The organism is Thauera sp. 63 (genome assembly GCF_000310165.2).
Taxonomy (GTDB): Bacteria; Pseudomonadota; Gammaproteobacteria; order Burkholderiales; family Rhodocyclaceae; genus Thauera; species Thauera humireducens.
Window position 1 is genome coordinate 56,410 of the sequence record NZ_AMXC01000005.1, and the last position, 111,480, is coordinate 167,889.

A 111,480-nucleotide genomic window follows, 5' to 3' on the forward strand; every position below is an offset into this window, starting at 1 on the left:
GTGCAGCTTGCCGGAAGCGCTGCGTGCCCAGGTGCTCGATGAGGCGGGCACCCTGGCCGAGCGCGGCATGCGCGTACTGGCCGTGGCATCGGCCTCGTTTCGCGGAACGGAGTGGCCGGCCACCCAGCAGGGCTTCGACTTCCGCCTGCTGGGGCTCGTCGCGCTGGCCGACCCGCTGCGCGACACGGTTCCGCGCGCCGTGCAGGAGTGCCGACGCGCAGGCATTCGCGTGCTGATGATCACCGGCGACCATCCGGGCACGGCCTGCGCCATCGCGCGCCAGGCGGGCATCGATGGCGATGCGGGCTTGCTGCTGGGCGAGGAGGTCGCCAGGCTGGATGACGCGGCCCTGCAGCATGCGGTGACCACCACGACCGTCTTTGCCCGCGTCGCCCCCCAGCAAAAGCTGCGCATCGTCCAGGCGCTGAAGGCCAATGGTGCGGTGGTCGCGATGACGGGGGATGGCGTCAATGACGCGCCCTCACTGAAGGCGGCCCACATCGGTATCGCCATGGGCGGCCGCGGTACCGACGTTGCACGCGAGGCCTCCTCGCTGGTGCTGCTCGACGACGACTTCGGCACACTCGTCCAGGCGGTTCGGCTGGGGCGGCGGATCTACGACAACCTCGTGAAGGCCTCGCGCTTCGTCTTCGCGGTCCATGTACCCATCGCCGGCCTGACGCTCATCCCGATGCTGGTCGGCTGGCCGCTGATGTTCACGCCGATGCACATCGCCTTCCTCGAGATCGTCATCGACCCCGTCTGTTCCATCGTGTTCGAAGCGGAGGACGAGGAACCCGACCTGATGGAACGCATGCCGCGCGATCCGTCCGCGCCCCTGTTCTCGCCGTCGATGATTGCCCAGAGCCTGCTCCAGGGCTGTGTCATCCTGCTGCTGGTCGGCGGCTTCTACGGCTGGCTCCTGCATGGCGGCCTGTCGGACGATATGGCGCGCGCATCAGCATTCATCGCCTTGATCGCGTCGAACATCGCATTGATCCTGGCGAACCGATCACTCCGCGGCAGCATCCGGGCCGTGTTCCAACGCGGCAACCGAGCCTTGTGGGGCATAATCCTGACCATCCTGACGCTGCTCTCCGCGGTGCTGCTCGTTGCGCCCGTTCGGCGTCCGTTCGGCTTCGCGTTGCCGGACCTCACGCTGATCGGTTGTGCACTCGGCGTGGGTGCCGTGACCCTGATGACGCTCCTGGCCCAGCAGGGTCTGCTTGCTGCAGTCAGCCACTCACGCGGATCGCGGGCCACAGGCCCCTGAACCGCTCAGGCCGGCCCTCCGCAGGCGACGGGACGCACGCACCCGGCCAGATCCTGTGGCCGGTCGATGTCCAGCAGCACCCCCGGATCATCGACGGGACACAGCACCAGTTGTTCTCGATGCGCGCTCAGGATGTCCCGGCCGCCTTGGTCGCCCTGAAGGACGGAAAGCGGATCCCGCCAGCGCCGATCGAACCCCACCGGGTGCCCGCGTCGGCTCTGGTACTGCGGCGCAGCAAGGCTTGCGCCGGCACGCAGCGCGGCGACAACCGCCCGATGACTGGCCGGCTGGATGAAGGGCATGTCGGCAAGCGCCACGATCCAGCCTGCCGCACCGGGCGTGGCACGCACCCCGGCGGCCAGGCTGTGGCCCATGCCACCGGCGGCGCTTGCGCAGGCGACGACCGTGCCCCCCATTGCTGTGAACGACGGCGCCAGCGGGTGGTCGGCGGCGCGCAACACGACCACGACCCGATCGCAGGCCGCGTGCAGGTTCGCCGCCGCGACCAGCGCCATCGGCCTGCCATCCGCAAGCGGGTGCGCCAGCTTGTCGCCCCCGAAGCGGCGCCCTGCCCCGGCGGCGAGCAGGATGCCGACGATCTCGCCCCTCATGATCAGGCCCCGGCGGGCGCCGCTGCCGCGAGACAGGTGGCGACATGGGGGGCGACGCCGTTACGCACGGCAGTCATCTCGGCGAGGATCGCGACGGCGATCTCGGGCGGCGTGCGGCTGCCGATCGGCAGGCCCACGGGCCCGTGCAGGCGGTCGACTTCGGCCTGCGTCAGATCGAAGTACTGCAGCAGACGCTCGCGCCGGCGCCGGCTGTTCACCGTGGAGCCGAGCGCACCGACATAGAAGGCCGGCGACTTGAGGGCTTCGAGCAGCATCATGTCGTCGAGCTTGGGGTCGTGGGTGAGCGCGACGACGGCGCTGTGCGGATCGAGCTTCAGCTGCAGCACGACGTCGTCGGGCATGCCGGCGACGATCGTGCTGCCGGGCACGGTCCATCCGGCCGCGTACGCCTCGCGCGGATCGCAGACGAAGACCTGGTAATCCAGCGCCTGCGCCATCTGCGCCAGGTAGCTGGAGATCTGACCCGCACCCACGATCAGCAGTCGCCACGCCGGGCCATGCGGCGTGCTCAGCGTGTGCCCGTCCCAGCGCACGCGGTCACCGGCTGTGCCGGCCGCAATCCGGTTGCCCGGCTCGCCGAGGGTGACGCTGCGCTGCACGAGCTCGCCGCGGGCGATGCGTTGCGCCAGTGTGCGCAGCGCACCGAGGTCGGGCCGGGGTTCGATCACCAGCTCCATCCGCCCCCCGCAGGGCAGGCCGAATCGGCGCGCATCGTCCTGGGTGACACCGTAAGCCTGTACCACCGGAACCCCCGCCGCGCCCGCGGTAAATTCGCCCGCCTGCATGCGCTCGATCAGGTCAGCCTCCAGACAGCCGCCGGACACCGAGCCCTGCACCAGGCCATCCTCGCGCAGGGCCATCCAGGCGCCGGGTGGGCGCGGTGCCGAACCCCAGGTACGCGCCACCGTCACCAGTGCGAAACGCTGACCCGCGTCGGCCCAGCGGCACACCGCGTCAAGAACCTGCCGGTCGGTGCTGTGCATGGACACCTCCTCGGCTCAGGCGAGCTGGTTGCGGATGGGCAGGCTGCGGATGCGCTTGCCGGTCGCGGCGAAGATGGCGTTGCACAGCGCCGGCGCCACCGGGGGCAGGCCGGGTTCGCCCACCCCGCCAAGCGGTGCGTCAAAGCCGACGGCCGTGACCAGATGGGTGTGGATCTCCTTCGGCGCCGTGTCGATCCGCGTCAAGGCATAGTCGTGGAAGTTGCTCTGCGTCACACGCCCGGCCTCGAAGCTGATCTCGCCCACCGTCGCCAGGCTTACGCCCTGGATCACCGCACCTTCGAGCTGGGCGCGCACGCGGTCGGGGTTGATGACGGCGCCGCAATCGAAGGCGATATCCACGCGCGGAATCGTCAGCCGGCCCTCGGCGTCGACCACCACCTCGACCACGACGGCCGCGTAGCTGACGAAACTGCGGTGGGCGGCGATGCCCAGCCCGTGCCCCGGCGGCAGACGCCGCCCCCAGCCCGCTTCCTGCGCCACGCGCTCGATGACACCGCGCAGGCGCGCCGTGTCGTACGCGTAGCGCTTCGGGTCCTCGCCGTACAGCCACGGGTCCGACACCGACGCCGGGTCGATGACGCGGTCCGGGCCGAGCAACGCCAGCAGGTAGTCCTTGGGGTCGCGACCGGCCGCTGCAGCCAGTTCGGCGGCAAAACTCTGGATCGCGAAGGCATGCGGGATGTTGGACACCGAGCGGAACCAGCCGATACGGGTATGAGCCGCGGCCGGCGGGTTCTCGACACGCACGTTCGGAATGGCGAAGGGCATGTCGACCGCGCCCATCGCCAGCTCGAAGCCACCGGACTCCTGCGCATCGGGCATGAAGATGGACTGGATGGTCGGCGCCACCGTGCGGTGCAGCCAGGCCTGCGGCCTGCCCTGCTCATCCAGCCCCGCCTCCATGTGGGCGACCGACACCGTGTGCAGGTAGCCGTTCTGCAGGTCATCCTCGCGGGTGAAGGTGAGCTTGACCGGCCGCCCGTCCATCGCGCGCGACAGGATCGCCGCCTCGCTGGCGAAGTCGGGCTTGGACTTGCGCCCGAAGCCGCCACCGAGCAGCAGCGCATGCACGATCACCTTGTCGAGCGGCAACTGGAAGCGCTTGGAGAGGTCGGCGCGGATCGCCTCCGGGTTCTGCACGCTGCACCAGATCTCGCACCGGTCCCGGGTCACACGGGCAGTGGCCGTCGGCGGCTCCATTGGCGCCTGGGCTAGGTGCGGAATGTAGTAGGTGGCCTCCACGCGACGCGCGGCGCCTGCCAGCGCCGCGTCGAGATCACCGTTGCTGCGCACCACCTTGCCCGGCCGAAGCGATGCCGCTTCCAGCACCGCGCGATAGGTGCTCGAGTCGTATCCGGCATTGGGGCCGTCATCCCATTCGATCTCGAGCAGCGAGCGCCCCTTGATCGCAGCGTGGGTATTGTCGGCGATCACCGCGATCCCGCCGAGCGGCTGGAAGGCCGAGGGGATCGGCGTCTCCTCGATCTGCACCACCTTCAGCACGCCCGGCACCTGTAGCGCGCGGGCCGCATCGTAGCGCCTGACCTTGCCGCCATATACCGGCGGCCGGGCGACCACCGCGTAGGCCATGCCCTCGATGCGGGCGTCGATGCCATACACGGCCCTGCCGGTCGTGATGTCGAGGTTGTCCACCAGCGCAATGCCGTCGCGGCCGATGTAGCGGAAGTCTTCCGGCCGCTTGAACACGAGCGTATCGACCTCGGGCACCGGACGCAGCGCAGCGGCATGGGCGAGCGCACCGAAGCCGATGCGCCGGCCGCTGGCCACATGGACCACCTCGTGCGCCTGCGCGCGCACCTCCGCAACCGGCACCCGCCAGCGCACGGCGGCCTCCTGTTCAAGCATCTGCCGTGCCGCGGCACCGATGCGACGCAGAGCCTGGAAATGATGACGCATGCTGCGCGAGCCGTCGGTGTTCTGGTTGCCGAAGCGCGCCTCGTTGCCCGGCGCCTGCAGCACCCGGACCCGGCCGAGGTCGGCTTCCAGTTCGTCCGCCACGACCATGGCCCAGCTGGTGCGCACCCCCTGCCCCATCTCGGCGCGATGGCACAGCAGGCTTACGGTACCGTCGATCTCGATACTCAGGAAGATGCGCGGATCGTCCTTGAGGCCGCCGCTCATGGCTTCGGCCCCATACTTCATTTCCTCGGCACGCGCCGGGCGAATGCCGATGGCCAGCACGAAGCTGCCCGCCGCGAGTCCGCGCAGAAAACCGCGGCGGCCGAGGTTGAGGTTGGCGCTCTCGTTCGCGATGAAGGCACTCATGACCTGGCTCCTTCCGCTGCGCGCCGGATCGCGGCGCGGATGCGCGGATACGTGCCGCAGCGACAGAGGTTGCCGCTCATCGCGGCATCGATCTCGGCATCGGTCGGATTCGGTGTCGTCGCCAGCAGGGCGGCCGCCTGCATGATCTGCCCGGTCTGGCAGTAGCCGCACTGCGCAACATTCAGTTCGCGCCAGGCGGCCTGTACCGGATGGAGGCCATCGGGGGACAGGCCTTCGATGGTGGTGATCGCGCGCCCCTCGAGTTCTGCGACCGGCAGCAGGCAGGCTCGTGCCGGCTTCCCGTCCACCAGCACCGTGCAGGTACCGCAGAGCCCGAGTCCGCAGCCGTACTTCGTGCCAGTGAGCCCGGCCAGGTCGCGCAGATACCAGAGCAAGGGCATCTCGGGATCACCCTCGGCGCGATGGGTGTCGCCATTGACGGTGAATGTCGTCATGTCTCCTCCTGTGGCTTGTCCTGCTCGCAGACCGCCTGCATCGGGTCGATGACAGCAGTGCGCGAGGGTGCGCTCGACCGACGCGTCTCCGCGTCATAGGGACAGGGGGTTCGAGCGCATGCCTGCAATGTAGCCGTACATCATCGGGAGAACCAGATCGCCGCACCGACTGGCCCGGGGCCTCGCACGGGACACGGCCTGGCTGAGGCGGGGAAAGGCCGACGTGCAGGCGCAAAAAAGCCGGCTCGAAGGCCGGCTTTCAATGTCTGGTGGGCGGTACTGGGATCGAACCAGTGACCCCTGCCGTGTGAAGGCAGTGCTCTACCGCTGAGCTAACCGCCCGATCGGTGCAGATCGGTTTTCGGGAAGGTGAGACACCCCAGGAAGACTGGTGGGCGGTACTGGGATCGAACCAGTGACCCCTGCCGTGTGAAGGCAGTGCTCTACCGCTGAGCTAACCGCCCTTCCGCGAAAGAGGCCGCATTGTAGAAGCGCCGCCCCAGCCCGTCAACTTGCCGCTCTGAGCCTTGCGCATGTCGCGCTCTTCGTCCAGCGCGTCGGTACGCTGTCAACCTACCAGCCAATCGACGGCGAAGGCCAGCCCGGCGACGACGGCCGCACCGCTGGCCACGAGCACGGCCGCCGCGGCAATGTCCTTGGCCGCACCGACGACCGGGTGGCGCTCGGGGTGCAGATGGTCGGCCAGCGTCTCGAGCGCGGTATTGAACAACTCCGCCATCAGCACGACGCCCACCGCGAGGCCCAGCACCGCCCACCAAACCGGCGCCGGACGGGTGATCAGCAGCACCGCAAGCACGCCCGCGGCGGCCACAAGGTGGACGCGAAAACTGCGCTCGGTGACGACGGTGTGCCGGAGCCCCTGCAGCGCGAAGCCCAGGCGCCGGACGAAGCCCTCTCCTTTCATCTGCGCTCACCCCTGACCAGTTCGATCACCATCCACCAGCCCAGCGCCCAGGCCGCGCCGGCGGCCCAGCCCGCCAAGACGTCCGTCGGCCAATGAACGCCGAGATAGACGCGGCTCAGCCCGACGAGGACCGAGAGCAGCACTGCGACCGCCATGATGTAGAGCTTCTGGTGTCGTGCGCCGACCAGACGCGCCAGCAAGGTGCCGAGGGTCAGATAGACGATGGCGGACAACATGGCGTGTCCGCTCGGGAAGCTCGCCGTGGTGACGAAGTCGCCGTGCGGCAGCAGGTCCGGTCGCGGTCGTGCGAAGACATCCTTGAGAAGCAGGGTCGCCATCGCCCCGCTGGCGGTCGAGACGAGCACGAAAAGCGCCGTCCGCCGCCGTCCGGAAAGCAGCAGGAAGGCCGTCGCCACGCAGACCAGCAGGCTCAGCACCGTGGTGCTGCCCAGCGCGGTGATGTCACGCGCGACCGCCTGCATCCACGCCGGCCCGGTCGACGCCACGCCATCGGCCTGCGGGTGCAGCGCGAGCATCAGGGCACGATCGAAGCCGCCGGTGTCGCCGTCGGCCACCTCGTCCGCAATCTCGACGAACAGCCAGGCCGCCGAAGCCAAGGTCAGCAGCATCGCAAGGATGCGCGGCTCCAGCCACGCGCGCGGGAATCCCATGTCGAGCCTGCCCTATCGCCGCCGACTGCGCCAGATCGACAGCAGGACCCACAGTCCCCCGCCCACCGCGCCGATGAAGCCGAGCAGCCCCAGCGTGCGCAGGCCACCGAGCGTAGGGTCGCGCACCACCGTCATCACGATTGCGGTGCCGATGATGAGCGCCGCAGTGACGATGCCGATGGTCATGCGGCTGATCGCGCGGTCGAGCTGGTCGACCGCATGCTTGAGCGACAGCACGTCCACCTGAATCTGCAATTTGCCGCGCCGCCCGGCGCGCAGCAGGCTGCCGAGATCCTGCGGCAGGCTGGCGAGCAGGTCGAAGGCGCTGCCGAGGCTGCGCCAGCCGCGCCGCGCCATGGCGGCCGGGGTGCGGTGCGCGACCAGTACCTGTCGCAGCAGCGGCTCCGCCTCGGCAGCGATGTCGAAATCCGGGTCGAGCTGGCGGCCCATGCCTTCGAGCGTGATGAAGGCCTTCACCAGCAGCGAGAGTTCGGGCGGCAGACTGAGTCCATGTTCGCGCAGCAGCGTCATCAGGTCGGACAGCATCGCCGCGAGGTCGAGTCGCTTGAGCGGCACGCCCTTGTACTGGTCGACGAAGTTGTCGATGTCGCGTCGCAGGCGGTCGGGGTCGGCGGCCTCTTCGCCTTCGCGCCACTCGAGCAGGACGTCGGCGACGGACTCGGAATCGCCGGTGACCAGGCCATAGAGCATCACGGCCACTTCGTGGCGCCGGGTCTCCGACAGGCGCCCGATCATGCCGAAATCGATGAAGGCGATGCGATTCTCGGACAGGTAGAAGACGTTGCCCTGGTGCGGATCGGCATGGAAAAGGCCGTCCTCCAGCATCATCTTCAGCACTGCGGCGGCGCCGCGGCGCGCGAGCAGCTTGCGGTCGAGCCCCGCGGCATCGACCGCGGCAAGATCGCGGCCCGGAATGCCCTCGACGTAGTCCTGGACGTTGAGCCGCTCGCCGCTCCAGCTCCAGTGGATCGCCGGGATCACGATCTCGGGGTGGTCGGCGAAATGGCTGGCGATGCGCTCGGCGTTGCGGCACTCGGCGGCGAAATCCAGCTCGCGCCGCAAGGACAGCGTGAACTCACGCACCACTTCGCGCAGGTGGTAACGGCGCAGGTCGGGCGCCTCGGACTCGACGATGTCAGCCAGGCGCGCGAGCAGGTGCAGGTCGGCCTCGACCAGCGGACGGATACCCGGGCGGCGAACCTTCAGCACGACACGCCGCCCGTCCGCCAAGCGGGCACGATGCACCTGGGCGAGCGAAGCGGCGGCCAGCGGCGCCAGCTCCAGATCGGCGAACACGGTCTCGGGCGCCTGGCCGAGGTCTTCGGTCAGCTGCGCACGGATTGCCTCGAAGGGCGCGGCCGGCGCAGCGTCCTGGAGCTTGCCGAACTCGGCGATCCATTCGGGCGGGAACAGATCGACGCGCGTCGCCAGCACCTGGCCGAGCTTGATGAAAGTCGGCCCCAGATCTTCCAGCGCACGGCGCACGCGCTCGGGCGTGCCAAGGCTCAACCACTCGTCGACGCCATGCCAGTGCAGCGCCCTGCCCGCCTTCTCCAGCGCATTGCCCAGGCCGATACGCCGGACCAGGTCGCTGAAGCCATAACGGATCAGGACGGTCGCGATCTCGTGCGCACGCGCCAGATCACGCGCCGCGCCGATGGCTTGCCACAGCATCAGTCGCGTCGATCCTTCGCAGCGGACGAGTCCGGATGCAGGCGATCGCCAAGGCCGCGCAGCACGCCGGCCGCCATGCTGGCGAGCAGCTCGGCCTGGGCGCTCAATGCCCGCATGCCTTCCTGAACCTGTGCCCGCGCCAGATCGCCCATCGCCTGGCCCAGGTCGACCACGGCACTCTGCACCCGCGCGCCCACCGCCGTGCCGCTGCTGCGCGCATGCTCGGTCAGATCCTTCAAGGTCGCCTGGGCCGTGCCGCTGGCCTGCCGTGCCGCATCGCCGAGCGCGGCGACGAAGTCGCCCTCGAGACGCGACAACTGGTCGAGCGACTGCTTGAGGCCTTCGCGCGAGAACTCGCTGCCGCGGCCGATCGCTTCCTGCATCGCCAGCTGCGTGGCCTGCGCGGCGGAAGCGAGCGCTTGGTCCAGCCCGCGCACCGCCTCCTTCAGCCCTTCGGCATGCTCGGCCTCGAAGCGCGGGGCGGCCGCCTGAGCACCGCGCAGCACTGCCTGCGTCACCTCCCGCAGGGCTTGTGTATCCACCACCCCGCGGGTCAGCGCGGCAAGCGTGATGGCCTGCACGCGCTCGGCAATCCGCGCGGGCTCGGCCTCCACTGCGGCCTGCACCTCACGTTCGATCTGTTGGGCGTCCTGCGTCATCTTGAGTCTCCTCGTGCGTAACGAAAGGCTGATGCCAAACCGGGATGGATCTCATGATACGCGCAAGCCCGGGCACTGGACCCTACGGCGATGTTTGCATCCCCGCCGGGCTGCGATCCCCCACCCGAATCCGCAGCGAAGACCTCAGCCGTGGCCATCGCCATCGGGTTGCAGCGCCTTCAGGCGGCGGTACAGCGTGCGTTCGCTGATGCCCAACCGGCGCGCAAGCTCGCGACGACTGCCGCGATGGCTGCGCACCGCGCGCAGCAAGGCCTGGCGCTGGACCTCGTCGAGATCGAGCGCGTCTCCTGACGAGGCGGAAGAAGGCGCCGGCTCATGTGAAGGGACAGTCTCCGCCTCGACACCGAGCAACTCCTCGGGCAGGTGTTCGGGGCCGATGGTCTCGCCATCGCACATCAGGCTTGCACGCTCGAGCACATTGCGCAGTTCGCGGACGTTGCCCGGAAACGGATGGGCGGCCAACAGCCGCATCGCTGCAGGCGACACGGCGAGACGCCGTTGTGGCGCCACGCGCTCGAGCAGCGACTCCACCAGCAGGGGCAGGTCGCCCTCGCGCGCCCGCAGTGCCGGCACGGTGATCGGGAAGGTATTGATGCGGAAATACAGGTCCTGGCGGAAGCTGCCTTCGGCAATCATGCGCTTGAGCGGGCGGTGCGTCGCCGACACCAGGCGGATGTCCGCACGCCGCAGCTCGGTCGAGCCCACCCGACGGTAGGTGCCGGTTTCCAGCAGGCGCAGCAGCTTGACCTGCATGCCGAGCGGAATGTCGCCCAGCTCATCGAGGAACAGGGTGCCGCCGCTGGCTGCCTCGATCAGGCCCGGCTTGCGTGCGGTAGCGCCGGTGAAGGCTCCTCGCTCATGGCCGAACAGTTCGCTTTCGAACAGGGTTTCGGGCAGACCCGAGCAGTCGACCGCGACGAAGGGCCCCTGGGCCCGCCGGCTTGCCTCGTGCACCGCGCTGGCGACGAGCTCCTTGCCCGTTCCCGACTCACCTTGCAGCAGCACGCTCGCCTCCGACGGCGCCACGCGGGCGACGAGTTCGAGCATGCGCTGGAAGGCCGGCGAGCGCCCGATCAGGCCACGGTGGTCCGACACGCCGCGCGCGACCTGCATCGGTTCCATCTTCTCGATGAACCACGCGATCTCGCCGTCCGCATCGCGCACCGGCGACAGCTCGATGTTCACGTACTCCTCGCCGCGCGGCGTGTGGTGCAGATGCAGCACGCGCTCGCGCTGCCCGGACTGCAGGCTGCGCGCCAGCGGACAGGACTCGCCGGCGCGATCGCAGGGCACGCTGTAGCGATGCGACACGTCGTAGCAGGTCCGGCCGACCACGTCGCGACCATGCGCGCACGAGCGCCGATATGCGGCATTGGCTGCGATGATGCGATAGCCCCGGTCGCACAGGATATGGGGCTCGGACAGGGTTTCGAGAAACGAAACCAGCTCCGGCAGGGGGCGGGCGTCGTGCGGCATGACTGTCAATCTGGCAAACGGCGTGTCAGCAGTCTGCCCCGCTGTCAGTAAAATGGTCAATCGAATGATCGTGTCAGCCGACCCGATCGCGCATCCCGCAGACAAGGACGCATGAACCTCACTCCCGTATCGATGAACAGCCTGCCCGAGGGCTACACCGCACTGGTCGCCGGCGCCAGCGGTGCAATTGGCCAGGCCTTCGTCCGGCAGCTGCGCGCCGACCCGCGTTGCGGCCGGATCATCGAACTGTCACGGCAGAGCACGCCGCCGCTCCTGCTCGATGACGAGGCCAGCCTCGCCGACTGCGCCCGCATGCTGGCCGCGCAGTCGCCCTTGCACCTCGTGATCGATGCCACCGGCGCGCTGAGCATCGAGGGCCAGGGTCCCGAGAAGCGCCTCGAGGAACTGCAGGCCGCCTGCCTGCAGCGCGCGATGACGATCAACGCGATCGGGCCAGCCCTGCTGCTGCGCCACCTTCATCCACTGCTGGCCACCGGCGAGCGCGTGATCTGGGCCAAGCTGTCGGCGCGGGTGGGCAGCATCGAGGACAATCGCAAGGGCGGCTGGTATGGCTACCGGGCATCGAAGGCTGCGCTCAACATGCTGCTGCAGACCGCGGCCATCGAAATCGCCCGCCGTCGCCCGCTCGCCGTCGTCGCTGCGCTGCAGCCAGGCACCGTGCGCTCGCGCCTGAGTGCCCCTTTCGTCGGCGATGCGGCCATGGAACCGGACGCAGCCGCATGCGGGCTGCTGGCCGCGCTCGACCGTCTCGAAGCGAGCGGGCGGGCGCATTTCATCGACTACCGAGGCGAGCACATCCCGTGGTAACAAGCGCTTTCGATCGTTGCGCCCGCCTCATCGCCGACGCGGACGGCCTCCTCATCACCGCCGGAGCCGGCCTCGGCGTGGACTCCGGCCTGCCGGACTTCCGCGGCAGCGAAGGGATGTGGCAGGCCTATCCGGCGCTGGGCAAGGCCGGACTGCACTTCCAGGAGATCGCGAATCCGGCCGCCTTCGCCGCCCGCCCGCGACTGGCCTGGGGTTTCTACGGCCACCGGCTCGACCTGTATCGACGCACCGAGCCGGGTCCCGCCTTTGCGATACTGCTCGACATCGCGCGGCGTCTTCCGGATGGCGCTTTCATATTCACCAGCAATGTGGATGGGCAGTTCCAGAAGGCCGGCTTCGACGCCCAACGCATCGTCGAGTGCCATGGCTCCATCCATCATCTGCAATGCATGAAGGGCTGCAACGCTCGGACCTGGCCGGCGGACGAGTTTCAACCCGAAATCGACGCCGAAGCCTGCGAACTGACCAACGCGCTGCCAAGCTGCCCGCATTGCGGCGCACTTGCACGCCCCAACATCCTGATGTTTGGCGACTGGGACTGGATCGAGCACCGCACGCAGGCCCAGCAGACGAGGCTCGCGGCCTGGAAACGACGCGTGGACCGGTTGCTCGTGCTCGAAATCGGTGCAGGCACCGCGGTACCGTCGGTACGCCTGTTTGGCGAACAGCTGGGCGTACCGATCATCCGCATCAACCTGCGTGACGCCGGTACGGCCCATGAGCCGGGCGTATCCCTGGCGCTTCCAGCCACCGAGGCAATGCGGGGTATCGCACGGGCGCTGCGTGAGCGCGGCTTCCCGATGGACTGAAGGGGGATCGACGCCCTTGCGGGGCGGGCCGATCGATCTGAAGGCCCAAAAACAAAGCCCGGACAGGTCCGGGCTTTGAGAGGTGCTGACTCACCCGCATTCGATCTGAAAGCCCAATAAACGCTGAGCTTTCTGAATCTGAATTTTCCGTGTACCGTCAAATCTACCGTCACTCACGCCTGCTCTAGCACACCTAGCCTCTCACGTGACAGTGCTTACCGGGTCGATACCCAAGTCCTGGGTATCTACCGGAATTCCGGTAGTTACTTCCGGCTGTCGTGGAACTCGCCAGGGTGCAGCGTGGCGACGGGGGCGGGCATTCGGCAGCAGGCGCAGCAGCGCATGGTCTAGCGTCCGGTGAGGCGGGGAGCCCTGCCATCGCTCCGCGTTGCTGAACGCGGGCCAGGCGGCAGGGAGGCGGTATGGAGGGGCCGCGCCTGGTGCCCTGAGGGCTTTGCAGTTACCTGTCCTTGCATCGCCGTGAAGGGGTCGAACACCCCCAGGAGATACGCGCGACGCCCTGCCGACAGGTTCCGCGCGCTGTCAGTCGCGCGGCAGGTGATCGCCCATGCGTCATGTGCCTTGCGGCAGCGGGGCCGGCTATGGGCGATCACTCTCGCCAGCCCTCGCACGAAAACATCAAGCGGGCGCGAACTTGCCGACGCAGAATGATTCAGCGTGGCGGACGCACACGTCCATATCCTGAAAGGCAGTAACGCGCATTGCGCCTGACTTGCTCAGGCTATAGGGGTCCAGTAGCAGGTCGACCGCCCCCCACAGGCCGATGATGAGGTCGGCGAAGTTGCCGTAAATGATCGCGTGCTCATTCGTGCCGGTGCCCAAAGTTGCCGGGACGTTGCTCGACACGAATCCACGGTAGCCATTGACCGTGCCGTCGGCGCCGTTGCCGTTTGCGGCCGTCCATATCGGGTCTTTGGCGGCGGTGTTCGGCAGGGTTTGACGCAGGGTGCCGCGCACCTTCGGTGTCGTGAGATAGGCGCACGTTGGCTCGTCGGCGGACTCTGCTGCTACCTTCGTTTCGAATCCGACAATTTCTGCCCAAGTCGGGGCGCTGCCTGCAATGGTCTGGGTCAGGATTCCGGACGTTCCCAGGATGCCGGTAGGCTGCGCCGATCCGGCGCCATTGATGGCGGCGGCGTCCATCGCCAGGCCGATCACGGTGATCAGATCTTGAGACACGAAGTCCTGAATCGAGACCGACGACTGCAACAACAGCTTGCGGGAGATTTCGGTGTATGCGCCGACCGTGCGAGGCGTCATTTGCACCTGGTCAAACGCCTGTTGCGACTCGGTAGGCTCGTCGCCTTCTGATACCCAGTATGCAGCGCCAGCGCCGGTCTGCCGGGGAATGGCGACATTGCCATTCAGGCCGGTCATGACCTTTGCGCCGGCCTGCAAAACCTTTGCACGGGGCCGCAGAACGTCGATGAAGGAACCTGCGAGGAGGTTCGTGGCAACGGTGTTGCCGCCTGCGGTGGCGGTGCCGACCGACAGGCCACGCGACAGCAGCGCGGCGTGCGGGAGATAGGTTCCGTTTGCAGGCCGGCCGGATCGGCGGGCGATCTCTTGCGAGTATTCAGCGGCGGGGCCGATGTCGATAGCGCCACGGCTGATGCCGGCCTGGTAGCGCAGCACGTCGAGGACGTTGATTTGAGAGGCGAGCATGCGCAGGTGAAAGTCTGCGTCGCCTTCGCCTGAAATGCGGGACGGAGTGGGGTTCGAGCGCGGAGCCGGGAACGGGCCAAACTCGGGCACGCGGCGGAAGGGGGTATGCATGGTCATTTCGGGGTGTCCTTGAGGATGTTCGCGATCTGGCGCGCCGACAGGCCAAACTCTTCTGCCAGGGCTTCCAGTGTTGCGCCGTGGGCGCGGCGGACTCGAATCACGCTGTTGCGGGCTTCGGCCAGGGTGCGGGTTGCCTTACGGGCATACAGCCGGCTTCCACCGACTGCGGCGCACACTTCAGCGGCCGATGCGGCGTCTAGGTCGGACGGGACCATGCGCAGCAGCTTTGACGGGTCGCGCGGGACACGCACATGCCGGCCGGCGAAGTGCCGGGACAGGGCTTGCAGGCCGGTTTGAAGTGCGGGTGTCATGGCTACATGATGCGTCGAACATTCTTCGTTGAACATGAAATAATGCGGACAATCAAAGACTTGCAATGCTATGGATCGCCGCCAGCGGCAGCGCATCGGGAAAGTTCGGTGCTCATTCGGTCTGCCTTCTTGGATAGTGCAGGTTAATCATATAACCCCCTTACGGATAGTCTTTGACTAGAGAAAGGTCGAGGTTCGAACTACCCGTGAGCTGCATGCCCCAGAAGGACCCGTGAGCAGCCTGCAGAATGTCGAGCCCACGGACTTCATCGGTGCTCGGGGTTGGCGATCGGCTGATGCGGGCGCGACTCGTCCGGCGTATCTACACCCGTCGACAATGTCGACAATGTCGACAGACGCTCGGGCCGGCCTTGGGTCTGTCGAGTTTGTCGACATTGTCGACAGGGGTAGAGCGCTAAACCGTAAGTGATTCATATAGAAGAAGAAAAAGGTTAAAAATAGCTCTATGGCGACAATGTCGATTAGGTCGACAGAAGCTTCGGATTGACGATGCAGGCCTCGGTCGGCGGTGCGCCCTTGTTTCGCCTGGTGTAGTGCCGCAGCACGTCCTGCTGCTCCAGCCGCTGCAGGGCCTTGGTCAGGCGCTCCAGGGTGCGGAAGCGGCCCTCCATCGCCTTCTGGCATTCCCGCCGGCTGAACTCCTCCAGACCGTTGGCCTTGATCCACTTCACGATGGCGCCCGCGTCGGCGTCGACGCCGTCGGTGCCCAGCAGACCGAATGCCGCCTGTGCGTGCGGGATCAGCAGGCGCCCCAGCGCGACCGCCCGCTCCGTCGCAAGCTGGCTCACCTCTTCGGCGTGGCGTCCGACTTCGGCCAGCTCCAGCAGCGCCGCGATGCGCGCCACCGCGCCGGGCAGCTTGCTGGTCCAGTCGCTGATGGCCTCGTAGCGCCCACCCTCGCCCTGGTGGTCCTCGATCTCTTGCGCGAAGTCCGCCCACAGCTCGAGTGCCGGCTCGGTCATCGCCAGCTCGCGCGGCTTACCCGGCACGGCGGGCACGTCCTCCAGCAGCCGGAAGAGCGCGGCCTCGTAGTCATCGCGCACCCGGTCAGGGATTGCCACACGACGACGCACGTCGCGCTTGCCGACGTTGCTCGCCGGCATGGCGAAGAGAAAGCGCGCAAGCAGACCGGAGTCGCGGAACCGGCGCGAGGCGGCCACCTCGGACAGCACGCCGGGTTGCAGCGCCAGGCCGAAGGACAGGGCCGGCTTGTCGACGTGGGCCTCGCGGCCGGCGCGATCCACCCGCATCGCCGTACCGGCGTGGCCTTTCAGGAAGGCGTCCAGGTTGGCACTGCCACCGTTGTAGATGCCGGCCATGATCTGGAAGATGCCGGCCTCATCGCTCAGCAGCGCCATGCGCTCACCGTACTCCGCCAACATCGCTTGCAGCCGCTCGGCGGTCACGTCCTCGGTGAAGAGGCGCGGTGCGCGCAGCTCGGCCGGCATCGTGTCCTTCTCGTGCTGGATCTCACTGCGGATGCGTTCGCGCTCGTGGTCGTCCTTGGCTTTCGCGGCATCGGCCAGAAGCCGCTCGATGCGCTTCTCGGCGACCTTCCGTGCCGACGCCACCCGCCCGCGCTCGGCGCGGCCTCGGTCGTACTCCAGCTTCTCCCAGCGCAGCAGTGGCGCCGTCATGGCGCTGAACACTGCCGACTTGCGCGCGCCGCTCGGCAGCGCCGTCAGCGTCCAGAGTGCAAGCGGCTCGGTGTAGTCGTCGCCAAACGGCGCCACCTCGAAGCGGCGCTGCAGCACGGCAGCCAGAACCGACAGCCCCACCATGACAGCGAGCGCAGGCGGCGTTTGGGTCGAGTCCGCCACCGCGCCAGCCATCTCCCCCAGCCAGCCGGGCAGGATCGCGGCGGGGATCTCGGGTGCCTTGACCATGCCGGGCAGGTGCGGGTCGGGCCAATCCGGCGAAGGGCTCTGCGAATTTGCAGAGTTGGCAGTAGCAGCGGCCAGCACCTTATCCACGGTCGCCTTAACCGCCTCGGGGCCGGCGATCTGCGCCAGGTCGTTGAAGTCGGTCGGCTTAGACATGGGCCACCCCCTCGAAGCTCGGGAAGGCCACGCCGGCACCGATCGCCCTCGCGGCCTCGTGCGCGGCCTTCAGGCCAGGATTACCGGGTGTGCCGGCGTCGTTGTCGGCGCACACCACGAAGCGCAGGCGGGGGAACTTGGCCCTCAGCGAACGGGCCACGGCGATGAGGTTGCCGCAGTTGAAGCACACCGCCACCGCGCGCCCGGTGGCCTGGTGCAGCGTAGCGGCGGTGGCGTAGCCCTCGGCCAGCAGCAGCGCGTCGTCGGGGCGCCCGATGGCGTAATAGCAGCCGGCGATGCGCCCACCAGTGAGAAAGCGTTTCGAGCCGTCCGGGCCGATGAACTGCAGCGTATGCAGTCGGCCATCGGCATCCCGCGCCGGCACCATCAGCTGGTCACGCAGCGCCCGCAGGCCATAGGCATGCACGCCCTTGGCCCGCAGGTAGGGGTGATCGTCCGTCGCCGGCTTGGCACCGCTCCACAGCTTCAGCGCCCGTGCCGCGGCCTCGGCACGAACCCGCGCCTCTTCGGCCGCTCGTGCCTGCTGCGCCGCATGCAGCTTGCGCTGCAGCTCGGCACGTTCGGCGGGGGTGGCGGTCTCGTTGGTCGTGGCCTTCCAGGTGTGCTGTTCGCCCGTCTTCCAACTACCGAAGACGCCGGCCGGAATCGGGTGCTGGTGCAGCACCGCCCAGCCGTTGCGGCTTCCGGCCTTGTCGCCCTGAACGCGGAACCGCACGATGCGCCCCTCGGGCAGCGCGAGAGGCTTGACCGGCGCAAGGCCGGCCGCAGCCATGGCGTTGAGGAACTCAGTGTCCATTGGCCACCTCCAGCGCGGCACCAGGCCACTGCAACAGCATCTCGGCGGCGGTTGCGCCTTGCGCCACGAACACGACGAACGGCGACCGTCCCGGCATCGTCACGCGCCACACGCGGTGCGCGCCCGGCTCCGGCTTGCGCCCATGCTCGGCCAGCGAGCGCATCGCCTCGGCCGCGCCTGGCACGCCCTGCCGGCGATACATCTTCAGTTGCCGCAGGATCTCGCGCCGCTGCGCGCGGCTGCCGTGCTGCATCGTCCACTCGAAGTCGATCAGCGTCGGATTGTGCGGGTTCGGGTCACGGCCCAGGCCAGCGCCCTTGGGGTAGTCGTGGTGGCTCATGGCTGAACCTCCGTGGTGCGCTCGCGCATCGCTTGGTGCAGTTCAGCCTCTTCTTCGAAGTGTTCCGCCCATTCGAGCGCGTGCATTTCCGCGAGGCGGGCAAGGTGATTGACGGCTGAACTACAGCCAGGACGGCCGTGCAGATAAACGATGCTCGTTGCCAACGCCAGAAGTTGATTCAAGGTCTCTGCGGCAAGCTGTCAAGCGACACGAAGATTTGACCCCCTGACGACATCTGGAATTGACCCCCTGGGTTAATCAACTCTCCGACGTGATCGGGGTGGGGGCAGCGGCCTTCTGCAGAAGGCCGCTGCGGCGCTTGTCGCGCAGCCGGTAACTGTCGCCCCGGATCGTGATGACCTGGCTGTGGTGCAGCAACCGATCGAGGATGGCGGTGGCCGCCACGGCATCGCCGAACACCTGTCCCCACTCGCCGACCGGCCGGTTGCTGGTGATCAGCATGCTTGCCCGCTCGTAGCGCCGCGACACGAGCTGGAAGAACAGGTGCGCGGCCGCCGGTTCGAGCGGCAGGTACCCAAGCTCATCGATGATCAGCAGCTTGGGCTTCGAGAGCTGCAACAGCTTCTCCTCGAGCCGCCCGTCGGCGTGCGCCTTCGTGAGCCCTGCCATCAGCGCCGCTGCCGAAGTGAAGAGCACCGTATAGCCGCGATCCACCGCTTCGCGCCCCAGTGCGACTGCCAGGTGCGTCTTGCCCACGCCCGGGGGGCCGAGCAGCAACAAGGCCTGGCCGTGGCCGATCCAGCGACCGGTGGACAGATCCCGGATCTGCCCCGGATCGATCGAGGGCTGTGCGTCGAAGTCGAAGCCTTCGAGCGTGCGCACACACGGGAAACGGGCGAGCTTCATGCCCATCTGGATGCGCCGCATGTCGCGTCGGGCGACCTCGCGCTCGGCCAGGAACAGCAGCGCTTCGCGCAGCGTCATCTGTGCCCGGCTGGCTTCGTCGAGCAGGCTATCGAGCTGGTCGCGGATCGCCGTGAGCCGCAGCCGGGTGAGCAATTCGTCGAGTCGTTCGGGTTCGAGCATCACCAGCCTCCTCCGACGAGGGCTTCGTACTCGGCCAACGGACGCAGCAGCGCATCGGTGGGCGGCGGCGTCTCGATCTCGGCCGGTGGTGGCGATCCACCCAGCAGATGGCGGCGCTCGATGCTGCGACCGCGACTGCCGGAGAGCTCCGCGTGGCGGGCTACTTCCTCGCCGGCGTACTCGACCACGACGGTGTCGGCGCTGACGATGACTGTCACCGTCTCGCCGATCAAGCGCCACGGCACGCTGTAGGCGTTGGTGTCGAGCTCGATGCAGCCCTCGGCATTGACCCGGCGCACGAGTTCGCGCACCTGCAGGAAGGGAGCGATCCCGTCGACCGGACGCAGGTGATCGCGCTCCAGGTCGAAGCGCTCAGCGGGCGTGACGCCCGTCGTGCCGTGGATGCGCACATCGGCCACCTCGCGCTGCCAGCGCGCCAGGTGCGCCTCCATCGCCGCCCAGCTCTCGAAGGCGTGACCGGCGATGGCGTTCTTCTTCACGTAGCCCACGCCGTTCTCGGTCTTGCCCTTGGTGCGGGCGCGAAACGGCGCGCATGCCCGGGCAGCGATGTCCCAGTGCCGGCAGAACGCCTCGAAGCGGCTGTTGAGCCGAACCTGGCGCGTCTGTGTGTCGTGCTTGTCGACCAGCGCCTTGGCGTTGTCGATCAGCAGCGTCTGCGGCCGTCCGCCGAAATGCGCAAAGGCCGCCTCGATCCCGGCAAACCACACGCTCTGGCGCTCGTGCCGGAACGCGCACGCAAACCCCCGGCGCGAATAGCCCAGCGTCGCCACGAACAGGAACACCCGCACCGGCTCGCCACCGATCAGCACCCGCGTCTGGCCGAAGTCGATCTGCATCTGCTCGCCCGGCGCAGTCTCGAAGCGGATCGTCGCACGGCGACTGGCTTCAAGCTCCTGGCGGAACCCACGGCACGCGCGCTCGACCGTGCGCAGGCTCGTGTCGATCCCGAGCTCCTTGCTCAACTGCTGACGCACCACGTCGCAGTTGCCCCGGTGCTGCAGGAAACGCTCCCGCAGCCACGCCTCATGACCGCCCAGCACGCTGTCGCGCTGCGGCTGCCGGTAGGGCACCGGCCCGCCCGCGTTCAGATAGCGCCGCACCGTGTTGCGCGCGATGCCCAACGTCCTGGCAATCCGCTTCGCGCCCCACCCCGACTGCCCCAACCGAACGATCGTCGTGACCGCCTCCGGCTCCAACATCTCCTGCACTCCGCAAACCAGACGGCGTACAGGATTCACCTCGCTGTGCTTCGTTTCCAACAGTGGCCTCCTTGCGAACGAGGGGGTCAGTTCCTCGTGTCGCTAGGGGGTCAATTTACGGTGTCGCCTGACAGCAAGCGATGCGAGGTCGCTTGCACAGGTGGGTTCACGTGTCGGGCCGGTCATTGTCACGCCCTCCCGCCGAAGCTCAGACGGTAGGCCAGCGCCGGGCCGGCGATGCGGCGCAGGGCGCGATAGACACGGATGCGGGTGATCGTGCTCATGCTTCACCCCCTTCCGCACTGTGTTGGCCTTGGGCGTAGTCGAGCGCGGCAGCGATGCAATTCAGAATGAACGCCTCGCCCGCACTCTCACTTGAGCTGAGGGAGTCCGTGCCTTCGTGGGTGCGATCCTCAGCGGCGCGGGCGAGGAACTTGACCGCGCAGGACGCAGTGAAAAGCGTGTCGGCGACGGCGTCGCAGATCAGCGGGTTCAGATCGGTCGGGGCATTCATGCCGCACCCCCTTCCACCTTCGCCAGGGCGGACACAATCAGCTTGAGCGTGCGCGGGCGGATCATTGCCAGGTCGTTGCGGTAGTCGCTCAGGATCTCGGCAAGCGCCTGGTGCAGCTCGGGTGCGGCGGCGATCAGGCGGACATTGGCGTCGGCCTGCTGAATGGCGGCATCGCCCCAGCCGATGGCGGACCAGACCTCAGCGACGATGCCTTCGTCGGGGCCGATCTGCCGATGGCTGTGCTCATGCCAAGGGCCGGGGGTGTAGCTGGTGGGGATGGTGGGCGAAGTCGGCGCGAGTGCGCGCGTGCCCGATGCGGTAGTACGCATGGCTGATGCTCCTTTTGCGGCGGGTTGAATCCCGCTCCCCGACGCCAATCGGGGGTGGCGGGCGCGTGCGGGATTGGCGTACCGGGCAAAAGGAACCGGCGAGCCTTGCGGCTCTCCCACACGGCCCGCCATAGACGGAGCAGCACATGCGGTGGACGTAAAAAATCCGCCAGGGTGGCGGATACATCCGCCTTTTGCATTCGGGACGCCAATCCCGTTGCCTGTTGTTTGCAGGCAGGCGAGATCATGCGCGGAGGTGGTCGACCGTGTCAAGAGCGCCATGCCGCCCCCTCGAGCGCGGCAAGGTGCGCGCGGATCGCGCCCACCTTCCAGCGAGTGCAGGCGGGGCCGGCCTTGATCGGCGCAGGCAGCCTGCCCAGGCGGGCGTCACGCCAGACGGATGACGGTGATCTGCCCAAGACGGCGGCAGTTACTTTGACGTCGACCAGCGCGCTGTCGGGCAGGCTATCGAAGTTCGCCAGGGCGGCGGCGATTTGGATGCCGTGGGTTCTCGGCGACGAGGTGGTTTGAGGTTGCATCGTTCGCTCCGTGTAGCGTGCGCGTTGCACGACAGGCGAAGGATGCGGACCTACCAATCTGTGAGGAACAGCAGGATTTGGTAGCCTAAACTCTGCTGGGTGTCATTCCATGCCGATAAGTTCTCGATAACCGGACTCGATCATTTTCTTTGCGAGCTTGAAATCTCGAACTGTGTCGCGGAGCGTACCCGCGCTGTTGAACTCACCCAATCGATCAAGCTCGCACTGAATTTCCTCATGAGTGGCACCAGCCAGCCGGCCATCATGAACACGGAGCGCCGTTATCAAGGTCGCAACAGAAGGGGCGCTGCGATTTGTACGCTTTACGTCCAACTCGGCACGCATCGCCTTCAACTCCAGCATCGCCGCATCAATCTGCGCCTTCAGGCTGTGATCGAGGGAAAACCAGATCGGCACAAGGTTGGGCAGGATCTCGTCCCGATCGGGGTCTGCCGGGTAGATCGACACGATCGACCGCATTGGCGGCTGGTACCTTCCGAATAGATAGCCATTGGGGACGATCTTGTAGGGGTCAGGCAAGTTGTGATGTCGAATGACAAAAACATCCTCATCGCCACCAACAATCGGGAATTCTTCGCTGTAGGGGATGAGCTGACCCCAAGTCTCTTCAGGTGGCTTGAGCAGCTTAATCCCCCACTTTCTGCACAGACCGCTTTCGAGGTTTGTTACCTCGTAGTCGGTGCCTTGCATGCGGCGCTCGTACTCTTCCAGTGTTTCGTCTGCACGGCCCGGTGGGTCCGCCCAGTAATAGATCATCTCTGCCCAGGGCTGATAGCTTCTACCCGATCCCTTCGGGGTCTTACCGCCATGATCGGGCCAGTAATACGGGACGGACTCGTACATGAGCCAATCCGCTTGGTACTCGGGACTTCTGCGCAGGAACTGCCATGCAAGGTCAGCGCGAGTCGTGAACTCTGAATAAGCGCCCGAGTCTTTCCAGTCTGGAAGCCAAGCAGGCGGCTGGGATGCTTCATGCCTCATGCACACCCCTTCAAGTGCGCGCCTTCATTGGAAGTGGCTGCGCCAGGTCGGTGAAGGTGTCCGACTCTTCGCCCGGCCAAAGGCTAGGCGCAGCATGGCAATGGTATCAGGCCCGGCGCTGGGTGATGTCGATCACCTCCGCGCCCTTCCTCACCTGGTCGAGCCAGTCCGCCCACTGCTGCATCATCGCCTTGCGCTGCGGCAGGAACTTGGTTCGGTTGTAGGCACGCCCCAGCACATCCGGCACCTGGTGCGCGAGCTGGTGCTCGATCACAGCCGCATCCACCCCGAGCACCTCGTGCAGGATCGTGCGCGCCATTGCCCGGAAGCCGTGGCCGGTGATCTCGGTACGGGTGTCGTATCCCATGCGCCGCAGTGCGTTGTTCACGGTGTTCTCGCTCATGGGCTTGTCATGGTCTCGAACCCCCTGAAACACGAACCGGCCGTGCCCGGTCAGCGGGTGCAGATCGCGGAGAATGTCGACGGCCTGTCGTGACAGCGGGACGATGAAGTCGCGCCGCTTCTTCATCTTCTCGGCGGGGATTCGCCACTCGCCCTGCTCGAGGTCGATCTCGGACCACTCCGCCTGTCGCAGCTCGCCCGGTCGGACGAAGAGCATCGGCGCCAGGCGCAAGGCGCTGCGCACGATCAGCGAGCCCTTATAGCCCTCGATGGCCTTCAGCAGGGGCCCCACCTCCCCTACTTCAGTGATCGCTGGGAAGTGCTTTTTCGATACCGGCATCAGTGCGCCCTGCAGGTCAGCAGCAGGGTTGCGGTCAGCTCGTCCGGTGGCGATACCGTAGCGGAAGATCTGGCCGGCGATCTGCTTGGCACGGTGCGCCGTGTCGACCGCGCCCCGCTCCTCGATGCGTTTCAGCGTGCGTAGCAGCTCGGGCGCCGTGATCTCGCCCACCGGCCGATTGCCTAGCCATGGGAAAAGGTCTTTCTCCAGGACAGCGAGCGTCTTCTCCTGCGTCAGCGGAGTCCACTTCGCGCTCTTGAGCTTGTGCCATTCACGCCCGATGACCTCAAAGGCGTTGGCAATGGCGTCGACGCGGGCCTGCTTGCTTTCCTTCTTGGCGGATGCGGGATCGGTCCCGGCGGCGAGAAGCTCACGCGCCCGGTCGCGGGCCTTGCGAGCCTCAGCCAGGGACACATCGGGGTAACTCCCCAGCGCCAGCGTCTTGCGCTTGCCCTCGAAGCGGTAGTCCAGTCGCCACAGCTTCCCGCCGGTCGGCTGGATCAGCAGATACATCCCGCGCTCATCGGTGAGCTTTCGCGGTTTGTCGGTTGGCTTGGCTTGCCTGACGGCAACGTCATTCAGCGGCATTTTCCACCCCTCGCAGCACCCGCCTTGGCGGTATACCGTCAAGGGTAGCGTGTACCGTCAGGTGTACCGTCTTTTTTGACGGTATGGGATGACACGGGATGACACTGCTTAGCACAAGAAAAAACCCGCAAAGCCTTGAGCTGTGCGGGTTTTTGTACTGCTTGCCACTGCGTGACAGGTGTTCTTGGTGGGTGCTGACGGGGTCGAACCGCCGACATTCGCCTTGTAAGGGCGACGCTCTACCAACTGAGCTAAGCACCCGCGCCGGGGCTACACAAAATGAGTGAAGCCCGGGAAGCCCGCTAGTTTACTGCATCTTTCAGGCCTTTGCCAGCGCGGAATTTTGGAACCTTTGCCGCCTTGATCTTGATGTTCTTTCCGGTGCGGGGATTTCGACCCGTCCTTGCAGCGCGCTCGCCCACATAGAACGAGCCGAAGCCGACGAGAGTCACCGTGTCGCCACCCTTGAGGGCGTCCATGACACCCGCGACGGCTGCATCCAGGGCACGCCCTGCCGCTGCCTTCGAGATCTCCGCCTGCTTTGCGATAACGTCGATCAGTTCAGATTTGTTCACTTAAACCCCTCCGAAAGAGCACTGCGATGGGACGAACCTCACTGCATTCCGCGCCGGGCGCGGGATTTCGGGTGTCAGCGGCTTGCTTGCCAACTTCATGGGTTTTATAGCGCGCACGATTCGGCAGTGTCAACGACAAAGCCGCAACGCGGTTTCCCACGCTGCGGCCTTGTCTGCGAACGGGCGTGGCCATCTGTCGGCCCCGCTCACACCGCTCAGTGCGGACGCTGTCCCGAAGCCGACTTCTCGGCGTCGCCCGACACCGCAGCAACACCAGGCTCGACAGCGGCGGACTCGGGCAAAGGTTCGGGTCGGCGCTCGAGCGCCTGCTCCAGCACCTGGTCAATCCACTTCACCGGCACGATCTCGAGTGCATTCTTGATGTTCTCGGGAATCTCGGCGAGGTCCTTGACGTTCTCCTCGGGAATCAGCGCAGTGTGGATGCCACCACGCACGGCCGCGAGCAGCTTCTCCTTGAGACCGCCGATCGGCAGGACTTCGCCGCGCAGCGTGATCTCGCCCGTCATTGCCACGTCGCAGCGCACCGGGATGCCGGTCAGCACCGAAACCAGCGCGGTACTGATCGCGATGCCGGCGGACGGGCCGTCCTTCGGAATCGCACCCTCCGGCAGGTGGATGTGCATGTCGCTTTTCTGGTGGAAGTCCTCGTCGATGCCAAGCGAGCGCGCCCGCTTGCGCACCACCGACAGCGCCGCCTGGATCGACTCCTGCATCACCTCGCCGAGCTTGCCGGTCGTGAGCACCTTGCCCTTGCCCGGCAGTTGCACCGCCTCGACCGTCAGCAGTTCGCCGCCGACCTCCGTCCAGGCCAGGCCGGTGACCTGGCCGATCTGGTTCTGCTTCTCGGCCATGCCGAAGCTGTACTTGCGCACGCCGAGGAACTTGTCGAGGTTCTTGGCATTGACGATGATCTTGCTGCTGCGGCTCTTGAGCACCAGCTGCTTGACCACCTTGCGGCAGACCTTGGAGATCTCGCGCTCGAGACTGCGCACGCCGGCCTCGCGGGTGTAGTAGCGCACGACGTCGCGCAACGCTTCCTCGGTCACCGACAGCTCGTCCTGCTTGAGACCGTTGTTCTTCATCTGTTTAGGCAGCAGATAACGCTGGGCGATGTTGACCTTCTCGTCCTCGGTGTAGCCCGACAGACGGATCACCTCCATACGGTCGAGCAAGGCGGCCGGGATGTTGAGCGTGTTGGCCGTCGCCACGAACATCACGTCCGACAGGTCGAAATCGACCTCGACATAGTGGTCCTGGAAGGTGTGGTTCTGCTCCGGATCCAGCACCTCGAGCAGGGCCGACGACGGATCGCCGCGGAAGTCCATGCCGAGCTTGTCCACCTCGTCGAGCAGGAACAGCGGGTTCTTGACCGCGACCTTGCTCATGTTCTGCAGGATCTTGCCCGGCATCGAGCCGATATAGGTGCGGCGGTGGCCACGGATCTCGGCTTCGTCACGCACGCCGCCCAGCGCCATGCGGATGAACTTGCGGTTCGTCGCCTTGGCGATCGACTGGCCGAGCGAGGTCTTGCCCACGCCCGGAGGCCCGACGAGGCACAGGATTGGCGCCTTGACCTTGTCCACGCGCTGCTGCACGGCAAGATACTCGAGGATGCGTTCCTTGACGCGTTCGAGGCCGTAGTGATCCTTGTCGAGAATCTTCTCGGCTTCGGCCAGATCCTTGCTGACACGCGACTTCTTCTTCCACGGCAGGCCGATCAGCGTGTCGATGTAGTTGCGCACCACGGTGGCTTCGGCCGACATCGGCGACATCAGGCGCAGCTTCTTGAACTCGGCCTGCGCCTTCGCGAGCGCCTCCTTCGGCATGCCGGCGGACTTGATCTTCTTGTCCATCTCCTCGAGATCGGCACCCTCCTCGCCTTCCCCGAGTTCCTTCTGGATCGCCTTGACCTGCTCGTTGAGGTAGTACTCGCGCTGGCTCTTCTCCATCTGGCGCTTGACGCGGCCGCGGATGCGCTTCTCGACCTGCAGGATGTCGAGTTCGGCCTCGATCTGCGTCAGCAGCTTCTCGAGCCGTTCGCCTGTATCGAACATCTCCAGCACGTCCTGCTTCTGCTCGAGCTTGAGCGGCAAGTGAGCGGCGATGGTGTCGGCGAGACGGCCCGCCTCGTCGATGCCGGCGAGCGAGGTCAGGATCTCCGGCGGGATCTTCTTGTTGAGCTTAACGTATTGGTCGAACTGCGCGATGATCGCGCGGCGCATGGCCTCGACCTCGTTGGTGTCGACGTCGGCGATCACGACCGGCGTGACCTTGGCGACGAAGAGCTGGCGCAGGTCTTCGACCGAATCGACGCGCGCACGGCGGACGCCTTCGACCAGCACCTTGATCGTGCCGTCGGGTAGCTTCAGCATCTGCAGGATGTTCGCGATGCAGCCGATCGCGTACAGGTCCTCGATCGCCGGCTCATCCTTGGCGGCGCTCTTCTGGGCGACGAGCAGGATGCTCTTGCCCGCTTCCATGGCGCTTTCGAGCGCCTTGATCGACTTCGGCCGCCCGACGAAAAGCGGGATGACCATGTGCGGAAACACCACCACGTCGCGCAGCGGCAGCAGCGGCATTTCCATTTGTTCGTTGGGGAGGTCAGCAGGACCCGACATTTTCGTTTTCCTTACGAGAAAGGTCACACCCATGTGTGGGCGTGACCTGGAAATTCAAGCGGCGGGTGCGAGATAAGCAGAAATCGGCGGTGCGCCTCAGTTGGCGCCGGACACCTTCTGCTGCTCAGCGTAGATCAAGAGCGGCTTGGCGCCTTCCTCGATCGTGCTCTCCTCGACCACGACCTTCTCCACGCCAGTCAGCGTCGGCAGGTCGTACATGATGTCGAGCAGGGACGCTTCGAGGATGGAGCGCAGGCCGCGCGCACCGGTCTTGCGCTTGATCGCCTTGCGTGCCACCGCGTGCAGTGCGGCAGGACGGATCTCGAGTTCGACGCCTTCCATCGAGAACAGTTTCTGGTACTGCTTGACCAGCGCGTTCTTCGGTTCGATGAGGATCTGGATCAGCGCTTCCTCGTCCAGTTCCTGCAGCGTCGCGACCACGGGCAGACGACCGATCAGTTCGGGAATGAGGCCGAACTTGATCAGATCCTCGGGCTCGACCTGGCGGAAGGTATCGGTGAGATTCTTGCCTTCCTTGCTCTTGACCTCGGCACCGAAGCCGATGCCGACCTTCTCGGTGCGGTTGCGGATGACCTTCTCGAGACCGTCGAAGGCGCCACCGCAGATGAACAGCACGTTGGTGGTGTCGACCTGGATGAAATCCTGGTTGGGATGCTTGCGACCACCCTGCGGCGGGATCGAGGCGATCGTGCCTTCGATCAGCTTCAGCAGCGCCTGCTGCACACCCTCACCCGACACGTCGCGCGTGATCGAGGGGTTGTCGGCCTTGCGCGAGATCTTGTCGATCTCGTCGATGTAGATGATGCCCTGCTGCGCCTTGTCGACGTCGTAGTCGCACTTCTGCAGCAGCTTCTGGATGATGTTCTCGACGTCTTCGCCGACGTAGCCGGCTTCGGTCAGCGTCGTGGCATCGGCCATCACGAAGGGCACGTTGAGCAGGCGCGCCAGCGTCTGCGCCAGCAGGGTCTTGCCCGAGCCGGTCGGCCCGATCAGCAGGATGTTGCTCTTGGCAAGCTCGACGTCGTCCTGCTTGGCCTCGATGTGGCGCAGGCGCTTGTAGTGGTTGTAGACCGCCACCGCCAGGTTGCGCTTGGCCTGCGACTGCCCGATCACGTACTGGTCGAGGATGTCGCAGATCTCGTGCGGGGTCGGCAGCGCGCCCTTGATGCTCTCCGGATCTGCGGCGCCGACGATCTCGTCACGAATGATGTCGTTGCACAACTCGATGCATTCGTCGCAGATGAAGACCGAAGGGCCGGCGATCAGCTTGCGCACCTCGTGCTGGCTCTTGCCGCAGAAGGAGCAGTACAGCAGCTTGTCGCCGCCAGCCTTCTTGTCCGTCATGTCGGGGTTCTCCTGATTCAGGTGTCGTCGCGGCTGGTCAGCACCTTGTCGACCAGGCCGTACTCCACCGCGGCCGCCGCGGACATGAAGTTGTCGCGGTCGGTGTCCTTCTCGATGCGCTCGAGCGGTTGCCCCGTGTGCTTGGACAACATGTCGTTGAGGCGCGCACGCAGGTAGAGGATCTCGCGGGCGTGGATCTCGATGTCCGAGGCCTGGCCCTGGAAGCCACCCAGTGGCTGGTGGATCATGACGCGCGAGTTGGGCAGGATGAAGCGCTTGCCCTTCTCGCCCGCCGCCAGCAGGAAGGCACCCATGCTCGCAGCCTGGCCGATGCACAGCGTGCTGACATTCGGCTTGATGAACTGCATGGTGTCGTAGATCGCCATGCCGGCGGTGACCGAACCGCCGGGCGAGTTGATGTAGAAGTAGATGTCCTTGTCCGGGTTCTCGGACTCGAGGAACAGCAACTGCGCGACGATCAGGTTGGCGGTCACGTCATTGACGGGGCCGACGAGGAACACCACCCGCTCCTTCAGAAGGCGCGAATAGATGTCGTAGGCGCGCTCGCCGCGACCGCTCTGCTCGACCACCATCGGAACCAGGCCGAGACCGACCGGGTTCCAGTCGCTGCTGTGCTGGGGTGTTCCGTGCATCATTCGTCAGACCCTTTGCGGCATCAGGCCGCGTTGCCCATCAGTTCGTCGAAAGCCACATCCTTGTCGGTGGCTTGAGCCTTGCTGCTGACCCAGGCGACGACGTTGTCTTCGATCACCACGGCTTCGGCCTGCGCCAGACGCTCAGGTTGAGCGTAATACCAGCGCACGAGTTCCGCAGGATCTTCGTAGCTTTGCGCCATTTCTTCGACCAGCGCGCGGACCTGTTCAGGCTTGGCGTGCAGTTCGTTGGCCTTGACCAGCTCGGCCATGATCAGACCGAGCTTGACGCGGCGTTCGGCCTGCTCGGTGAACCACGACGGGTCCACCGGGATGTCCTTGGTCTTGAGGCCGCGCATCTCGAGGTCGCGACGGGCGTTCTCGGCCAGCTGCTGCGATTCGGCCTGCACCAGCGCCTTCGGCACTTCGATCGGCGTGACCGCGACCAGCGCGTCCATCACCTGCTCCTTGACCTTGGCCTGGATGCGGCGCTTGACCTCGCGCTCGAGGTTGCCCTTCACTTCCTCGCGCAGCTTGGCGACGTCGCCGTCGGCCACACCCAGCGAGCGGGCGAAGTCGGCATCGATCTCGGGCAGCACGGGGGCCTCGACCTTCTTCACCGCGATCTCGAACTGAACCGTCTGACCCGCCAGGTGCTGGGCGTGGTAGTCGGCCGGGAAGGTCATGTCGAAAGTCTTGCTCTCGCCCGCCTTGAGACCGGTCACTGCGGTCTCGAAGTCCTTCAGCATGGCGCCGGCGCCGATCACGAAGGGGAAGTCCTGGGCCTGGCCGCCCTCGAACACTTCGCCATCCTTGCGGCCAGTGAAGTCGATGACGACGCGGTCGCCTTCGGCGGCGGCACGATCGGCGGCGCTGAAGGTGGTGCGCTGCTTGCGCAGCACGTCGAGAGTCTTGTCGACCTCGGCATCGCCGACGGTCAGGGCCGGGCGCTCGATCTTCTGCTCGCCCAGGTCACCGACGGTGACCTCGGGATAGACCTCGAAGGTCGCGGTGAACTCGAGCGTGCCTTCGGCAGCGCCTTCCTTCGGCTCGATGCGGGGATAGCCGGCGACGCGCAGGTTTTGCTCGCGCACCTTCTCGCCAAAAGCCTTCTCCACCGCAGCGCCGACGGCTTCGCCGCGGGCCTGGCCACCATGGGTCTGGGCGACGATCTTCATCGGCACCTTGCCCGGGCGGAACCCCGGCATCTTCACCGTGCGCGCCATGCGCTTGAGGCAGGCATCCACCTCCTTCTCGATGTCCGCCAGCGTGACGGCGATGTCGATACGGCGCTCCAGCGCGCTCGGGCTAACCTGGTTCTGCTCCATTGAGTCGATCCTGAGAAGTCAAATAAAAACGGTTCCCGCCCGCAGGGCAGCACACCCGGAACCGGACGCGCACCTGCCTCGCCAGCGTAAACGCAGTGAACGAAGAGCGAGATTCTAGCACAGGGTCCGCGCCGCGCTCGGAGGCGGAATCCTGCCGTGACAGCGAGCACGAAAACACCACAAAAAGGGGCATCCGCGCGCGGAACTCGCACCATCGCAGTGCCTCTCATGGTACAGAGTCAGCTCATGCAGCCGGCCGCGCCGATTCGTCAGGAACAGTCGATGGGCACGATGCTTGCATGCCAGTTGCACGGTAGCTCGGATCGATTGCACAGGAGATTGCCATGTCCATCTTCAATGCCTATCAGGCCCGCTTCGAGGCAGCACGCGAAGAGGAAATGTCGCTGCAGGAATACCTCGAACTGTGCCGCAAGGACCGCATGGCCTACGCCTCGGCCGCCGAACGCATGCTGCAGGCGATCGGCGAACCCGAGTTGGTCGATACCCGCCTCGACCCGCGCCTGTCGCGCATCTTCTCCAACAAGATCATCCGGCTCTACCCCGCCTTCCGCGACTTCTACGGCATGGAGGAGGCGATCGAGAAGATCGTGTCCTACTTCCGTCATGCGGCGCAGGGACTGGAGGAGAAGAAGCAGATCCTCTACCTGCTCGGGCCGGTCGGCGGCGGCAAGTCGTCGCTGGCGGAAAAGCTGAAGTCGCTGATCGAGAAGGTGCCGTTCTACGCTGTGAAGGGCTCGCCGGTGCACGAGTCCCCGCTCGGCCTGTTCGACGTCAATGAGGATGGCCGCATCCTCGAGGACGACTTCGGCATTCCGCGTCGTTACCTCAACACCATCATGAGCCCGTGGGCGGTCAAGCGCCTGCACGAATTCGGTGGCGACATCACGAAGTTCCGCGTGGTGAAGCTCAACCCTTCGGTGCTGCGCCAGGTCGCGGTCGCCAAGACCGAGCCGGGCGACGAGAACAACCAGGACATCTCGTCCCTGGTCGGCAAGATCGACATCCGCAAGCTCGAGCAGTACTCGCAGGACGACCCCGACGCCTACAGCTACTCCGGCGGGCTCTGCCTGGCCAGCCGCGGCCTGCTCGAGTTCGTCGAGATGTTCAAGGCGCCGATCAAGGTGCTGCACCCGCTGCTCACCGCCACGCAGGAAGGCAACTACAAGGGCACCGAGGGCTTCGGCGCGATCCCCTTCGACGGCATCGTGATGGCGCACTCGAACGAGTCCGAATGGGTCGCCTTCAAGAACAACAAGAACAACGAGGCCTTCCTCGACCGCATCTACACGGTCAAGGTGCCCTACTGCCTGCGGGTGTCGGACGAGATCCGCATCTACGAGAAGCTGCTCGCCCACAGTTCGCTTTCCGAAGCGCCCTGCGCACCCGACACGCTGAAGATGATGGCGCAGTTCTCGGTGCTGTCGCGCCTGAAGGAACCGGAGAACTCCAGCATCTTCTCCAAGATGCGCGTGTATGACGGCGAGAACCTGAAGGACACCGACCCCAAGGCCAAGAGCTACCAGGAATACCGCGACTACGCCGGTGTCGACGAAGGCATGACCGGTCTGTCGACCCGCTTCGCCTTCAAGACGCTGTCGAAGGTGTTCAACTTCGATCACCGCGAGGTCGCCGCCAACCCGGTACACCTGATGTACGTCCTCGAGCAGCAGATCGAGGCCGAGCAGTTCCCGGCCGATACCGAGGCGCGCTACCTGGGCTACATCAAGGAATACCTGGCGCCGCGCTACGCAGAGTTCATCGGCAAGGAGATCCAGACCGCCTACCTCGAGAGCTACTCCGAGTACGGTCAGAACATCTTCGACCGCTACGTGATCTACGCCGACTTCTGGATCCAGGACCAGGAGTTCCGCGATCCCAACACCGGCGAGATCCTCGACCGTGCCGCGCTCAACGACGAACTGGAGAAGATCGAGAAGCCTGCCGGCATCAGCAACCCGAAGGACTTCCGCAACGAGGTGGTGAATTTCGTGCTGCGCGCCCGCGCCAAGCACGACGGCCGCAACCCGAGCTGGACGTCGTACGAGAAGCTGCGCGCGGTGATCGAGAAGAAGATGTTCTCCAACACCGAGGACCTGCTGCCGGTGATCAGCTTTAACGCCAAGGCCAGCGCCGACGAGCAGAAGAAGCACCAGGACTTCGTCGATCGCATGATCGAGAAGGGCTACACCGAGAAGCAGGTGCGCCTGCTGTGCGAGTGGTACTTGCGCGTGCGCAAGTCGTCGTGACGCCATTCGCTTAGGGTGCGCGGCCGGTCGGGCGCGCACCCTCACCGGCTTCGGCCAGAGGGAGGAGGCATGGTCCGCATCATCGATCGACGCTTCGACAGCAAGAACAAGAGCGCGGTTAACCGCCAGCGCTTCATGCGTCGCTTCAAGCAGCAGATCCGCAAGGCGGTCTCCGAGGCCATCCAGGGCCGCTCGATCCGCGACCTGGAAAATGGCGAAGAGGTGTCGATACCGGCGCGCGACCTGTCCGAGCCCTCGCTGCATCACGGCAAGGGTGGCATCTGGGAACAGGTGTTCGCGGGCAACGACCAGTTCAGCTCGGGCGACCTGATCAACCGGCCGCTCGGCGGCGGGGCGGGCGGTTCGGGCAAGGGCAAGGCAAGCAACGAGGGCGAGCACGAGGATGACTTCGTGTTCCAGCTCTCGCGCGAGGAGTTCCTCGAGCTGTTCTTCGAGGATCTCGAACTGCCGCGCCTGGTGCGCACCCAGCTGGCCAAGGTCACCGACTACAAGACGCAACGCGCCGGCTTCACCTCCGACGGCGTGCCGGCGAACATCAACATCATCCGCTCGATGCGCGGCGCCCTGGGTCGCCGGCTGGCGCTCGGCTCGCCCTACGCCGGCCGGCTGCGCGAGTTGCAGCAGCAACTCGACGACGCCCTCGCCCGCGACGGCGAGGACAGCGCGGACGTGCAGGCGCTGCGCGACGAGATCGGGCTGCTGCGCGCCAAGATCGACCGCATCCCTTTCATCGACAGCTTCGACCTGCGCTACAACAACCGCATCAAGGTACCCCGCCCCACCACGCAGGCGGTGATGTTCTGCCTGATGGACGTGTCGGGCTCGATGGACGAGGAGCGCAAATCCACCGCCAAGCGCTTCTTCATGCTGCTGTACCTGTTCCTGACGCGCAGCTACGAGCACATCGAGGTCGTCTTCATCCGCCACCACACGGTAGCGAAGGAGGTGGACGAGGAGGAGTTCTTCCACTCGCGCGAATCGGGCGGCACCGTGGTGTCCAGCGCACTGGTGCTGATGCGCGACATCCTGCGCGAGCGCTACGCCAACGGCCAGTGGAACATCTATGGCGCGCAGGCCTCGGACGGCGACAACTGGGACAACGATTCGCCCGTGTGCGGGAAGTTGCTCGGCAACGAGATCCTGGCCTGGTGCCAGTACTTCGCCTATATCGAGATCACCGCCGGCGAGCCGCAGAATCTGTGGCGCGAGTACATGAAGATCGGCGGCGAACACGACAACTTCGCCATGCAGCGCATCGAATCGCCGGCCGACATCTACCCGGTGTTCCGCGAACTGTTCAAGAAGACGATCACATGAAGCGCACTACCGTACGCAAACCCGAGCCCCTGCCGAGCGGCTCCGAGTGGTCGACCGAGAGCATCGACCTCTACAACGCCGAGATCGCGCGCGTCGCCGCCCACTACCGGCTCGACACCTATCCGGTGCAGGTCGAGATCATCACCGCCGAACAGATGATGGACGCCTACGCCTCGGTCGGCATGCCGGTGAACTATCACCACTGGTCCTTCGGCAAGCATTTCCTAGCCACCGAGAAAGGCTACCGGCGTGGCCAGATGGGGCTGGCCTACGAGATCGTCATCAACTCCAACCCCTGCATCGCCTATCTGATGGAGGAGAACACGCTGCCGATGCAGGGCCTCGTGATCGCTCACGCAGCCTACGGCCACAACAGCTTCTTCAAGGGCAACTACCTGTTCCGCACCTGGACCAACGCCGACGCGATCATCGACTACCTGGTCTTCGCGCGGAACTACATCGGCCAGTGCGAAGAGCGCCATGGCGAGGAGGCCGTCGAGTTGCTGCTCGACTCCTGCCACGCGCTGATGAGCCTCGGCGTCGACCGCTACAAGCGCCCGCCCAAACTCTCGCTCGCCAAGGAGAAGCTGCGCCAGCAGGAGCGCGAGGAATACCTGCAGGGCCAGGTCAACGACCTTTGGCGCACGCTGCCGGCACACGAGGTCAGGACCGGTGCGCGCGAGGAGGCCCGCTTCCCGCCCGAACCCGAGGAGAACCTGCTCTATTTCATCGAGAAAAACGCGCCCCTGCTCGAACCCTGGCAGCGCGAGGTGGTGCGCATCGTACGCAAGGTCGCGCAGTATTTCTTCCCGCAGCGCCAGACCCAGGTCATGAACGAAGGCTGGGCCACGTTCTGGCACTACACCCTGCTCAACCACCTGTACGACGAGGGCCTGCTGGCCGACAGCTTCATGCTGGAGTTCCTGCAGTCGCACACCAATGTCGTCTATCAGCCGCCCTACAACAGCCGCTGGTACAACGGCATCAACCCCTACGCCCTCGGCTTCGCGATGTGGCAGGACATTCGCCGGATCTGCGAGCAGCCGGACGACGAGGACCGCCGCTGGTTCCCCGAGATCGCCGGCAGCGACTGGCTCGAGACCTTCGACTTCGCGATGCGCAACTTCAAGGACGAGAGCTTCATCGCCCAGTACCTGTCGCCCAAGGTCATGCGTGACTTCCGCATGTTCGCCGTGCTCGACGACGACCGCGAGGACAAGCTCAAGGTGTCCGCCATCCACAACGACGAAGGCTTTCGCCGGGTGCGCGACATCCTCTCCGACCAGTACAACCTCGGCGCGCGTGAACCCAACGTGCAGGTGTGGAACGTCGACCTGCGCGGCGACCGCTCCCTCACACTGCGTCACACGCCCTACCACCGCCGACCGCTCGGCGACAGCGCCGAGGAAGTCATGCGCCACGTCGCCCGGCTATGGGGTTTCACCGTAAGGCTGGAGACCGTGGATGAATCGGGCAACGCCGAAGTCAAGCACGAGATCCGCAGCGAGAAGCGTCGAGGCGCCGCCCTGATCTGAGGCCGCGCAGCGCTGCGAACAGGACGTAGAATCCGGGGGTCCAGCCCCGGAGTCCCCCATGTACAGTGCATCGCGCCCGATCTACGCCGTCGCCGGCATCCGCGAAATCGAGAGCAAGCTCATCCCCAGTGCGCGCCCCTCCCTGATGGAGCGCGCGGGCCGCGCAGCGGCCGAGGACGCAGTGCGACTGATCATGGACCGCCCGGGTCCGATCCTCATCGCCTGCGGACCCGGCAACAACGGCGGCGACGGTTTCGTGATGGCGCGCCAGCTCGCCCAGGCCGGGCGCGAGGTGCAGGTCGCCTTCGCCGGCGACGCCCACGCGCTGCCTGCCGACGCTGCCAAGGCCTGCGCCGACTACCTGGCCGCAGGCGGAAACATGGTGTCCGACCTGCCGGCCGCGCCTGCGCAGGGCTGGGCGCTGGTGGTCGATGCGATCTTCGGCATCGGCCTCAAGCGGCCGGTTGAAGGGCGTTACGCGGACTGGATCCGCACGCTCAACGCACAGTCCTCACCGCGCATGGCACTCGACGTGCCGAGCGGGCTGGATGCCGACACCGGGCAGCCCCTCGGTGCCACCTTCCGCGCCAGCCACACGACCACCTTCATCGCGCTCAAGCCCGGTCTGCTGACCAACGACGGCCCGGACTACTGCGGCGAGATCAACGTCCAGCGCCTCGACATCGACCCGCCCGCCTGGCTGCCCGCAGCCGGGCACGCGGTCACGCCCGCGCTCTTCCGCACACAGCTGGTGCCGCGTCCGCGCAACAGCCACAAGGGGCTGTATGGCGACGCCGCCATCCTCGGCGGCAATGCCGGCATGGTCGGCGCGGCCCTCCTCGCGGGCCGGGCAGCGCTCTGGCTGGGCACCGGGCGGGTCTATGTCGGCCTGCTCGACCCCAATGGCCCGGCGGTCGACTTCGCCCACCCGGAGCTGATGCTGCGCCGGGCCTCACGCCTGCCCGAGCACCTGAGCGCGCTGGCGATCGGGCCCGGCCTCGGCACCGAAGACGCCTCGCTTGCAGAGCTGAGTTCTGCGCTCACCCGCGAGATTCCGCTGGTGCTCGACGCCGATGCACTGAACCTCATCGGTCGCGACCCGCAGTTGCAGGCGATGCTCGCAGCCCGTCGGGCGCCCAGTGTACTGACGCCCCATCCGGCCGAAGCCGGACGCCTGCTCGGCCTCACCACCGCCGCGGTGCAGGCCGACCGACTGCAGGCTGCGATCGACATTGCCGCACGGCTGCACGCCCTCGTGGTGCTGAAGGGCTGCGGCTCGATCATCGCCACCCCGGACGGTCGCTGGTTCATCAACGGCACCGGCCACCCGGGCATGGCCAGCGCCGGGATGGGCGACGTGCTCACCGGCCTCGTCGTGGGCTTCCTCGCCCAGGGTTGGCCGGCGGAGGCGGCGCTGATCGCCGGTGTTCACCTGCACGGCGCCGCCGCCGACCGCCTCGCGCGCGAGGGCATCGGCCCGATCGGCTTGAGCGCAAGCGAAACGATCGATGCGGCACGCGGCGTCTTCAACGGCTGGCTGATCGAGGCCCAGCAGGGGGATCACCGCGAGAAACCGCGGGACGCCCGCCCGCTGCTGTCGCTGGGCGCGCGCTGAATGGCGGACATCCAGGGCGGCCTTGTGCCGCGGCAACCCGATGCGCCGCATGCCCCGCTACTCAAAGCCATCCTGATGCTGCTCGGCGCGGTGACGCTGTTCGTGCTGCTCGACGCCACCGCCAGCCAGCTGGGCAAGACCTACCCCGTGCCCATGCTGGTCTGGGCGCGCTACACCGTGCATTGCCTGCTGATGGTGGTGTTCCTGGCGCCAAGCATGCGCCTGCGGCTGGTCAGCACCGCTCGCCCACGCCGGCAGATCGTCCGCGCCCTGTGCCTGCTCGCCACCACCTTTTTCGGCATGGCCGCCTTCATCCGCATGCCACTGGCCGAGACGACGGCGATCATCTTCCTCTCGCCGCTCCTCGTCACCGTGCTCGCCGGCCCCCTGCTCGGCGAACGCATCGGCGCGCTGCGCTGGGCGGCTTCGATCGGCGGTTTCATCGGCGTGCTGCTGATCGCCCGCCCGGGCAGCGGACTGTCGCCCGAAGGCGTCACCTTCGCGCTCGGCGCGGCACTCATGTACGCGATCTACCAGATCCAGACCCGCCAGCTATCGGCCACGGAGAACCCGGTGACGATGCTGTTCTACACCGCGCTCACCGGCACCCTGGCGATGACCCTGCTGCTGCCCTGGATCTGGGGCGGCCCCTTGCCCGGGCTGGTCGATGGCCTGCTGATCATCGCCCTCGGCCTGTTCGGCGGCATCGGCCACTTCCTGCTGATCCGGGCCTTCCGCGAGGCGCCGGCCTCGGTGCTGTCGCCGATCCTCTATGCGCAACTGGTCATCGCCACCTTCGTCGGCGCCCTGCTCTTCGGTCACATCCCCGACCTGCCCGCCCTCACCGGCATCCTGATCATCGCCGGCGCGGGGGCAGTCATCGCCCTCGACGGCCAGCGAAAACACGCGGCGGGTCGCCACAAGGGCTGAGCCATCGACCGCCCGGATGTCCTCAGTCGGGTCTCCGGGCGCGCCACGGCAAGCGGGCCAGCACCCCTGTGGCGAGCCCGGTCCCCGCGAGGATCACACCGCAGCCCAGCAGCATGCGCAGGCTGATCGTCTCATCCAGCACCACCGCGCCCCAGAACATGCCGAAAGCGGGGATCAGGAAGGTCACCGTCACCGTGCGCGACGGCCCCACGCTCGCCATCAGGCGGAAGAAGATGACGTAGGCGAGGCCGGTGCACACCACCGCCAGCACCACCACTGCCAGCCACACCTCGACACCCGGAAGTTGCGCCGGCCAGCTCGCGATGGCGGGCGCCAGCAACACCAGCGCGGCGAAGAACTGGCTGCCGGTCGCAGTGGCCATCGGCGGCACGCCGGTGAGATGGCGCTTGGTCAGTGCCGCGGCAATGCCGTAGGACAGCGTGGCGCCGAGGCAGGCCAGCACCGCCCAGCCGCTGCCGCCCGCCGAGAACGACGCCTGCCCCCACACCAGCACGACCACCCCGCACAGGCCGAGCAACATGCCCGCCAGCGCCGTTCCGGTGAGACGGTCGTTGAGCCACGCCCAGGCCACGAGCGCGGTGAAGAGCGGCGTGGTCGCATTGACGATCGAGGCGAGTCCGGCGCTGACCGACTGCAGCGCATAGCCGTAGAACACGAAAGGCAAGGCCGATGCGAAGAAACCCACGACCAGCAGGGCCTTCCAGCGCCGCAGCAGGATACCGAGTCCCCCCTGCAGGGCAAGAAGTGGCAATAGCACCACTGCCGCAAGGCCGACGCGCAGCGCCATCAGCGGAAACGCGCCAAGGGCCGGCGCCGCGATCCGCATCAGCAGGAAGGACGCGCCCCAGATGGCCGCGAGCACGAAGAGTTCGACAAGATCCCGAGGCTTCACGACGAGGCGCCTGTATGAGGGTTGGCGCACGGCGGCAAGGGGCCGTGCATGAGCCGAGCATTGTGGCCGTCGCGACGGAGCGCGCCAATCCGGAAAACGACGAATATGGAAACGACGAATACGGAGACGACGAATTGCCCATCGGCGATCCTCACACGGCCACGGCCGGCCAAGCACGGTGCTAGACTTTCGCCTCTCATCGAATCACAGCGGTCACTACCATGCTCTCCGAACAGCTCCGTGTCGAAATCCAGCGCAACATCGCCGCCTCCCTCGCCGAAGACATCGGCACCGGCGACCTCACGGCGCGGCTGATCGCGCCCGACACCGAGGCTCGCGGTCGCGTCATCACCCGCGAGGATGCAGTGATCTGCGGCACGGCCTGGTTCGACGCCGCCTTCGCCGCGCTCAGCCCCGCCGCCATCGTCAACTGGCGCGTCAAGGACGGCGACACCGTCAAGGCCGGCGACGTGTTGTGCGACATCGTCGCGCGCGCCCGGGTGCTGCTGACCGCGGAGCGCACCGCGCTCAACTTCCTGCAGCTGCTGTCGGGCACGGCCACCGTGACACGCCGCTTCGTCGACGCCGTCGTGGGCACCCGCGCCAGGATCGTGGACACGCGCAAGACCCTGCCCGGCCTGCGTCTGGCGCAGAAGTACGCGGTCGCGGTCGGCGGCGGCACCAACCACCGCGTCGGCCTCTACGACGGCATCCTGATCAAGGAGAACCACATCATCGCTGCGGGCGGCATTCGCGAAGTCGTGGAACAGGCGCGCAGCATCGCGCCCTCCAACGTCTTCATCGAGGTCGAAGTCGAGAACCTCGACGAGCTGCGCGAAGCGCTGGATGCCGGCGTGACGATGGTGCTGCTCGACAACATGAGCCTCGACGAAATGCGCGAAGCCGTCGCCATCACCGCGGGTCGCGCCGAGCTGGAAGCCTCCGGCGGCGTGAATCTGGAGCGCGTGCGCGCCATCGCCGAGACCGGCGTCGATCGCATCTCGATCGGCACCCTGACCAAGGACGTGCGCGCGCTCGACCTGTCGCTGCGCCACGTCGAAGACTGAGCACCGCTGCGTCGAACGATGTCCGACACCCTGCCGCCCTGGCCCCAGGTACCCGCCTGCTACAGCTGGCTCTCGCTCGACGGACGCGGCAGGTGGCGGCTGAAGGCCGAGACGATCACCCATCCGGGGCTGATCGCCTTCCTCAATGCCCATTACACAACTGACGACGACGGCTGCTGGTTCGTGAACAACGGCCCGCAGCGCGTCTATGTGCAACTGGACAGCGCGCCCTGGATATTGCGGCTGCAACCCGACGGCCGCTTCGTCACGCATGCGGGCCGGCCCGCAGCCATCGAAGGGCCGATCTATCTCGACGGCGAGGGGCGCGTATTCATGCGGACCGATGCCGGCCCTGCTGCGCTGGACGACCGCGATCTCGCCATGCTGATCGCCGAGCTGCGCGACGCTGCCGAGCGGCCAGCAGACGACGCAAGCCTGGCCGCCCTGCTGGACGGCCGCGACACCGACCTGAACTGGCACGGGCAGGCGCTGGTCTTCCTCGGCAATGAAGCAGCCGCGACGCGACTGGGTTTCATTGCCGATCCCTGCCCCCCGGAGCCTGCCCCGGGGGCCTAGCTAGCAGGTCAGACGCGTTCGGTGATGAAGCGCTTCACCGCGTCGACGTCGGGCGCCATGACCTCGACGCGCTGCGGCAGCTTCTCGATACCCTCGAGATCGGCCGGACGCTCCGGCTCGCGGCCCAGGGCCTCGACGATGGTCTCGGCGAACTTCACCGGCAGGGCCGTTTCCAGCACCAGCACCGGCACGCCGGCGGGCACCTCGCCCGCATGCTCCCACGCCACCTTGACGCCATCGGCGGTGTGGGTGTCGATCATCACGCCGTACTGCTCGAACACCTTGCGGATCGTCGCCAGGCGGTCGGCATGGCTGCTCGCGCCCGACACGAAGCCGAACGCGCCGATGCGAGCGAATTCGGGCGAAGCCGACAGGTCGAAGGCCCGGCCTGCATCGACTTCCGCCCACAGCGCGGCGACCTTCTGCGGGTCGCGGCCGACGAGGTCGAAGACGAAGCGCTCGAAGTTCGACGCCTTCGAGATGTCCATCGACGGGCTGGAGGTGACGTGCGTCTCGGCGGCCTTGCGCGGACGATAGACGCCGCTGCGGAAGAACTCGTCGAGCACGTCGTTCTCGTTGGTGGCGAGGATCAGCCTGGCGACCGGCAGCCCCATCATGCGCGCGATGTGGCCGGCGCAGATGTTGCCGAAGTTGCCCGACGGCACGCAGAAGGCGACCTGCTCGTCGTTCGACTGGGTCGCGGCGAAGTAGCCCTTGAAGTAATAGACGATCTGCGCCGCCACCCGCGCCCAGTTGATCGAGTTGACCGCACCGATCTTGTGCTTGGCCTTGAAGGCGTGGTCGTTGGACACCGCCTTTACGATGTCCTGCGCGTCGTCGAACATGCCGGTGACGGCGATGTTGAAGATGTTGTCGTCCTGCAGCGAATACATCTGCGCGCGCTGGAAGGCGCTCATCTTGCCGTGCGGCGACAGCATGAACACGCGCACGCCCTGCTTGCCGCGCATCGCGTACTCGGCCGCCGAGCCGGTGTCGCCCGACGTCGCGCCGAGGATGTTGATGGTCTCGCCGCGCTTGGCCAGCACGTACTCGAACAGGTTGCCGAGCAGCTGCATCGCCATGTCCTTGAAGGCCAGCGTCGGGCCATTGGACAATTCGAGCAGGCCCAGCCGGCCCTCCTCCAGCCAGTGCACCGGCGTGATGTCGCTTGCCTTGTCGCCCTTGCGCACGTGGCAATACACGTCGGCGTTATAGGTCTTGTCACAGATCGCCTTGAGGTCCGCCGGCGGAATGTCGGTGATGAATTTCGACAGGATCGCAAAGGCCAGTTCGGCGTAGGACAGGCCACGCCAGGCATCGAGCTCGGCACGCGTCACCTGCGGGTAGGACTCCGGCAGGTAAAGGCCGCCGTCCGGCGCCAGACCGCCCAGCAGGATGTCGCAGAACTCCGGGTTGGCAGGCTGGCCAGCGTGGCCACGGGTGGAGATGTACTTCACAGGGCTGTCCTTCACAAAACGTGGTCGGCGCGCGCGATGGCGCAAAGGCCGGATTCTAACGAATTCGACGCCGATCTCGAGGGTTTCGCCTGCAGTTCGCGATTTCGTCCCGCATGCGGAAGGGATGTCGATACAATCGATCGCACTCATTCGCGACGGAGAAGGACATGGACCTCGGCAATGTGCTCGGACAGATCCTCCAGCAAGGCATGGCTTCGCAAAGCCGTTCGCGGCTTGAACACGCTACAGGCGCGGGCGGCATCGGTGACCTGCTCGGCGCCGTGCTCGGCGGGCGCGGTGGCGCGGGCGGACTGGGCGATCTGCTCCGTTCGGTGCTCGGCGGCGGGCGGAGCGGCGGCGGCCTGGGCGACCTGCTGGGCGGCGCGCTGGGTGGCGGTCGTGCATCCTCCGGTGGCGGCCTCGGCGATCTGCTCGGCGGCGTGCTGGGCGGCCAGCGCGGCGCATCGGCATCGCGCGGCACGGGCAGCAATGCCGGGATGGCGCTGCTCGCAACCATTGCGATGGCCGCATTGAAGAACTGGACCGATTCGCAGCGCGCGCAAGCCGCCTTTGCCGCACCGGCCGACGACGCCACGCAACAGGCCTTCAAATCGATGACTGCGCCGGGCACCGAGGCGCTGATCCTGCGCGCGATGATCGCCGCCGCGAAGGCGGATGGCCAGGTCGGCGAGGACGAGATCGAACGCATCGTCGGCCGTCTCGCCGCCGACGGCCTCGATGCCGACGAAAAACGCTTCCTGACCGAGGAGTTCAGGCGTCCGCTCGACATCGCGGGGCTCGTCGCCGACGTGCCGAACCCGGCCGTCGCCGCAGAACTCTACGCGGCCTCGCTGCTGGCGATCGACCTCGACACGCAGGCCGAACTGGACTACCTGCGCCAGCTCGCCGGCGCACTCGGGCTGGACGGCGAAACCGTCTCACGCCTGCACGAGATCACGGGCGCGGCCCGCCGCTGAGCCATTCCGTTGCCGCCGGCCGAACGGGCCGGCGCGCTCAGTCGCTTTCGAGACGGAAACCGATCTTCAGCGTCACCTGGAAATGCGCGACCTGGCCGTCAACGACATGGCCACGCGTCTCGACGACCTCGAACCAGTCGATGTGGCGGATGGACTTCGCCGCGGTTTCGATGGCATTGCGGATGGCTGCGTCCGAACCCTCGCGGGACGAACCGACGACTTCGACGAGCTTGTAGACGTGATCTGACATGCGAGTCTCCTTTGCGCCTGGATGATGATCCGGCGCTCAGTTCATCGGGTCCGCCTCGTCCGTGGAACCGGACTGGCGCCCCTCGAAGCGGGCCACCGAAGCGCGGTAGGCACGGCTGCCGAGCACGGCGATCGCGATCAGGATGCCGATGAAGACGATGAGCTTGAACGCCATGTGAATCGGCTCCGGCCGGTGGGCTTGCCTCCATCGACGCCACCTGACGTCGATGCCCCAAGTGTAGTCGGGAAAGGCGGCGGTGGCGCAAGCCACGTCGCCTTCAGCCTCCGTTCGACTCGAGCCACTGCGCGCGTTCGCGCCAGCGCTGTGCCTTGTCGGCCGCCAGGCCCTTGGCCGCAGCGATGCGCTTCAGTGCCACCGGGTCGGGCCGATGCGCAGTAACGGTGTCCCAGTACTCGGCGAGCGTCAGCCAGGGGTTGGGCCGCTCGACCAGTTCGATCCCGTCGCCGGCCGCGATCGTTCCGGTCTGCAGCACGCGGTAATACCAGCCTGTGATGCCCGCCGCCTCGACGAAGCGGGACGCATCGTCCACCTTCAGCCGACGGTCGATCTTCCAGCACGGCGAGCGCGGCTGGCTGACCTGCACGCGCACATCCCCGATGCGGAACACGTCACCGATGCAGACTTCATGCTCGGTCATACCCCGGGTGCTGATGTTCTCGCCCAGAGAACCAGCCCCCACCATTGCCGCACACTCCGGCCACTGCTCACCGATCACGCGGTAATGCTCGACCGGATAGTGGTGCAGTGCCTTGTCCGGGCCGCCATGGTGGCGAAGATCGGCCTGCTCGTCCCCCTCCAGCCCGGTCGGCGTCACCCGAGTACGCCCCTGCACCGGCGACTTGAAGATCGCGCTCGACTCGCCGTCGGGCAGCATCAGACGCACCCGTCCGACGAAGACCTGATCCACCGTGCTCTGCATATTCACCCCCGTATCAGAAAAAAGGCCGCACCCTCGGGTACGGCCTTCGTCACAACGCTCAGCGCATGCTTACAGGCTTTCCATGCGCAGCTTGGTCACCTTGCCCTGCACCACCGGCAGCGCCTCGATCTTGGCGATCGCGGCATTGGCATTGCGCTCCACCGTCTGGTGAGTGAGCAGGATGATGTCGGTGTGTGTCTCGCCTTCGGGCGCTTCCTTCTGGATCAGCGCCTCGATGGAGATACCGCTGTCGGCCAGGATGCGGGTGATGTCGGCCAGCACGCCGGGCTTGTCCTCGACGTGCATGCGCAGGTAGTAGGACGTGATGACGTCCTCGATCGGCAGCACCGGCACGTCGCGCACCTGGTCGGGCTGGAACGCGAGGTGCGGCACGCGGTGTTCGGGGTCGGAGGTGTGCAGGCGGGTCACGTCGACCAGGTCGGCGATGACCGCCGACGCCGTCGGCTCGGCACCGGCGCCCTTGCCGTAGTACAGCGTGGCGCCGACGGCGTCGCCCTGCACCAGTACCGCGTTCATCGCGCCCTCGACGTTGGCGATCAGGCGCTTGGCCGGAATCAGCGTCGGATGCACCCGCAGTTCGACGCCCTGCTCGCGCCGGCGGGCGATGCCCAGCAGCTTGATGCGGTAGCCCAGCTGCTCGGCGTAGGCGATATCGACCGCGTCGAGCTTGCTGATGCCTTCGACATAGGCCTTGTCGAACTGCATCGGGATACCGAAAGCCATCGCGCTCATGATCGTCGCCTTGTGCGCGGCGTCCACACCCTCGATGTCGAAGGTCGGGTCCGCCTCGGCATAGCCCAACGCCTGCGCTTCCTTCAGCACTTCGGCAAAGGGCAGCCCCTTGTCGCGCATCTCGGAGAGGATGAAGTTGGTGGTGCCGTTGATGATGCCGGCCAGCCACTCGATGCGGTTGGCGGTCAGGCCTTCGCGCAGCGCCTTGATGATGGGGATGCCACCCGCGACCGCGGCTTCGAAGGCCACCATGACACCCTTCTTCTGTGCCGCGGCGAAGATCTCGTTGCCATGCACGGCCAGCAGCGCCTTGTTGGCGGTCACGACATGCTTGCCGTTCTCGATCGCCTTCAGCACCAGCTCCTTGGCCACGCCGTAGCCACCGATCAGCTCTACCACGATGTCGATCTCGGGATCGGCCACCACGGCGAAGGCGTCGTCGGTCAGCCTGGCGTCACCGCCGGTGACCTTGCGCGCAAGCTCAAGGTTCTTGTCGGCCACGGTGGTGATGCAGATCGGACGGCCGGCGCGACGGGTGATTTCCTCAGCATTGCGCTTCAGAACGGTGAAGGTGCCGCCGCCGACGGTACCGATGCCCAGCAGGCCAACATTGATCGGTTTCATGCAGTGTGTTCCGTGGTGAGTGAGTGGTGACAGGTTTGTCGTGTCGGGTGGTCGCAGTCGCCCGGCTCAGGTGCCGTGGCGCTTGCGGTAGTTCTCGAGGAAGCGCGCCACGCGACCGATGGCGTCGCGCAGATCGTCCTCGTGCGGCAGGAAGACGAGGCGGAAATGATCCGGCTGCGGCCAGTTGAAACCCGAGCCCTGCACCAGCAGCACGCGTTCTTCCTCGAGCAGTTCGGCGATGAAGGCCTGGTCGTCCTCGATCGGGTAGATCCTGGGATCCAGCTTCGGGAACATGTACAGCGTGGCCTGCGGCTTGACGCAGCTCACGCCCGGGATCTGGGTGATCAGCTCCCATGCCAGGTCGCGCTGGCGGCGCATGCGCCCGCCCTCGGCGACGAGATCGTCGATGCTCTGGTAGCCGCCGAGCGCGGTCTGGATCGCGTACTGGCCGGGCACGTTGGCGCACAGGCGCATCGAGGCCAGCATGTTCAGCCCCTCGATGTAGTCACCGGCGCGGCGCTTTTCGCCGCACACCACCATCCAGCCCGCGCGGTAGCCGCAGGAGCGGTAGTTCTTCGAGAGGCCGTTGAAGATGATGGTCAGCACGTCCTCGGACAAGGCCGCCATCGAGGTGTGCTTGACGCCGTCGTACAGCACCTTGTCGTAAACCTCGTCGGCGTAGAGGATGAGGTCGTGCTCGCGCGCGAGCTCGACGATCTGCTTCAGCGTCTCGTCCGGGTACACCGCACCGGTCGGGTTGTTCGGGTTGATGATGACGATCGCCCGCGTGTTGGGCGTGATCCGGGCGCGCATGTCCTCGATGTCGGGCAGCCAGCCCTTGGCCTCGTCGCACAGGTAGTGCACCGGCTTGCCGCCCGAGAGGCTCACCGCCGCGGTCCACAGCGGGTAGTCGGGCGCCGGCACCAGCACTTCGTCGCCGGCATCGAGCAACGCGTTCATCGCCATCACGATCAGCTCGGACACGCCATTGCCGATGTAGATGTCCTCGATGGTGACGCCCTTGATGCCCTTCTGCTGGGTGTAGTGCATCACTGCCTTGCGCGCCGAGAAGATGCCCTTGGAGTCCGAATAACCCGCCGCATTGGGCAGGTTGCGGATCATGTCCATCTGGATCTCTTCGGGCGAATCGAAGCCGAACGCGGCGAGGTTGCCGATGTTGAGCTTGATGATCTTGTGGCCTTCGTCCTCCATCTGCTTGGCGCGAACCAGCACCGGGCCGCGGATGTCGTAGCAGACCTCGGCGAGCTTGGCCGACTTGCGGATCGGACGCGCCGCCGCGGCTGCGCCCGCCTCGGCCTTGACGACCGGTTCCGGGTTTGCCGTTGCGAGTTCGAGTGTCTTCACCGCTTTCATGATGGCCTTTCCTGCAGGAGGGGAACGGAAGGCAAGGACTTACCCCTTGCCACAAAAGATTGTTATCTTAGCCCCGCTGCCGCACTGCGGCAATTTCAGCACGCAGCCGGCATCCGCTCCCCCGATTCCGGCTCTGCCACGGGGAACGACGACGCCCCGCGCCCGAGGCGCGGCGCTCGCCTCCCATCCATCCAGCCCTGCTCCGACACGATGAAGCTCTATCAGGACAACAACGCGAATCTCAACGTCGTCACCGGCTACGGCGACGACCACGTGATGGTCAACAAGGTGCGCCACGACGGCAACCTGATCCTCACCGCCAGCCAGATCCGCACCGGCTGGGCGCCCGAGGCGCGCGGCGACCTCGCTGCCCTGCGCGCAGAGGATCTGGCCGCGGTCGCCGAACTGGGCCCCGAGATCGTCATCATCGGCACCGGCCGGCGCCAGCGTTTCCCCGCACCCGCGCTGCTGCGCCCGCTGATCGAGGCCCGCATCGGATTCGAGTTCATGGATCTGCCCGCGGCCTGCCGCACCTACAACATCCTCGTCGGCGAAGGTCGCTCGGTGGCCGTCGCCCTGTTGTTCGAAGCGGCTGCCTGAGGCGGAAGCCCCGCGGTTGCGCCCGCAATCGCCCGGCCCCGATGCAGCGCGATTGCGACGGGAACGTCGCTCCGCTACCCTGAACCCAGAACAAACGTGCGGCGCGCGGCCCCGCCGTGCGGCACGTCAGCCCACCCTGGCATCATCACCGGAGACCCCATGAGCCTCGCTCCCGACTTCAGCCTGTCCGCCACTGGCGACCGCACCGTGACCCTGTCAGCCCTGCGCGGACGCAAGCTCGTGATCTATTTCTATCCGAAGGACAACACGCCCGGCTGCACCAACGAAACCAAGGACTTCGGCGCCCTGCACGGCGAGTTCGCGGCGGCCGGCTGCGAAGTCTTCGGGATCAGCCGTGACGGCCTCAAGAGCCACGAGAACTTCAAGGCCAAGCTCGAACTGCCCTTCGACCTGATCTCGGACCCGGACGAAGTCGCCTGCGAGGCCTTCGGCGTCATGAAGCTCAAGAACATGTACGGCAAGCAGGTGCGCGGCATCGAGCGCAGCACCTTCGTCATCGACGCGAATGGCGAAATTGCCCGCGAGTGGCGCGGGGTGAAGGTACCCGGCCACGCGGCCGAGGTCCTCGCCGTCGTGAAGTCGCTCTGACCCGTTTCCCGCCCGCCCCGACAGTCCTTTCCGCCCACTGACCATGCCCGCGACCGCCAAGACCAAGACGAAGACCGCCGCATCCACGTCCGCCACCGCGACCGGCCGTCGCAAGGCCGCGAAGAAGAACGCCTGCAAGCTCTTCGTGCTCGACACCAACGTGCTGATGCACGACCCGACCAGCCTCTTCCGCTTCGAGGAGCACGACCTGTTCGTGCCGATCATGACGCTGGAGGAACTGGACAACAACAAGAAGGGCACGACCGAGATTGCGCGCAACACGCGCCAGGCCAGTCGCTTGCTCGACGAGATCGTCAGCGGCTCGCTCGAAGGCATCGACGCGGGCATCGGCCTCGAGGAGCCATCGCGCGGCCTGGCGACCGGGCGGCTGTTCCTGCAGACCGAAGCGATCAACGTCACGCTGCCGGCCGCCTTGCCGACCGCACGCGGCGACAACCAGATCCTGGCGGTCGTCATGCACCTGGCCGAGCGTCACCCTGACCGCGAAGTCATCCTGGTGTCCAAGGACATCAACATGCGCATCAAGGCCCGCGCCCTCGGGCTGGCCGCGCAGGACTACTTCAACGACAAGGTGCTCGAGGACAGCGACCTGCTGTACACCGGCACGCGCGAACTGCCGCCCGATTTCTGGGACACGCACGGCAAGGGCATGCAGTCGTGGAAGGAAGAAGGCCACACCTATTACCGCGTATCCGGGCCACTGGCGCCCGAGATGCTGGTCAACGAGTTCGTCTACGAAGGCAGCGGCGACAACCCGCTTCAGGCCTGGGTCAAGGAGCGGGACGGCCGCAACGTGCTGCTCGAGACCCTGGTCGACTACGGTCATCAGAAGAACAACGTGTGGGGCATCACTGCGCGCAACCGCGAACAGAACTTCGCGCTGAACCTGCTGATGAACCCGGAGATCGACTTCGTCACCCTGCTCGGCCAGGCCGGTACCGGCAAGACGCTGCTGACGCTGGCCGCCGGCCTCACCCAGGTGCTGGAGACGAAGCGCTACAGCGAGATCATCATGACGCGGGTCACCGTGCCGGTGGGCGAGGACATCGGCTTCCTGCCCGGCACCGAGGAAGAGAAGATGGCGCCGTGGATGGGCGCGCTCGAGGACAACCTCGACGTGCTCAACGGCACCGCGGGCGAAGGCGGTGACTGGGGCCGTGCCGCCACCCGCGACCTGATCCGCAGCCGCATCAAGATCAAGAGCCTGAACTTCATGCGCGGCCGCACCTTCCTGAACAAGTTCCTGATCATCGACGAGGCGCAGAACCTGACGCCCAAGCAGATGAAGACCCTGATCACCCGCGCCGGCCCCGGCACCAAGGTCATCTGCATGGGCAACATCGCGCAGATCGACACGCCCTACCTCACGGAGGGCTCGTCGGGCCTCACCTTCGTCGTCGACCGCTTCAAGGGCTGGGCCCACTCGGGTCACATCACGCTGCAACGTGGCGAACGCTCGCGCCTGGCCGACTACGCCGCCGACATCCTCTGAACGGGCACGCATCGCCTCGAGGCCCGGCGCATTAGCCCGGCTTCGGGGCGGATAAACGCGCTGCGGGGCGGCTCCCCTATAATCGGCGGATCCTATCGACGACTGCCCGTCATGACCGCCATCGCCGCCGACCTGCTGGTGGGTGCCAGTACGGACTTCCTGCGCAACTTCTCCCCATTCAACCGCATGGAGCCCGGGGCGCTCGCCTTCGTCGCCGAACGCGCCGTCCTTGCCTTCCATCCCCGCGGCAGCGACATCCTCACGACCGAGATGGGCGTGCCGCGCCACTTCTACATCGTGCAGCGCGGCAAGGTGCAGGCCCGCCAGACGGGGCCGACGGCCGTCACCGAATACGCCAGCTTGACCCTGGGGCCGGGCGAGTGTTTTCCGATCGGTGCCATCTCGGCGCAGCGCCCGTCGACCAACGCCTACGTGGCGGTCGAGGACAGCTTCTGCTTCCAGATCACCGACGAGGACTTCCTGCAGCTGATGCAGATGAGCCCGGTGTTCCACCTGTTCTGCACGCAGTACATCGCGAGCCTGCTCAACCAGTCGCGCCAGCAACTCCAGACCACCTTCTCGCAGCGGGCTGCCGAGCAGCAGACGATGACCACTCCGCTCGGTCAGCTCCTCAAGCGCGAACCGGTGTGCGTGGGCCCTTACACGCCGACGCGTGCGGCGCTGGAACAGATGAATGCCCAGCACATCGGCTGCCTGGTCATCGTTGACGACGAGAATCACCCGGTTGGCGTGCTGACGCAGAGCGACCTGCTGCCACGCGTCATCCTTGCCGGCTTCGACCTCGACCGCCCGATCGGCGAGCTGATGACGGCCAACCCGCACCAGCTGGCCGCCACCGCGTCCGCCTACGATGCCGCGCTGGAGATGGCGACGCATGGCGTGCGCCACCTGCTGGTGGTCGACGCAGAGGGGCGGATCAAGGGCGTCGTGTCCGAACGCGACCTCTTCTCGCTCCAGCGCATCAGCCTGCGGCAGATCCGCGCGGGCATCGAGAACGCGCCCGACGTCGGCGCACTCCAGCGGGCGAGCAAGGACATCCGCCAGCTCGCCCTCAACCTCATCGCGCAAGGCATCGGCGCCGAGCAGCTCACCCAGTTCATCTCGGCCCTCAACGACGCCCTCACCCGGCGCGTCATCCAGCTCGCCCTCGAGCGTCACGACCTCGTCGGGATCGACTTCGGCTGGATGGCCTTCGGCTCGGAGGGACGCCACGAGCAGACCCTGTCCACCGATCAGGACAACGGCATCATCTGGCGCTGTCCCGAGATTGAGGCGGTCGGTCCGATCCGGCAGCGCCTCATCGCGTTTGCCAGGGACGTGAACACCGGCCTCGCCGAATGCGGCTTCCCGCTTTGCAAGGGCAACATCATGGCCAGCAACCCCGAGCTGTGCCTGACCTTGGACGAATGGAAGTCGCGCTTTGGCTCATGGATCCGCGAGCCGGTGCCCGAGGCGCTCCTCAACGCCTCGATCTTCTTCGATTTCCGCGTGCTGTATGGCAACGAACGCCTCGGCGACCAGCTGCGCACCTGGCTCAACAAGATCGTCAGGGGCAACTCCGCCTTCCTGCGCATGATGGCGGGCAATGCCCTGCAGGTGGCGCCACCCTTGGGGCGCCTGCGCGATTTCCTCGTCGAGGACGACGGCACGATCGACCTGAAGAAATCGGGCGCGCGGCTGTTCGTCGACGTCGCCCGCATCCTCGCGCTGCGCACGGGCGTCGACTCCAGCAGCACGGCGCAGCGACTGCGCCAGGCCAGCGTGAAGATGGGCGTGAGCGCCGACGAAGTTGCAGCGATCATCGACGGCTTCCACTTCGTGCAGCTGTTGCGCCTGCGTGCCCAGCATCTCGAGAGCGAAAACGACGGCCAGACCGACAACCGCGTCGATCCGGATTCGCTCAACGAACTCGACCGCCGCATCCTGAAGGAGTCCTTCCGCCAGGCGCGCAAGCTCCAGTTGCGCCTCAAGCTGGACTACCAGCTATGAACAACTGGCTCTCCCGCCTCCTCGCATCGAACACGGCCAGCGGCCCCCTTTCCGAACAGGCGCGGCAGACGCTCGCGCGATGGGCCGCCCTGCCCGAGCCCGACCTCGCCCGCGCCCATTTTGAAACCCGCTATGTCGTCGTCAACACCGAATCCTCGGGGCTCGATCTCGACAAGGACCGTGTGCTCGCGGTCTCGGCAGTCGGTATCGATGGCGGCATCCTCGCACCGCAGGACAGCTACTACGCGGTACTCGGCGAGCACCCTGCGGAAGCACTGACCGGCCTGCTGCAAGCCGTCGGCAAGGCGCCGCTGATCGTCTTCAACAGCGCCTTCAACCGCACGATGCTCGAGCGCGCGCTGGAGGAGCACCTCGGCCTCGCCGCCGACTGGCTGTGGATCGACCTCTATTTCGCTCTGCCCGCCCTGTTCCCCGAACGCTTCGAACGTCCCACACGGCTCGCAGACTGCATGAGCAGTTTCGGCATCGAGACCTTCCAGCGCCATCACGCCCTGGGTGACGGCTGGGCGATTGCCCAGCTGTTTCTGGCGGTGCAAGCCCGCGCACTGGCGCAGTCCGCGCTCAGCCCACGCGGACTCGCCGATCTCGAACGCAGCTATCGCCAGTACCGGCGGAAGGTCTGAAACCGGATGCAGAAGCGCGTGATTCAGTTCTCGGGCAGGTGAACGAACCGTTTACAAGCCCCGCGAGCGTGCGTATATTCCGCGCAATGCAAATTTCCCGCCTCCTCCTCGCGCTGACGTTCGCCCTGTCCCTGGGGCAATCCGCCCACGCAGACGAGCCGGCCCAGGCGACATTTGCAGCGGCCGAGGCCTCCATGCTCTCCGAGTACGGTTCGGCAGCCGAGCAACTCGTCGATCAGGCACTGGAGTATCTGGGTGTGCGTTACCGCTTCGGCGGCACCTCGCCCGACACCGGACTGGATTGCAGCGGCCTGGTGCTGAATGTGTTCCGCAACGCCATCGGCCTCGATCTGCCTCGCACCGCCTCCGAGATGGCCAAGCTGGGCGACAAGATTGGTCGTCAGGAACTCAAGCCCGGCGACCTCGTGTTCTTCAACACCATGCGCCGCACCTTCTCGCATGTCGGCATCTACCTCGGCGACGGCAAGTTCGTTCACGCGCCTTCGCGTGGCGGCAAGGTCCGTATCGAGACGATCTCGGACGGTTACTGGTCGAAGCGCTTCAATGGCGCGCGCCGTCTGGTAGACGGGGCGACCGAAGCCTCACAGTCGCCGCTGACCGCGCTGCGCTGAATCGCCCGCAGCCTTCAGCTTTTCTCCTCAGCGCCGCTTCACCGCCCAGCGGGATCTCCGCGTCGTGCGCGCAGGCATCCCTGGCGTTACTTGCGGCACTTCGCCGCATCCGGGCAGCTCCTGCACTTGTCACCAATGCGCTGCCCCAATACCTTCTGCAGCGCACACGTCGAGCGCCGGCAACACACGAACATCACGCCTTCACGGTTTGCCGCTTCCCGAAAACGCTGCATGACGTTGTGGCCGAGGAAATCCGTGAACAGGATGACCATCCCGATTCCCGCCGGTAGTGCGCTGCTGCGGCGCTGATGGCTGGTGTCGCGCCCACTTACATGGGCAGCGATGCGGATGCCGAAGTCGTCCAGGATGTCGGGAATATTGCCCAGGCGGTCCGCGCCAACGAGAAGTGCATCCATGTTCGCTCCTTATATTGAGAATTATTCTCAATATAAATACATGGAATGCGAACGGTTTGCAACTGCAAACTCTTCTCGTTATTATCCGAACTCCCTGACACTATCGAAGGCCGCTGCAACATCATGATGAAGAAAGCCGCTCTCGCCGCCCTGCTCTCCGCCCTCGGCGCCACCACTCTCTCGGTCCACGCTGCCGACACCGAACTGAATGTTTACTCCGCCCGCCATTACCAGACGGACGAAGCGCTGTACGGCAACTTCACCAAGCAGACCGGCATCAAGGTCAACCGGATCGAAGCCAAGGAAGACGAACTGCTCGAGCGCATCCGCAACGAGGGCGCGAACAGCCCGGCGGACCTTTTCGTCACGGTCGATGTGTCGCGTCTGGCCCATGCAGACGAGATGGGCATCTTCGCGCCGGTGAAGTCCGAGGTGCTGGAGCAGCGCATCCCCGACAACCTGCGCACCGAGCGCTGGTTCTCGTTCTCCAAGCGCGCCCGGATCATCGTCTACAACCCCGAACTGGTGCAGGGCGAACAGGTGCAGACCTACGAGCAACTGGCCGATCCGGCCCTGAAGGGCAAGGTGTGCACGCGTTCGGGCAGCCACCCCTACAACCTGTCGCTGGGCGCCGCGATGATCAAGCACAACGGCGCGGACAACACCGTCAAGTGGGCGAGCGGCCTCGTCGAAAACTTCGCGCGCGCACCCAAGGGTGGCGACACCGACCAGATCAAGGCCGTCGCCGCCGGCGAGTGCGGCGTGGCGATTGCCAACAGTTACTACCTCGCCCGCCTGATGAATTCGACCAGGGCCGAAGACCAGGCCGTCGTCGCCAAGATCAAGGCCGTGTGGCCCAACCAGCAGACCTGGGGCACGCACATCAACGTCTCGGGCGCAGGCATGCTGAAGCACGCGCCGAACAAGGGCGCAGCGGTCAAGTTCCTGGAATACCTGGCGTCGGACGAGGCGCAGGCCTATTTCGCGAATGGCAACAACGAGTGGCCGGTGGTCGCCTCGGTGAAGGTGGACAATCCCGCACTCGACAAGCTCGGCGAGTTCAAGGCCGATGCCATGCCGATCGGCGACATCGGCAAGACCGTCGGCCAGGCCCAGCGGATCTACGACCGCGCCGGCTACCGCTGATCGTCAATCCTGCGGGCGCGCAGCGCCCGGCATCAGGCGGGTTCCGTGCTTTCGAGCGCGGAACCCGCTTCTTCTTTGGGCGCCGACAACACGGTGCGGTTGCGTCCGCCGCCCTTGGCCTCATACAGCGCCTCATCCGCGCGGGAGAAGACCGCATCGAAGCCGGCATCTCCGGCCTCCAGCATCGCCACGCCGATGCTGACCGAGAAGGGCAGCGGCACGCCATCGACGATCGCCGGCGTACTCGCGATCAGTTCCCGCACGCGTTCCGCGGCACGCACGGCCCCCGCCGCATCGTCGATGCAGGGCAGCAGCACCGCGAATTCCTCGCCCCCCAGGCGGGCGAACACGTCCGCCTCGCGCAGATGGCGACTCACGATCCCCGCGAAGTGCCTCAGGACCTCGTCACCGGCGGCATGGCCGCGCGTGTCGTTGATGCGCTTGAAGTGGTCGAGATCGAGCAGCATAAGCCCCGCCTGCACGCCGTGGCGTCGTACCCGGCCCAGTTCGCCATTGACCACCTCGGTGAAGTGACGCCGGTTCCACAGGCCGGTGAGCGGATCGCTGGTGGCGAGGTGCAGCAGGCTCGCCTCCATGGACTTACGCTCGGAAATGTCCTGGTGCACGCCCACGGCGCGCAACGGCTTGCCGTCGTCATCACGCTCAAGCACGCGCCCCGCATCCATCACCCACACCCAGTGTCCACCGGCGTGTCGCAGGCGGTACTCGGCAGTGTAGGAGTCGGTCTCGCCGCGCAGGTGCGGCTCGAGTGCCCCCTGGATATCGCCCCAGTCGTCGGGATGAACCAGCGCCTCCCAGGTCGCGACGTCCGGCGGCAGATCCTCGACGCGCCGCCCGAGCATGCTCGCCCACAGCGGACTGAACAGCATCCGCCCTGACGGGATGTCCCAGTCCCAGACGCCGAGCGACGCCCCCTGCAGGGCCATCAGCAGCCGCTTCTCGCGCTCGGCGATCTGGTCGCGAATGCGTCGCCGCTCGGTAAAGTCGCGACTCACGTCGATCTCGCCGAGGAGATTGCCGTCGGAGCCACGGAACGGAATGCGAAGGGTGTCGAGCAGGCGCATCGTACCGTCCGCCCCCTCGACCCATTCCTCATGTCGCTCCAGCCGTGTCACGACCGGGCCGGCCTGCGCATCGCCCGCAATCTGCATGCCGGCGCCGAACAGTTCGGCATCGGTCCGCCCCACCAGGCTTTGCTCGGACAGGTTGTAGCACGCGCTGAAGGCCCGGTTGCAGCCCAGATAAGCGCCACTCACATCCTTGAAGGCGATCAGATCGGGCACCGAATCGATCATCGTCCGCAGCAGCGCGCGCTCGCGTTCGAGGGCTGCATTGGGCTCCTGGACGCCCGCCGCGAACACCGCCTTGTAGAACATGATCGACGCCGCGACCTTGTACGCATGACCCAGGAAGTTATGGACGTCGTTCACCGACACATAGAGCGTGAAGAACAAGCCCGTCAGTCCCAGTACCCAGGCGGCGGCGGCCAGCCACACCATCGCCGCCCGCCCCTGCCGGACTGCAGTCCGCAACAGAAGCACAGCGGCAAGCGCGTGCAGACCGGCGATGCCGTATTCCACGGCCACTTTGAAAGCGGTCACGCCCTCGCCCGGCACGAAGGTGCTCGGCAGCCGGTCAGCATGAAACAGTCCAATCCAGGCCACGCCTGCGCTCGTTGCCAGCGCAGCGACGACGGCGCCGACAGCGGTTGCGGCACGCCACGGCCGGGGCGGCACGAAGACGAGCCCGAGCAGGCACAGTGCGGTCAAAACGCGGGCGGCGAGCCAGAAGTTGATCGCCTTTTCGGGACTGCTGGGCGTCACCAGCGACGGCATGCCCTCATACGACAGCAGGTGCAGCAGGTCGATCACCGCAACGGCAAGTGCAAACACCCCCAACCACAGGAATGCACCACCGGAGGCCGACCGCCTGAGGTTCCAGCCCAGCGCGAACACCATTGCCGACACGGCGATCGAGAAGAACTCCAGCGCGTTGTGCAGCGCAAGGTAATGCTCGGCCGAGGAAAACATTCTCCAGCCGGGCAGCAGAATGGCCACCACGCACAAGGCCGTCAGCATTGCGGCCCACCGCAGCGGCGTCGAGGCGAATGACTCGCGGATCGAGCGCGGCGCGGATTGGAAGGAGTGCGTTTGAGACGTCAAGGAGGCGATCCCGGGCAGTGGCGTGGTTGGACGTTCTTGAAAGACCCGAATCGCCGCAAGGATATGGCCTGTGCTCGGGATAATCCAGTGCCAACGGGCGCGGAATCGCGCCTCGCGAGAACCGTGTCACGCCCCCCGCGCCGCACGCGGGGATTGATGCAACTCAGTTGCTGCGTCTGCCGGATTTCAGGATCTGGCGCGAGATCAGGATCATCGGCAGCAAGCCCACTGCAACGATCATCAGCGCAGCGGTCGACGCCTCGGTCAGGCGCTCGTCGGACGCCAGCGTATGCGCCTGCGTGGCCAGGGTGTCGAAGTTGAACGGCCGGATCACCAGCGTGGCCGGCAACTCCTTCATGACGTCGACAAATACCAGCAGCGCGGCCGACAGCAGGCTGCCCCGCAGGATCGGCACGTGCACGCTTCGCAGGGTCGCCCACTTGCCGAAGCCCAGACTGCGTGCCGCATCGTCCATGCTCGACGTGATCTTGCCAAGGCTGGCGTCCACCGCATGCAGCGCGACCGCGAGAAAGCGCGCCAGATATGCATACACCAGCGCAGCGATGCCGCCAGTGAGGACCAGCCCGGGATTGACGTCGAACAGCGCCTGCCAGGTCTGCGCCAGCCAGGCATCGAGCCGGGTGACCGGGATCAGCACACCCACCGCGATCACCGAGCCCGGGACGGCATAGCCCAGCCCGACGACCCGGTTCAGCGAGCGCGGCACCGCGGAGCGCGCCAGCCGCGCCGCATAGGCCAGCACCAACGCCAGCACCACGGCGAGCACCGCAGTCACGGCGGCGAGCACGAAACTGTTTCTCGCCAGTTGGAAGAAGCGAGGACCGAACTGCGCATCACCCTCAGCAAACGCCATCTGCAGCAGTAGCCCGGCCGGCAGCAGGAAGCCGAGCAGCAGCGGCATGAAGCACGCAAACGCGGCCAGCAGACCCATCATCGGCGACAGGCGCCTACGCGCCGGCGCAGCCTGCTGGCGCGAGGTGTTGTTGAAGCGCGCCCGTCCGCGCGTCGCATGCTCGAGACTGAGCACGATGACGACGAAGGCCAGCAGCGCCGCGGACAATTGTGCCGCCGCGATGCGGTCGCCAAGCGAGAACCACGCGCGATAGATGCCGGTGGTGAAGGTCTGCACGCCGAAGTAGGACACCGTGCCGAAATCGGCCAGCGTCTCCATTAGCGCCAGCGCGGTACCGCCCACCACCGCCGGACGCGCCAGGGGCAGCGATACGCGGAAGAAGCAGCGCCATGGGCCGAGCCCCAGCGAGCGCCCTGCCTCCAGCATGCCACCCGCGCGCTCGAGGAAGGCCGCGCGCACCAGCATGTAGGTGTAGGGATAGAGGACGAACATGAACATCGCCACCGCGCCGCCCACGGTGCGCACGTCAGGGAACCAGTAATCGCCCGCGCGCCAGCCGAAGAACTCGCGCAAGCCCGTCTGCACCGGGCCGACGAACTGCAGGAAATCGGTATAGACGTAGGCCATCACATAGGCCGGCATGGCCATCGGCAGCACCAGCGCCCACTCGAAGAAACGTCGGCCGGGAAAATCCAGCATCGTCGTCAGCCACGCCGTGGTGATGCCGATCGACGCCACGCCCAGCCCGACGCCGATGCACAACACCACGGTATTGAAGACGAACTCGCCCAGTACCGTCTCGCTGAGGTGCGCCCAGGTCTCGCTGGTGCCGCCCGCGAACACGTTCGAAAACACCGACAGCACCGGCGCGGCGATGAGGACTGCGATGAGGACTGCGATGACGGTCAGTGACGACCAGCGCAGGCCCGTTGCGGCCTGCCCTCCCTTGTGTTCCATTCGGATTCCGTGTCCTTCGGGCCGGGCTTCTGATGGTCCGGCCGCCTGTTGAGCCGGGAATTATAATTGATCGCATTTGGAACGCCGCGGTGCAATAATTCGCGCAGTCCCCGGACAAGCCCTCACGATGCCACATCTTCAACTCATCGACATCGATCTCGCCTTCGGCGCGCATCGGATCGTCCGCGCCCTCTCCTTCGGCCTCGAAAATGGCCGGATCGGTTGCCTGCTCGGCCCTTCGGGCTGCGGCAAGACCACCGTGCTGCGCTGTATCGCCGGCTTCGAGCGCATCGCGGCGGGCGAAATCCGGCTCGGCGGTCAGGTCGTCAGCGATGCCAGCACCCACCTTCCGCCCGAACGGCGCCGCATCGGCATGGTTTTCCAGGACTATGCGCTGTTCCCGCACCTGACCGTGGCCGACAACATCGCCTTCGGCCTGCGTGGCGAGAGTGCCGGCGTGCGCCAGGCGCGCGTTGGCGAATTGCTGAGCCTCGTCGGCCTGTCCTCGCAGGGCAAGAAGTATCCGCACGAGATGTCCGGCGGGCAGCAGCAGCGCGTGGCGCTTGCGCGCGCGCTGGCGCCGCGCCCGAGCCTGCTGCTGCTCGACGAGCCCTTCTCCAACCTCGATGTCGACCTGCGCGAACGCCTGTCTTACGAGGTGCGCGACATCATCAAGGCCACCGACACGACCGCCATCCTCGTGACCCACGACCAGCACGAAGCCTTCGCGGTCGCGGACGAGATCGGCATCATGCACGAGGGCCGCATCCAGCAATGGGACACGCCCTACAACCTGTATCACGAGCCGACCAACCGCTTCGTCGCCGACTTCATCGGGCAGGGGGTGTTCATCGAGGGCCAGATGCTGGACGAGCGCCGGGTGCAGATCGAGCTTGGCGTGCTCGACGGCGCAGGCCCCCTGTTCTGCGGAGAGGGCGGCAAGAGCTGCCGGCTCGACCGCGCGGTGGACGTGCTGCTGCGTCCCGACGACATCGTGCACGACGACCGCAGCCCGCTGAAGGCCGAGGTGCTGCACAAGGCCTTCCGCGGCGCCGACATCCTGTACACCCTGCGTCTGGCGAGCGGCGCGCGCGTGCTGTCACTGGTCCCGAGCCACCACAACCATGCGATCGGCGAACGCATCGGCATCCGGCTCGATGTCGACCACGTGATCACCTTCCAGGACGAGCCGGCTGCGGCCGCCTGAGGCGCCCTTGATTCCGTGGCTTGAAGGAGGCGCCCCGGGTTTCCCTCTGGTCAGCGCCGCGCTCGACGACCCGAACGGCCTGCTCGCAGCCGGCGGCGCCCTGAGCCCCGAATGGCTGCTCGAGGCCTACCGCCACGGCATCTTCCCGTGGTTCAACGCTGGCGAACCCATCCTGTGGTGGAGCCCCGACCCCCGCCTGGTCCTGATTCCCGACGCGATCCGCATCAGCCACTCGCTGCGCAAGACCTTGCGCCGCGGCCGCTTCGAGGTGCGTTTCGACACCGCCTTCGCCGAGGTCATCGAAGCCTGTGCAGCGCCCCGCGAGCCCGGGCTGGGCACGTGGATCACCGCCGAGATGCGCCGCGCCTATTGCCGCATGCACGAACTGGGCGTCGCCCACAGTGTCGAAAGCTGGCGTGATGGAAAGCTGGTGGGCGGCCTGTACGGCATGGCGTTGGGTCGCGTTTTCTTCGGCGAGTCGATGTTCACGCGCGAGTCCGACGCCTCCAAGGTTGCGCTGGCGCATCTCGCCCGTTTCCTCGGCGCCCGCGGCTATGTCATGATCGACTGCCAGATGACCACCGCACACCTTCAGTCGATGGGCGCGCGCGAGATGCCCCGCAGCGACTTCTGCGCGGCACTTGCGATCCACACGCCTGACGGCGGCTCGCCCGGAAAATGGCCGGCGGACGCCGCAGGGGACACCGACTGGTGCTGACAGGAATCATGGTCGCAGGCAGGAGACAATGCAGAAGGACTATCCCTACGCCCTGATCCAGTTCTATGCGACGGCGCCCTACGCGTGCTCGTACCTCGCCGGACGCAGCGCGCGCTCGCAGGTCGCGACCCCTGGGCACCTCATCGACACCCAGGTCTACGGCGAACTGGTGCGTCGCGGTTTTCGCCGCAGCGGCGTATTCACCTACCGCCCTTATTGCGACACCTGCAACGCCTGCGTGCCCGTCCGCATCCCGGTGCAACAGTTCCACCCCGACCGCAGCCAGCGGCGCGCCTGGAAGCGCCACGCAACCCTGCACACGGTTGAGCGTCCGCTGGCCTTCATCGAGGAGCACTACCGCCTGTACCAGCGCTACCAGGGTGCGCGCCATTCGGGCGGCGGCATGGATCTCGACAACCGTGAGCAATACACCCATTTCCTGCTGCAGAGCCATGTCGACACACGCCTGATCGAATTCCGCGACGAAAGCGCGCTGCGCATGGTCAGCGTCATCGACCGGCTGGAAGACGGCCTGTCCAGCGTCTACACCTTCTACGACCCCGACCTGCCCGGCAGCGCCTTCGGCACCTACGGCATCCTGTGGCAGGTCGAGACCTGTCGCCGGCTCGGGCTGCCCTACGTGTATCTGGGCTACTGGATCGAAGAAAGTCCCAAGATGGCCTACAAGGCGCGCTTCCACCCGCTCGAGGCTCTGCAGGACGGACGCTGGCAACCGCTGCAGCACACCGCGCCCGGCATCGCCTGACGCGAGCCGAATCGCTACAATCGCGCGATGCTCTACGACATCGCCCGACCCCTGCTGTTTTCGCTCGACGCGGAAACCGCCCACGAATTCGCCATCCACTCGCTGAAGATCGCCGGCCGCATGCTGCCCGCCGGCACGCCCGAGCCCGCCGAGCCGGTCGAGGTGATGGGACTGCGCTTCCCCAACCGCATCGGCCTGGCCGCCGGCCTCGACAAGAACGGCGAAGCCATCGACGGCCTTGCCCGCATGGGCTTCGGCTTCATCGAGATCGGCACCATCACGCCCCGCCCGCAGCCGGGCAACCCGCGCCCCCGCATGTTCCGCCTGCCCGAGGTGAGCGGCATCATCAACCGCATGGGCTTCAACAACCACGGCGTCGACGCGCTGGTTGCCAACGTCAAGGCTGCCCGGTTCAACGGTGTCCTCGGCATCAACATCGGCAAGAACTTCGACACGCCGATCGAGAAGGCTGCCGACGACTACCTCGCCTGCCTCGACAAGGTCTATGCGCTGGCGAGCTACGTGACGGTCAACATCTCCTCGCCCAACACCAAGAACCTGCGCCAGCTGCAGGGCGAATCCGAACTCGACGACCTGCTCGGCCGCCTCAAGGTCGCGCAGACGCGCCTGGCCGACACCCACGGCCGCTACGTGCCGCTGACGCTGAAGATCGCGCCCGATCTCGACGAGGCGCAAGTCATCAACATCGCAGACGCGCTGCGCCGCCACCGCATCGATGGCGTCATCGCCACCAACACCACGATCGCGCGCGACAAGGTGCAGGGCATCCGCAACGGCGACCAGCAGGGCGGCCTGTCCGGCGCGCCGGTGTTCGAGGCCTCGACGGCCGTCGTCCGCCAGCTGAGCAAGGCGCTCGCCGGCGAGCTGCCGATCATCGCCGCCGGCGGCGTGCTCGACGGTCGCGGCGCCTGTGCCAAGCTCGACGCCGGTGCCGCGCTGGTCCAGGTGTACAGCGGGCTGATCTACCGCGGACCTTGCCTGGTGCGCGAATGCGTGCGCGCCACACGCAACTGGTCGCCGTCGGCCCATTGAGGAAAACACGGTGCGGCGGCGCCGCGCCGAATGGTTAGAATCCCCGAGTCCTTCCCCTTCACCTGTTCCCGGAGACCCAGCATGACGCAACGTCGCCAGTTCATCCTGTCCAGTGCCGCCCTCGCGGTCGCGGCCAGCCTGCCCCTGTCCGCCTTCGCCCAGGAACCGGCCAAGCTCGGTTTCGTCTATGTCAGCCCGATCGGCGACGCCGGCTGGACCTTCCAGCACGACGAAGGCCGCAAGGAGATGGAGAAGGCCCTCGGCAACAAGGTGCAGAGCCGCTACGTCGAGAGCGTGGCCGAAGGTGCCGACGCCGAGCGCGTGATCCGCGAGTTCGCCGCCAGCGGCAGCAAGATCGTTTTCGCCACCAGCTTCGGCTACATGAACTACGTCGAGCGCGTGGCCAAGCAGTTCCCCAACGTCACCTTCCTGCACGCCACCGGCTACAAGTCGGGCAAGAACTTCGCGAACTACAACGCGCGCTTCTACGAAGGCCGCTACATCAACGGTGTCATCGCGGGCAAGATGACCAAGTCGAACGTGCTGGGCTACGTCGGCGCCTTCCCGATCCCCGAGGTCCTGCAAGGCATCAACGCCTTCACGATGGGCGCGCGCAGCGTCAATCCCAACGTCGAGGTCCGCGTGATCTGGGCCAACAGCTGGTACGACCCGGGCAAGGAGCGCGAGGCGGCGATGACGCTGATCTCGCAGGGTGCGGACATGCTGACCCACCATACCGACTCCACCGCCACCGTGCAGGCCGCCGAGGAAAAAGGCGCTTACGCCTTCGCCTACCACTCCGACATGTCGAAGTACGGCCCCAAGGCCCAGCTCACGGGCACCACCCACCACTGGGGCGAGTTCTACACCAAGACCGTCAATGACGTGCTGGCCGGCACCTGGAAGCCCGAACGCGTGTGGGGCGGCTTCAAGGACGGCATGATCCGCCTCGCACCGCTCAATCCGGCCATTCCGGCCGACGTCCAGGCCATGGCCAAGGACCTGGAAGGACGCATGAAGGCCGGCAGTTTCCACCCCTTCACCGGTCCGGTGGTCGACCAGGCCGGCAAGGAGCGCCTCGCCAAGGGCGCAGTGATGGACGACGAATCGCTCGGCAAGATGGACTATTTCGTGCAGGGCGTGTCCTCTCGCCTGCCGACGGCAAAGTAATCCGCTCTTCCGAAAGCACGAAGCCCGCGCTCAGCAAGGAGCGCGGGCTTCGTGCTTTCGTCGCTCTCATGTCCTGCACGCGATCTCCCCCATCGCGACGATTGCCAGGTTCACCTCCGTGAGCGACTTCGCGAACTGGCCGACCGCCGCATGGCGTCAGTATTTGCCCTGCGACACCATCTCGCAGCCGGTGCTGATCTCCTTGAAATCACTCGACAGCGTCAGGGCCGGGCATCGGCTTCGGCCTCGCCGTCGGCCGGCAAGCCGTTGCGCAGACACGCCGCCAGGCCGGTCGCGATGCCGTCGGCCATCAGGCGGATGCGTGCTTCGTCACGCAGCAGCAGCTCTTCCTCGCGGTTCTTGATGACGCCGGCCTCGAACAGCACCGCCGGCATCCGCGCATGGCGCAGCACCGCAAGTCCATCGTAGTAGTGCACTGCATGTTGGGTATCGGCGTAGGCACGCCTGCGGCCGTTCTTGTGCGTGGGAACGAAACCCATGCGCTGCAGGCGGGCACCGATGATGCGCGCACACAGGATGCTGCGTGCGGTGTCCGGATTGTCGCGTGAGACGAAGAGGGAGTGGCCGGCGAAATCGTCGTTGTAGTTCAGCGCCTGCCCCTCCCACACCCAGGGGCGCAGTTCGTGCTCGCTGACCGAGTCGTGATGCACGGAGATCAGGAAGTCGGTGCCCGACGCGGCCTGCGGACGTGCCTGCAGGCTGGCGATCAGGCCATCCTCGTTGATCAGCCGCACCGGAAAGCCGCGGTCTTCCAGTGCCCGCGCCAGAGCCCGTGCCAGATCCAGGTTGAACGCAAACTCGCTGCGTCCGCGCGCACTCGTCGCCCCCGGCGCGGCTAGCGTATGGCCGACGTCCACCGCAAGCGCCGCTGCACCGGGAGACGATGCGACACAAAGTCCCGCAGCCACCGCCACGCCAAGCCGTCGTCGCACCTCCCGCCACCCTGTCGTCATTGCCATCCGTCGTCTCCCCGGGTTCGCCTGCGCAGGGCTTCTGCCCCTGTAACCACGTGTCTGCGGCATCTCGCAGGCGCCTGGTCAATCTTGATGCAAATCATGGAGGGGGCCGCCCCCCCTCCCTACCATGCGCTCACCACCGGCATTGCCGTGGGATGTTGGACCTCTCGGTAGTACCCCTGACCACTGACACCAATCCTGAAAACGAGACCAATGATGAGGAGTGCGCGATGAGCGGCATTTTCACCAAATCAATGGCGCGGAACATCTTCTACGGGGGAACGGTTTTCTTCTTCCTCCTGTTCCTTGCGCTGACCTTCGATACCGAACGCGAACTGCCATCGCGGGACAACTCGGCCAACATCACGCCCCAGGTCGCGGCCGGCAAGCACATCTGGGAGACCCGCAACTGTCTGGGCTGCCACACCCTGCTGGGTGAAGGCGCCTACTTCGCTCCGGAACTCGGCAACGTCTACACCCGCCGCGGACCGGAATTCATCAAGGCGTGGATGCAGAGCCAGCCTACCGGTGCGCCGGGCCGTCGCCAGATGCCCAATTTCCACCTGAACGACCAGGAACTCGACGATCTCGTCGCCTTCCTGAAGTACGTGTCCGAGATCAACACGGCCAACTGGCCGCCGAACATCGAAGGCTAATTGGGCAAACCCGGAGAACCGACAAGGGGATCATCCATGCAATACAAGTCACAAGCGGTCGCCATGCCCTACTTCATCGCGGCGATCGGTCTATTCGTAGGGCAAATCATCTTCGGCCTGATCATGGGCATGCAGTACGTGGTCGGCGATTTCCTCTTCCCGGAAATCCCGTTCAACGTCGCCCGCATGGTCCATACCAACCTGCTGATCGTGTGGCTGCTGTTCGGCTTCATGGGGGCTGCGTACTACATGGTGCCGGAAGAGGCGGAAACCGAACTCTACAGCCCGAAGCTGGCGCTGATCCTGTTCTGGGTCTTCCTCGTCGCGGGTGCCGCCACCATCCTCGGCTATCTGCTGGTGCCGTATGCCACGCTGGCCGAGATGACGGGCAACGACATCCTCGCCACCATGGGGCGTGAGTTCCTCGAACAGCCGCTGATCACCAAGATCGGCATCGTCGTGGTCGCACTCGCCTTCCTGTTCAACATCACCATGACGACCCTGAAGGGCCGCAAGACCGCCATCAGCATGGTCCTGCTGCTCGGCCTGTGGGGTCTGGCGATCTTCTTCCTGTTCTCCTTCTACAACCCGACCAACCTTGTCCGCGACAAGTTCTACTGGTGGTGGGTAGTTCACCTTTGGGTGGAAGGCGTGTGGGAACTGATCCTCGGCGCGCTGCTGGCCTTCGTGCTGATCAAGGTGACCGGTGTCGACCGCGAAGTCATCGAGAAGTGGCTGTACGTGATCATCACGCTGGCCCTGGTCACCGGCATCATCGGTACCGGCCACCACTACTACTGGATCGGCACGCCGGAATACTGGCAGTGGTGGGGTTCCATCTTCTCCGCGCTGGAGCCGCTGCCCTTCTTCGCCATGACCGTCTTCGCCTTCAACATGGTGAACCGCCGTCGTCGCGAGCATCCGAACAAGGCGGCCGTGCTGTGGGCGCTGGGTACCGGTGTGATGGCCTTCCTCGGCGCCGGCGTGTGGGGCTTCCTGCACACCCTGGCCCCGGTGAACTACTACACCCACGGTTCGCAGATCACCGCCGCCCACGGCCACATGGCCTTCTACGGCGCCTACGTGATGGTCGTGCTCACCATCATCAGCTACGCCATGCCGATCCTGCGTGGTCGCGCCGCCAACTCCAACAAGTCGCAAGTGCTGGAGATGTGGAGCTTCTGGCTGATGACCATCGCCATGGTCTTCATCACGCTGTTCCTCACCGCCGCCGGCATCCTGCAAGTCTGGCTGCAGCGCGTGTCCGACACCCCGATGTCCTTCATGATGGCCCAGGACCAGGTCTCCCTGTTCTACTGGATGCGTGAATGGGCGGGTGTGATGTTCTTCGTCGGCCTGCTGGTGTATGTGATCAGCTTCTTCGTCAAGGGTGAAACCCAGCCTTCCAAGGCATGACGACAACCGGTGTCTCTCCGCAGTAACTCCTGGGCGACCGGGGGAAGGGGTTGGGGCGGCTTAGGCCGCCCCTTTTTTCGTCCACCGCGAGCGTGCCTTTTTGTGCCGCTCACGCTGGATCGCGGGCACGAGCCGTTAGAATCCGGTTTCCCTGCCCGCAACGCCCCGGAAACCCACGTGTCCCGCCCGAGCCAGCCCGCCCTGCCCCGCCCCCACCGCATTGCGATCAACGGCTACGGCCGTATCGGCCGCTGCTATCTGCGCGCCCTGCACGAAGCCGGACTCGCCGGGCAGTTCCAGGTCGTCGCCATCAATGAGCCGGCAGACCTCGCCAGCATCGCCTACCTGACCCGTTTCGACTCGACACACGGTCGCTTCCCCGGCGAGGTGACGACGGCCGATGGCAGGCTGGTCATCAACGGCCATGCGATCGAGGTGAGCCACGCCACGACACCCGAAGCGGTCAACTGGTCGGCCCACGAGATCGACCTCGTCGTCGAATGCTCCGGCCAGTACAGCAGCCGCAGCGCGCTCGAGCGCTTTCTCGACGCCGGCTGCCCGCGCCTGCTGCTGTCGCACCCGGGAAACAGTGCCGAGGATGTCGACGCGACGATCGTGTACGGGATCAACGAGTCCGGTCTGGACGCCGGCGCCCGCCTCGTGTCGAACGCCTCCTGCACCACCAATGCCGTCATCCCGGTGCTCGCGCTGCTGCATCGCGAAATCGGCCTCGAGAACGCACTGCTCACCACGCTGCATTCGGTCATGAACGACCAGCCGCTGATCGACGGCTACCACCATGCCGACCTGCGCCGCACGCGTTCGGCCATGCAATCGATCATTCCGGTGTCGACGGGCCTCGCGCGCGGCGTCGAACGCCTGCTGCCGGAGCTCGCCGGCAGGGTGCAGGCCAAGGCCATCCGCGTGCCCACGCACAACGTCTCGGCCATCGACATGGTGCTGCAGCTGGCCGACGACGCCGATGCCCCGCGCATCAACGCGCTGCTGCGCGCCGCCAGCGAGGGCGCCTATCGCGGGCTCATCGCCTGGTCAGACGACCCGCATGCCTCCATCGACTTCAATCATGACCCGCACTCGGCCATCGTCGACGGCGGGCAAACGCGCATGATCGGGCCGCGGCTCGTCAATCTAATGGTCTGGTTCGACAACGAATGGGGCTTCGCCAACCGCATGACAGACGTTACGCGACACTGGCTCGGCACCCTGCTGCCGGCCGACCGCCGCTGAGACGGCACCGGGCTTGCCCCGAAAGCCGGGGCGCTCAGCGCGCCAGAACCTGCACCCGGTTGCGACCCGCGTTCTTCGCCGCATACAGCGCCCAGTCTGCCGCGTTGAGCAAGGTGCCGATGTCGTCGTCATCCGACACCATCGCGCTGACGCCAATTGACACGGTGAAGCGGACAGGACGCCCGCTCTCGTCCGGCACCGACGCATCGGCAGCCACAAGGCGCAGGCGCTCGGCCACTTCCGCCGCGGCCTCGAGATCGGTCTCGGGCAGCAGGATGGCAAACTCCTCGCCACCGAGCCGCCCGAACACGTCGGGCGTCCTCAAGGCAGCTTGGCACCCCTTGCAGAGTGCCCTGAGCACGGCATCGCCGACCCGATGGCCGTGTCGGTCATTGATGCGCTTGAACCGGTCGACGTCGAGCATCAGGATCGACAGATCGCTGTCATAGCGCTTGGCTCGCTCGATCTCGGCCGTCGCCAGCGCCATGAAATGCCGGCGGTTGAACACGCCGGTCAGGTAATCCGTCCGCGCCTGGTGCGCGATCTCTTCCTCCATCAGCTTGCGCTCGGTCACGTCGGCATGGGTGCCGCACATCCGGACCGGCCGGCCCGCCTCGTCGCGCTGCATGACGCTGGCCTGGTCCAGGATCCAGCGGTACGAGCCGTCCTTGTGCTGCATCCGGTACTCGAGCTTGTGGGTCGGCGCACGCCCCTCGAGCACCTCAATGATCGAGGCCCACGCACGCTCGCGATCGTCCGGATGGACGAAGTCGGACCACTGCATCGTCGTATGTTCGATTTCCTCATACGTGTAGCCGAGCATCGTCGCCCAGCGCGCATTGCGCTTCACCTCACCGCTGCGGATGTTCCAGTCCCACAGGCCGAGATCCGCGCCCTCGAGGACAAGGCGCAACTGTTCGGCGCGCTCCTTGAGCACGGCCTCCGTGTGCTTGAGTTGGGACACATCGTGGAAGCTGATGACGACTTTCTCTAGGGCGCCATCCGCATCGAAGAGGGGGAAAGCACTGACCATGGCCCACGTCACGCCCTCATGCCCCGGCCGCACGACCCCCAGTACCTGTTCCGCCAGCGGAAGGCGGCTGGAGATCACGCGATTGACGGGGTACTCGTCGGGCCTCAGCCAGCGGTCATCCTCCTGCTTCAAGGACCAGCCGGGCATCAGATCCTGCGCGCCGAGCATGTCTCCCTTCGAGACCCCCAGCAATTCGCACGCACGCGCGTTCAGGAAGATCACGCTTGCATCGGGTGCGTGCACGACGATGCCCACGTGCAGCTTCTGCAACAGCTCGACATCCTGCACACCCTGCACCATCGCAACCTCCCTGCCGATGCGGGATTCTTGTCTTGTTGACGAAACGATAGCGCCGGCCCCAACCGACCGCAATACAAGCGCCAAGCCCGAATCCCCAATCCGAAGAAAATCGGCAGGCCAAGCATCGCGCGCCGCCTTGGTTAACCACGATCAATTTTATTTCCCGCGGCACTGCCTAGACTGCGGCGCATGAAACAGCATGCTCTCTCCGCACCGTCCGTCGCGGCTTCCGCGCAACCGCCTGTCACACCCCGGCTGGCCGGCGATCTTGCGATCTGGTTCTTCATCCTCGCCGAACTGCTCGCCTTCGGCGTGTTCTTCGCCGCCTACGCCTTCACCCGCGCCAACAACATCGAACTGTTCGACGCCGAACAGGCGGCGCTCAACCGCAACGCCGGCGCGCTCAACACCATCCTGCTGCTCACCGCCAGCTACTTCGTGGTCCGTGCCGTGCAGGCCGCCGAGCATCGCCTCTCTAAATCCTGCGCGCACTGGCTGCTGGCCGCCATCGCCTGCGGCGCCGGCTTCCTGGTGGTCAAGATGTTCGAGTACGCGGCGGCCTTCGAGCACAACATCAGTCTCTCGAGCAGCCCCTTCCACATGTTCTACCTGTCGCTGACCTTCTTTCACTTCATGCACGTCATTCTGGGCATGGTGATCCTGATCGCGATGTGGAATGGCGCACGCACGGGCCGATATGGCCCCGGCGACATGAATGGCCTCGAGACCGGCGCCGCTTACTGGCACATGGTGGATCTGGTGTGGCTGGTCCTGTTCCCGCTGGTCTATGTCATCCACTGAGGGCACACGCATGCATTCCGGCTCCGACGTCCATGGCACCCCGCGCCGCACCACCGTGCTGTGGGCGACGCTCATCGTCGCCACGCTCCTTACCTGGGGCATGGGCGCACTGGGTGCCACCGGCAAGGGCGCGATCGCCATCCTGGCCCTGATCTCGTTCTGGAAAGGCGCCGTGATCATCCTCGACTTCATGGCGCTGCGCCACGCACCGCTGCTGTGGCGCGCGCTGACGCTGGGCTGGATGGTCCTCGTCTGGGCCGTCATCGCCATCGCATACATCAAGGGACTGCCGCAATGAAAATGGAAAACCTCGCGGGCGCAGCACGGCTCGACCTGCCCTACTACCAGGCCGCCGGCGACGAAGTCGCGGTGTTCGAGCATGCCTGGAAGAACCGCCTGCCGCTGCTGATCAAGGGCCCGACCGGCTGCGGCAAGACCCGCTTCGTCGCCCACATGGCAGCCCGCCTCGGACTGCCGCTCTATACCGTGGCCTGCCACGATGACCTCACCGCGGCCGACCTCGTCGGCCGCCACCTCATCGGCGACGGCAAGACCGTGTGGTGCGACGGCCCGCTGACCCGCGCGGTGCGAGAAGGCGGCATCTGCTACCTGGACGAAGTCGTGGAGGCCCGCAAGGACACCACGGTGGTGCTGCACCCGCTGGCCGACGACCGCCGCATCCTGCCGATCGACCGCACCGGTGAACTGCTCGAGGCGCCGCCCAGCTTCATGCTGGTCGTGTCCTACAACCCGGGCTACCAGAACCTGCTGAAGGGCATGAAGCCCTCCACCCGCCAGCGCTTCGTCAGCATCCGCTTCGACTTCCCGCGCGCCGAGCAGGAGGAAGCCATCCTCCTCGGCGAGACCGGCTGCGCGCCCGACCTTGCCCGCCGCCTCGTCACCATCGCTGGTGCGCTGCGTGCGCTGAAGGACCGCGACCTCGAGGAAGCCGCCAGCACCCGCCTGCTGATCTACGCCGCACTGCTGGTCAAGGACGGCATGGACCCGGTGGCCGCCTGCCGCGTCGGCATCATCGAGAGCCTGACCGACGACGCCGAGGTCGCTGAGGCGCTGATGGAAGTCGTCGCCGCCACCTTCGGCCGCTGACGCCGGCCGCCGACCCGAGCCGCCGAACGATGCCGATCGAACGCCCCGACCCACTGCGCCCCGACCCCCTACGTCACGTGATGCCCGGCCCCCGGCTCGCGGTGGTGGCCGAAGCCCTGTTCCTCATCAACCTGATGCTGGCGCCGGGACTCGCCTTCCTGGTGCTGATGGTGCTGTGGGCAAAGCACCACGACCACCCGGATCCGCTGGTGCGCAACCACCTGCGCCAGACCGGGTGGACCTGCATCTGGGGCGGCACCTTGCTGGTCAGCCTGAGCGTCGCCATCTTCGCCCTCGGCGGCTTCGACAACCCCTGGTCGTGGGTCATCGGCGTGCTGTACTTCACCCTCGTTCATGCCGGGCTGATCCTGCTCGGTGTGCTCGGTCTGTCGCGCGCGATCAACGGTCGCAGCTGGCGTTATCCAATCTTCGGGCCACGCGAGCATGACTGAGTTGAGTTCCCCGCGCAGCCCCGCTCGGCCGCAGCGCGTCATCCCCATCGCCGTCGCCGGCAGCGCCGCGCCGCGCAGTCGCCAGGGCAAGCGCCTCGCCTTCCAGGTGGGCTTCTTCGTCCTGTTCGTGCTCGCGCCGGTGTTCGACCTGTTCCGCTACGACCTCAACGCCGATCACGCCTGGCTGCTGGGCATGGAGTGGCGGCTGGGGCTCGACGACTTCCTCGCCGGCAAGGCCACCGCGCTCGAAGCGGCCGGCAACATCATGCTGCGCCTGTTCGTGCCGCTGCTGGCCGGCGCCGGGCTGTTCATCTGGGCGGCATGGAAGTGGGGCCGGCTGTACTGCGGCTGGCTGTGCCCGCACTTCTCGGTGGTCGAGACCATCAACAAGCTGATGGCGCGTGCGTCGGGCAAGCCCAGCATGTGGGAGAAGTTCGCGCTGCCGCGCTGGAACACCGATGGCAGCCCGCGCCGCGTCGATGTGCGCTGGTGGGCCGTGGTCGTGCCCGCTGCCGTGGCCTTCGCCTTCCTCTGGGCCGTCGTGCTGCTCACCTACCTGCTGCCGCCGGCCGAGGTGTACGGCAACCTGTTCAGCGGCAACCTCACCCGCAACCAGTTCATCTTCATCACCGCCGCCACCGTGGTGCTGAGCCTCGAGTTCCTTTTCGCGCGCCACCTGTTCTGCCGCTTCGTGTGCGCCGTCGGCCTGTTCCAGAGCCTGGCGTGGATGAGCAACAAGGACGCGATGGTCGTCGGCTTCAAGCGCGACCGCGCCAGCGACTGTGCGAGCTGCCTGCCCGAACGCCAGTCCGCCTGCGACGCGGTGTGCCCGATGCGGCTCAAGCCGCGCAACATCAAGCGCCACATGTTCACCTGCACGCAATGCGCCCAGTGCGTCGATGCCTGCGGCGAGACCCAGCGCGACAACCCGGACGGCCCGCTGCTGGCCTGGGTGTCGGGCGAGGCCGCGCGGCAGAACGAAGCCGGCTTCCGTGCAATCCGGGAGCGTTGAAGCATGGAAGAAGTCGTCGGCAAGCTCTGGCACCGTTTCATCACCCGCGCAGCGGGCGGCCACTTTCCCGAGGCCGTGGTGAAGCTGAAGGAGATCGAACGCATGACGGGCGTGTTCTTTCGCGCCCTCGGTGGCGACCCGGGCCTGCGTGTCGCGGCCGCAACCGCCGATGTCCATGGCGCGCGCCGCAGCCTGCTGTCGCGCATCGCCGGCAGTGACGAGCGCATCGCCCGCGCACGCATGGACGCCAGCACGCTGCGCCTGCCGATGGAGCTGGACGCCCTGCCCGAGCGCAGTCTCAACCGCGACCTCTACCTGTGGCTGGCCGCCCTCGCCGCCGCGCAGGGCACGCCGATCGGACCCGAGGACGAGGTCGCGCTGGCCGACGCCCGGACGCGGCTCGCGCCCCTGCCCGAAGGCGCCAGTGCCGACCCGGCAACGCTGGAACTGCGCCTGAACCAGCTCGCCACGCTGCGCGCCCTGCTGCGCTGGCCCGGCCTGCAGGCGCGCTACGACCGCCTCGTTGCCGCCGTGCTGAGGCAACGTCCCGACCCCGCCCGCCTGCCACCCGAAGAGGCCGAACGCGAGCAACGGATCAGACAGGCCTTGCTGCAGCCTGGCAGCGTCGCCGCCCTGCCCGCCCTGCCGCCCAAGGGCATGCCGCACCAGCCGGTGCTGCTGTGGCTGGGCGACCTCGTCCCCGGCGCCACGGCCGAAACAAGAAACGGCCAGGGTGCCGAGGCCAGCGCCAACGCGCAGAGCAAGCGCGACGAACGCGAGACCGAGCGCCAGGCCCACCGCGTCGAGCGTGTCGAGCAGCCGCAGGAAAAGCACGGCCTGCTGATGATCTTCCGCGCCGAGAGTCTGCTGTCGGTGGCGGAGTTCCTGAAGGTCAAGCGCAGCACCGACGACGACCCCGACGACAACGCTGCCGACGCCGCCGCCAACCTCGAGCAGCTCGCGCTGTCGCGCGACGAGGAGCGCGTCGCCTCCAAGGTTCGCTTCGACCTCGACCTGCCTTCGGCCGCAGAGGACGACGTCGTGCTCGGCGACGGCATCCCGCTGCCCGAATGGGATTACCGCAAGCACCTGCTGCGCGAGGACCACGTCCGCCTGCAGGAGCTTGCCGCCTCGCCACGCGACCCGCGTGCCGCCCCGGTGCCGCTGCCGCAGCACCTGCGCCGCACCGCGCGCCACCTGCACCGCCAGTTCGCCGCGCTGCAACCCGGCCGGCGCTGGCTCAAGGGCCAGGTCGACGGCAGCGAACTCGATGTCGATGCCGTGGTGCGCGCCGCCACCGACCGCGCCATCGGCCACCACCCGTCCGACCAGCTCTACCTGTCGCTGGAGAAGCGCGAGCGCGACCTCGCCTGCCTGGCGCTGGCCGACCTGTCCTTGTCCACCGATGCCTGGATCTCGTCCGAGGCGCGCGTCATCGACGTCATCCGCGACTCGCTGCTGCTGTTCGGCGAGGCCCTGTCCGCCACCGGCGACCGCTTCGCGCTATGCGGCTTCTCCTCGGTCAAGCGCAGCAACGTGCGCTTCCATCGCCTGAAGGACTTCTCGCAGCGCTTCGACGACGCCGCGCGCGGGCGCATCATGGCGATCAAGCCCGGTTACTACACACGGCTCGGTGCTGCCATCCGCCACGCCACCAGCGTGCTCGAGAAGCAGACCGCCGCGCGCCGCATCCTGCTGATCCTGTCCGACGGCAAGCCCAACGACCTCGATCTCTACGACGGCCGCTACGGCATCGAGGACACGCGCGTCGCCGTCATCGAGGCGCGCGGTCGCGGCATCGTGCCCTTCTGCGTCACCATCGACCGCGAGGGCGCGAGCTACCTGCCCCACCTGTTCGGCCCCGGCGGCTACGCCGTGATCCGCGAGCCCGACGAGCTGCCCGCCCGCCTGCCGATGTTCTACGCCCAACTCACCCGCTGAAGCATGAGGCGAACGCCATGAACGATGACTGCGAGATCCCGTGCCAGGAGGCGCTGCGCGATGCGCCAGCGCCCACCGGAACCCCTTCCCTGCCACCGGAGGTGGAGCGCCTGTGCCGCCTGCTGCGCCACGCGGCGATGTTCCAGGGCCTGGGCTGCGACGAGATCGCCCGCTTCGCCCGCGGCGTACGCGAGATCAAGGCCCCCAAGGGCGAGATCCTGTTCCATCGCGGCGACACCTGCACCGGCTTCCATCTGATCCTCTCCGGCCAGATCAAGCTCGCCTTCACGTCGGCCGAAGGCAACGAAAAGGTCGTCGACATCCTGCGCCCGGGCCAGAGCTTCGGCGAGGCCGTGATGTTCATGGACAAGCCCTACGTCGTGATGGCGCAGGCGCTCACCGACAGCACCCTGCTGCACATCGGCAAGCTGGTGTTCTTCGAGGAGATGAACGGCGACCCGCTGTTCTGCCGCAAGATCATCGCCGGCCTTGCACAGCGCCTGCACCGGCTGATGGGCGACGTCGAGAGCTATTCGCTGCGCTCCGGGCGTGAACGCATCATCGGCTACCTGCTGCGCGAGGAAGAGATGAGCGGCGAAGGCGTCGGCGCCGGCCGGGTCTCGATCCGCCTGCCCACCAGCAAGGGCACCATCGCCTCGCGGCTCAACCTCACGCAGGAGCACTTCTCGCGCATCCTGCACGAACTGACCGATTCGGGCCTGATCGAGGTCGAGGGGCGGACGATTCACATCCCGTGCATCGAGCGCCTGCGCGGCAGTCTCGAGTAGCGGCAGCGCCGGCCGCCCAGCGGCGGCAACGTCTCAGGACGACGACAGCAGGTTGTTGAGCGAATCGCTCAGGCGGTCGATGCGCTCGTTGCTTTCGCGCACGAGTTGCGTGATCTCGCTCGCCGAAACCGCCGACTGCTGCGCGAGCTTGCGGACCTCGTCGGCGACGACGGCGAAGCCGCGCCCGGCCTCGCCGGCACGCGCGGCCTCGATTGCCGCATTGAGCGCGAGCAGATTGGTCTTGTCGGTGATGTCGTTGATGCTGCCGATGATTTTCGCGATATGGCGGCTGGACTCCTGCACCAGGCGCATCTCACGATCGGTCACCTGCGCCGCTTCCAGCTTCGCCTGCTCGTCCACCCCGTAGCTGACGATGCGCTTGATGTTGCCGATCGAATCGGTGATGGGGCACAGGGCGCCATCGAAGCGGACGGGCCGCTCGTCCTTGCCGCGGACATCGAACTCGCCGGTGATCTGCTCGCCCTTCAGGAGCCGCGCGAATCGCTCCTCGCCCAGCACGTCGCGCAGGTTGCGCTTGCGTGCCAGCAGTTCGGCAGCCGTCTGGAAGCCCAGGTGGCAGGCCATGTACTCGTTCGCCGACAGCATCTGGCCGCTAGTCTCCCACTCGGCCACGCCATTGCTGACGCTGATCGCCGCAAAACGCTTTTCGGACTCGAGCGAGAGTTCCTTGGTGGCCGTGATGTTGGCCTGGATCGAGATGTACTGCTCCAGTACCCCGTCCTCGTTCAGCACCGGGTTGATGGCGAGCGAGATCCAGTAGTGCTCGCCCGTTTTCCGGTAGTTGAGGATCTCGTCGTAGATCGGGCGGCGATGGTGCAAGGCGTCCCTGATCCGGTCGACGGTCTGGGGGTCGGTCGCCGGACCCTGCAGCAGCGGGCCGGGCTTCTTGCCCCGGACTTCGTCCAGGGTATAGCCGGTCAGCTTCTCGAAGCCGCGGTTCACGTACTGGATCAGGCCGTCCTTGCCCGTGATCACGATGGAGTTGTCGGTCTCGTTCGCCACCAGCGACAGCAGCTTGAACTCCCTGTTGCGCAGGACCTGGGGCGTGATGTCGCTGGCGAACTTGACCACCCGGACGACCTCGCCCTCCGCATTCAGGATCGGGTTGTAGGTGGCATGGATCCAGACCGAGCGCCCGCCCTTGGCGACGCGCTCGAATTCCGCAGTCTGGAACTGGCCCGCACGCAGCTTCTGCCAGAACTCGGCGTATGCCCGCGATCCGCGCTCTTCCGGGCTGACGAAGATCTCGTGCTTCTGGCCCCGGATCTCCCCGATCGAATAGCCCATCAGCGCGAGGAAATTGCCGTTCGCCTCGAGGATGGTCGAGTCGGGGCTGAACTCGATGACCGCCTGCGCGCGATTGATGGCTGCAAGCTGGGACTCGACGCGCGCCCGTGACAGGACCTGCGCAGTCACGTCCGTAGCGAACTTGATGACGCGAAGAACCTTGTTCCCGCGCACGATCGGCGTGTAGGTCGCCTGTATCCAGACCGCGGCGCCCGTCTTCGTGATGCGGCGAAACTCCCCCGTCTGCGGCTTCCCCGCACGCAGCGCCTGCCAGAAGGCCTGGTAATCGTTGCCCTTGGCGTCGCTCGGGTGCAGGAACATGCGATGCGAGCGGCCCCGGACTTCGTCCGGCGAATAGCCCAGGAGATCGAGGAACCTCTTGTTCGCACGGAGAATGGTGCCCTGCAGATCGAACTCGATGACGGCCTGGGTCTGCTCGATTGCATCGATGACATCCAGCGCGCGCTTGCTGCGGAAGAGATTGAACATCTCGGTGTTCCTTGGGGGGTGGTCAGCCGTACGGGACACCTGTAACGGCAGTACGGTTCCAAGCTTGAGGACCGAACGAGACCCAGCGAACCCGATGAAGAGCGGAACCGCCGACACCAAAGCCCTCGGATTCGACGCATCACTAGCGAAAAACTGCACAATCGTGCGCCGACAGGACGCGGCAGCCGACGCAGAAACGTGGAACACTAGCAACCGCTCACGCCTGAACACGCGATACCACTTTCCCGGAACCCGTATTGATGCCCAACGCGCAAGCCCTCTCCCCCTGCAGCCGCGACGCGCAGACGCCTGTCGGCGGCTGCAATCGTTGCCGCGGCCTCGCACCGCTCGACTTCGACTTCAGCATGGCCTTCCAGCCCATCGTCGATATCCGCAGCGACAAGGTCTGGGCGTGGGAAGCGCTGGTGCGTGGCCCGCAAGGCGAAGGCGCGGGCAGCATCCTGTCGCGCATCACCGAGGACAACCGCTACCAGTTCGATCAGCACTGCCGCATCCGCGCCATTGAGCTGGCTCATGGGCTCGGCATTCCGGCACGACTGAGCATCAACTTCCTGCCCAACGCCGTCTATGAACCGCGCGCCTGCATCCGCGCGACCATCGAGGCCGCCAACCGCGTCGGCTTTCCGCTGGACCGGCTGCAGTTCGAGATCACCGAGGTCGAGGAAGTGCGCAGCGACGGCCATCTGCGCCGCATCGTCGAGGAATACCGCGCGATCGGCTTCGGCACCGCAATCGACGATTTCGGCGCGGGTTACGCCGGGCTGAACCTGCTGACGCACTTCCAGCCCGATGTGTTGAAGATCGACATGAACCTCGTGCGCAACATCGACCAGGATCGCACCCGCAGGCTGATCGTACGCAATCTGGTGCAACTGGCTGGCGAACTGCCCTGCACGCTGATCGCAGAGGGCATCGAGACGCTGGACGAGGCGCGCTGCCTGGCCGACCTGGGCATCACGCTGCACCAGGGCTACGCTTACGCGCGACCGGGCTTCGAGAGCCTGCCCCAGCCCGACACCGCGCTGCTGGAAAAGGTGAAGGCGGCCTGAGCGCCCGTCGCACCCATCCGCCTTCGCATCCGCCTGCCTTCGCATCTCCCGGGCTGCCGAAGCGGCCCCATCGAATCCGTCCTCAGCCTGCCTTGCCGTCGACCCGCGCCCGCAGCAGGAAGGGCGTGTAGCGCCACAGGTAGAGCAGGAAGCCGAGCGACCACACGGTGGCTGCAGCGTGGATGCCGCCGACCGCCGCGGCCGGAATCGCCACTACCGTCAGCACCCGGATCAGCACCGCCAGTTGCACCAGCACGTAAGCCGCCGTCTCGATCGACCCGGCCACCAGCATCCGGCCGGTGTGGCCGAGCGCCGTGCGCGTGATCATGCCGATGATCAGCCCGCCGGTGGCGCCGATGGCGAGCGCGTGGATGCCGGCCGTGCGGGGCAGCACGCCGAGCTGGGCGAGGCCGATCAGCGCGAGGCCGATCGGGATCCAGATGTAGGACAGGTGCAGAATCCACAACAGCGACACCTTGCGCGTCGCCCAAGGGTTCCAGCCGCCCACCCGCACCGCCTGCAGCAGCGCGGCGATGATCGACACCGGCGCCGCCCAGGCGCCCGCGCCGGTTGCCCACAGCAGCAGCGCGACGCCGGTGGCGATGGCGGCGGCCCAGTCGACCCGCTTGTCGCGCCATTGCTTGATGCCGCGAATGCTGTTGGCGGTAAACATCGGGATGACGCGGCCACCGATGACGGTCTCCAGCACCACGATCAGGCCCAGCGCGAGATGCATCGCCATCAGCGGATCGGCGTCGATGACCTGCAGCACCGCGAGGTGGAACACCAGGTTCGCCAGCGCCAGCAGGCCGGGCAGCACGCCGACGAAGTAGTTGCGCTTGCTCTTGGCCTTGACCAGCACGCGCAGCAGCAGCACTGCCGCGACCGGCAGGAAGGCGATGTCGATCACCGCCACCCATGCGCCGCTACCGAAGGCCATCGCCAGCCGTCCGGCCAGCCATAGCCCGGCCAGCAGCGCCAGCGGCGCGCCCGAGGGCGTATCCAGCCCGGTCCAGTTGCGGCCGGCGGTGAACAGGAAGCCGATGATGACCGCGGCCGCGAAGCCGAAGATCATCTCGTGCGCGTGCCACCACATGCCGGGGATGGGCAGTTGCAGCCCGCCGGAGAAGGCGACCGCCCACACCGGGATGGCGATGACGGCGAGCGCCGCCGCCAGCAGGTAGAAGGGCCGGAAGGCCAGGGCCCACAGCGAGAAGGTATCGGGGGGGATGCGTTTGGTGGTCGGTTCTTCGAGGGGAATCAGTGCCATGTTGCGCGTTCTCTATTGGGGGTGTTGCGGGGACACTCCACCACGGGGTTCAGTGGCTGGTGCCTTCTTCGCGTGTGATCTTGTTCCACACGTTGTACTTGCCCACCGGCTTTCTCATCGGCAGGCGCTTGACCTCTTCCAGCGTCTGGGCGTCATAGACGATGACGGCGCCCTCATCCTCCCACAGGCTGGCCAGCGCGTAGCGGCCGTCGCGGGTGAACTCGACGTGGGCCAGCGTCTTGCCGGGCTCGCCTACGATCTCGCGCACCACCTCGAGCGTCTGCTTGTCGATGACCTGCAGGATGTGCTTGGCCTGCGGACTCATCATCGAATCGACGAAGGCGTAGCGGCTGTTGGCGTGGCTGCGCAGGAAGAAGCCGGGGCCGCGCGTCGGGATGCGCTTGATGACCTCCCAGGTCTTCATGTCGATGACCGTGACCTCGCCCGCCTTGAGGTTTGTGCTGGCCATCACGGTGCGCGGCTTGCCGCCGGCGTCCGTCCGGGTGTCCGTCCACTCCCAGGTGATGCCCGACCCCAGATGCGGCATGCCGTCCAGCGGCAGGTTGGCGATCCTGCGCCGGATGTCGAGGTTCACCACCTGCCCCACACCCTCGCGCGAGGCGCCCATCAGCTCGGCGTAGTCCTGGGTGAAGAAGAAGTCGTCCAGCACCTCGTCGAGGATCGTGCGGCGCGGGTTCAGGTAGCCGGGGATGAAGCTGCCCTCCTTCTGCGCATAATCGTGGATGAAACCGGTGGGAATGTCCTCGACCGCCTTGGTGTAGCTGATCTCCCACACCTCGGGCACATCCTTCAGCGCCGCAATGAAGGACTGGCGCGGCGTGGCGTCGTACACCGCCGACACGCGCGAGCTCTTCTTGCCATCGCGGTCGGTCGCGGCGAGGGTCTTGACCAGATTGAGGTCGCCGTCGAGCAGCACCAGGCTGTTAGGCAGGTAGTTGGCGACCGCGACATGCTTGCCATCGGGCGAGGCAGCGACGTTGCGGGTATTGATGCCCGCCCTCACCTCGGCCACCACCTTCAGGTTCCACAGGTCGAACTTGGTGATCCAGCCGTCGCGCGAGCCGAAGAACACATAGCGCCCATTGGCGGCGAACTTGGGCCCGCCGTGGAGCGCGAAACGCGACTGGAAGCGGTGGATGGGCTCGAGCTTGTCGCCGTCGAGCACGCTGACGTGGTGGTCGCCGCCCTCGACGACGAGGAAGAGGTTCATCGGGTCGGCGTCGAATACCGGCGTGTCGGACAGCGTGGCCGGATCGACGTGCTGGATGCGCGAGGCCCGGATGTCGTCGTCGGTCCAGCGCGGCGGCGGCTCGACCGGGCTGTAGATCCAGTCGACCAGCGCGGCGATCTCGTCCTTGCCCAGTTGCGCGCCGAAGGCCGGCATCTGCGTGGCGGTGCGGCCTTCGGCCACCACTTTCAGCGCCTCGGGCTTGCGCAGGCGCGCGAGGTTGTCCGGCAGCAGCGCCGGACCCATGCCGCCGAGCCGGTCGGCCGCATGGCAGCTGGCGCAGTGCTGGGCGTAGTTCGCGGCGACCTTCGCCACGCCGTCGTCCGCCGCTTGGGCGCGGGTGGCCGTCGCAGCGCCCGCCACGGCCAGGGCCAGGCCGGCGAACACGAAGGCATGGCGGATCATCTTCGCCGCCGCTTCCCCCTGGGACGAAAACGTCCCCTCGGGACGCAGCGCAGCCGCAGCGCGGGGAGCACCGGTACCTTGTCTCATGCCGACACCTTGGCGATGCGCACCCAGGGGGTGGTGACGACGCGCTCGCCGCCTTCATAGTCGGCCGCGGTGACGCCGATCTCCTCGTCATCCAGATAGCATCCGGGGTCTTCCGCCCACGGATTGCCGGTGACCTGCGAGGCGCGCACGCGCGAACTGCCGTTGCAGATGTCCAGGTACTTGCACGCGCCGCAACGCCCTTCGAGCGTGCGCGGGTGCTGCTTGAGCCCGGCCAGCAGCGGGTTGTCGAGGTCGTTCCAGATGTCGCCGAAGGCTCGCTTGCGCACGTCGCCCAGGGGTACGTGCCACCACATGGTGTCCGGGTGCACGATGCCCAGGTTGTCGATGTTGGCGACATTGACGCCGCTGGCGTTGCCGCCCCACTGGCGCAGCTTGGCCTCGATGTGCGCGGCACGCTCGGGGAAGCGGCGCTGCACCCACTGCAGCAGGAAGGGACCGTCGGCGTCGTTGTTGCCGGTGACGAAGTCCTTCTCGATGCCGCGCCGATGCAGGTCGAGGCAGGTCTCGAACAGCAGCTCCATCGCCTCGCGCGTGGTGCGGTGGCGCGCGTCGCCTGCGCGGTTCTTGTTGCCGCGCCCTGCATAGTTGAGGTGCGAGAAGTAGAACTTGTCGATGCCCTCGTCCTCCACCAGCTTCAGCAGCGCCGGCAGGTCGTGGGCATTGCCCTCGGTCATCGTGTAGCGCACGCCCACCTTGATGCCGCGCGCCAGGCACAGGCGGATGCCCTGCATCGAGGCATCGAAGGCGCCCTGCTTGCGGCGGAAGCGGTCATGCGTGGCACCGATGCCGTCGAGGCTGACGCCGACGTAGTCGAAGCCGATCTCGTCGATGGCATTGATGTTGGATTCGTCGATCAGCGTGCCGTTGGACGACAGCGCGACGTAGAAGCCCATCGCCTTGGCACGGCGGGCGATGTCGAAGAGGTCGGGCCGCAGCAGCGGCTCCCCGCCCGACAGGATCAGCACCGGAACTCGTGCCGCCTTCAGGTCGTCCATGACCTTGAACACCTCGCCGGTGTTCAGTTCGCCGGGAAAGTCCTTGTCGGCCGAGATTGAATAACAGTGCTCGCAAGTCAGGTTGCAACGCCGGATCAGGTTCCAGATGACGACGGGGCCCGGCGGGTTGCGGCGCGGGCCGGCAGGCGTGGGCTGGTCGAGTTCGCGGACGAAGTGGGCGATGCGGAACATGGGGGCTCTCCAGAGTGCAGCTCATTAGAGCCGAGCCGGAGGGCGGTAAAAATGACACGGGTCAAGGGACAAGGCGAAACGACGGCCGTGCGCGATACCGAGGCGAGAAGGGACCCGCACACCGTGGCGGCCGGACCCGCGGCTTTCAGACCGCAGGCCCGGCGTATGAGCGTCGTCGCTGGCCAGCGACTCCGAAGCTCAGAAGCTATGCCGTAGCCCCACGTTCACGGCCCGCTGATAGCCATCCCCGCCCGCGACTCCACCGGTCATCGCATCACCGATGGAGGCGTACAGGCCGCTATCCTTGGCGGCATTGTTGTTCGTGATGTCCGCATACACGGCGTAGAGGGCGGTGCGCTTGGAAAGCGCATGCTCGTAACCGAGTGCCCACTGACTGGCCTTGGCATCCGCTCCGCCGGCAGCAACCTCGGTCTGGCGCTGCACGTAGGAAGCCCGCACGGTGCCGGCGGCCCCCACTGGTACGGTCAGCCCGAGAAACCACTGCTTGCTGTCCTTACCGCTCAGCGCTGCGGAATCAGGGCTGAAATCAACGGTGCTGGCCCGCCGGACGCCGTAGGATGCAGCGAGCTTGGCGACACCGAAGTCATAGCTGCCGGCAAGGTCATACACGCGAACTGTCTCACCGTCATGCAGGCCGGTCGATTTGGCACGCATCTCCTGGAGGTTGATCCCGACGAAGATCGGTCCATTCGAGTACTGTGGGACAATCGACCACGCGCGAACATCGCCCACGTCGCCCTCTCCACGATTGTTCGGCGACTCGTCGGCGTAGTTGGCGTTCTGCGTATAGGCCGCCGAAACCGAGAAGCCACCGAGGGTCGGAGAGACGTAGGTCACGGCATTGTCCCAGCGGTACTCGGTCAGGTAGACGCTGTTGTACTGCCCGGCAGTACCGCTGCCGAAGGGGTCGACCGTGGCCGTCAACAGATAGCCGGCCGGATACTGGCGCCCGAGCGCGACGGTGCCGAAACCGCCGCTCAGGCTGACATAGGACTGCCGCCCGAAGAGCCGCCCGCCCTGGCCCGCTGTGCCTGAATCCAGATTGATCCCTTGTTCGAGCACGAAGCCGGCCTTGAAGCCGTTGCCCAGATCCTCCGTACCCTTGAAGCCGAGACGGCTGCCCGCGCTCATGCCGGAATCAAGCGCCGACCGACTGGATACCCGGTCCTCGATGTTGTCACCCGACCATTTGTAGCCCATATCGACGAGCCCGTAGATCGTGACGTTGGACTGCGCCAAGGCCGGCAGGGCGGCCAAACCTGCAAGGGCCAGGGCGATCAAGTTCTTCTGCATCTGCATCTCCATTTGCTTCGGTTAAGACCATGCAATCCGGCCCCTCGCAGCGACCGGAACCCGAAGACGAGAATAAGCAGCACAGGTAAATGGCAGGCGCAGAAGTGTTAATGCCAGCGACGCATTTGTTAATGCAAGGGGAGCGGCGTTAATCCACGTCGGTCCATAAGGCATTGTCGATCGAGCAACGCCGCACTGGAAACGCTCGCTGAAGTTGACGATAATTCCAAACGCATTTCGCGTACCCTGTGCGCCTACATGCGCTCCTGCTGAACCTGAAAGGGACGACCCGTCGCCCCGTTCTGCTGACACTTCATACACCGTGCCCCGAGACACGATCCCCGTGACCCGTATCACGGCGAACGGCGGGACTCCTGGTCTATGCTTCGCCCAACTTGCGCAACCTGCCTCACCGCACGCGGGACATGCTTGCCAGTCCATCTTTCAGGCCACATGATGGCGACATGGCGCCCCGTCACGCGGCGCCACATCGCGTTCCGTGGCCAGTGAATGCGTCGGAAGCGTGCATATGACACAACCGGATTATCGTTTTTTACATTTTTGTGCTTTTAAACGCTTTAATTCGGAGAGGTCGCCCTATCAATGCGAGCCAACGCCATGACGACTCCCAAATCGCACGACGACCGTTTCATCTCGATTCCGGAACTCTCCGACGAAACCTGGGAGTTGCTGATGGAAATCTGCGAGCTGACTCCGGGCCTCAGGGAGTCCGACATCGAGTCTTCGCCGGTGCGGCGTGCCGTCGAAGAACGTCCGAACGGCTACCTGTCGCACTGAGAGGGGCCTGCTCTCAATCGTTTGCGCAGCATCGTCTTCCGGCCGCGGCGTGCGGCCGAGCGGGCCGAAGAGACAGGCCCGATCGATAGCCCAACCGCCGTCAACCGGCGATTCGAAGTCCCGTTTTCTTGAGAATGCCGGCGGAGAACAGAACGTCCCGCCCCTTGCAGGCTCCGCGAAACTCGCGTTCGAGCAGCAGCGCAATCTCCTCTACCCGCACCAGCGCAGCCTCCCTCGACGCTGCATGCACCATCGCGAACAGGTTGTACGGCCAGTCCGGCAAGTGTCGCGGCCGGCGGTAGCAGTGGGTGACGAAGTCCAGCGCCCCTACGCGTTCGCCGACAGCATCGATCATGGCGTCGTCGATGTTCCACACGCTCATCCCGTTGGCGGTGTACCCGATCGCGTAGTGGTTGGGCACGGCGCCGATTCGGCGGATGCGTCCGCTCTCCAGCATCTGCGCCAGCCGCTCACGCACCGCCTCCTCGCTGCAGCCCAACTGCTCGGCAACGGCGGCATACGGCCGGGGTACCAGCGGCAAGCCGTCCTGGGTGGCCAGCACGATGCGCCGGTCGAGTTCGTCGAGTCCGATGGGGTCCGGTGCAGGGCTTGTCATCATGCCTCCAGTTTCATCTCGACGAAGTACTCCCTTTCCTTGGGAAAGAGATGGACCGGCAGCCCGGTCGCCGCCTCGATGCGCCGTGACACCTCGGCGATGCCTTCCGGACGTTCGGTCGCAAGCACGAACCACATATTGAGACCGTGTTCGCGGCGGTAGTTGTGCGCCACCTCGGGGAAGGCGTTCACCGCCTCCACCACCGCCCCCCAGACGGCCTCGGGCACTGCCATGGCCGCAAGGCAGAAGGCGCCGCCCATGCGTTCGATCTGGAACATCGGGCCGAAGCGTGTCAGCACCCGGTCGCGCAGCATGGCCTGCACCCGCGCGATCACTTCGGCTTCGTCGAGGCCGACTGCAGCCGCGACATCGGCGAAAGGCGTTCCGGTCAGCGGGAAATCGCCCTGCAGCGCGTTGATCAGCTTGCGGTCGATCGCATCGGGCTCGCGCGTGGCGGCAACGCCGCGACGGCTGGCCGCGGGTGCCGCAACGCCCGGCATGGATGGCTCAGACATGGGCGCCCTCCTTTGCCGACAGATAGCGCGCGCCGGTCTGCTTGAAGCGCCGGCAGCTGAACAGCACGTCATGTGGCGCGGCGTCCAGCCCTAGACGGGCCGCGATCTCGCCGCGCGCCGCCAGGACGTCGTCGCGTGCGCTGCCGTGGATCATGCAGAACAGGTTGTAAGGCCAGTCGGGCAGCACCCGGCGCCGGCGGTAGCACAGCGTCACCGCAGGCTCGCGCGCCAGCAGGCGACCCAGTTCGCTGACCCGGTCATCCGGGATGTCCCACACGCACATCGCGTTGGCCTCCAGCCCCAGTTCGTGGTGGCGGACCACCACACCGAGGCGCCGGATCAGCCCTTCGTCCTGCCAGCGCTGGAGCAGCTCGATCGCCATGGCCTCGGTCAGGCCCGCCTGCTCACCCAGCGCCGCATACGGACGCGGCACAAGCGGCAGGCCCGCCTGCAGCACGGTGATCAGATCGCGTTCGAGCACGGGCAGCGCACAGGCCGCGCCTTGCGTCGTGGCGGTGGGACGCGGCTCTACGCTGCGGTGGCAGGCTGCGCGCCGTCCGCCCTGATCCGTGCCGAGATCGAAGCCGAGATCGATGTGGAATTCCTCTTCGAGCGGCAGCACGATCACCGCGCAGCCGGTGTCGCGCTCGATGCCGGCGACGACGTCCTGCAGATGGCTTTCGGACGCCGCAGTCACCACGAACCACAGGTTGAAGCGGTGCTCGCGCTGGTAGTTGTGGTTGATCGCGGGTTCGCCGCTGACACGGGCTGCGATCTCCTCGAGCCGCTCCGGCGGCGCCGCCAGGGCGGCGAGCGCGCTCGCCCCCAGCCTGCGCGGGGCGAACACGGCACCGACCCGGCTCACCAGACCCTCGTCGATCAGGCGGCGGTAGGCCGCGATCACCTGCGCTTCGTCCAGCCCGACGGCCTCGCCGACGCGGGCGAATGGCTGCGGATCGAGCGGAAACCCGCGTTGCCATTCGTTGAGCAGGCGGAAATCGGTCGCATCGACCGCGCTCGGCAGCGTGACGGTGCGCGGCATCAGAACCCCGTGCGCGCGGCGCGCGTGGTGAAGAAGATGCCGCTCGGGCTGGCCGACTCGAAGCCGCCAACCTGCTGCTTGGTCGCGGTATCGTAGATGACGACCTTGTTGTCGTCGCGCGCCGACATCCAGACCTCGTATCCCTTGGACAGGAACTCCATGTGCAGGATGCCGCGGCCCGGCTGCAGCGTGTGCGTGACCTTGCCGCTGACCGTGTCGATGACCTGTACCCAGCCATTGTCCGGGAAGGCGAAGTTCACCCAGATCTCACGTCCGTCGGGCCTCGCCATGGCGAACACCGGCTGGCTCCTGACCGGGATGCGACCCACCTCCTGCCAGGTGTCGGTATCGACGACCAGCACCTCGTGGCGCCCGATGGCGGGCAGGTAGGCACGGCCGCCCGCCACCGACCAGCCGCGCAGGTGCGGCATCTTGTACACCGGCAGCGGCTCCTGGCCCTTGCCGTAGCCCGACAGGATCTTGCGGCTGCCCTGCTCCGGATTCCACAGGTCGAGCCGGGCCAGTCCATCCTCACCGAACAGGCCGGCGATGTAGTGGCGGCCATCGGGCGTCACCAGCGCGTCGTAGGGCTGGTTGCCGCCGGCGAAGCGCTGGGTCTGCGGGTTCGTCGGGTCGGAGAAGTCGGTGATCCAGATCTCACCCGCTTCGAACAGCGAATAGATGAAGCGCCTGCCCGACAGGTCGGCCAGGCCGACCACCTTCGAGCGGCGGCCATCCTCGGTGATCGCCGGCACCTCGGCGAGCAGTTCCAGCGTGTTGGCATCGAAGGCCTTCACGCCGCCCGGCGCGTAGTTCTGCGCGACGACGATGCGGCCGTCGTGCGAGATCGAGCCACCGATGGAATTACCCGCCTGCAGCACGCGGCCGACGATCTTCGCCTCGAGCAGGTCCACCTTCGTCAGCCCGCCGTCACGGCCGAACACGAAGGCGTAGCGGGCATCGCGCGAAAACACCACCGAGGCGTGCGAGAGGTCGCCCAGACCGTCGACGGTGGCGAGTACCGACCTTCCGCTCGTCTCGATGACCTTTACGCGCCCATCGGCGCGCTCGATGACGACGCCGAGGTCACCCGTCCCGCGGACGTGCGCCACCGGGCCGACACTGGAGCAGGCGGAGAGCAGCCATACGATGGCCGGCAGGATCACCGCCCAAAGGGCGGGCGGCGCCAGACGCACCTTGGTTTGCGAAGACATGGAAACTCCAGCTCGATGAGAAAAATCGGACGGCACAGGCTCGCAGCCCGGCGCGAATGATCAGCGTGAAGCCGGCAAGCCGGTGTCCGGCGGGAAACCGCGCATCAACTGGTCCACGATCCACTCGGCTTCGGGCTCGCTGACGATGCCGCGGAACGGGGGCATCGGCGTGCCGGGCCGGCCGCTCACGACGGTCGCGACGAGGCCCTCGAAAGGCTTGTCGACCAGGGCGTCGGGCGTGAGTGCGGGACCCAGACCGCCGGCCAGGGTCAGGCCGTGACAGGAGCCGCAGTCCTGGCGGACGATATGGATCAGCTCACGGGCGCGCTGCGCTTCGGGTGCGACGGGCTTCGCCTCGGAGGCAGAAGCGAATGCGGCGACCAGCGCTGCGCCGAGGAAGACGGCGACGTGGGCTAGCAGGGGTGGGATCTTCATCGCACAATCCGTTAGCAGGTCAGTGCGTGACAGGATGGCGACAAGGGTCGGGCGATACCTTGACTCGCATCAACCCTGACGGGGCCGCGGTCTTGGTGCCCGCCCCCGGGTTCAGGGTTCCACGATGATGACGCCCCGCATCTCCGGGTGCGGACCGCAGCGATACTCGACACGGCCGGGCTGGTCGAACGTGCGTGACCAGCGCTCACCGGGAAAGAAGCGCTCGGACTCTTCACCCGTGGCATTGAAGAAGACCGAGTGACTGACGCGCTTCTCGCCATTGATCCAGGTCACGGTGTCGCCCGCCTTGATCGTCAGTTCGGCCGGCGTATAGGTGTATTGGACGATCTGGATCTCATGCTCGGCAGCCTGCACGCCGCCTGCGAACAGCGACGTGACGAACAGGCCGGCGCACAGGCCGCGTGTGATGCGCTTCGTGTTCATGATCCTCTCCCGTAGCCGCCTCCGGCTTCCGGTGCGCGCAAGCTGCGCCCGGCACGCCGACGCGGCGTGATTGCCGCACAAGGCATGACGGGAACCCGCGCCCCCGCGTGGGTCCCCGTCATCGGTCAGGTGCGCGACCGCAAGGCCGCGCAAGCACTTCAAGGTCCCTGCAACCTTACTGCTTCGCCGCCGTGATGTCGGCCTGGGCGTCGATGCCCAGCTTGTAGCCCAGCGAGACATGGTGGAATCGGCCCGCTGCGCTGTCGTCGTGGATGGCGAAGCCGAAGTTGTAGGTCTTGCCCGCTTCCAGCGCCACGTCGCCCTGCCCGCCGGCCAGCTTGCGGGTGAACACCACCGTCCAGTTGTCGCCGTCCTGCTTGCCTTCGGCGCTGACCAGCGCGGTGCCGCCTTCCATCACGCGCGACTCGGCCACGTGGCCATCGAAGCCCTTCTTCTCGCCGCTGCGCCACTGATACAGGTCGTAGAACTTGCCTTCGGCCAGCGACGCGCCCTTGACGTACTTGGTCTTGGTGTCGGCTGCGCCCGGCATGGTGCGCGAATCCTGGTGGCAGGTCGCCCAGCAGCCGGCCTGGTCGGCGAGCTCGACCTTGCCGCCGGACTCGAGCATGAAGGCGATCTTGACCGGGTTCTTGTCGTCCATCTTGGCGGCGCCCGAGGCCGCAGGCTGCTTCCACGAGAAGCGCAGGTAGAGGTTGGCACCGTCGTGCGCAGCCTGCACCTTCACCGGAATGAAGGCCGCCTTGCCGGCGATCGGACTGGGTTCGATCTTCTGGCCGCTGGCCATCTTCTTGCCCATGTCCGCTGCCTCTTCGTGGTGGCAGTCGGCACAGGTCTCGCCCTTCTTCAGCGCGCGGGCGCCGCCGTGCTCGGTGCCCTTCTGGATCCACTCCAGCGGCGACACGCCTGGGTAGAACAAGGTGATGTCCTTGGCCGCAACCTTGCTCCAGTCGGCCGGCGCGGCCGCCAGGGCCGAACCGGCAGCGAAGGCGAGAACGGTACCGACGGCACCTGCAATCATTGTTTTCTTCATGGTCGATTCCTCACTGTGGATGGGTCGAGCACGCGTCGCGCCACGGCGCGTCACATCTCGTCTTCCTCGGTCATGCCCTGGGGCTTGTGATGCGCGATGCCCTTGTGGCAGTCGATGCAGGTCATCTTGTCCTCGATGGCCATCTCGTGCTGCTTGCGTGCGCGCTGCTTCTGCATCTCGGGCTTCATGCTCTCGAAGCTGTGGCAGTTGCGGCATTCACGCGAATCGGCTGCCTTCATGCGCGCCCATTCGCTGCGTGCGAGCGTCAGGCGCTTGGCCTCGAACTTCTCCGGCGTATCGATGGAGCCGGTCAGCTTGCCCCACACCTCGCGCGAGGCCTGGACCTTGCGGATCATCTTGTGCGTCCAGTCCTTGGGCACGTGGCAGTCGGGACAGGTGGCGCGCACACCGGTGCGGTTGTTGTAGTGGATGGTTTCCTTGTACTCCTTGTAAACATTGACCTCCATCTCGTGGCACGAGATGCAGAACGTCTCGGTGTTGGTGGCCTCCAGCACGGTGTTGAAACCGCCCCAGAAAAGCACGCCAAGCAGGATGCCGACAGACAAAAGGCCACCCAGCGAATACTTCGTGGAAGGCCGGCGCAGGCGGGCCATGAGGCCGCCGGAATCTTGTTGTTTGGAGCTGTCTCGATCTGTCATGGGAGTCCCCTCGTGCCCCCGCGCCGAGGCGCGGGGGTCCGGGTCAATGATCGGCTAGGCGATCAATAGACGTCGTGCATCGTGTTGTAGACGTTGAACTTGCCGGTCGGGGTCACGATCGACGGATCGGTGATGACCTTCTTCAGCTTCAGCGTCTTGTCGTCGTAGATCACGATGGCCGACTGGTCCGTCTTGCCGCCCCACAGCGAGATCCACACTTCGTCGCCCGCCTCGTTGTACTCGGGCTGGACGGCACGACGGATCGCCTTGCTTTCCGGCAGACCGGAATCCTTGGCGACGTCGATGCGCACCGGTTCCTTCGACAGGTCGGCCTTGTCGAACACGAACACCGACTCGGCGATCTCACGCTCGGGGTTCATCGGCGCATCGGCCCAGAAGTTCTTGGACTTCGGATGCGTCTTGACGAACAGGTTGCCCGCGCCCGGCATCTTCAGTTCCTGGACGACCTTCCAGTTGTGCTCCTTGTACTTGGAGAACTTGGCGTCGTCGGACGGCGTGGAGATCAGGGACACGACGGCATCGCCGAGGTGGCCGGTCGACCACACGGGACCGAACTGCGGATGGACGAAGTTGGCGCCGCGACCCGGGTGCGGGATCTTGGCGGTGTCGACCAGGGCGGCCAGCTTGCCGGTCTTGGTATCGACTGCGGCAACCTTGTTCGACGCGTTGGCCGCGACCATGAAGTAGCGCCCCGAGGCATCCCAGCCGCCGTCATGCAGGAACTTGGCGGACTCGATGGTGGTGGTCTTCAGGTTCTTGATGTCGCTGTAGTCCACCAGCAGGATCATGCCGGTTTCCTTGACGTTGACCACCCACTCCGGCTTGGTCAGCGAGGCCACGATGGAGGCTACGCGCGGCTCCGGGTGATACTCGCCGTCGACGGTCTGGCCACGGGTCGAGACGACCTTGATCGGCTCGAGCGTCTCGCCGTCCATGATCGAGTACTGGGGCGGCCAGTAGGTGCCACCGATCAGGTACTTGTCTTCGAAGCCCTTGAACTTGGAGGTATCGACCGAACGGGCATCCGAACCCAGGCGCACGGTGGCGACGGTGGTCGGCTCCTCGTAGTACATGTCGATGATGGTGGTCAGGCCATCGCGACCGACGGTGTAGACGTAGCGACCCGAGGCCGACAGGCGCGAGATGTGCACCGCGTAACCGGTGTCGAGGACCTTCCAGATCTTGTGGGTGTCGCCATCGACCAGGGCCAGCTTGCCCGCGTCGCGCAGCGTGATCGCGAACACGTTCTTCAGGTTGACCTTGTTCATCTGCTTGGTCGGACGCTGGTCGACCGGAACGAGCAGCTTCCAGCTGTCCTTCATGTCCTTGAGCGAGAACTCGGGCGGGATCGGCGGCTCATTCTGGATGTAGCGCGCCATCAGGTTGATCTCTTCCTTGGTCAGGATGTCGTCGTAGTTGACCATGCCGCCTTCGGTGCCGTAGGCGATGATCTTCTCGAGACGATCGGTACCCAGCTTGAGGGTGCCGCCTTCCATCTTGGTGCCGTCGGCCAGCGTCTTCTCCCAGTGCGGCTCGAGGTTCTTGCCGGTGGCGCCCTTGCGCAGCACGCCGTGGCAGCCGGCACAGCGTTCGAAGTAGATCTGTTTCGCCTTGGCCATCTCGTCGGGCGTCAGCTGCGGCGCGGTCTGCGCCCAGGCACTGCCAAGCGCCATCGGCAGAATTGCCAGCGCCAGGGTTTTGCCGATCCAACTCTTGTTTTGCATTTCCCTCTCCTTAAGCATCACGGGACGTGGAACAACACAGCGGCGCCAGTATTCGTTTGCAAGGGGCTTGCAATCCTTGATTTGAGTTAATTTTCCCCACGGCTTGTGGGGATACAGTTCCGTCACCCGATCAGCACCCCCAAATTGCTGATTGAATAAGGAAAAGACGATATTCGGGAAGCCGGCGTACGCCACCCATCCCGGATTCTCCTGGACATGCCGGAGCCGCCCATGTACGCAGCCACCCTCGATCAAACGGCCACCCTGAAATCCGTTGAGGCCGGCCCGGCCCGACAGGCCAGAGGCACGACGGTCTCTCAGAAAAACAACAGCGGCAGCGCCCCCAAGGAACGAAGCGTCGTCGCGGACCGCCGGGCGGGCTGTGTGTTCCTGGTGGGCGCCGGCCCTGGCGATCCGGACCTGCTGACGCTGAAGGCCGCACGCTTGATCGCATCGGCAGAAGTGGTCGTCTACGACCATCTGGTCGGCAAGGCGGTGCTGGAGCTGATTCCGGCCTCGGCCCGCCGCGTGTATGCGGGCAAGGAAGCCGGCAATCACGCCCTCCCCCAGCACGAGATCAACCAGCTGCTGGTCGATCTGGCGAGCGAAGGCCTGCGCGTGGTGCGCCTGAAGGGCGGCGATCCGTTCATCTTCGGCCGCGGCGGAGAGGAGATGCAGGCCTTGCAGGCCGCCGGCCTGCACTGCGAGGTGGTGCCCGGCATCACCGCTGCAGCGGGCGCGGGCGCGACCACCGGCATCCCCCTCACCCATCGGGAACACGCCCAGACCCTGGTGTTCGCCACCGGCCACCTCAAGGACGACACCGTCGACCTCGACTGGGATGCACTGGCGCGCCCGAACCAGACCGTCGTGATCTACATGGGGCTGGGCGCGCTCGACATCATCTGCCGCGAACTCGTCGCCCACGGCCTACCCGCCGACACGCCCGCCGCCGTCATTCACGGGGCCACGACACCCGAGCAGCGGGGCGTCTCCAGCCCCCTGGGCGAGCTACCGACAGCGGTGCGCGAGGCGGGCCTGCGCCCGCCCGCGCTGATCATGATCGGCAATGTCGTCAGCGTGGGTGACGCCACCGTGCAGGCGGCCTGTGCGCTGGCAGCGCACGGTGGCAACTAGCCGACGCGCGGCCGAAACCCCGAAAGCCCCCGGACAGTCGAGCCGCCCGCCACGCATCGCGATTCCAGCGCGGCGGGCGGCGCGAACACGCCATGACAAGGCTGATCCCGCGCAATAGCTGCACGCGTGCCATGGGTATAATTTGTCGTCCATACCCAAGCTTCCGCGGATGCCGCCCATGGCCGAAGAGAACCAGTTTTTCCGTCCCGTACGCGATTTCTGCCAGCGCAGCGTCATGACCTGCAGGGCGGATGATCCGCTGGTGTCGGCCGTGGCCATCATGCGCGAGCGCAACATCTCGAGCATGGTCGTACTCGAGGACGGCAGGCCGCATGGCATCTTCACCGACCGCGACCTGCGCAACAAGGTCGTGGCCCCCGGGCGCTCGCCGGTCGAGCTGAAGGTCGGCGACGTCATGCATTCGCCCCTTGCCACCATCGGCGAGGACGATGTGCTGTACGAGGCGCTGTACCGCATGTCGCGCCTGAAGATCCACCGTCTGGTGGTGGTCGACGACGCGGGCGCGCTGTCCGGCATCATCACCGACACCGACATCCTGCGCCTGCAGGCGCACTCGCCGCACCAGCTCGTGCTCGACATCGAGAAGGCCGGCTCGATCGACGACCTGCGCACGCTGCACAGCCGCATCCAGGCGCTGGTGCTGCACCTGTCGGGCACCGGCATCCCGATCCGCGACATGGTCAAGCTCATCGCCAACCTCAACGACCAGGTGCTCATCCGCCTCATCGCGCTGCTGCGCGCCGACAAGTACGCCGACCTCACCGACGACTTCGCCTTCGTCGTCATGGGCAGCGAGGGCCGTGGGGAGCAGACCCTGTCCACCGACCAGGACAACGCGATCATCTACGCCGACACGCTGGGCGCGGACGAGATCGCCCGGCTCGAGGCGTTCTCGCACGAGCTCATCGAGGCCCTGATCTCGATCGGCGTACCGCCCTGCCCCGGCGGCATCATGGCGAAGAATCCGCCGTGGCGCCGCAGCCTGTCGGGCTGGAAGATGGAGCTCAACCGCTGGCTGTCGACGCCCACGCCCGACAACGTGATGACCGGCAGCATGTTCATGGACCTGCGCGCGCTGTATGGCCGCAGCGACCTCGTCCGGGCGCTCAAGGAGCACGCGTTCGCCACCCTGAGCGAGGACCAGGGCTTCCTGATGCGCATGGCGCAGAACATGACCAACTTCCTGCCCCCGCTGGGCTGGTTCGGCAAGGTCAAGCTGGAGAAGTCCGGCCCGCACCGGGGTCGGCTCGACATCAAGAAGGCGGGCATCTTCGCCATCACCGACGGCGTGAAGGCGCTGGCGATCGAGGCCCATGCGCTGGACGGCACCACCCACGATCGCATCGAGGCGCTGACGGCAGCGGGCGTCATCAAGCCCGAGGACGCCAACAACCTGCTCGCCAGCTTCGACTTCCTCGTCATGACCCGGCTGCGCGGCCATGTCGAGGCGCTACGCGCCGGCGAAACGCCGACCAACTACGTGTCGATGGACATGCTCAACGTGATGCAGCAGGGCGAATTGCGGCTGGCGCTGGAGCAGGTGACGAAGTTCCAGGGCTTCATCAAGCACCACTTCCGCCTGCACCTGCTGCGCAACTGACCCCGCCACTGCGCCGCGGTCAGACAGACGGTCCCTCGTCCTTCACCACAGTGCGCGCAATGCGCACCGCGGTGGGCCGGGGAACGATCGGCCGCCCCGCGGCCTCGACGGTGGCGCGCGTGAAGGCAGCGCCGAACAACAGGATCAGCGAGGAGTAGTTCACCCACATCAGCAGCAGTACCAGCGAGCCCGCGGCGCCATAGGTGGAGGCGGTCGCCGTGGTCGACAGGTACAGCGCGATCAGCGCGCGCCCCAGCGCAAACAGCAGCGCGGTGACCAGCGCGCCGAGCCAGACGTCGCGCCAGCCCAGCACCACGTCGGGCAGCACGCGGAAGATGGTGGCGAACAGGAGCGTCACCACCACCAGCGACACCGCCCAGTCCATCCCCAGCAGCACGAAACCCGGCACCGGCAACCAGTCCTGGGCGAAGGTCACCAGCGCTCTCACCGCCACGCTCAGCATCAGCGACACCAGCAGCACGAAACCGATCGCGAGCACCACCGTCAGCGACAGCAGGCGAGTCTTGAGATAGAGCAGCACGCCGCTGCGGGTGGGACGCGGGGCCACGCTCCAGATGGCGTTCAGCGCCCCCTGCATCTGCGCGAACACCGTGGTCGCGCCAAACACCATGGCGCCGAAGCCGGCGATGGTGGGCAGCAGGCCACTGTGCTCGATGCGGCTGTTCTCCACCGCCGTCTGCACCGCCGCCGCCGCCCCCGCGCCGATGGCCGATTCGAGCTGCAGCGCGATCTCGCCCTGCGCCGCACGCTCGCCGAGCACCAGGCCGACGACGCTCACCGCCACGATCACCACCGGTGCCACCGAGAACACCGTGAAGAAGGCCAGCGCCGCGGCATGCACGAACACCTGCGCCTCCAGCCACACGCGCAGCGTCGTCCGCGCCACATTGATCCAGTACCGCATCCAGTCGCTCATGCATCCATTCCCGCAGATTGGAAGTCTGCCGTCATTAGGCCGGCGCAACCCCGGTCGCGCAAGCCTCGCACCATCGGTGCCCCGCGCGTCGCTTAGCAAATTCTTAGCATTCCCCGAGGCGCAATTTAGCAATCGGCAGCATCCGGATTCGCCACACTGGCATCGCTCGCCGGGATTGATCCCCGACGAAACGCAGCCAAGGAGCCGAATGCCATGAAGTCCCTCTTCCGTACCACGCTGTCCGCGATCACCGTCCTGCTCGGGGTTGGCAGCGCCCACGCCGACGACACCGCCATGATCGAACGGGGGCGTTACATCGCTCGCATCGCGGGCTGCAACGACTGTCACACTCCGGGCTACGCGATGAGCGGCGGCCAGGTGCCCGAACAGGCCTGGCTCACCGGCGATGCCGTCGGCTGGCGCGGCCCCTGGGGCACGACCTACCCGACCAACCTGCGTCTGCGCATGGCGGCCATGAGCGAGCAGCAGTGGGTCGACGCCGCGCGCACGCAGACGGCGCGCCCACCGATGCCCTGGTTCGCATTGCGCGACATGGCGGAGGATGACCTGCGTGCGCTGTACCGCTTCGTGCGCGCGCTCGGCCCGGCCGGACAGCCGGCGCCGGCCTACCTGCCACCGGGCCAGGAGCCGGCCGGCGTCGCCATTCTCTTTCCGGCGCCGCCGCCCGCCCGCTGAGCAGCGCGCCCGATGCGGTGCATGCGGCGACAGGCAGTCTTTCGGCTTTTCGGAGGGCCGTGCGGATGGCTATAGTGGCAGCACCATGGCTCAACCGCCGTCCCTCCTCGATGCCGAGCAGGCTGCCTTCATCTGCAGCGGCCTGTCGATCAGTGCTGCCGCCTGCCAGCCCGGCGCGCTGCCCAACCTCGCCCGCGCCACCGGCTGCCGGGTATCGGCGGACCGTCGCACGGTGACGCTGCTGCTTTCACGCCCCGCATCCGCCGCGCTGCTGCAGGACGTCGCCGGCACGGGCCGTGTCGCCGCGGTGTTCAGCGAGCCCGAAAGCCATCGCACCCTGCAGCTGAAGGGCACGGACGCGCGCGAGGTGGCCCTCGAGCCGGGCGACCCCGCGCGGGCGCAGCACCATGTCGACCGCTTCGTTGCCCGGCTCGAGCCACTGGGCTACCCGGTCGAGGTGGTGCGCACCCTGCTCGCCTGCGCACCCGAGGCACTCACCGCACTGGCGTTCACGCCCAGCAGCGGCAGCTTCCAGACGCCCGGCCCGGAAGCCGGGACCGCCTTGCGAGGCGCGCGATGAAGATCGCCCTCGACGCAATCCGCAACTGCCTTGACGGCGCCATTCCCGGCCAGATCGCCACGGTCGCGGCCGACGGTACGCCCAACGTCGCCTACCTGTCGCAGGTGCAGTACGTGGATGCCCGACATGTCGCGCTGTCGTGGCAGTTCTTCAACAGCACTCGCCGCAACATCCTCGACATCCCGTTCGCGCGCGTGGCCGTCATCGACCCAGTGACCGCGGCGCAGTACCGGCTCTCGCTGCAGTATCTGCGGACCGAGTCCGAAGGACCGCTGTTCGAGACGATGAAGGCCAAGCTCGCCGGCATCGCTTCGCACACCGGCATGGCCGGCGTGTTCAAGCTGCTGGGCGCCGACATCTACCGCGTATTGCGCATCGAGCGCGTGCCGGGCGCGACGCTGCCCGCCCCGCCCCCGCGCCGCAACCTGCTTGCCGCACTGCGCGCGAGCGCGGAACAACTGTGCCGCTGCACCGACCTCGAGGGCCTGCTCGGGCATACGCTCGACTGCCTGGAGCAGCGATTCGACATCCACCACGCGATGATCCTGATGCTGGACGCGGCGGTCGGCCGGCTCTACACCGTCGCCAGCCGCGGCTACGAGATCTCGGGCATCGGTTCGGAGATCGCGCTGGGCGACGGTGTGATCGGTGTCGCCGCGCGCGAGCGCACGCCGATCCGCATCGGCCACTTCGCGGCGGACTACAGCTACGGCCGCGCCATCCGCGACAGCCTCGCACGCGAAGGGCTGGTGTCGGCCGCGGGCGAGATCCCGCTGCCCGGCCTGCCGCGCTCGAGCAGCCAGCTCGCAGTGCCGATCCACGCCGGCCGGCTGCTGGTCGGCGTGCTCTACGTCGAGAGCCCGCTCGAGCAACGCTTCGGCTACGACGACGAGGACGCCCTGGTGGCGCTTGCCGGCGGTCTGGGCGGCGCGATCCAGCTGCTGCAGCAGCTTGCCGCGGACGACACCGGCCGGCCCGGCGCCCCGGAGCAGGCTTCGGGCGACGGCGCAGACACCGCGGGCCGGGCGCTGACGGTGCGCCACTATGCGGAGAACGACAGCATCTTCCTCGACGACGACTACCTCATCAAGGGCGTGGCCGGGGCGATCCTGTGGACCCTGCTGCACGACTACACGCAGCAGGGGCGGACCCACTTCACGAACCGCGAACTGCGTCTCGACCCGCGCATCCGCCTGCCGGACCTCAGCGACAACCTCGAGGCGCGACTGATCCTGCTGTCGCGTCGCCTGCAGGAGAAGAGCGCCCCGATCCGCATCGACAAGCCCGCCCGCGGCTGCCTTCGGCTCGGGGTCGATCGCCCCGTCGAGCTCGTCGACATCCTCGCCCCGCGCTGACCGGGGCCGATGCGCGATACGCGCGTGCGTCCCCGGCACTGCGGTAAACTCGCGCGCGTCCATTCAATCCAACCGGAGCCCACGATGAGCCTGCTGGCACAACTGAAGAAAGATTCCCTGCTCGCACGCAAGGCGGCCGACAGCATTCGCGCCACGCTGCTGAGCACCCTGATCGCCGAAGCCGAGATGGTCGGCAAGAACGCCGGCAACCGCGAAAGCACCGATGACGAAGTGCAGCAGACCATCCGCAAGTTCCTGAAAAACAACCAGGAAGCGCTGAGCGTCATCAAGGACGCCGACCGCCGCGCGGCACTGGAGCAGGAGTCCGCGATCCTCACCGCCTACCTGCCGCCGATGGCGACCGAGGACGAGGTGAAGGCCTTCATCGCCGACACCGTCGCCGGCCTGGCCGAGCGCGGTCCCAAGCAGATGGGCGTGGTGATGGGCGCACTCAAGGCCAAGTACGGCAACGGCTTCGATGCCAAGCAGGCCAACGCCTGGGTCAAGGCCGCGCTGGGCTGAGACCCTTACGGGCGGGCTCGTCGCCCGCCTCGCGGCGGAGCCCGCGTCGCGCCGGGCAGGCCGAGGATCAGGTGGGCGCTGCACCCAAGGCCGCGCGCCGCGCAAAGCTCGCCCGGACTTCAGTGCAGCGCAGCGTAGATCTGTTCGGCCAGCTTGCGGCTGACACCGTCGACGCGGCACAGGTCTTCCACCGTGGCGTCGCGCACGCCGTCCAGTCCGCCGAAGGCGGCGAGCAGACTCCGCCGGCGTGAGGGACCGACGCCCGGGATGTCCTCCAGTTTCGAGCCCACCCGTGCCTTGCCGCGCTTGGCGCGGTGGCCGGTGATGGCGAAACGGTGGGCCTCGTCGCGGATCTCCACGATCAGGTGCAGCGCGGCCGATTCGCCGCCGAGCGCCAGCCCTTCGCGGCCGTCGGGGAAGATCAGCGTCTCCAGTCCTGCCTTGCGCCCCTCGCCTTTCGCCACGCCCACCATCGCCACCGACTCGAGGCCGACCTCGGCCAGGATCGCGCGTGCGGCGCTCACCTGCCCCTTGCCACCGTCGATCAGGATCAGGTCGGGGCACACGCCTTCGCCCGCCGCCACCTTGCCGTAACGGCGTTCCAGCGCCTGGCGCATCGCCGCGAAGTCGTCACCCGGGGTGATGCCGCTGATGTTGTAGCGGCGATACTCGGCACGCTTCATCGCGCCCGCCTCACACACCACGCAGGACGCCACCGTGGCCTCGCCCATGGTGTGGCTGATGTCGAAGCACTCGATGCGCTGCGGCGCCTCGTCCATGCCGAGCGCCTCGCGCAGGGCGTCGAGGCGCTGCTCGATGCGGCCGGTATCGCGTGCGCGGGCCTGGATGGCGAGGCGGGCGTTCTTCTCCGCCATCTCCATCCAGGCCTTCTCGGCGGCAAAGCGCGGCGATACCACGCCCGGCGGGCGATCGGTGATCTCGGCCAATGTCTCCTTGACCGCCTCCGGCGCCAGATTCACCAGGATGCGCGCCGGGATCGGGTGCTGGCTGTAGTGCTGCTCGACAAAGGCGAGCAGGCTGTCTGCCGCACCGGAAACCGCCGCGCCGCTGGGGAACTGCGGACGGTCGCCGAGGTGGCGGCCGCCACGCACCATGGCGATGTTCACGCAGGTCATACCGTCTTCCTCGATCGCGGCAAGCACATCGACGTCTTCGTCCTTGCGGCTGTCTACGAACTGCTTGTGCAGCACCGCCTGCAACACGCGCACCTGGTCGCGGCAGGCGGCGGCCTCCTCGAAGGCCAGGCGGTCGGCGGCGGCCTGCATGCGCGTGCTGAGATCATCGATGACTTCGTTGGCCTGGCCGTCGAGGAAGCGCGTGGCGAGCTTTACGTCGGCCGCGTAGGCCTGGGGTTCGATGAGGCCGACGCAGGGCGCGGTGCAGCGCTTGATCTGATGCAGCAGGCAGGGACGCGAGCGGTTGGCGAAGACGGTATTCTCGCAAGTGCGCAGCTGGAAGGTCTTCTGCAGCAGGTGAATGCTCTCGCGCACCGCCCAGGCGTTCGGGAAGGGGCCGAAGTAGCGCGCGCCCTTGGTGAAGGCGCCGCGGTGGTAGGCGAGACGCGGGTACTCGTCGGCGGAGAGTTCGATGTAGGGGTAGGTCTTGTCGTCGCGGAAGAGGATGTTGTAGCGCGGCGCCAGGCTCTTGATGAGGTTGTTCTCGAGGATCAGGGCCTCGGCCTCGGAGCGGGTGGCGGTGATGTCGACGCGCTGGACCTGCGCGACCATCATGGCGATGCGCGGGCTGGAGACGGTCTTCTGGAAGTAACTGGAGACGCGGCGTTTGAGGTTCTTGGCCTTGCCGACGTAGAGCACCTTGTCGTCGGCGCCGATCATGCGATAGACGCCGGGTTCCTCGGTGAGGGTGCGGAGGAAGGGCTTGGGGTCGAAGGCGCTAACAGGCGTCGGATCGGTCATGGGGGGCGTGTTGAACGGGGCTAGAAACCATCGGTGACCTGAAGCGGATGCGGCGTGCTCCTTCCATGGTCTGCGGAACTCGCTCGCGCTGCTCGCTCAGACAGTCCTCGCCCATTTCAGGAACACCCCGCATCCGCTCCAGCGCAGTCAATACGCGACGGCCGCTTGAGAGCGGCGCTGCGTTGCCCGGGGATTATCCGTCCTTGCGCAGGACTTCGGTACGTTGCTGGCCGATGGTGGCGGCGGTCATCGTTGGCGCGACGCTCGTGTCTCCGGGAATGGACGCGACGTGTTCGCGAGCCTGGACGTAGGCCGCGTGCAACTCCAGGGCGAAGGGATCGGCGAGCCAGGCTGGCCGGGCCGTGCTCGGCACGATCGCCGCGAGGCGGGCGAGGTTGTCGGCATCGGGAACCGGGGCCCAGCGGTCGAGCAGTTCGGCGGCGAGATCCGGGCGGTTGCAGACGAGCAGCATGTCGCAGCCGGCCTCGTAGGCGGCCTTGGCACGGCCGACGATGTCGCCGGCAAGGCGCGCGCCTTCCATGTTGAGGTCGTCGCTGAAGATCACGCCCTTGAAGCCGAGGCGGCCACGGAGCACGTCCTTGAGCCAGAAGGGCGAGAAGCCCGCCGGCTGCGGTTGCGGGCTGGGATCGGCCTTGGGGTAGATGACGTGGGCCGGCATCACGCCGGCGAGCTGGCGACCGAGGCGGTGGCGGTAGGGGGCGACGTCCTCGGCCCAGATCGTGCCGAAGTCGCGTTCGTCGACCGGCACGTCGTGGTGCGAGTCGGCCTCGACGAAGCCGTGGCCGGGGAAGTGCTTGCCGATGCAGCCCATGCCGGCATCGGCCATCCCCGCACACAGCGCCTGGGCGAGTGCGGCAACGGCCTGCGGGTCGCGATGGAAGGCGCGGTTGCCGATGGCGCGGCTGCAGCCATAGTCGAGATCGAGCACCGGCGTGAAGCTGAGGTCGACGCCATGCGCCAGCAGTTCGGCGGCAAGCACGAAGCCGGTGGCGCGGGCGGCATCGAGCGCCGCGAGGTGGTCCTGCGCCCACAGCGCGCCGAGGCTGCGCATGGCGGGCAGGCGGGTGAAGCCGTCGGTGCGGAAGCGCTGTACCCTGCCCCCTTCATGATCGACCGCGATGATCAGCGCCGGGTCGCGCAGTGCGCGGATCTCGGCGGTGAGCGCGCGGAGCTGGTCGGAGCCGGTGTAGTTGCGCGCGAACAGGATCACGCCGCCGACCAGCGGATCGAGCAGGCGCTCGCGCTCCTCGTCGGTGAGCGCAGTGCCTGCGACGTCGATCATGACGGGGCCGCGCGGACGGTGGATCGCTTGGCTCATGGGGTCAGGTCCTTGGATTCAGACGCGCTCGATCAGCGCGAACGCCACAACGTTGTCTTCCTCGTCGCTGATGCTGAGGTGGGCGCGCAGCGCGTGCGCCTGCATGTGCGCGGCGAGGCGATCGTCGTAACGGTACTCGGGCTTGCCGAGTGCATCGTGGGCGACGGCAACGGCGTGCAGCGTGGCGGGCACGGCCACGCCGGTGCCGAGCGCCTTGCCGAACGCCTCCTTGGCGGCGAAGCGCTTGGCGAGGAAGCGTGCCGGGTCGCGGTGCGCACGCCATGCCTCGACCTCTGAGGCGGCGAGGATGCGCAGCGCGAAGCGCTCGCCGAAGCGCGCGAGTGACTTTCGCACACGCTCGATGCGCACGATGTCGGTACCGATGCCATGGATCACGCGTGTGCCTTCGCGGGCCGGGTCAGGCGGTCTGCGCGGCTTCGCGCATCAGGCGCTTCATCTCGGCCACCGCCTCGCGCAGGCCGACGAAGACCGAGCGGCTGACGATGGCGTGGCCGATGTGCAGCTCGCGGATGCCCTGCAGGCGCGCGATCGGCTGCACGTTGTAGTAGTTGAGCGCATGACCCGCGTTGAAGCGCATCCCCAGGCGGCGGACAGCCTCGCCCGCGCTGCGGATCTTGTCGATTTCGGCGAGCACTGCCGGCGCTTCGGCATCGCGGCCGGCGGCATGGAAGGCGTGGGCGTAGGGGCCGGTGTGGATCTCGCACACGCGCGCGCCGATGCGGGCAGCGGCCTCGATCTGGTCGACCTCGGCGTCGATGAAGACACTCGTGACGATACCGGCGTCGGCCAGGCGGGCGATGACGTCCCTGAGGCGCGCCTCCTGCGACAGCACGTCGAGCCCACCTTCGGTCGTGATCTCGTGACGCCCCTCCGGCACCAGCATCGCCATCTGCGGCCGGGTGCGGCAGGCGATCGCGACCATCTCGTCAGTGGCCGCCATCTCTAGGTTGAGCTTGACCTGGGTGAGTTCGGCCAAACGACGCACGTCCTCGTCGTTGATGTGGCGGCGATCCTCGCGCAGATGGATGGTGATGCCGTCCGCCCCGCCAAGGTGGGCTTCCACCGCAGCCCACACCGGATCGGGTTCCCAGGTGCGGCGCGCCTGGCGCAGCGTGGCGACGTGGTCGATGTTGACGCCGAGTTCGATCATCAGAGTTCCTGCAATTCCTTCAGCACCCGGCGCGACTGCAGCGGCTGGCCGCCCAGGGTGTGGTTGATCAGCATGCGCAGCAGGTGCTTGGACTGGGCGAGCGTTTCTGCGCGGGAAAAATCGTCGGCCGCCATGTCGAGCAGGGTCTGCCCCGACAGCAGCGGCTGGTCACCGAGCGCAGCCGCATCGATGCCCTCCTCCTCGAGGGCCTCCAGCCGCACCGGACCGCGCTCGATTATATAAAGGTAGCGCCCCTCGGGCCGCACTGGCGCGCCGCTCTCGGCCTCTTCGGCGAGCCCGGCCTCATAGCCGAGATCCTGCAGCAGCGCGAGCTCGAAACGGCGCAGGATCGGGGATTCGGGCTCGCCCCGAGCGAGCGCGCGCACCGCCTCGGCATAGGCCGCGAACAGCCGCGGATGCGGGTCCTCGCGCGCAGTCAGGCGCACCAGCAGCTCGTTGAGGTAATAGCCGCAAATGAGCGCGCGACCGGTGAGCAAGGGCTGGCCGCCCTGCCACTCGGCGCGCACCAGCGTCTTCACCTCGCCGCCGCCGGACCAGTCCATCAGCAGCGGCTGGAAGGCCATCAGCACGCCGCGCAACTGCGAATACGGCCGCCGCGCGCCCTTGGCGACGAGACCGACGCGCCCATGGTCACGTGAGAAGACCTCGACGATCAGGCTCGTCTCGCGCCACGGCAGGGCGTGCAGCACCCAGGCGGGCTGCTGCTCGACGCGCTGTTTCGGACCCGCCATGCGCTGTCCTGCGGCTTACTCGTAGCCGAGGCTCTTCAGCGCGCGCTCGTCGTCGGCCCAGCCGCTCTTGACCTTGACCCAGACCTCGAGGAACACCTTGCCGTCGAACAGCTTCTCGAGCTCGACGCGAGCCTCGCTGGAAATGCGCTTGAGCTTCTCGCCGCCCTTGCCGATCACGATGGACTTGTGGCCGGGCTTGTCCACGATGACCGCGGCGTGGATGCGGCGCAGGTTGCCCTCGACCTCGAACTTCTCGATCTCGACCGCAATGCCGTAGGGCAGCTCGTCGCCGAGCAGACGGAACAGCTTCTCGCGCAGGAACTCCGACGCCAGGAAGCGTTCGCTGCGGTCGGTGATCTCGTCCTCCTCGAACATCGGCTCGCCGAACGGCAGCAGCGGCGTGGCGGCCTTGATCAGTTCCTCGACGTTGCGCCCCTTCTCGGCCGACAAGGGCACGATCTCGGCAAAGTCGCGCACCTTGCGAACCTCGTCGATGAAGGGCAGCAGGCGGGCCTTGTCCTTCAACTGGTCCACCTTGTTGATGACCAGGACGAGCTTCGCCGCCTCGGGAATCACCGACAGCACCTTGCGATCGTCCTCGCCGAAGCGCCCGGCCTCGATCACGAAGAACACCAGATCGACGTCAGCGAGCGCCTGCGACACGCTGCGGTTCATGGCGCGGTTGAGCGCGTTGCGGTGCTTGGTCTGGAAGCCCGGCGTATCGACGAACACGAACTGCGCACCGGCCTCGGTCAGGATGCCGGTGACGCGGTGGCGCGTGGTCTGCGCCTTGCTGGAGACGATGCTGATCTTCTGTCCGATCAGGCGGTTGAGCAGGGTCGATTTGCCGACGTTGGGGCGGCCGACGATAGCGACGAAACCGGCGCGAAAACCGCCCTCTCCGCCATGGTCTGCTGCGTTCTGATCCGGATGCTGTTCGTTCATTTGTTCCTCAAGGCTGCCAGCGCAAGCTCGGCCGACTGCTGTTCCGCCACGCGGCGGCTGGGGCCACGTCCAAGGGTGCGGACGCCGAATTTCGGCACTTCGCAGGCCACCTCGAACTCCTGCGCATGCGCCTCGCCGAGCGCCTGCACCATCGTATATGTCGGCAACGCCACCTTGCGCGCCTGAAGCCATTCCTGCAAGGCCGTCTTGGGGTCCTTGCTGGGCCGCTTGGGATCGACCTCGCCGACCGCCTGCGCGTAGAGGCGGTCGATGACGGCCTTCGCCGCGTCGAAACCCGCATCGAGGAAGACGGCGGCAAAAACCGCTTCCATCGCATCGGCCAGGATGGACGGACGGCGTGCGCCCCCCGACTTCAGTTCGCCCTCGCCCAGCCGCAGGACATCGCCCAGCTCGAGATCGAGCGCGATGCGGTACAGCGCGTCCTGGCGGACCAGCGAGGCCCGCACGCGCGACAGCTCGCCCTCGCGCAGCTGGCCGAAGCGGCCGAAAAGGGCGATCGACATCACGCAGTTGAGGATGCTGTCGCCGAGAAACTCGAAGCGTTCGTTGTTCGGCTGCCCGAAACTGCGGTGGGTCAGCGCCTCGTTGAGCAGGCCAGGATCGCAAAACCGGTGCCCGAGCCTGTCCTGCAGGCGGTCAAGCGACATCGGCTCAACGCCCCTCGCTGGTGGCGTGGAAGTCGATCACCAGGCTCACGTTGGCGAACAGCGGGACACGACGCTCGTACTCGGCCTCGACCAGCGTGCGCCCATTGACCTTCTCGATGAACAGGTCCGCGCCCTGCACCGAACTCACGTTGTCGACCTCGGCGCGGCGGCTGAAGCTGCTGCGGATCTGACTGACGGAAGCACCGTCGTCACCTTCCTGCGCCAGCGCACCGACGATGCGCTCTACCGCCATGTACTCGGTGACCGCCGGAACCGTGCGGAAACCCACCAATATCGCCATTGCCGCAACCGCGCCCACGATGAGCACGCTGATGAGGGTCAGGCCGCGTTGTTTCGTGTGGTTCTTCATTCAAGCCCCCGAACGTCAGTGAAAGCCGCCAATGCGCTTCATGTCGTTGAAATTGAACCAGATGAAGAAGGCCTTGCCGACGATGTTCTCTTCCGGCACGAACCCCCACACCCGGCTGTCGCTGCTGGCATCGCGATTGTCGCCCATGACGAAGTAATGCCCGTCGGGCACGGTACACGCAACGCCGGCGCTCGTGTAGGTGCAGTTCTCACGGAACGGGAAGTTCATCACCTGGGGCACGAAGGCCGGCGCGTCACGTTCGATCAGCACCGCGTGCTCGACCTCGCCGAGCTTCTCGGTGTACTGGGGCGAATAGTAGAGACGATCGGGATGCAGGTAGCTGCCTGCCTCGGCGATGGCGACGGCCTCGCCGTTGATCGTGAGGCGCTTGTTGCGATACTCGACACGGTCGCCCGGTAGCCCCACCACACGCTTGATGTAGTCGAGCGAGGGATCGGCCGGATAGCGGAACACCATCACGTCGCCGCGCTTAGGCAGGTTCACCTCGATGACCTTCTTGTTGATCACCGGCAGCCGGATGCCGTAGGTCCACTTGTTGACAAGAATGAAGTCGCCCACCAGCAGGGTCGGGATCATCGAGCCCGAAGGAATCTTGAACGGCTCGACCACGAACGAGCGCAGGCCGAACACGATCACGATGACCGGAAAGAAGCTCGCGCCGTATTCCACCCACCACGGCGCCGGCTCGTGCGAGGAACGTCGCTTGCGCGCATGGAAATGGTCGAAGCACCACAACACGCCGGTGGCAAGGAGCAGCAGGAGAAGGATCAGGGCGAAGTTCATGCGCGTTCGGTCACTTGCTCTCGTCGGTACGCAGTACGGCGAGGAAAGCTTCCTGCGGAATCTCGACGTTGCCGACCTGCTTCATCCGCTTCTTGCCTTCCTTCTGCTTCTCGAGCAGTTTCTTCTTGCGCGAGATGTCGCCGCCATAGCACTTGGCGAGCACGTTCTTGCGCAGCGCCTTGATCGTTTCGCGCGCAATGATGTGGGAACCGATCGCGGCCTGGACGGCAACGTCGAACATCTGGCGCGGAATCAGCCCGCGCAGCTTGGCCGCCAGCTCGCGGCCGCGGTACTGCGCGCTGGCGCGGTGCACGATGACCGACAACGCATCGACCTTCTCGCCGCCCACCATCAGGTCAAGCTTGACCAGGTCGGCAGCACGGTACTCCTTGAACTCGTAGTCGAGCGAAGCGTAGCCACGCGAAACGGATTTCAGCTTGTCGAAGAAATCCATGACGACTTCGTTCATCGGCATGTCGTAGGTCAGCTGCACCTGACGGCCGTGATAGCGCATGTCGACCTGCACGCCGCGCTTCTGGTTACACAGCGTGATCACAGGGCCCACGTAGTCCTGCGGCAGGAAGATCGTGGCGGTGATGATCGGCTCGCGGATCTCCGCGTACTTGCCCACTTCGGGCAGTTTGGCCGGGTTCTCGACATGAATGATCTCGCCGCTGTTCAACACCACCTCGTAGACCACCGTCGGCGCAGTGGTGATGAGGTCCATGTCGAACTCGCGCTCCAGGCGCTCTTGCACGATGTCCATGTGCAACAGGCCGAGGAAGCCGCAGCGGAAGCCGAAACCCAACGCCTGCGAGACTTCGGGCTCGAACTGCAACGAGGCGTCGTTGAGGCGCAGCTTCTCGAGCGAATCGCGCAACTGGTCGTATTCGGACGACTCCACCGGATACAGGCCGGCGAAAACCTGCGGCTTGATCTCCTTGAAGCCCGGCAGCGGCTCCGCGGCCGGCTTGTTGGCCAGCGTCACCGTATCACCGACCTTGGCCGCCTCGAGTTCCTTGATGCCAGCGATGATGAAGCCCACCTCACCGGCGCACAGTTGGTCGCGTCCAACCGAGCGCGGTGTGAACACGCCGACCTGATCGCAAGGGTACTGTGCCCCGGACGACATCAGCAGGATGCGGTCCTTGGGCTTGAGCACGCCATCGACGACGCGCACCAGCATGACCACCCCGACGTAGTTGTCGAACCACGAGTCGATGATCAGCGCCTTCAGCGGCCCGTCCGGATTGCCCTTCGGTGCCGGCATGCGGGCGACGATCGCCTCGAGCACGTCCTGCACGCCGAGCCCGGTCTTCGCCGAACACAGAACGGCCTCCGTCGCATCGACGCCGATGACATCCTCGATCTCGCTGCGGGCGTTGTCAGGGTCGGCCGCCGGAAGGTCGATCTTGTTGAGGACCGGCACCACCTCGACGTTCAGGTCGAGTGCGGTGTAGCAGTTCGCCACTGTCTGGGCTTCGACGCCCTGCGAGGCGTCCACGACCAGCAGCGCACCTTCGCAGGCTGCGAGCGAGCGGCTGACCTCATACGAGAAGTCGACGTGACCCGGGGTGTCGATGAGGTTCAGGTTATAGACCTGACCGTCCTTCGCCTTGTAGCTCAGTGCCGCCGTCTGCGCCTTGATGGTGATGCCGCGCTCGCGCTCGATGTCCATCGAGTCGAGCACCTGCTCTTCCATCTCGCGCTCGGACAGACCGCCGCAGAAGTGAATCAGACGATCGGCCAGGGTCGATTTGCCGTGGTCGATGTGGGCGATGATCGAGAAATTTCGGATATGGTTCATGCGAAACGAAAAGGGTGCCTCGCAGCACCCGTTTCGGAATGAGTTCGGGAAAGTGCCTGAAAAAGGCTCGTCAGGCTCGCGATTCTAGCGGAAAACCGCTGCAATAAGCGCGCACTGCGGCCTCATCGAAGTGGTAGTGGCACAGCTCGCGCTCGCCGTGCAGCAGCACCGGCACCAGTTCGTCCCAACGCGCCTCGAGCTCCGGATGCCGATCAACGTCGATAACCTCGATCTTCCAGCCATACTCTGCGGCAACCGGCTCGAGCGCGGCGACCAGGTCATGGCAGAGGTGACACCACTCACGGCTCAGCACCGTAAACGTGCGCTCGGCCGCGACTGCGCTCACTTGCCCGCCCTCAGGCTGACGTAGGAGGTCGCCTCGCCGCGCCGCACCAGCAGCGTCACCTGCTGTCCGGCCTCAAGCCCGCCGACGAAGCGGTCGAAGTCGGCCACCGAGTTCAGGCGCACCTGCCGTCCGCTGACCACGGCGGCCAGTACCACGTCGCCCTGGCGAACCTCCGCCCGCGCAGCCGCCCCTTGCGAGCGCTGCACAACCAAGCCTTCGGACAGCCCCTGATCGCGCCGCTGCGCCGCAGTCGGCGGCGCCAGCACCAGCCCGAGCCGGTTCGGCGCTACTGCCGAGCGCGAACCGTTGGCCGACACTGCAGGCTGCTTCGGATCCTGCCACTCGCCCACAGTGAGCTTCAGGTTCTGCAAGGTGCCCGCGCGATAGACATCGACCGGCACGCTCGTACCGGGCTGCACCGCCGCGACGATGCGCGGCAGGTCGTTAGACGCCCCAACCTCGCGGCCCGCGAAGCGGACGATCACGTCGCCCTGCTGGATACCCCCCTGCGCCGCCGGGCTGTCCGGCTCGACCGAACTGACCAGCGCACCCGACGCCTGCGGCAGACCGAAGCCGTCGGCCAGATCGCGGGTGACTTCCTGGATCGCCACGCCGATCCGGCCGCGCTGCACTCGGCCCTTTGTCCGCAACTGCCGCTGCACGTCCATCGCCACGTCGATCGGAATCGCGAACGACAGGCCCATGAAGCCCCCCGTCCGGCTGTAGATCTGCGAGTTGATGCCGACCACTTCGCCCCTCAGGTTGAAGAGCGGCCCACCCGAGTTGCCAGGATTGATCGCCACGTCGGTCTGAATGAAAGGCACGAAGTTCTCGTCGGGCAACGAGCGCCCCTTCGCACTGACGATCCCCGCGGTGACCGACTGGTCGAACCCGAACGGCGACCCGATCGCGACCACCCATTCACCGACCTTCAAGCGCTCGGGGTCGCCCTGCGTCACACGCGGCAGCCCCGTCGCCTCGATCTTGATCAGCGCGACGTCACTGCGCACGTCCGCACCGATGACGCGCGCGCTGAACTCGCGCTTGTCGGCAAGGCGCACGAGAATCTCCTCGGCCTCCTCGACCACGTGCGCATTCGTCAGGATGTAACCATCGTCGCTGATGATGAAACCGGAGCCCAGCGACTGGTTGTCGGGATCCGAACCGGGAAACTCCGGATGCTTCGGAATGAACTTGCGGAAGAAGTCGAACATCGGGTCCGACTCGTCCAGGTTCGGGAACGGCAACTGCGCCCGCTCGCTGCGCTCCTGCGTCGTACTGATGTTCACCACGGCGGCGCCCTGACGCTCCACCAGCGCGGTGAAGTCGGGCAGCGACGCGGCGATCGCAGCCGGCAGCCACAGCGCAAGTCCGACCACCATCCACAGCCGTCGAATGACGGAAAGACTCATCGCGATTCCTCGAACGAATGAAGGCATGCAGCCTCGGGAGCGAGCTTCATCTGGAGCTGGGTGCGCCAGCTGCGGCTACGGAACAACAGGCGATTGAGGCCGTACGCGAACCCGAGCCCGAGCGCGCCACCGACTGCCGCCGCAGCATCGACCGTGCCTTCGCCCGATAACCCCACCCCGGCAGCCGCCCCAAGCAGGAGCAGCACGGCGCCCAGACCGTAACTCGCCATGGCCGCCTTGAGGGCTCCACCATCCGGGATGGCGATCAGCACCCGATCGCCGGGGGCCAGAACGAGCTCGCTCGGCAGCCAGAACTCCGCCTTGGGCAAGCCGAACGCCTGGGTGATCTGAACCGAGCGACAGCCACCCGGCTCATCGCACCGTCCACAGCCTCCGCCTGCATTCGAGATCCGCAGGCGCACCCGCCCCGGTTCCACCTGCAACACCTGCGCCTGAGCCTGCATCACTGTCCGGCAGGCTGGATGGCGTCGCCGATGATCCTGACCGCGCGCTCGGGCACTTCGCCAAGCGCCGTGACCAGATGACCATTCACGGAACGTTTGTAGATATTGATCGCACCACTGGCCAGCGGCCCGAGCCCGACCTGCGCGCCATCGCCCATCGGCTCGATGAAGACCGACACCGAGGCAAGTCCGTCACTGAAGACCATATGAACCGCCTGCCCGC

General features: G+C 66.5%; 109 protein-coding genes, 3 tRNA genes and 1 pseudogene (2 of these 113 cut by a window edge). 41 read left to right on the plus strand and 72 right to left on the minus strand.

The annotated features are described in order from the left end of the window. On the plus strand, nucleotides 1-1,273 hold the end of the coding sequence (locus C664_RS06430; RefSeq protein ID WP_004255649.1) for a cation-translocating P-type ATPase. 1,286 nt of this gene lie to the left of the window's left edge; only the last 1,273 of its 2,559 coding nucleotides appear in the window; its start codon lies beyond the left edge, outside the window; the stop codon is at nucleotides 1,271-1,273. A 5-nt stretch (nucleotides 1,274-1,278) separates the two neighbouring features. Here C664_RS06430 and C664_RS06435 read toward each other — a convergent pair whose 3' ends face one another. The 11 genes from C664_RS06435 to C664_RS06485 form a co-directional block, all read right to left on the minus strand. Then, nucleotides 1,279-1,884, minus strand: coding sequence for a nucleotidyltransferase family protein (locus C664_RS06435; RefSeq protein WP_004255653.1), 606 nt, complete (start codon nucleotides 1,882-1,884; stop codon nucleotides 1,279-1,281). A 2-nt stretch (nucleotides 1,885-1,886) separates the two neighbouring features. After that, nucleotides 1,887-2,888, minus strand: a complete 1,002-nt coding sequence (locus C664_RS06440) for an XdhC family protein (RefSeq protein WP_004255655.1) — start codon at nucleotides 2,886-2,888, stop codon at nucleotides 1,887-1,889. Between the two features lie 15 nt (nucleotides 2,889-2,903). Further along, nucleotides 2,904-5,195, minus strand: coding sequence for a xanthine dehydrogenase family protein molybdopterin-binding subunit (locus C664_RS06445; RefSeq protein WP_004255656.1), 2,292 nt, complete (start codon nucleotides 5,193-5,195; stop codon nucleotides 2,904-2,906). Continuing rightward, nucleotides 5,192-5,650: a (2Fe-2S)-binding protein gene (locus C664_RS06450; protein ID WP_004255658.1), complete on the minus strand. Its 459-nt coding sequence runs from the start codon at nucleotides 5,648-5,650 to the stop codon at nucleotides 5,192-5,194. Before C664_RS06450 ends, C664_RS06445 begins: the two co-directional genes overlap by 4 nt. 267 nt (nucleotides 5,651-5,917) lie before the next feature. Next, nucleotides 5,918-5,992 (minus strand) — tRNA-Val (locus C664_RS06455). 47 nt (nucleotides 5,993-6,039) lie between these two features. Continuing rightward, nucleotides 6,040-6,114, minus strand: a tRNA-Val gene (locus tag C664_RS06460). Nucleotides 6,115-6,218: 104 nt separating this feature from the next. Continuing rightward, on the minus strand, nucleotides 6,219-6,575 hold the full coding sequence (locus tag C664_RS06465) for a diacylglycerol kinase (protein ID WP_004255660.1): 357 nt from the start codon (nucleotides 6,573-6,575) through the stop codon (nucleotides 6,219-6,221). After that, nucleotides 6,572-7,246, minus strand: a complete 675-nt coding sequence (locus tag C664_RS06470; protein ID WP_004255663.1) for a phosphatase PAP2 family protein — start codon at nucleotides 7,244-7,246, stop codon at nucleotides 6,572-6,574. The genes C664_RS06465 and C664_RS06470 overlap by 4 nt, the downstream gene beginning before the upstream one ends. Before the next feature lie 12 nt (nucleotides 7,247-7,258). Next, nucleotides 7,259-8,941: an ABC1 kinase family protein gene (locus C664_RS06475; RefSeq protein ID WP_004255668.1), complete on the minus strand. Its 1,683-nt coding sequence runs from the start codon at nucleotides 8,939-8,941 to the stop codon at nucleotides 7,259-7,261. Further along, nucleotides 8,941-9,600 (minus strand): DUF6781 family protein, encoded by a 660-nt coding sequence (locus tag C664_RS06480; RefSeq protein WP_004255671.1) that lies wholly within the window; start codon nucleotides 9,598-9,600, stop codon nucleotides 8,941-8,943. The genes C664_RS06475 and C664_RS06480 overlap by 1 nt, the downstream gene beginning before the upstream one ends. A 144-nt stretch (nucleotides 9,601-9,744) precedes the next feature. Then, a complete protein-coding gene (locus tag C664_RS06485; protein ID WP_004255674.1) occupies nucleotides 9,745-11,097 on the minus strand; it encodes a sigma-54 interaction domain-containing protein in 1,353 nt (450 codons plus the stop codon). 111 nt (nucleotides 11,098-11,208) lie between these two features. On the opposite strand from C664_RS06485, the gene C664_RS06490 reads away from it, so the two are divergent. Together C664_RS06490 and C664_RS06495 are read left to right on the plus strand one after the other, a co-directional pair. Continuing rightward, a complete protein-coding gene (locus C664_RS06490; protein WP_004255678.1) occupies nucleotides 11,209-11,925 on the plus strand; it encodes an SDR family NAD(P)-dependent oxidoreductase in 717 nt (238 codons plus the stop codon). Continuing rightward, nucleotides 11,919-12,755: an SIR2 family NAD-dependent protein deacylase gene (locus C664_RS06495; RefSeq protein ID WP_004255681.1), complete on the plus strand. Its 837-nt coding sequence runs from the start codon at nucleotides 11,919-11,921 to the stop codon at nucleotides 12,753-12,755. The genes C664_RS06490 and C664_RS06495 overlap by 7 nt, the downstream gene beginning before the upstream one ends. Nucleotides 12,756-13,394: 639 nt before the next feature. Here the strand turns inward: C664_RS06495 and C664_RS06500 are convergent. From C664_RS06500 to tig, 20 genes and pseudogenes are all read right to left on the minus strand, one after another. Next, on the minus strand, nucleotides 13,395-14,558 hold the full coding sequence (locus tag C664_RS06500) for a phage major capsid protein (protein WP_004255685.1): 1,164 nt from the start codon (nucleotides 14,556-14,558) through the stop codon (nucleotides 13,395-13,397). Then, a complete protein-coding gene (locus tag C664_RS06505) occupies nucleotides 14,555-14,908 on the minus strand; it encodes a hypothetical protein (protein ID WP_004255689.1) in 354 nt (117 codons plus the stop codon). The genes C664_RS06500 and C664_RS06505 overlap by 4 nt, the downstream gene beginning before the upstream one ends. Before the next feature lie 446 nt (nucleotides 14,909-15,354). After that, nucleotides 15,355-16,932: a YfjI family protein gene (locus tag C664_RS06510; protein WP_004255692.1), complete on the minus strand. Its 1,578-nt coding sequence runs from the start codon at nucleotides 16,930-16,932 to the stop codon at nucleotides 15,355-15,357. Next, entirely contained in the window at nucleotides 16,925-17,749 is an 825-nt protein-coding gene (locus C664_RS06515; protein WP_004255695.1) for a toprim domain-containing protein, read from the minus strand. The genes C664_RS06510 and C664_RS06515 overlap by 8 nt, the downstream gene beginning before the upstream one ends. Then, nucleotides 17,739-18,089 (minus strand): hypothetical protein, encoded by a 351-nt coding sequence (locus tag C664_RS06520; protein WP_004255697.1) that lies wholly within the window; start codon nucleotides 18,087-18,089, stop codon nucleotides 17,739-17,741. The genes C664_RS06515 and C664_RS06520 overlap by 11 nt, the downstream gene beginning before the upstream one ends. Then, nucleotides 18,086-18,271: a hypothetical protein gene (locus tag C664_RS20615; protein ID WP_157354013.1), complete on the minus strand. Its 186-nt coding sequence runs from the start codon at nucleotides 18,269-18,271 to the stop codon at nucleotides 18,086-18,088. Before C664_RS20615 ends, C664_RS06520 begins: the two co-directional genes overlap by 4 nt. Nucleotides 18,272-18,347: 76 nt before the next feature. After that, on the minus strand, nucleotides 18,348-19,136 hold the full coding sequence (istB, locus tag C664_RS06525) for an IS21-like element helper ATPase IstB (RefSeq protein WP_004255699.1): 789 nt from the start codon (nucleotides 19,134-19,136) through the stop codon (nucleotides 18,348-18,350). After that, nucleotides 19,136-20,356 (minus strand): IS21 family transposase, encoded by a 1,221-nt coding sequence (gene istA / locus C664_RS06530; protein WP_038011122.1) that lies wholly within the window; start codon nucleotides 20,354-20,356, stop codon nucleotides 19,136-19,138. The genes istB and istA overlap by 1 nt, the downstream gene beginning before the upstream one ends. Nucleotides 20,357-20,636: 280 nt before the next feature. Continuing rightward, entirely contained in the window at nucleotides 20,637-20,870 is a 234-nt protein-coding gene (locus C664_RS06535; RefSeq protein WP_004255703.1) for a hypothetical protein, read from the minus strand. After that, nucleotides 20,867-21,199, minus strand: coding sequence for a hypothetical protein (locus C664_RS06540; RefSeq protein WP_004255707.1), 333 nt, complete (start codon nucleotides 21,197-21,199; stop codon nucleotides 20,867-20,869). Before C664_RS06540 ends, C664_RS06535 begins: the two co-directional genes overlap by 4 nt. Nucleotides 21,200-21,468: 269 nt before the next feature. After that, nucleotides 21,469-21,738, minus strand: a complete 270-nt coding sequence (locus C664_RS20250) for a helix-turn-helix transcriptional regulator (protein ID WP_004255711.1) — start codon at nucleotides 21,736-21,738, stop codon at nucleotides 21,469-21,471. A gap of 102 nt (nucleotides 21,739-21,840) precedes the next feature. Next, nucleotides 21,841-22,602 carry a DNA -binding domain-containing protein gene (locus C664_RS06550; RefSeq protein ID WP_004255716.1) on the minus strand — a complete coding sequence of 254 codons (762 nt, stop codon included), beginning with the start codon at nucleotides 22,600-22,602 and terminating at the stop codon, nucleotides 21,841-21,843. A 12-nt stretch (nucleotides 22,603-22,614) separates the two neighbouring features. Further along, nucleotides 22,615-22,740, minus strand: a pseudogene (locus C664_RS21250) (transcriptional regulator domain-containing protein); the annotation flags it as partial. A 106-nt stretch (nucleotides 22,741-22,846) separates the two neighbouring features. Next, nucleotides 22,847-24,070 carry a tyrosine-type recombinase/integrase gene (locus tag C664_RS06555; protein WP_004255741.1) on the minus strand — a complete coding sequence of 408 codons (1,224 nt, stop codon included), beginning with the start codon at nucleotides 24,068-24,070 and terminating at the stop codon, nucleotides 22,847-22,849. A 185-nt stretch (nucleotides 24,071-24,255) separates the two neighbouring features. Next, nucleotides 24,256-24,331, minus strand: a tRNA-Val gene (locus C664_RS06560). Nucleotides 24,332-24,372: 41 nt separating this feature from the next. Beyond that, the gene (locus tag C664_RS06565; protein ID WP_004255744.1) at nucleotides 24,373-24,645 is read right to left on the minus strand and encodes an HU family DNA-binding protein; all 273 of its coding nucleotides are present in this window, start codon (nucleotides 24,643-24,645) and stop codon (nucleotides 24,373-24,375) included. Nucleotides 24,646-24,860: 215 nt separating this feature from the next. Then, nucleotides 24,861-27,284: an endopeptidase La gene (gene lon, locus C664_RS06570; protein ID WP_004255747.1), complete on the minus strand. Its 2,424-nt coding sequence runs from the start codon at nucleotides 27,282-27,284 to the stop codon at nucleotides 24,861-24,863. Between the two features lie 96 nt (nucleotides 27,285-27,380). Next, on the minus strand, nucleotides 27,381-28,649 hold the full coding sequence (clpX, locus tag C664_RS06575) for an ATP-dependent Clp protease ATP-binding subunit ClpX (protein WP_004255749.1): 1,269 nt from the start codon (nucleotides 28,647-28,649) through the stop codon (nucleotides 27,381-27,383). Between the two features lie 17 nt (nucleotides 28,650-28,666). Next, entirely contained in the window at nucleotides 28,667-29,305 is a 639-nt protein-coding gene (gene clpP / locus C664_RS06580; protein WP_004255754.1) for an ATP-dependent Clp endopeptidase proteolytic subunit ClpP, read from the minus strand. Nucleotides 29,306-29,325: 20 nt separating this feature from the next. Next, entirely contained in the window at nucleotides 29,326-30,630 is a 1,305-nt protein-coding gene (tig, locus tag C664_RS06585; protein WP_004255756.1) for a trigger factor, read from the minus strand. 344 nt (nucleotides 30,631-30,974) lie between these two features. Between tig and C664_RS06590 the strand changes: the two genes are divergently transcribed. From C664_RS06590 to C664_RS06610, 5 genes are all read left to right on the plus strand, one after another. After that, nucleotides 30,975-32,897 (plus strand): PrkA family serine protein kinase, encoded by a 1,923-nt coding sequence (locus C664_RS06590; RefSeq protein ID WP_004255759.1) that lies wholly within the window; start codon nucleotides 30,975-30,977, stop codon nucleotides 32,895-32,897. A gap of 69 nt (nucleotides 32,898-32,966) precedes the next feature. After that, complete coding sequence (locus tag C664_RS06595; RefSeq protein ID WP_004255763.1) at nucleotides 32,967-34,235, plus strand: YeaH/YhbH family protein; 1,269 nt, start codon at nucleotides 32,967-32,969, stop codon at nucleotides 34,233-34,235. After that, nucleotides 34,232-35,770: a SpoVR family protein gene (locus C664_RS06600; RefSeq protein ID WP_004255766.1), complete on the plus strand. Its 1,539-nt coding sequence runs from the start codon at nucleotides 34,232-34,234 to the stop codon at nucleotides 35,768-35,770. Before C664_RS06595 ends, C664_RS06600 begins: the two co-directional genes overlap by 4 nt. 58 nt (nucleotides 35,771-35,828) lie before the next feature. Continuing rightward, nucleotides 35,829-37,385, plus strand: a complete 1,557-nt coding sequence (locus C664_RS06605; RefSeq protein ID WP_004255769.1) for an NAD(P)H-hydrate dehydratase — start codon at nucleotides 35,829-35,831, stop codon at nucleotides 37,383-37,385. Beyond that, on the plus strand, nucleotides 37,386-38,315 hold the full coding sequence (locus C664_RS06610) for a DMT family transporter (protein ID WP_004255776.1): 930 nt from the start codon (nucleotides 37,386-37,388) through the stop codon (nucleotides 38,313-38,315). Between the two features lie 22 nt (nucleotides 38,316-38,337). On the opposite strand, the gene C664_RS06615 is transcribed toward C664_RS06610, so the two are convergent. Continuing rightward, a complete protein-coding gene (locus tag C664_RS06615; RefSeq protein ID WP_004255777.1) occupies nucleotides 38,338-39,228 on the minus strand; it encodes a DMT family transporter in 891 nt (296 codons plus the stop codon). A gap of 221 nt (nucleotides 39,229-39,449) precedes the next feature. On the opposite strand from C664_RS06615, the gene nadC reads away from it, so the two are divergent. Together nadC and C664_RS06625 are read left to right on the plus strand one after the other, a co-directional pair. Next, complete coding sequence (nadC, locus tag C664_RS06620; RefSeq protein WP_004255778.1) at nucleotides 39,450-40,295, plus strand: carboxylating nicotinate-nucleotide diphosphorylase; 846 nt, start codon at nucleotides 39,450-39,452, stop codon at nucleotides 40,293-40,295. Nucleotides 40,296-40,313: 18 nt separating this feature from the next. Continuing rightward, on the plus strand, nucleotides 40,314-40,871 hold the full coding sequence (locus tag C664_RS06625; protein WP_004255780.1) for a DUF2946 family protein: 558 nt from the start codon (nucleotides 40,314-40,316) through the stop codon (nucleotides 40,869-40,871). Nucleotides 40,872-40,879: 8 nt separating this feature from the next. On the opposite strand, the gene thrC is transcribed toward C664_RS06625, so the two are convergent. Then, the gene (thrC, locus tag C664_RS06630; RefSeq protein ID WP_004255783.1) at nucleotides 40,880-42,328 is read right to left on the minus strand and encodes a threonine synthase; all 1,449 of its coding nucleotides are present in this window, start codon (nucleotides 42,326-42,328) and stop codon (nucleotides 40,880-40,882) included. Nucleotides 42,329-42,495: 167 nt separating this feature from the next. Here thrC and C664_RS06635 point away from each other — a divergent pair, with 167 nt between their 5' ends. Continuing rightward, nucleotides 42,496-43,305: a tellurite resistance TerB family protein gene (locus tag C664_RS06635; protein ID WP_004255786.1), complete on the plus strand. Its 810-nt coding sequence runs from the start codon at nucleotides 42,496-42,498 to the stop codon at nucleotides 43,303-43,305. Nucleotides 43,306-43,342: 37 nt separating this feature from the next. Here C664_RS06635 and C664_RS06640 read toward each other — a convergent pair whose 3' ends face one another. From C664_RS06640 to C664_RS06655, 5 genes are all read right to left on the minus strand, one after another. After that, nucleotides 43,343-43,555: a dodecin gene (locus tag C664_RS06640; RefSeq protein WP_004255787.1), complete on the minus strand. Its 213-nt coding sequence runs from the start codon at nucleotides 43,553-43,555 to the stop codon at nucleotides 43,343-43,345. A gap of 36 nt (nucleotides 43,556-43,591) precedes the next feature. Next, a complete protein-coding gene (locus C664_RS20800) occupies nucleotides 43,592-43,729 on the minus strand; it encodes a hypothetical protein (RefSeq protein ID WP_198291488.1) in 138 nt (45 codons plus the stop codon). A 103-nt stretch (nucleotides 43,730-43,832) separates the two neighbouring features. Beyond that, the gene (locus tag C664_RS06645) at nucleotides 43,833-44,495 is read right to left on the minus strand and encodes an MOSC domain-containing protein (protein ID WP_004255788.1); all 663 of its coding nucleotides are present in this window, start codon (nucleotides 44,493-44,495) and stop codon (nucleotides 43,833-43,835) included. A gap of 69 nt (nucleotides 44,496-44,564) precedes the next feature. Then, entirely contained in the window at nucleotides 44,565-45,872 is a 1,308-nt protein-coding gene (locus tag C664_RS06650) for a homoserine dehydrogenase (protein ID WP_004255791.1), read from the minus strand. Nucleotides 45,873-45,938: 66 nt separating this feature from the next. Next, nucleotides 45,939-47,246 (minus strand): pyridoxal phosphate-dependent aminotransferase, encoded by a 1,308-nt coding sequence (locus C664_RS06655; RefSeq protein WP_004255794.1) that lies wholly within the window; start codon nucleotides 47,244-47,246, stop codon nucleotides 45,939-45,941. Nucleotides 47,247-47,456: 210 nt separating this feature from the next. Here C664_RS06655 and C664_RS06660 point away from each other — a divergent pair, with 210 nt between their 5' ends. The 6 genes from C664_RS06660 (at nucleotide 47,457) to C664_RS06685 (ending at nucleotide 53,254) form a co-directional block, all read left to right on the plus strand. Then, nucleotides 47,457-47,846, plus strand: a complete 390-nt coding sequence (locus tag C664_RS06660; RefSeq protein ID WP_004255797.1) for an Mth938-like domain-containing protein — start codon at nucleotides 47,457-47,459, stop codon at nucleotides 47,844-47,846. A 159-nt stretch (nucleotides 47,847-48,005) separates the two neighbouring features. Then, the gene (locus tag C664_RS06665) at nucleotides 48,006-48,455 is read left to right on the plus strand and encodes a peroxiredoxin (protein WP_004255800.1); all 450 of its coding nucleotides are present in this window, start codon (nucleotides 48,006-48,008) and stop codon (nucleotides 48,453-48,455) included. 43 nt (nucleotides 48,456-48,498) lie between these two features. After that, entirely contained in the window at nucleotides 48,499-49,968 is a 1,470-nt protein-coding gene (locus C664_RS06670; protein ID WP_004255803.1) for a PhoH family protein, read from the plus strand. 111 nt (nucleotides 49,969-50,079) lie between these two features. Continuing rightward, nucleotides 50,080-51,978: a DUF294 nucleotidyltransferase-like domain-containing protein gene (locus C664_RS06675; RefSeq protein ID WP_004255805.1), complete on the plus strand. Its 1,899-nt coding sequence runs from the start codon at nucleotides 50,080-50,082 to the stop codon at nucleotides 51,976-51,978. Next, nucleotides 51,975-52,622, plus strand: coding sequence for a 3'-5' exonuclease (locus C664_RS06680; RefSeq protein ID WP_004255807.1), 648 nt, complete (start codon nucleotides 51,975-51,977; stop codon nucleotides 52,620-52,622). Before C664_RS06675 ends, C664_RS06680 begins: the two co-directional genes overlap by 4 nt. A gap of 86 nt (nucleotides 52,623-52,708) precedes the next feature. Next, complete coding sequence (locus tag C664_RS06685) at nucleotides 52,709-53,254, plus strand: C40 family peptidase (protein ID WP_004255809.1); 546 nt, start codon at nucleotides 52,709-52,711, stop codon at nucleotides 53,252-53,254. Between the two features lie 86 nt (nucleotides 53,255-53,340). On the opposite strand, the gene C664_RS06690 is transcribed toward C664_RS06685, so the two are convergent. Beyond that, nucleotides 53,341-53,670 carry a DUF2325 domain-containing protein gene (locus C664_RS06690; protein ID WP_004255811.1) on the minus strand — a complete coding sequence of 110 codons (330 nt, stop codon included), beginning with the start codon at nucleotides 53,668-53,670 and terminating at the stop codon, nucleotides 53,341-53,343. 126 nt (nucleotides 53,671-53,796) lie between these two features. Here C664_RS06690 and C664_RS06695 point away from each other — a divergent pair, with 126 nt between their 5' ends. Further along, a complete protein-coding gene (locus C664_RS06695) occupies nucleotides 53,797-54,816 on the plus strand; it encodes a Fe(3+) ABC transporter substrate-binding protein (protein WP_004255813.1) in 1,020 nt (339 codons plus the stop codon). Nucleotides 54,817-54,848: 32 nt separating this feature from the next. Here C664_RS06695 and C664_RS06700 read toward each other — a convergent pair whose 3' ends face one another. Both C664_RS06700 and C664_RS06705 read right to left on the minus strand, forming a co-directional pair. Then, complete coding sequence (locus C664_RS06700; protein WP_004255814.1) at nucleotides 54,849-56,915, minus strand: sensor domain-containing diguanylate cyclase; 2,067 nt, start codon at nucleotides 56,913-56,915, stop codon at nucleotides 54,849-54,851. Nucleotides 56,916-57,162: 247 nt separating this feature from the next. Beyond that, complete coding sequence (locus C664_RS06705; protein WP_004255816.1) at nucleotides 57,163-58,830, minus strand: ABC transporter permease; 1,668 nt, start codon at nucleotides 58,828-58,830, stop codon at nucleotides 57,163-57,165. Between the two features lie 127 nt (nucleotides 58,831-58,957). Between C664_RS06705 and C664_RS06710 the strand changes: the two genes are divergently transcribed. The 5 genes from C664_RS06710 (at nucleotide 58,958) to C664_RS06730 (ending at nucleotide 63,744) form a co-directional block, all read left to right on the plus strand. Then, nucleotides 58,958-60,037: an ABC transporter ATP-binding protein gene (locus C664_RS06710; RefSeq protein ID WP_004255818.1), complete on the plus strand. Its 1,080-nt coding sequence runs from the start codon at nucleotides 58,958-58,960 to the stop codon at nucleotides 60,035-60,037. Between the two features lie 7 nt (nucleotides 60,038-60,044). Further along, nucleotides 60,045-60,755 (plus strand): leucyl/phenylalanyl-tRNA--protein transferase, encoded by a 711-nt coding sequence (gene aat / locus C664_RS06715; protein WP_004255820.1) that lies wholly within the window; start codon nucleotides 60,045-60,047, stop codon nucleotides 60,753-60,755. A 28-nt stretch (nucleotides 60,756-60,783) separates the two neighbouring features. Beyond that, the gene (locus C664_RS06720) at nucleotides 60,784-61,521 is read left to right on the plus strand and encodes an arginyltransferase (protein WP_004255822.1); all 738 of its coding nucleotides are present in this window, start codon (nucleotides 60,784-60,786) and stop codon (nucleotides 61,519-61,521) included. Nucleotides 61,522-61,548: 27 nt separating this feature from the next. Beyond that, nucleotides 61,549-62,574, plus strand: coding sequence for a quinone-dependent dihydroorotate dehydrogenase (locus C664_RS06725; protein WP_004255824.1), 1,026 nt, complete (start codon nucleotides 61,549-61,551; stop codon nucleotides 62,572-62,574). 81 nt (nucleotides 62,575-62,655) lie between these two features. After that, on the plus strand, nucleotides 62,656-63,744 hold the full coding sequence (locus tag C664_RS06730; protein ID WP_004255826.1) for a BMP family ABC transporter substrate-binding protein: 1,089 nt from the start codon (nucleotides 62,656-62,658) through the stop codon (nucleotides 63,742-63,744). A gap of 221 nt (nucleotides 63,745-63,965) precedes the next feature. Here C664_RS06730 and C664_RS06735 read toward each other — a convergent pair whose 3' ends face one another. Further along, nucleotides 63,966-64,724, minus strand: coding sequence for an N-acetylmuramoyl-L-alanine amidase family protein (locus tag C664_RS06735; RefSeq protein ID WP_232435072.1), 759 nt, complete (start codon nucleotides 64,722-64,724; stop codon nucleotides 63,966-63,968). Between the two features lie 227 nt (nucleotides 64,725-64,951). On the opposite strand from C664_RS06735, the gene C664_RS06740 reads away from it, so the two are divergent. The 3 genes from C664_RS06740 to C664_RS06750 all read left to right on the plus strand — a co-directional run bounded on the left by C664_RS06740 (nucleotide 64,952) and on the right by C664_RS06750 (nucleotide 68,041). Beyond that, nucleotides 64,952-65,377, plus strand: a complete 426-nt coding sequence (locus tag C664_RS06740) for a c-type cytochrome (RefSeq protein WP_004255831.1) — start codon at nucleotides 64,952-64,954, stop codon at nucleotides 65,375-65,377. A gap of 36 nt (nucleotides 65,378-65,413) precedes the next feature. Continuing rightward, nucleotides 65,414-66,793, plus strand: coding sequence for a cbb3-type cytochrome c oxidase subunit I (locus tag C664_RS06745; protein ID WP_004255833.1), 1,380 nt, complete (start codon nucleotides 65,414-65,416; stop codon nucleotides 66,791-66,793). 177 nt (nucleotides 66,794-66,970) lie between these two features. Next, complete coding sequence (locus tag C664_RS06750; protein ID WP_004255835.1) at nucleotides 66,971-68,041, plus strand: type I glyceraldehyde-3-phosphate dehydrogenase; 1,071 nt, start codon at nucleotides 66,971-66,973, stop codon at nucleotides 68,039-68,041. Between the two features lie 34 nt (nucleotides 68,042-68,075). Here the strand turns inward: C664_RS06750 and C664_RS06755 are convergent, their stop codons facing one another. Continuing rightward, complete coding sequence (locus C664_RS06755; RefSeq protein WP_004255838.1) at nucleotides 68,076-69,374, minus strand: sensor domain-containing diguanylate cyclase; 1,299 nt, start codon at nucleotides 69,372-69,374, stop codon at nucleotides 68,076-68,078. 189 nt (nucleotides 69,375-69,563) lie between these two features. Here C664_RS06755 and C664_RS06760 point away from each other — a divergent pair, with 189 nt between their 5' ends. The 7 genes from C664_RS06760 to C664_RS06790 are packed head-to-tail and all read left to right on the plus strand — an operon-like array spanning nucleotide 69,564 to nucleotide 75,475. Beyond that, nucleotides 69,564-70,175 carry a cytochrome c oxidase subunit 3 family protein gene (locus C664_RS06760; protein ID WP_004255841.1) on the plus strand — a complete coding sequence of 204 codons (612 nt, stop codon included), beginning with the start codon at nucleotides 69,564-69,566 and terminating at the stop codon, nucleotides 70,173-70,175. Nucleotides 70,176-70,185: 10 nt separating this feature from the next. Further along, nucleotides 70,186-70,473 carry a cytochrome C oxidase subunit IV family protein gene (locus C664_RS06765; protein ID WP_004255843.1) on the plus strand — a complete coding sequence of 96 codons (288 nt, stop codon included), beginning with the start codon at nucleotides 70,186-70,188 and terminating at the stop codon, nucleotides 70,471-70,473. Continuing rightward, a complete protein-coding gene (locus C664_RS06770; protein ID WP_004255845.1) occupies nucleotides 70,470-71,282 on the plus strand; it encodes a CbbQ/NirQ/NorQ/GpvN family protein in 813 nt (270 codons plus the stop codon). Before C664_RS06765 ends, C664_RS06770 begins: the two co-directional genes overlap by 4 nt. A 29-nt stretch (nucleotides 71,283-71,311) precedes the next feature. Then, a complete protein-coding gene (locus tag C664_RS06775; protein ID WP_004255848.1) occupies nucleotides 71,312-71,734 on the plus strand; it encodes a hypothetical protein in 423 nt (140 codons plus the stop codon). After that, nucleotides 71,727-72,746 (plus strand): 4Fe-4S binding protein, encoded by a 1,020-nt coding sequence (locus C664_RS06780; RefSeq protein WP_198291489.1) that lies wholly within the window; start codon nucleotides 71,727-71,729, stop codon nucleotides 72,744-72,746. The genes C664_RS06775 and C664_RS06780 overlap by 8 nt, the downstream gene beginning before the upstream one ends. Before the next feature lie 3 nt (nucleotides 72,747-72,749). Then, nucleotides 72,750-74,687: a nitric oxide reductase activation protein NorD gene (locus C664_RS06785; protein WP_004255852.1), complete on the plus strand. Its 1,938-nt coding sequence runs from the start codon at nucleotides 72,750-72,752 to the stop codon at nucleotides 74,685-74,687. Nucleotides 74,688-74,704: 17 nt separating this feature from the next. Beyond that, the gene (locus C664_RS06790) at nucleotides 74,705-75,475 is read left to right on the plus strand and encodes a Crp/Fnr family transcriptional regulator (RefSeq protein ID WP_004255855.1); all 771 of its coding nucleotides are present in this window, start codon (nucleotides 74,705-74,707) and stop codon (nucleotides 75,473-75,475) included. Nucleotides 75,476-75,508: 33 nt separating this feature from the next. Here C664_RS06790 and C664_RS21155 read toward each other — a convergent pair whose 3' ends face one another. Beyond that, on the minus strand, nucleotides 75,509-77,272 hold the full coding sequence (locus tag C664_RS21155; RefSeq protein WP_004255858.1) for a methyl-accepting chemotaxis protein: 1,764 nt from the start codon (nucleotides 77,270-77,272) through the stop codon (nucleotides 75,509-75,511). A 260-nt stretch (nucleotides 77,273-77,532) separates the two neighbouring features. Between C664_RS21155 and C664_RS06800 the strand changes: the two genes are divergently transcribed. Beyond that, nucleotides 77,533-78,342, plus strand: coding sequence for an EAL domain-containing protein (locus tag C664_RS06800; protein ID WP_004255860.1), 810 nt, complete (start codon nucleotides 77,533-77,535; stop codon nucleotides 78,340-78,342). Nucleotides 78,343-78,424: 82 nt separating this feature from the next. Here the strand turns inward: C664_RS06800 and C664_RS06805 are convergent, their stop codons facing one another. The 4 genes from C664_RS06805 to C664_RS06820 form a co-directional block, all read right to left on the minus strand. Continuing rightward, complete coding sequence (locus tag C664_RS06805; protein ID WP_004255862.1) at nucleotides 78,425-79,612, minus strand: NnrS family protein; 1,188 nt, start codon at nucleotides 79,610-79,612, stop codon at nucleotides 78,425-78,427. Nucleotides 79,613-79,661: 49 nt separating this feature from the next. After that, entirely contained in the window at nucleotides 79,662-81,266 is a 1,605-nt protein-coding gene (locus C664_RS06810; protein WP_004255864.1) for a nitrite reductase, read from the minus strand. 83 nt (nucleotides 81,267-81,349) lie between these two features. Next, nucleotides 81,350-82,561, minus strand: coding sequence for a heme d1 biosynthesis radical SAM protein NirJ (nirJ, locus tag C664_RS06815; protein ID WP_004255867.1), 1,212 nt, complete (start codon nucleotides 82,559-82,561; stop codon nucleotides 81,350-81,352). A gap of 198 nt (nucleotides 82,562-82,759) precedes the next feature. Continuing rightward, the gene (locus C664_RS06820) at nucleotides 82,760-83,875 is read right to left on the minus strand and encodes a porin (protein WP_038011182.1); all 1,116 of its coding nucleotides are present in this window, start codon (nucleotides 83,873-83,875) and stop codon (nucleotides 82,760-82,762) included. Between the two features lie 618 nt (nucleotides 83,876-84,493). Between C664_RS06820 and C664_RS06825 the strand changes: the two genes are divergently transcribed. Next, nucleotides 84,494-84,673 carry a hypothetical protein gene (locus C664_RS06825; protein WP_038011131.1) on the plus strand — a complete coding sequence of 60 codons (180 nt, stop codon included), beginning with the start codon at nucleotides 84,494-84,496 and terminating at the stop codon, nucleotides 84,671-84,673. A gap of 100 nt (nucleotides 84,674-84,773) precedes the next feature. Here C664_RS06825 and ahbB (C664_RS06830) read toward each other — a convergent pair whose 3' ends face one another. The 9 genes from ahbB (C664_RS06830) to C664_RS06870 all read right to left on the minus strand — a co-directional run bounded on the left by ahbB (C664_RS06830) (nucleotide 84,774) and on the right by C664_RS06870 (nucleotide 92,394). Next, nucleotides 84,774-85,292 (minus strand): siroheme decarboxylase subunit beta, encoded by a 519-nt coding sequence (gene ahbB, locus C664_RS06830; RefSeq protein ID WP_004255873.1) that lies wholly within the window; start codon nucleotides 85,290-85,292, stop codon nucleotides 84,774-84,776. After that, entirely contained in the window at nucleotides 85,289-85,804 is a 516-nt protein-coding gene (locus C664_RS06835; RefSeq protein WP_038011133.1) for an Lrp/AsnC family transcriptional regulator, read from the minus strand. Before C664_RS06835 ends, ahbB (C664_RS06830) begins: the two co-directional genes overlap by 4 nt. After that, nucleotides 85,797-86,846, minus strand: a complete 1,050-nt coding sequence (gene ahbB, locus C664_RS06840; protein WP_004255877.1) for a siroheme decarboxylase subunit beta — start codon at nucleotides 86,844-86,846, stop codon at nucleotides 85,797-85,799. Before ahbB (C664_RS06840) ends, C664_RS06835 begins: the two co-directional genes overlap by 8 nt. Continuing rightward, nucleotides 86,846-88,060 carry a cytochrome D1 domain-containing protein gene (locus C664_RS06845; RefSeq protein WP_004255878.1) on the minus strand — a complete coding sequence of 405 codons (1,215 nt, stop codon included), beginning with the start codon at nucleotides 88,058-88,060 and terminating at the stop codon, nucleotides 86,846-86,848. The genes ahbB (C664_RS06840) and C664_RS06845 overlap by 1 nt, the downstream gene beginning before the upstream one ends. Before the next feature lie 60 nt (nucleotides 88,061-88,120). After that, the gene (locus C664_RS06850) at nucleotides 88,121-88,495 is read right to left on the minus strand and encodes a c-type cytochrome (protein WP_004255880.1); all 375 of its coding nucleotides are present in this window, start codon (nucleotides 88,493-88,495) and stop codon (nucleotides 88,121-88,123) included. 111 nt (nucleotides 88,496-88,606) lie between these two features. Next, entirely contained in the window at nucleotides 88,607-88,939 is a 333-nt protein-coding gene (locus C664_RS06855; protein ID WP_004255882.1) for a cupredoxin domain-containing protein, read from the minus strand. A gap of 175 nt (nucleotides 88,940-89,114) precedes the next feature. After that, complete coding sequence (locus C664_RS06860; RefSeq protein WP_038011135.1) at nucleotides 89,115-89,990, minus strand: ethylbenzene dehydrogenase-related protein; 876 nt, start codon at nucleotides 89,988-89,990, stop codon at nucleotides 89,115-89,117. A gap of 50 nt (nucleotides 89,991-90,040) precedes the next feature. After that, the gene (locus C664_RS06865) at nucleotides 90,041-90,604 is read right to left on the minus strand and encodes a NapC/NirT family cytochrome c (protein WP_004255888.1); all 564 of its coding nucleotides are present in this window, start codon (nucleotides 90,602-90,604) and stop codon (nucleotides 90,041-90,043) included. Nucleotides 90,605-90,711: 107 nt separating this feature from the next. Beyond that, nucleotides 90,712-92,394: a nitrite reductase gene (locus tag C664_RS06870; RefSeq protein ID WP_004255893.1), complete on the minus strand. Its 1,683-nt coding sequence runs from the start codon at nucleotides 92,392-92,394 to the stop codon at nucleotides 90,712-90,714. A 231-nt stretch (nucleotides 92,395-92,625) separates the two neighbouring features. On the opposite strand from C664_RS06870, the gene cobA reads away from it, so the two are divergent. Both cobA and C664_RS06880 read left to right on the plus strand, forming a co-directional pair. After that, complete coding sequence (gene cobA, locus C664_RS06875; protein ID WP_004255897.1) at nucleotides 92,626-93,531, plus strand: uroporphyrinogen-III C-methyltransferase; 906 nt, start codon at nucleotides 92,626-92,628, stop codon at nucleotides 93,529-93,531. Between the two features lie 178 nt (nucleotides 93,532-93,709). Then, nucleotides 93,710-95,152 (plus strand): putative nucleotidyltransferase substrate binding domain-containing protein, encoded by a 1,443-nt coding sequence (locus C664_RS06880; protein ID WP_004255900.1) that lies wholly within the window; start codon nucleotides 93,710-93,712, stop codon nucleotides 95,150-95,152. 19 nt (nucleotides 95,153-95,171) lie between these two features. Here the strand turns inward: C664_RS06880 and C664_RS06885 are convergent, their stop codons facing one another. Next, complete coding sequence (locus C664_RS06885) at nucleotides 95,172-96,089, minus strand: YihY/virulence factor BrkB family protein (RefSeq protein WP_004255902.1); 918 nt, start codon at nucleotides 96,087-96,089, stop codon at nucleotides 95,172-95,174. A gap of 213 nt (nucleotides 96,090-96,302) precedes the next feature. Here C664_RS06885 and C664_RS06890 point away from each other — a divergent pair, with 213 nt between their 5' ends. From C664_RS06890 to C664_RS06905, 4 genes are all read left to right on the plus strand, one after another. Next, nucleotides 96,303-96,785, plus strand: coding sequence for a hypothetical protein (locus C664_RS06890; protein ID WP_004255905.1), 483 nt, complete (start codon nucleotides 96,303-96,305; stop codon nucleotides 96,783-96,785). An 85-nt stretch (nucleotides 96,786-96,870) separates the two neighbouring features. Next, nucleotides 96,871-97,365, plus strand: a complete 495-nt coding sequence (locus tag C664_RS06895) for a hypothetical protein (protein WP_004255909.1) — start codon at nucleotides 96,871-96,873, stop codon at nucleotides 97,363-97,365. Continuing rightward, entirely contained in the window at nucleotides 97,362-98,720 is a 1,359-nt protein-coding gene (locus C664_RS06900; RefSeq protein ID WP_004255912.1) for a GAF domain-containing protein, read from the plus strand. The genes C664_RS06895 and C664_RS06900 overlap by 4 nt, the downstream gene beginning before the upstream one ends. A gap of 84 nt (nucleotides 98,721-98,804) precedes the next feature. Next, nucleotides 98,805-99,242, plus strand: a complete 438-nt coding sequence (locus C664_RS06905) for a GatB/YqeY domain-containing protein (RefSeq protein WP_004255914.1) — start codon at nucleotides 98,805-98,807, stop codon at nucleotides 99,240-99,242. A gap of 119 nt (nucleotides 99,243-99,361) precedes the next feature. Here the strand turns inward: C664_RS06905 and uvrC are convergent, their stop codons facing one another. The 14 genes from uvrC to C664_RS06975 all read right to left on the minus strand — a co-directional run. Then, a complete protein-coding gene (gene uvrC / locus C664_RS06910; protein ID WP_004255916.1) occupies nucleotides 99,362-101,179 on the minus strand; it encodes an excinuclease ABC subunit UvrC in 1,818 nt (605 codons plus the stop codon). Nucleotides 101,180-101,372: 193 nt separating this feature from the next. Continuing rightward, complete coding sequence (gene nagZ, locus C664_RS06915; protein ID WP_004255919.1) at nucleotides 101,373-102,518, minus strand: beta-N-acetylhexosaminidase; 1,146 nt, start codon at nucleotides 102,516-102,518, stop codon at nucleotides 101,373-101,375. Between the two features lie 18 nt (nucleotides 102,519-102,536). Then, nucleotides 102,537-102,914 (minus strand): holo-ACP synthase, encoded by a 378-nt coding sequence (acpS, locus tag C664_RS06920; RefSeq protein ID WP_004255920.1) that lies wholly within the window; start codon nucleotides 102,912-102,914, stop codon nucleotides 102,537-102,539. A 22-nt stretch (nucleotides 102,915-102,936) separates the two neighbouring features. Further along, nucleotides 102,937-103,689 carry a pyridoxine 5'-phosphate synthase gene (locus C664_RS06925; RefSeq protein ID WP_004255922.1) on the minus strand — a complete coding sequence of 251 codons (753 nt, stop codon included), beginning with the start codon at nucleotides 103,687-103,689 and terminating at the stop codon, nucleotides 102,937-102,939. Continuing rightward, nucleotides 103,689-104,441: a DNA repair protein RecO gene (recO, locus tag C664_RS06930; RefSeq protein ID WP_004255924.1), complete on the minus strand. Its 753-nt coding sequence runs from the start codon at nucleotides 104,439-104,441 to the stop codon at nucleotides 103,689-103,691. Before recO ends, C664_RS06925 begins: the two co-directional genes overlap by 1 nt. A gap of 15 nt (nucleotides 104,442-104,456) precedes the next feature. Next, nucleotides 104,457-105,386: a GTPase Era gene (gene era / locus C664_RS06935; protein ID WP_004255925.1), complete on the minus strand. Its 930-nt coding sequence runs from the start codon at nucleotides 105,384-105,386 to the stop codon at nucleotides 104,457-104,459. Then, complete coding sequence (rnc, locus tag C664_RS06940; protein WP_004255927.1) at nucleotides 105,383-106,054, minus strand: ribonuclease III; 672 nt, start codon at nucleotides 106,052-106,054, stop codon at nucleotides 105,383-105,385. Before rnc ends, era begins: the two co-directional genes overlap by 4 nt. Before the next feature lie 4 nt (nucleotides 106,055-106,058). Beyond that, on the minus strand, nucleotides 106,059-106,424 hold the full coding sequence (locus tag C664_RS06945) for a DUF4845 domain-containing protein (protein WP_004255929.1): 366 nt from the start codon (nucleotides 106,422-106,424) through the stop codon (nucleotides 106,059-106,061). A gap of 15 nt (nucleotides 106,425-106,439) precedes the next feature. After that, nucleotides 106,440-107,228, minus strand: coding sequence for a signal peptidase I (lepB, locus tag C664_RS06950; RefSeq protein ID WP_004255932.1), 789 nt, complete (start codon nucleotides 107,226-107,228; stop codon nucleotides 106,440-106,442). 10 nt (nucleotides 107,229-107,238) lie between these two features. After that, a complete protein-coding gene (lepA, locus tag C664_RS06955) occupies nucleotides 107,239-109,035 on the minus strand; it encodes a translation elongation factor 4 (protein WP_004255934.1) in 1,797 nt (598 codons plus the stop codon). 70 nt (nucleotides 109,036-109,105) lie between these two features. Then, nucleotides 109,106-109,381 carry a glutaredoxin family protein gene (locus tag C664_RS06960; RefSeq protein WP_004255936.1) on the minus strand — a complete coding sequence of 92 codons (276 nt, stop codon included), beginning with the start codon at nucleotides 109,379-109,381 and terminating at the stop codon, nucleotides 109,106-109,108. Further along, nucleotides 109,378-110,793 (minus strand): Do family serine endopeptidase, encoded by a 1,416-nt coding sequence (locus C664_RS06965; protein ID WP_004255938.1) that lies wholly within the window; start codon nucleotides 110,791-110,793, stop codon nucleotides 109,378-109,380. The genes C664_RS06960 and C664_RS06965 overlap by 4 nt, the downstream gene beginning before the upstream one ends. Next, nucleotides 110,790-111,257: a SoxR reducing system RseC family protein gene (locus C664_RS06970; RefSeq protein WP_004255940.1), complete on the minus strand. Its 468-nt coding sequence runs from the start codon at nucleotides 111,255-111,257 to the stop codon at nucleotides 110,790-110,792. The genes C664_RS06965 and C664_RS06970 overlap by 4 nt, the downstream gene beginning before the upstream one ends. After that, a protein-coding gene (locus tag C664_RS06975) for a MucB/RseB C-terminal domain-containing protein (RefSeq protein ID WP_038011139.1) crosses the window boundary here: on the minus strand, nucleotides 111,257-111,480 show its 3' end. Its footprint extends 745 nt past the window's final position; 224 of the gene's 969 nt are visible here — the last part of the coding sequence; the start codon falls outside the window, past its right edge — the gene reads right to left on this strand; the stop codon is at nucleotides 111,257-111,259. Before C664_RS06975 ends, C664_RS06970 begins: the two co-directional genes overlap by 1 nt.

What these genes read in the sequence shown, in the direction of transcription:
- C664_RS06435 (WP_004255653.1), bottom strand. Translation starts at nt 1,884, where the DNA reads ATGAGGGGCGAGATCGTCGGCATCCTGCTCGCCGCCGGGGCAGGGCGC.
- C664_RS06440 (WP_004255655.1), bottom strand. Translation starts at nt 2,888, where the DNA reads ATGCACAGCACCGACCGGCAGGTTCTTGACGCGGTGTGCCGCTGGGCC.
- C664_RS06445 (WP_004255656.1), bottom strand. Translation starts at nt 5,195, where the DNA reads ATGAGTGCCTTCATCGCGAACGAGAGCGCCAACCTCAACCTCGGCCGC.
- C664_RS06450 (WP_004255658.1), bottom strand. Translation starts at nt 5,650, where the DNA reads ATGACGACATTCACCGTCAATGGCGACACCCATCGCGCCGAGGGTGAT.
- C664_RS06465 (WP_004255660.1), bottom strand. Translation starts at nt 6,575, where the DNA reads ATGAAAGGAGAGGGCTTCGTCCGGCGCCTGGGCTTCGCGCTGCAGGGG.
- C664_RS06470 (WP_004255663.1), bottom strand. Translation starts at nt 7,246, where the DNA reads ATGGGATTCCCGCGCGCGTGGCTGGAGCCGCGCATCCTTGCGATGCTG.
- C664_RS06475 (WP_004255668.1), bottom strand. Translation starts at nt 8,941, where the DNA reads ATGCTGTGGCAAGCCATCGGCGCGGCGCGTGATCTGGCGCGTGCGCAC.
- C664_RS06480 (WP_004255671.1), bottom strand. Translation starts at nt 9,600, where the DNA reads ATGACGCAGGACGCCCAACAGATCGAACGTGAGGTGCAGGCCGCAGTG.
- C664_RS06485 (WP_004255674.1), bottom strand. Translation starts at nt 11,097, where the DNA reads ATGCCGCACGACGCCCGCCCCCTGCCGGAGCTGGTTTCGTTTCTCGAA.
- C664_RS06490 (WP_004255678.1), top strand. Translation starts at nt 11,209, where the DNA reads ATGAACCTCACTCCCGTATCGATGAACAGCCTGCCCGAGGGCTACACC.
- C664_RS06500 (WP_004255685.1), bottom strand. Translation starts at nt 14,558, where the DNA reads ATGACCATGCATACCCCCTTCCGCCGCGTGCCCGAGTTTGGCCCGTTC.
- C664_RS06505 (WP_004255689.1), bottom strand. Translation starts at nt 14,908, where the DNA reads ATGTTCAACGAAGAATGTTCGACGCATCATGTAGCCATGACACCCGCA.
- C664_RS06510 (WP_004255692.1), bottom strand. Translation starts at nt 16,932, where the DNA reads ATGTCTAAGCCGACCGACTTCAACGACCTGGCGCAGATCGCCGGCCCC.
- C664_RS06515 (WP_004255695.1), bottom strand. Translation starts at nt 17,749, where the DNA reads ATGGACACTGAGTTCCTCAACGCCATGGCTGCGGCCGGCCTTGCGCCG.
- C664_RS06520 (WP_004255697.1), bottom strand. Translation starts at nt 18,089, where the DNA reads ATGAGCCACCACGACTACCCCAAGGGCGCTGGCCTGGGCCGTGACCCG.
- istB (WP_004255699.1), bottom strand. Translation starts at nt 19,136, where the DNA reads ATGCTCGAACCCGAACGACTCGACGAATTGCTCACCCGGCTGCGGCTC.
- istA (WP_038011122.1), bottom strand. Translation starts at nt 20,356, where the DNA reads ATGTTGGAGCCGGAGGCGGTCACGACGATCGTTCGGTTGGGGCAGTCG.
- C664_RS06535 (WP_004255703.1), bottom strand. Translation starts at nt 20,870, where the DNA reads ATGAATGCCCCGACCGATCTGAACCCGCTGATCTGCGACGCCGTCGCC.
- C664_RS06540 (WP_004255707.1), bottom strand. Translation starts at nt 21,199, where the DNA reads ATGCGTACTACCGCATCGGGCACGCGCGCACTCGCGCCGACTTCGCCC.
- C664_RS20250 (WP_004255711.1), bottom strand. Translation starts at nt 21,738, where the DNA reads ATGCAACCTCAAACCACCTCGTCGCCGAGAACCCACGGCATCCAAATC.
- C664_RS06550 (WP_004255716.1), bottom strand. Translation starts at nt 22,602, where the DNA reads ATGTACGAGTCCGTCCCGTATTACTGGCCCGATCATGGCGGTAAGACC.
- C664_RS06555 (WP_004255741.1), bottom strand. Translation starts at nt 24,070, where the DNA reads ATGCCGCTGAATGACGTTGCCGTCAGGCAAGCCAAGCCAACCGACAAA.
- lon (WP_004255747.1), bottom strand. Translation starts at nt 27,284, where the DNA reads ATGTCGGGTCCTGCTGACCTCCCCAACGAACAAATGGAAATGCCGCTG.
- clpX (WP_004255749.1), bottom strand. Translation starts at nt 28,649, where the DNA reads ATGACGGACAAGAAGGCTGGCGGCGACAAGCTGCTGTACTGCTCCTTC.
- clpP (WP_004255754.1), bottom strand. Translation starts at nt 29,305, where the DNA reads ATGATGCACGGAACACCCCAGCACAGCAGCGACTGGAACCCGGTCGGT.
- tig (WP_004255756.1), bottom strand. Translation starts at nt 30,630, where the DNA reads ATGGAGCAGAACCAGGTTAGCCCGAGCGCGCTGGAGCGCCGTATCGAC.
- C664_RS06590 (WP_004255759.1), top strand. Translation starts at nt 30,975, where the DNA reads ATGTCCATCTTCAATGCCTATCAGGCCCGCTTCGAGGCAGCACGCGAA.
- C664_RS06595 (WP_004255763.1), top strand. Translation starts at nt 32,967, where the DNA reads ATGGTCCGCATCATCGATCGACGCTTCGACAGCAAGAACAAGAGCGCG.
- C664_RS06600 (WP_004255766.1), top strand. Translation starts at nt 34,232, where the DNA reads ATGAAGCGCACTACCGTACGCAAACCCGAGCCCCTGCCGAGCGGCTCC.
- C664_RS06605 (WP_004255769.1), top strand. Translation starts at nt 35,829, where the DNA reads ATGTACAGTGCATCGCGCCCGATCTACGCCGTCGCCGGCATCCGCGAA.
- C664_RS06610 (WP_004255776.1), top strand. Translation starts at nt 37,386, where the DNA reads ATGGCGGACATCCAGGGCGGCCTTGTGCCGCGGCAACCCGATGCGCCG.
- nadC (WP_004255778.1), top strand. Translation starts at nt 39,450, where the DNA reads ATGCTCTCCGAACAGCTCCGTGTCGAAATCCAGCGCAACATCGCCGCC.
- C664_RS06625 (WP_004255780.1), top strand. Translation starts at nt 40,314, where the DNA reads ATGTCCGACACCCTGCCGCCCTGGCCCCAGGTACCCGCCTGCTACAGC.
- C664_RS06635 (WP_004255786.1), top strand. Translation starts at nt 42,496, where the DNA reads ATGGACCTCGGCAATGTGCTCGGACAGATCCTCCAGCAAGGCATGGCT.
- C664_RS06640 (WP_004255787.1), bottom strand. Translation starts at nt 43,555, where the DNA reads ATGTCAGATCACGTCTACAAGCTCGTCGAAGTCGTCGGTTCGTCCCGC.
- C664_RS20800 (WP_198291488.1), bottom strand. Translation starts at nt 43,729, where the DNA reads ATGGCGTTCAAGCTCATCGTCTTCATCGGCATCCTGATCGCGATCGCC.
- C664_RS06645 (WP_004255788.1), bottom strand. Translation starts at nt 44,495, where the DNA reads ATGCAGAGCACGGTGGATCAGGTCTTCGTCGGACGGGTGCGTCTGATG.
- C664_RS06650 (WP_004255791.1), bottom strand. Translation starts at nt 45,872, where the DNA reads ATGAAACCGATCAATGTTGGCCTGCTGGGCATCGGTACCGTCGGCGGC.
- C664_RS06655 (WP_004255794.1), bottom strand. Translation starts at nt 47,246, where the DNA reads ATGAAAGCGGTGAAGACACTCGAACTCGCAACGGCAAACCCGGAACCG.
- C664_RS06660 (WP_004255797.1), top strand. Translation starts at nt 47,457, where the DNA reads ATGAAGCTCTATCAGGACAACAACGCGAATCTCAACGTCGTCACCGGC.
- C664_RS06665 (WP_004255800.1), top strand. Translation starts at nt 48,006, where the DNA reads ATGAGCCTCGCTCCCGACTTCAGCCTGTCCGCCACTGGCGACCGCACC.
- C664_RS06670 (WP_004255803.1), top strand. Translation starts at nt 48,499, where the DNA reads ATGCCCGCGACCGCCAAGACCAAGACGAAGACCGCCGCATCCACGTCC.
- C664_RS06675 (WP_004255805.1), top strand. Translation starts at nt 50,080, where the DNA reads ATGACCGCCATCGCCGCCGACCTGCTGGTGGGTGCCAGTACGGACTTC.
- C664_RS06680 (WP_004255807.1), top strand. Translation starts at nt 51,975, where the DNA reads ATGAACAACTGGCTCTCCCGCCTCCTCGCATCGAACACGGCCAGCGGC.
- C664_RS06685 (WP_004255809.1), top strand. Translation starts at nt 52,709, where the DNA reads ATGCAAATTTCCCGCCTCCTCCTCGCGCTGACGTTCGCCCTGTCCCTG.
- C664_RS06690 (WP_004255811.1), bottom strand. Translation starts at nt 53,670, where the DNA reads ATGGATGCACTTCTCGTTGGCGCGGACCGCCTGGGCAATATTCCCGAC.
- C664_RS06695 (WP_004255813.1), top strand. Translation starts at nt 53,797, where the DNA reads ATGAAGAAAGCCGCTCTCGCCGCCCTGCTCTCCGCCCTCGGCGCCACC.
- C664_RS06700 (WP_004255814.1), bottom strand. Translation starts at nt 56,915, where the DNA reads ATGCTGACGGCCTTGTGCGTGGTGGCCATTCTGCTGCCCGGCTGGAGA.
- C664_RS06705 (WP_004255816.1), bottom strand. Translation starts at nt 58,830, where the DNA reads ATGGAACACAAGGGAGGGCAGGCCGCAACGGGCCTGCGCTGGTCGTCA.
- C664_RS06710 (WP_004255818.1), top strand. Translation starts at nt 58,958, where the DNA reads ATGCCACATCTTCAACTCATCGACATCGATCTCGCCTTCGGCGCGCAT.
- C664_RS06720 (WP_004255822.1), top strand. Translation starts at nt 60,784, where the DNA reads ATGCAGAAGGACTATCCCTACGCCCTGATCCAGTTCTATGCGACGGCG.
- C664_RS06725 (WP_004255824.1), top strand. Translation starts at nt 61,549, where the DNA reads ATGCTCTACGACATCGCCCGACCCCTGCTGTTTTCGCTCGACGCGGAA.
- C664_RS06730 (WP_004255826.1), top strand. Translation starts at nt 62,656, where the DNA reads ATGACGCAACGTCGCCAGTTCATCCTGTCCAGTGCCGCCCTCGCGGTC.
- C664_RS06735 (WP_232435072.1), bottom strand. Translation starts at nt 64,724, where the DNA reads ATGGCAATGACGACAGGGTGGCGGGAGGTGCGACGACGGCTTGGCGTG.
- C664_RS06740 (WP_004255831.1), top strand. Translation starts at nt 64,952, where the DNA reads ATGAGCGGCATTTTCACCAAATCAATGGCGCGGAACATCTTCTACGGG.
- C664_RS06745 (WP_004255833.1), top strand. Translation starts at nt 65,414, where the DNA reads ATGCAATACAAGTCACAAGCGGTCGCCATGCCCTACTTCATCGCGGCG.
- C664_RS06755 (WP_004255838.1), bottom strand. Translation starts at nt 69,374, where the DNA reads ATGGTGCAGGGTGTGCAGGATGTCGAGCTGTTGCAGAAGCTGCACGTG.
- C664_RS06760 (WP_004255841.1), top strand. Translation starts at nt 69,564, where the DNA reads ATGAAACAGCATGCTCTCTCCGCACCGTCCGTCGCGGCTTCCGCGCAA.
- C664_RS06765 (WP_004255843.1), top strand. Translation starts at nt 70,186, where the DNA reads ATGCATTCCGGCTCCGACGTCCATGGCACCCCGCGCCGCACCACCGTG.
- C664_RS06770 (WP_004255845.1), top strand. Translation starts at nt 70,470, where the DNA reads ATGAAAATGGAAAACCTCGCGGGCGCAGCACGGCTCGACCTGCCCTAC.
- C664_RS06775 (WP_004255848.1), top strand. Translation starts at nt 71,312, where the DNA reads ATGCCGATCGAACGCCCCGACCCACTGCGCCCCGACCCCCTACGTCAC.
- C664_RS06780 (WP_198291489.1), top strand. Translation starts at nt 71,727, where the DNA reads ATGACTGAGTTGAGTTCCCCGCGCAGCCCCGCTCGGCCGCAGCGCGTC.
- C664_RS06785 (WP_004255852.1), top strand. Translation starts at nt 72,750, where the DNA reads ATGGAAGAAGTCGTCGGCAAGCTCTGGCACCGTTTCATCACCCGCGCA.
- C664_RS06790 (WP_004255855.1), top strand. Translation starts at nt 74,705, where the DNA reads ATGAACGATGACTGCGAGATCCCGTGCCAGGAGGCGCTGCGCGATGCG.
- C664_RS21155 (WP_004255858.1), bottom strand. Translation starts at nt 77,272, where the DNA reads ATGTTCAATCTCTTCCGCAGCAAGCGCGCGCTGGATGTCATCGATGCA.
- C664_RS06800 (WP_004255860.1), top strand. Translation starts at nt 77,533, where the DNA reads ATGCCCAACGCGCAAGCCCTCTCCCCCTGCAGCCGCGACGCGCAGACG.
- C664_RS06805 (WP_004255862.1), bottom strand. Translation starts at nt 79,612, where the DNA reads ATGGCACTGATTCCCCTCGAAGAACCGACCACCAAACGCATCCCCCCC.
- C664_RS06810 (WP_004255864.1), bottom strand. Translation starts at nt 81,266, where the DNA reads ATGATCCGCCATGCCTTCGTGTTCGCCGGCCTGGCCCTGGCCGTGGCG.
- nirJ (WP_004255867.1), bottom strand. Translation starts at nt 82,561, where the DNA reads ATGTTCCGCATCGCCCACTTCGTCCGCGAACTCGACCAGCCCACGCCT.
- C664_RS06820 (WP_038011182.1), bottom strand. Translation starts at nt 83,875, where the DNA reads ATGCAGAAGAACTTGATCGCCCTGGCCCTTGCAGGTTTGGCCGCCCTG.
- C664_RS06825 (WP_038011131.1), top strand. Translation starts at nt 84,494, where the DNA reads ATGACGACTCCCAAATCGCACGACGACCGTTTCATCTCGATTCCGGAA.
- ahbB (WP_004255873.1), bottom strand. Translation starts at nt 85,292, where the DNA reads ATGATGACAAGCCCTGCACCGGACCCCATCGGACTCGACGAACTCGAC.
- C664_RS06835 (WP_038011133.1), bottom strand. Translation starts at nt 85,804, where the DNA reads ATGTCTGAGCCATCCATGCCGGGCGTTGCGGCACCCGCGGCCAGCCGT.
- ahbB (WP_004255877.1), bottom strand. Translation starts at nt 86,846, where the DNA reads ATGCCGCGCACCGTCACGCTGCCGAGCGCGGTCGATGCGACCGATTTC.
- C664_RS06845 (WP_004255878.1), bottom strand. Translation starts at nt 88,060, where the DNA reads ATGTCTTCGCAAACCAAGGTGCGTCTGGCGCCGCCCGCCCTTTGGGCG.
- C664_RS06850 (WP_004255880.1), bottom strand. Translation starts at nt 88,495, where the DNA reads ATGAAGATCCCACCCCTGCTAGCCCACGTCGCCGTCTTCCTCGGCGCA.
- C664_RS06855 (WP_004255882.1), bottom strand. Translation starts at nt 88,939, where the DNA reads ATGAACACGAAGCGCATCACACGCGGCCTGTGCGCCGGCCTGTTCGTC.
- C664_RS06860 (WP_038011135.1), bottom strand. Translation starts at nt 89,990, where the DNA reads ATGAAGAAAACAATGATTGCAGGTGCCGTCGGTACCGTTCTCGCCTTC.
- C664_RS06865 (WP_004255888.1), bottom strand. Translation starts at nt 90,604, where the DNA reads ATGGCCCGCCTGCGCCGGCCTTCCACGAAGTATTCGCTGGGTGGCCTT.
- C664_RS06870 (WP_004255893.1), bottom strand. Translation starts at nt 92,394, where the DNA reads ATGCAAAACAAGAGTTGGATCGGCAAAACCCTGGCGCTGGCAATTCTG.
- cobA (WP_004255897.1), top strand. Translation starts at nt 92,626, where the DNA reads ATGTACGCAGCCACCCTCGATCAAACGGCCACCCTGAAATCCGTTGAG.
- C664_RS06880 (WP_004255900.1), top strand. Translation starts at nt 93,710, where the DNA reads ATGGCCGAAGAGAACCAGTTTTTCCGTCCCGTACGCGATTTCTGCCAG.
- C664_RS06885 (WP_004255902.1), bottom strand. Translation starts at nt 96,089, where the DNA reads ATGAGCGACTGGATGCGGTACTGGATCAATGTGGCGCGGACGACGCTG.
- C664_RS06890 (WP_004255905.1), top strand. Translation starts at nt 96,303, where the DNA reads ATGAAGTCCCTCTTCCGTACCACGCTGTCCGCGATCACCGTCCTGCTC.
- C664_RS06895 (WP_004255909.1), top strand. Translation starts at nt 96,871, where the DNA reads ATGGCTCAACCGCCGTCCCTCCTCGATGCCGAGCAGGCTGCCTTCATC.
- C664_RS06900 (WP_004255912.1), top strand. Translation starts at nt 97,362, where the DNA reads ATGAAGATCGCCCTCGACGCAATCCGCAACTGCCTTGACGGCGCCATT.
- C664_RS06905 (WP_004255914.1), top strand. Translation starts at nt 98,805, where the DNA reads ATGAGCCTGCTGGCACAACTGAAGAAAGATTCCCTGCTCGCACGCAAG.
- uvrC (WP_004255916.1), bottom strand. Translation starts at nt 101,179, where the DNA reads ATGACCGATCCGACGCCTGTTAGCGCCTTCGACCCCAAGCCCTTCCTC.
- nagZ (WP_004255919.1), bottom strand. Translation starts at nt 102,518, where the DNA reads ATGAGCCAAGCGATCCACCGTCCGCGCGGCCCCGTCATGATCGACGTC.
- C664_RS06925 (WP_004255922.1), bottom strand. Translation starts at nt 103,689, where the DNA reads ATGATCGAACTCGGCGTCAACATCGACCACGTCGCCACGCTGCGCCAG.
- recO (WP_004255924.1), bottom strand. Translation starts at nt 104,441, where the DNA reads ATGGCGGGTCCGAAACAGCGCGTCGAGCAGCAGCCCGCCTGGGTGCTG.
- era (WP_004255925.1), bottom strand. Translation starts at nt 105,386, where the DNA reads ATGAACGAACAGCATCCGGATCAGAACGCAGCAGACCATGGCGGAGAG.
- rnc (WP_004255927.1), bottom strand. Translation starts at nt 106,054, where the DNA reads ATGTCGCTTGACCGCCTGCAGGACAGGCTCGGGCACCGGTTTTGCGAT.
- C664_RS06945 (WP_004255929.1), bottom strand. Translation starts at nt 106,424, where the DNA reads ATGAAGAACCACACGAAACAACGCGGCCTGACCCTCATCAGCGTGCTC.
- lepB (WP_004255932.1), bottom strand. Translation starts at nt 107,228, where the DNA reads ATGAACTTCGCCCTGATCCTTCTCCTGCTGCTCCTTGCCACCGGCGTG.
- lepA (WP_004255934.1), bottom strand. Translation starts at nt 109,035, where the DNA reads ATGAACCATATCCGAAATTTCTCGATCATCGCCCACATCGACCACGGC.
- C664_RS06965 (WP_004255938.1), bottom strand. Translation starts at nt 110,793, where the DNA reads ATGAGTCTTTCCGTCATTCGACGGCTGTGGATGGTGGTCGGACTTGCG.
- C664_RS06970 (WP_004255940.1), bottom strand. Translation starts at nt 111,257, where the DNA reads ATGCAGGCTCAGGCGCAGGTGTTGCAGGTGGAACCGGGGCGGGTGCGC.